The sequence below is a fragment of the Streptomyces sp. NPDC055099 genome (genome assembly GCF_053607685.1).
The window spans coordinates 102,826-216,922 of the sequence record NZ_JBSGUA010000017.1 but is presented as its reverse complement, the minus strand read 5'-3'; the positions used below and the strand labels follow the sequence as shown (position 1 = coordinate 216,922).

Annotated in this window: 103 protein-coding genes, 4 tRNA genes and 2 pseudogenes (1 of these 109 cut by a window edge); 32 read left to right on the top strand and 77 right to left on the bottom strand. The window is 69.1% G+C overall.

Annotated features, from left to right (window positions below):
- The 8 genes in view from rpsC to rpsJ are tightly spaced (at most 41 nt apart) and all read right to left on the bottom strand, a layout consistent with a single transcriptional unit that may run on beyond the window.
- A protein-coding gene (gene rpsC / locus ACWFRU_RS34315) for a 30S ribosomal protein S3 (protein ID WP_160506663.1) crosses the window boundary here: on the bottom strand, window positions 1–746 show its 5' portion. The gene continues 97 nt to the left of window position 1, outside the view; 746 of the gene's 843 nt are visible here — the first part of the coding sequence; the start codon lies at window positions 744–746; its stop codon lies off the left edge, out of view.
- Window positions 746–1,093, bottom strand: coding sequence for a 50S ribosomal protein L22 (gene rplV, locus ACWFRU_RS34310; protein ID WP_016645177.1), 348 nt, complete (start codon window positions 1,091–1,093; stop codon window positions 746–748). The genes rpsC and rplV overlap by 1 nt, the downstream gene beginning before the upstream one ends.
- Before the next feature lie 41 nt (window positions 1,094–1,134).
- Window positions 1,135–1,416 carry a 30S ribosomal protein S19 gene (gene rpsS / locus ACWFRU_RS34305; protein ID WP_160506662.1) on the bottom strand — a complete coding sequence of 94 codons (282 nt, stop codon included), beginning with the start codon at window positions 1,414–1,416 and terminating at the stop codon, window positions 1,135–1,137.
- Between the two features lie 12 nt (window positions 1,417–1,428).
- Window positions 1,429–2,265: a 50S ribosomal protein L2 gene (gene rplB, locus ACWFRU_RS34300; RefSeq protein ID WP_160506661.1), complete on the bottom strand. Its 837-nt coding sequence runs from the start codon at window positions 2,263–2,265 to the stop codon at window positions 1,429–1,431.
- 39 nt (window positions 2,266–2,304) lie between these two features.
- Window positions 2,305–2,721: a 50S ribosomal protein L23 gene (rplW, locus tag ACWFRU_RS34295; protein WP_363212683.1), complete on the bottom strand. Its 417-nt coding sequence runs from the start codon at window positions 2,719–2,721 to the stop codon at window positions 2,305–2,307.
- The gene (gene rplD, locus ACWFRU_RS34290; protein ID WP_363212684.1) at window positions 2,721–3,374 is read right to left on the bottom strand and encodes a 50S ribosomal protein L4; all 654 of its coding nucleotides are present in this window, start codon (window positions 3,372–3,374) and stop codon (window positions 2,721–2,723) included. Before rplD ends, rplW begins: the two co-directional genes overlap by 1 nt.
- A 7-nt stretch (window positions 3,375–3,381) precedes the next feature.
- Window positions 3,382–4,026, bottom strand: a complete 645-nt coding sequence (gene rplC / locus ACWFRU_RS34285) for a 50S ribosomal protein L3 (RefSeq protein ID WP_363212685.1) — start codon at window positions 4,024–4,026, stop codon at window positions 3,382–3,384.
- A gap of 13 nt (window positions 4,027–4,039) precedes the next feature.
- Window positions 4,040–4,348: a 30S ribosomal protein S10 gene (rpsJ, locus tag ACWFRU_RS34280; protein ID WP_003948644.1), complete on the bottom strand. Its 309-nt coding sequence runs from the start codon at window positions 4,346–4,348 to the stop codon at window positions 4,040–4,042.
- Window positions 4,349–5,141: 793 nt separating this feature from the next.
- On the opposite strand from rpsJ, the gene ACWFRU_RS34275 reads away from it, so the two are divergent.
- Together ACWFRU_RS34275 and ACWFRU_RS34270 are read left to right on the top strand one after the other, a co-directional pair.
- Window positions 5,142–6,050, top strand: coding sequence for a helix-turn-helix domain-containing protein (locus ACWFRU_RS34275; RefSeq protein ID WP_453692007.1), 909 nt, complete (start codon window positions 5,142–5,144; stop codon window positions 6,048–6,050).
- A gap of 61 nt (window positions 6,051–6,111) precedes the next feature.
- Window positions 6,112–6,711: a Uma2 family endonuclease gene (locus ACWFRU_RS34270; protein ID WP_453692006.1), complete on the top strand. Its 600-nt coding sequence runs from the start codon at window positions 6,112–6,114 to the stop codon at window positions 6,709–6,711.
- Between the two features lie 135 nt (window positions 6,712–6,846).
- On the opposite strand, the gene tuf is transcribed toward ACWFRU_RS34270, so the two are convergent.
- The 4 genes from tuf to rpsL form a co-directional block, all read right to left on the bottom strand.
- Window positions 6,847–8,040 carry an elongation factor Tu gene (tuf, locus tag ACWFRU_RS34265; protein WP_160506655.1) on the bottom strand — a complete coding sequence of 398 codons (1,194 nt, stop codon included), beginning with the start codon at window positions 8,038–8,040 and terminating at the stop codon, window positions 6,847–6,849.
- Between the two features lie 152 nt (window positions 8,041–8,192).
- Entirely contained in the window at window positions 8,193–10,319 is a 2,127-nt protein-coding gene (gene fusA / locus ACWFRU_RS34260; protein WP_365823550.1) for an elongation factor G, read from the bottom strand.
- Window positions 10,320–10,358: 39 nt separating this feature from the next.
- Entirely contained in the window at window positions 10,359–10,829 is a 471-nt protein-coding gene (gene rpsG / locus ACWFRU_RS34255) for a 30S ribosomal protein S7 (protein ID WP_003974303.1), read from the bottom strand.
- A gap of 2 nt (window positions 10,830–10,831) precedes the next feature.
- The gene (gene rpsL / locus ACWFRU_RS34250; RefSeq protein WP_003948652.1) at window positions 10,832–11,203 is read right to left on the bottom strand and encodes a 30S ribosomal protein S12; all 372 of its coding nucleotides are present in this window, start codon (window positions 11,201–11,203) and stop codon (window positions 10,832–10,834) included.
- A gap of 386 nt (window positions 11,204–11,589) precedes the next feature.
- On the opposite strand from rpsL, the gene ACWFRU_RS34245 reads away from it, so the two are divergent.
- From ACWFRU_RS34245 to ACWFRU_RS34220, 6 genes are all read left to right on the top strand, one after another.
- The gene (locus tag ACWFRU_RS34245; RefSeq protein WP_453692005.1) at window positions 11,590–12,321 is read left to right on the top strand and encodes a Crp/Fnr family transcriptional regulator; all 732 of its coding nucleotides are present in this window, start codon (window positions 11,590–11,592) and stop codon (window positions 12,319–12,321) included.
- A gap of 124 nt (window positions 12,322–12,445) precedes the next feature.
- On the top strand, window positions 12,446–13,192 hold the full coding sequence (locus ACWFRU_RS34240; RefSeq protein ID WP_453692004.1) for a hypothetical protein: 747 nt from the start codon (window positions 12,446–12,448) through the stop codon (window positions 13,190–13,192).
- The gene (locus tag ACWFRU_RS34235) at window positions 13,189–15,339 is read left to right on the top strand and encodes a hypothetical protein (protein WP_453692003.1); all 2,151 of its coding nucleotides are present in this window, start codon (window positions 13,189–13,191) and stop codon (window positions 15,337–15,339) included. The genes ACWFRU_RS34240 and ACWFRU_RS34235 overlap by 4 nt, the downstream gene beginning before the upstream one ends.
- Before the next feature lie 18 nt (window positions 15,340–15,357).
- A complete protein-coding gene (locus ACWFRU_RS34230; RefSeq protein WP_453692002.1) occupies window positions 15,358–16,536 on the top strand; it encodes a hypothetical protein in 1,179 nt (392 codons plus the stop codon).
- Window positions 16,533–17,030, top strand: coding sequence for a Pycsar system effector family protein (locus ACWFRU_RS34225; RefSeq protein WP_453692001.1), 498 nt, complete (start codon window positions 16,533–16,535; stop codon window positions 17,028–17,030). Before ACWFRU_RS34230 ends, ACWFRU_RS34225 begins: the two co-directional genes overlap by 4 nt.
- A 198-nt stretch (window positions 17,031–17,228) precedes the next feature.
- On the top strand, window positions 17,229–18,191 hold the full coding sequence (locus tag ACWFRU_RS34220) for a M48 family metalloprotease (RefSeq protein WP_453692000.1): 963 nt from the start codon (window positions 17,229–17,231) through the stop codon (window positions 18,189–18,191).
- A gap of 75 nt (window positions 18,192–18,266) precedes the next feature.
- Here the strand turns inward: ACWFRU_RS34220 and ACWFRU_RS34215 are convergent, their stop codons facing one another.
- From ACWFRU_RS34215 to ACWFRU_RS34165, 11 genes are all read right to left on the bottom strand, one after another.
- A complete protein-coding gene (locus ACWFRU_RS34215) occupies window positions 18,267–22,166 on the bottom strand; it encodes a DNA-directed RNA polymerase subunit beta' (protein WP_453691999.1) in 3,900 nt (1,299 codons plus the stop codon).
- A 96-nt stretch (window positions 22,167–22,262) separates the two neighbouring features.
- The gene (rpoB, locus tag ACWFRU_RS34210) at window positions 22,263–25,748 is read right to left on the bottom strand and encodes a DNA-directed RNA polymerase subunit beta (RefSeq protein ID WP_453691998.1); all 3,486 of its coding nucleotides are present in this window, start codon (window positions 25,746–25,748) and stop codon (window positions 22,263–22,265) included.
- A gap of 589 nt (window positions 25,749–26,337) precedes the next feature.
- The gene (gene rplL, locus ACWFRU_RS34205; protein ID WP_453691997.1) at window positions 26,338–26,718 is read right to left on the bottom strand and encodes a 50S ribosomal protein L7/L12; all 381 of its coding nucleotides are present in this window, start codon (window positions 26,716–26,718) and stop codon (window positions 26,338–26,340) included.
- Between the two features lie 113 nt (window positions 26,719–26,831).
- Window positions 26,832–27,362: a 50S ribosomal protein L10 gene (gene rplJ, locus ACWFRU_RS34200; protein ID WP_453691996.1), complete on the bottom strand. Its 531-nt coding sequence runs from the start codon at window positions 27,360–27,362 to the stop codon at window positions 26,832–26,834.
- 261 nt (window positions 27,363–27,623) lie between these two features.
- A complete protein-coding gene (locus ACWFRU_RS34195) occupies window positions 27,624–28,568 on the bottom strand; it encodes a hypothetical protein (RefSeq protein ID WP_453691995.1) in 945 nt (314 codons plus the stop codon).
- A gap of 65 nt (window positions 28,569–28,633) precedes the next feature.
- Window positions 28,634–29,527, bottom strand: coding sequence for a hypothetical protein (locus ACWFRU_RS34190; protein WP_453691994.1), 894 nt, complete (start codon window positions 29,525–29,527; stop codon window positions 28,634–28,636).
- Between the two features lie 156 nt (window positions 29,528–29,683).
- A complete protein-coding gene (gene rplA / locus ACWFRU_RS34185) occupies window positions 29,684–30,406 on the bottom strand; it encodes a 50S ribosomal protein L1 (RefSeq protein WP_160506642.1) in 723 nt (240 codons plus the stop codon).
- 112 nt (window positions 30,407–30,518) lie between these two features.
- Window positions 30,519–30,953: a 50S ribosomal protein L11 gene (gene rplK, locus ACWFRU_RS34180; protein ID WP_355803871.1), complete on the bottom strand. Its 435-nt coding sequence runs from the start codon at window positions 30,951–30,953 to the stop codon at window positions 30,519–30,521.
- Window positions 30,954–31,136: 183 nt separating this feature from the next.
- The gene (gene nusG, locus ACWFRU_RS34175; RefSeq protein WP_453691993.1) at window positions 31,137–32,039 is read right to left on the bottom strand and encodes a transcription termination/antitermination protein NusG; all 903 of its coding nucleotides are present in this window, start codon (window positions 32,037–32,039) and stop codon (window positions 31,137–31,139) included.
- Window positions 32,040–32,128: 89 nt separating this feature from the next.
- Window positions 32,129–32,416 carry a preprotein translocase subunit SecE gene (gene secE, locus ACWFRU_RS34170; protein WP_190084400.1) on the bottom strand — a complete coding sequence of 96 codons (288 nt, stop codon included), beginning with the start codon at window positions 32,414–32,416 and terminating at the stop codon, window positions 32,129–32,131.
- Between the two features lie 111 nt (window positions 32,417–32,527).
- A tRNA-Trp gene (locus ACWFRU_RS34165) sits at window positions 32,528–32,600 on the bottom strand.
- Window positions 32,601–32,781: 181 nt separating this feature from the next.
- Here ACWFRU_RS34165 and ACWFRU_RS34160 point away from each other — a divergent pair.
- Together ACWFRU_RS34160 and ACWFRU_RS34155 are read left to right on the top strand one after the other, a co-directional pair.
- Window positions 32,782–34,008 carry a pyridoxal phosphate-dependent aminotransferase gene (locus ACWFRU_RS34160; protein WP_453691992.1) on the top strand — a complete coding sequence of 409 codons (1,227 nt, stop codon included), beginning with the start codon at window positions 32,782–32,784 and terminating at the stop codon, window positions 34,006–34,008.
- 128 nt (window positions 34,009–34,136) lie between these two features.
- Window positions 34,137–35,156 carry an adenosine deaminase gene (locus tag ACWFRU_RS34155; protein WP_453691991.1) on the top strand — a complete coding sequence of 340 codons (1,020 nt, stop codon included), beginning with the start codon at window positions 34,137–34,139 and terminating at the stop codon, window positions 35,154–35,156.
- On the opposite strand, the gene ACWFRU_RS34150 is transcribed toward ACWFRU_RS34155, so the two are convergent.
- The gene (locus tag ACWFRU_RS34150) at window positions 35,146–35,745 is read right to left on the bottom strand and encodes a TetR/AcrR family transcriptional regulator (RefSeq protein ID WP_363212702.1); all 600 of its coding nucleotides are present in this window, start codon (window positions 35,743–35,745) and stop codon (window positions 35,146–35,148) included. The genes ACWFRU_RS34155 and ACWFRU_RS34150 overlap by 11 nt on opposite strands.
- Before the next feature lie 87 nt (window positions 35,746–35,832).
- On the opposite strand from ACWFRU_RS34150, the gene ACWFRU_RS34145 reads away from it, so the two are divergent.
- A complete protein-coding gene (locus ACWFRU_RS34145; protein ID WP_453691990.1) occupies window positions 35,833–36,465 on the top strand; it encodes an NAD(P)-dependent oxidoreductase in 633 nt (210 codons plus the stop codon).
- 20 nt (window positions 36,466–36,485) lie between these two features.
- Here the strand turns inward: ACWFRU_RS34145 and ACWFRU_RS34140 are convergent.
- From ACWFRU_RS34140 to ACWFRU_RS34105, 8 genes and pseudogenes are all read right to left on the bottom strand, one after another.
- Window positions 36,486–37,559, bottom strand: a pseudogene (locus ACWFRU_RS34140) (UDP-N-acetylmuramate dehydrogenase); the annotation flags it as partial.
- Between the two features lie 60 nt (window positions 37,560–37,619).
- A complete protein-coding gene (locus tag ACWFRU_RS34135; protein ID WP_453691989.1) occupies window positions 37,620–39,104 on the bottom strand; it encodes an MFS transporter in 1,485 nt (494 codons plus the stop codon).
- Window positions 39,105–39,190: 86 nt separating this feature from the next.
- Window positions 39,191–39,748: a TetR/AcrR family transcriptional regulator gene (locus ACWFRU_RS34130; protein WP_453691988.1), complete on the bottom strand. Its 558-nt coding sequence runs from the start codon at window positions 39,746–39,748 to the stop codon at window positions 39,191–39,193.
- Window positions 39,749–39,887: 139 nt separating this feature from the next.
- Window positions 39,888–40,316, bottom strand: coding sequence for a MaoC family dehydratase (locus ACWFRU_RS34125; RefSeq protein WP_453691987.1), 429 nt, complete (start codon window positions 40,314–40,316; stop codon window positions 39,888–39,890).
- A 4-nt stretch (window positions 40,317–40,320) separates the two neighbouring features.
- Window positions 40,321–40,785: an FAS1-like dehydratase domain-containing protein gene (locus tag ACWFRU_RS34120; protein ID WP_453691986.1), complete on the bottom strand. Its 465-nt coding sequence runs from the start codon at window positions 40,783–40,785 to the stop codon at window positions 40,321–40,323.
- A gap of 97 nt (window positions 40,786–40,882) precedes the next feature.
- Window positions 40,883–41,047, bottom strand: coding sequence for a 50S ribosomal protein L33 (gene rpmG / locus ACWFRU_RS34115; RefSeq protein ID WP_004571794.1), 165 nt, complete (start codon window positions 41,045–41,047; stop codon window positions 40,883–40,885).
- A gap of 91 nt (window positions 41,048–41,138) precedes the next feature.
- Window positions 41,139–41,211: transfer RNA gene (locus ACWFRU_RS34110), tRNA-Met, on the bottom strand.
- 48 nt (window positions 41,212–41,259) lie between these two features.
- A tRNA-Thr gene (locus ACWFRU_RS34105) sits at window positions 41,260–41,332 on the bottom strand.
- A gap of 365 nt (window positions 41,333–41,697) precedes the next feature.
- Here ACWFRU_RS34105 and ACWFRU_RS34100 point away from each other — a divergent pair.
- From ACWFRU_RS34100 to ACWFRU_RS34090, 3 genes are all read left to right on the top strand, one after another.
- Window positions 41,698–42,993 (top strand): amidohydrolase family protein, encoded by a 1,296-nt coding sequence (locus tag ACWFRU_RS34100; protein ID WP_453691985.1) that lies wholly within the window; start codon window positions 41,698–41,700, stop codon window positions 42,991–42,993.
- A 74-nt stretch (window positions 42,994–43,067) separates the two neighbouring features.
- Window positions 43,068–43,724, top strand: coding sequence for an NAD(P)H-binding protein (locus ACWFRU_RS34095; protein ID WP_453691984.1), 657 nt, complete (start codon window positions 43,068–43,070; stop codon window positions 43,722–43,724).
- 109 nt (window positions 43,725–43,833) lie between these two features.
- Window positions 43,834–44,211 carry a nuclear transport factor 2 family protein gene (locus tag ACWFRU_RS34090; RefSeq protein ID WP_453691983.1) on the top strand — a complete coding sequence of 126 codons (378 nt, stop codon included), beginning with the start codon at window positions 43,834–43,836 and terminating at the stop codon, window positions 44,209–44,211.
- Between the two features lie 45 nt (window positions 44,212–44,256).
- Here the strand turns inward: ACWFRU_RS34090 and ACWFRU_RS34085 are convergent, their stop codons facing one another.
- Complete coding sequence (locus ACWFRU_RS34085) at window positions 44,257–44,499, bottom strand: hypothetical protein (RefSeq protein WP_453691982.1); 243 nt, start codon at window positions 44,497–44,499, stop codon at window positions 44,257–44,259.
- A 69-nt stretch (window positions 44,500–44,568) separates the two neighbouring features.
- Window positions 44,569–44,650: transfer RNA gene (locus tag ACWFRU_RS34080), tRNA-Tyr, on the bottom strand.
- Window positions 44,651–44,852: 202 nt separating this feature from the next.
- Here ACWFRU_RS34080 and ACWFRU_RS34075 point away from each other — a divergent pair.
- A complete protein-coding gene (locus ACWFRU_RS34075; protein WP_055564526.1) occupies window positions 44,853–45,341 on the top strand; it encodes a YajQ family cyclic di-GMP-binding protein in 489 nt (162 codons plus the stop codon).
- A 146-nt stretch (window positions 45,342–45,487) separates the two neighbouring features.
- On the opposite strand, the gene ACWFRU_RS34070 is transcribed toward ACWFRU_RS34075, so the two are convergent.
- The 13 genes from ACWFRU_RS34070 to ACWFRU_RS34010 all read right to left on the bottom strand — a co-directional run bounded on the left by ACWFRU_RS34070 (window position 45,488) and on the right by ACWFRU_RS34010 (window position 57,364).
- Window positions 45,488–45,754 carry a GlsB/YeaQ/YmgE family stress response membrane protein gene (locus ACWFRU_RS34070; RefSeq protein ID WP_363212714.1) on the bottom strand — a complete coding sequence of 89 codons (267 nt, stop codon included), beginning with the start codon at window positions 45,752–45,754 and terminating at the stop codon, window positions 45,488–45,490.
- A gap of 135 nt (window positions 45,755–45,889) precedes the next feature.
- Entirely contained in the window at window positions 45,890–46,282 is a 393-nt protein-coding gene (locus tag ACWFRU_RS34065; RefSeq protein WP_453691981.1) for a YccF domain-containing protein, read from the bottom strand.
- Window positions 46,279–47,142: a zinc metalloprotease HtpX gene (gene htpX / locus ACWFRU_RS34060; protein WP_363212716.1), complete on the bottom strand. Its 864-nt coding sequence runs from the start codon at window positions 47,140–47,142 to the stop codon at window positions 46,279–46,281. The genes ACWFRU_RS34065 and htpX overlap by 4 nt, the downstream gene beginning before the upstream one ends.
- Before the next feature lie 185 nt (window positions 47,143–47,327).
- Window positions 47,328–48,866, bottom strand: coding sequence for an NADH-quinone oxidoreductase subunit N (locus tag ACWFRU_RS34055; protein ID WP_453691980.1), 1,539 nt, complete (start codon window positions 48,864–48,866; stop codon window positions 47,328–47,330).
- On the bottom strand, window positions 48,863–50,509 hold the full coding sequence (locus ACWFRU_RS34050) for an NADH-quinone oxidoreductase subunit M (protein ID WP_453691979.1): 1,647 nt from the start codon (window positions 50,507–50,509) through the stop codon (window positions 48,863–48,865). The genes ACWFRU_RS34055 and ACWFRU_RS34050 overlap by 4 nt, the downstream gene beginning before the upstream one ends.
- Window positions 50,510–50,515: 6 nt before the next feature.
- Window positions 50,516–52,510 (bottom strand): NADH-quinone oxidoreductase subunit 5 family protein, encoded by a 1,995-nt coding sequence (locus ACWFRU_RS34045; RefSeq protein WP_453691978.1) that lies wholly within the window; start codon window positions 52,508–52,510, stop codon window positions 50,516–50,518.
- On the bottom strand, window positions 52,507–52,923 hold the full coding sequence (gene nuoK / locus ACWFRU_RS34040) for an NADH-quinone oxidoreductase subunit NuoK (RefSeq protein WP_453691977.1): 417 nt from the start codon (window positions 52,921–52,923) through the stop codon (window positions 52,507–52,509). Before nuoK (ACWFRU_RS34040) ends, ACWFRU_RS34045 begins: the two co-directional genes overlap by 4 nt.
- Window positions 52,923–53,525 (bottom strand): NADH-quinone oxidoreductase subunit J family protein, encoded by a 603-nt coding sequence (locus ACWFRU_RS34035; RefSeq protein WP_363212721.1) that lies wholly within the window; start codon window positions 53,523–53,525, stop codon window positions 52,923–52,925. The genes nuoK (ACWFRU_RS34040) and ACWFRU_RS34035 overlap by 1 nt, the downstream gene beginning before the upstream one ends.
- Complete coding sequence (locus tag ACWFRU_RS34030) at window positions 53,522–54,103, bottom strand: NuoI/complex I 23 kDa subunit family protein (RefSeq protein WP_453691976.1); 582 nt, start codon at window positions 54,101–54,103, stop codon at window positions 53,522–53,524. The genes ACWFRU_RS34035 and ACWFRU_RS34030 overlap by 4 nt, the downstream gene beginning before the upstream one ends.
- Window positions 54,104–55,072 (bottom strand): complex I subunit 1/NuoH family protein, encoded by a 969-nt coding sequence (locus ACWFRU_RS34025; RefSeq protein WP_453691975.1) that lies wholly within the window; start codon window positions 55,070–55,072, stop codon window positions 54,104–54,106.
- A complete protein-coding gene (locus tag ACWFRU_RS34020; protein WP_453691974.1) occupies window positions 55,069–56,292 on the bottom strand; it encodes an NADH-quinone oxidoreductase subunit C in 1,224 nt (407 codons plus the stop codon). The genes ACWFRU_RS34025 and ACWFRU_RS34020 overlap by 4 nt, the downstream gene beginning before the upstream one ends.
- Window positions 56,289–56,984 (bottom strand): NADH-quinone oxidoreductase subunit B, encoded by a 696-nt coding sequence (locus ACWFRU_RS34015; RefSeq protein WP_453691973.1) that lies wholly within the window; start codon window positions 56,982–56,984, stop codon window positions 56,289–56,291. The genes ACWFRU_RS34020 and ACWFRU_RS34015 overlap by 4 nt, the downstream gene beginning before the upstream one ends.
- Window positions 56,975–57,364, bottom strand: a complete 390-nt coding sequence (locus tag ACWFRU_RS34010; protein ID WP_160506614.1) for an NADH-quinone oxidoreductase subunit A — start codon at window positions 57,362–57,364, stop codon at window positions 56,975–56,977. The genes ACWFRU_RS34015 and ACWFRU_RS34010 overlap by 10 nt, the downstream gene beginning before the upstream one ends.
- Window positions 57,365–57,549: 185 nt before the next feature.
- On the opposite strand from ACWFRU_RS34010, the gene ACWFRU_RS34005 reads away from it, so the two are divergent.
- From ACWFRU_RS34005 to ACWFRU_RS33985, 5 genes are all read left to right on the top strand, one after another.
- On the top strand, window positions 57,550–58,821 hold the full coding sequence (locus ACWFRU_RS34005) for a sensor histidine kinase (protein ID WP_453691972.1): 1,272 nt from the start codon (window positions 57,550–57,552) through the stop codon (window positions 58,819–58,821).
- Window positions 58,822–58,955: 134 nt separating this feature from the next.
- Window positions 58,956–60,314 (top strand): sensor histidine kinase, encoded by a 1,359-nt coding sequence (locus ACWFRU_RS34000; RefSeq protein WP_453691971.1) that lies wholly within the window; start codon window positions 58,956–58,958, stop codon window positions 60,312–60,314.
- A gap of 213 nt (window positions 60,315–60,527) precedes the next feature.
- Window positions 60,528–61,187 carry a response regulator transcription factor gene (locus tag ACWFRU_RS33995; RefSeq protein WP_363212881.1) on the top strand — a complete coding sequence of 220 codons (660 nt, stop codon included), beginning with the start codon at window positions 60,528–60,530 and terminating at the stop codon, window positions 61,185–61,187.
- 277 nt (window positions 61,188–61,464) lie between these two features.
- On the top strand, window positions 61,465–63,396 hold the full coding sequence (locus ACWFRU_RS33990) for a 2-oxoacid:acceptor oxidoreductase subunit alpha (RefSeq protein WP_453691970.1): 1,932 nt from the start codon (window positions 61,465–61,467) through the stop codon (window positions 63,394–63,396).
- The gene (locus tag ACWFRU_RS33985) at window positions 63,389–64,486 is read left to right on the top strand and encodes a 2-oxoacid:ferredoxin oxidoreductase subunit beta (RefSeq protein ID WP_453691969.1); all 1,098 of its coding nucleotides are present in this window, start codon (window positions 63,389–63,391) and stop codon (window positions 64,484–64,486) included. The genes ACWFRU_RS33990 and ACWFRU_RS33985 overlap by 8 nt, the downstream gene beginning before the upstream one ends.
- A gap of 36 nt (window positions 64,487–64,522) precedes the next feature.
- Here ACWFRU_RS33985 and ACWFRU_RS33980 read toward each other — a convergent pair whose 3' ends face one another.
- A complete protein-coding gene (locus ACWFRU_RS33980; RefSeq protein WP_453691968.1) occupies window positions 64,523–64,894 on the bottom strand; it encodes a winged helix-turn-helix transcriptional regulator in 372 nt (123 codons plus the stop codon).
- 102 nt (window positions 64,895–64,996) lie between these two features.
- Here ACWFRU_RS33980 and ACWFRU_RS33975 point away from each other — a divergent pair, with 102 nt between their 5' ends.
- Window positions 64,997–65,857, top strand: a complete 861-nt coding sequence (locus tag ACWFRU_RS33975) for an SDR family oxidoreductase (protein ID WP_453691967.1) — start codon at window positions 64,997–64,999, stop codon at window positions 65,855–65,857.
- A 211-nt stretch (window positions 65,858–66,068) separates the two neighbouring features.
- Window positions 66,069–67,052, top strand: coding sequence for an EamA family transporter RarD (rarD, locus tag ACWFRU_RS33970; RefSeq protein ID WP_453692023.1), 984 nt, complete (start codon window positions 66,069–66,071; stop codon window positions 67,050–67,052).
- Window positions 67,053–67,425: 373 nt separating this feature from the next.
- Here the strand turns inward: rarD and ACWFRU_RS33965 are convergent, their stop codons facing one another.
- A complete protein-coding gene (locus tag ACWFRU_RS33965; RefSeq protein WP_453691966.1) occupies window positions 67,426–68,862 on the bottom strand; it encodes an MFS transporter in 1,437 nt (478 codons plus the stop codon).
- 105 nt (window positions 68,863–68,967) lie between these two features.
- On the opposite strand from ACWFRU_RS33965, the gene ACWFRU_RS33960 reads away from it, so the two are divergent.
- The 4 genes from ACWFRU_RS33960 (at window position 68,968) to ACWFRU_RS33945 (ending at window position 73,021) form a co-directional block, all read left to right on the top strand.
- Window positions 68,968–69,435: a winged helix-turn-helix transcriptional regulator gene (locus ACWFRU_RS33960; protein WP_453691965.1), complete on the top strand. Its 468-nt coding sequence runs from the start codon at window positions 68,968–68,970 to the stop codon at window positions 69,433–69,435.
- Window positions 69,436–69,615: 180 nt separating this feature from the next.
- Window positions 69,616–71,226: a hypothetical protein gene (locus tag ACWFRU_RS33955; protein WP_453691964.1), complete on the top strand. Its 1,611-nt coding sequence runs from the start codon at window positions 69,616–69,618 to the stop codon at window positions 71,224–71,226.
- Window positions 71,227–71,332: 106 nt separating this feature from the next.
- Window positions 71,333–72,274, top strand: coding sequence for a M28 family metallopeptidase (locus tag ACWFRU_RS33950; RefSeq protein ID WP_453691963.1), 942 nt, complete (start codon window positions 71,333–71,335; stop codon window positions 72,272–72,274).
- 153 nt (window positions 72,275–72,427) lie between these two features.
- Complete coding sequence (locus tag ACWFRU_RS33945; protein ID WP_453691962.1) at window positions 72,428–73,021, top strand: flavodoxin family protein; 594 nt, start codon at window positions 72,428–72,430, stop codon at window positions 73,019–73,021.
- Window positions 73,022–73,042: 21 nt separating this feature from the next.
- Here the strand turns inward: ACWFRU_RS33945 and ACWFRU_RS33940 are convergent, their stop codons facing one another.
- The 5 genes from ACWFRU_RS33940 to ACWFRU_RS33920 form a co-directional block, all read right to left on the bottom strand.
- A complete protein-coding gene (locus ACWFRU_RS33940) occupies window positions 73,043–73,954 on the bottom strand; it encodes an ABC transporter permease (protein WP_453691961.1) in 912 nt (303 codons plus the stop codon).
- Entirely contained in the window at window positions 73,941–74,906 is a 966-nt protein-coding gene (locus ACWFRU_RS33935) for an ABC transporter ATP-binding protein (RefSeq protein ID WP_453691960.1), read from the bottom strand. The genes ACWFRU_RS33940 and ACWFRU_RS33935 overlap by 14 nt, the downstream gene beginning before the upstream one ends.
- Before the next feature lie 91 nt (window positions 74,907–74,997).
- Window positions 74,998–76,281 (bottom strand): LolA family protein, encoded by a 1,284-nt coding sequence (locus ACWFRU_RS33930; RefSeq protein ID WP_453691959.1) that lies wholly within the window; start codon window positions 76,279–76,281, stop codon window positions 74,998–75,000.
- 248 nt (window positions 76,282–76,529) lie between these two features.
- Window positions 76,530–77,528 (bottom strand): CHRD domain-containing protein, encoded by a 999-nt coding sequence (locus ACWFRU_RS33925; protein ID WP_453691958.1) that lies wholly within the window; start codon window positions 77,526–77,528, stop codon window positions 76,530–76,532.
- A 145-nt stretch (window positions 77,529–77,673) separates the two neighbouring features.
- On the bottom strand, window positions 77,674–78,684 hold the full coding sequence (locus ACWFRU_RS33920; protein WP_453691957.1) for a polyprenyl synthetase family protein: 1,011 nt from the start codon (window positions 78,682–78,684) through the stop codon (window positions 77,674–77,676).
- 262 nt (window positions 78,685–78,946) lie between these two features.
- Between ACWFRU_RS33920 and ACWFRU_RS33915 the strand changes: the two genes are divergently transcribed.
- Both ACWFRU_RS33915 and ACWFRU_RS33910 read left to right on the top strand, forming a co-directional pair.
- Window positions 78,947–80,452 carry a peptide MFS transporter gene (locus tag ACWFRU_RS33915; protein WP_453692022.1) on the top strand — a complete coding sequence of 502 codons (1,506 nt, stop codon included), beginning with the start codon at window positions 78,947–78,949 and terminating at the stop codon, window positions 80,450–80,452.
- A gap of 73 nt (window positions 80,453–80,525) precedes the next feature.
- Entirely contained in the window at window positions 80,526–82,514 is a 1,989-nt protein-coding gene (locus tag ACWFRU_RS33910; protein WP_453692021.1) for a CocE/NonD family hydrolase, read from the top strand.
- A gap of 4 nt (window positions 82,515–82,518) precedes the next feature.
- Here the strand turns inward: ACWFRU_RS33910 and ACWFRU_RS33905 are convergent, their stop codons facing one another.
- The 3 genes from ACWFRU_RS33905 to ACWFRU_RS33895 form a co-directional block, all read right to left on the bottom strand.
- The gene (locus ACWFRU_RS33905; RefSeq protein ID WP_453691956.1) at window positions 82,519–83,334 is read right to left on the bottom strand and encodes an HAD family hydrolase; all 816 of its coding nucleotides are present in this window, start codon (window positions 83,332–83,334) and stop codon (window positions 82,519–82,521) included.
- A gap of 202 nt (window positions 83,335–83,536) precedes the next feature.
- Window positions 83,537–84,739, bottom strand: coding sequence for an FAD-dependent oxidoreductase (locus tag ACWFRU_RS33900; RefSeq protein WP_453691955.1), 1,203 nt, complete (start codon window positions 84,737–84,739; stop codon window positions 83,537–83,539).
- 43 nt (window positions 84,740–84,782) lie between these two features.
- Window positions 84,783–86,048: a carboxylate--amine ligase gene (locus tag ACWFRU_RS33895; RefSeq protein WP_453691954.1), complete on the bottom strand. Its 1,266-nt coding sequence runs from the start codon at window positions 86,046–86,048 to the stop codon at window positions 84,783–84,785.
- 194 nt (window positions 86,049–86,242) lie between these two features.
- Between ACWFRU_RS33895 and fahA the strand changes: the two genes are divergently transcribed.
- Entirely contained in the window at window positions 86,243–87,547 is a 1,305-nt protein-coding gene (gene fahA, locus ACWFRU_RS33890) for a fumarylacetoacetase (protein ID WP_453691953.1), read from the top strand.
- A 96-nt stretch (window positions 87,548–87,643) separates the two neighbouring features.
- Here fahA and recQ read toward each other — a convergent pair whose 3' ends face one another.
- The 15 genes from recQ to ACWFRU_RS33815 all read right to left on the bottom strand — a co-directional run bounded on the left by recQ (window position 87,644) and on the right by ACWFRU_RS33815 (window position 105,780).
- Entirely contained in the window at window positions 87,644–89,611 is a 1,968-nt protein-coding gene (recQ, locus tag ACWFRU_RS33885; RefSeq protein ID WP_453691952.1) for a DNA helicase RecQ, read from the bottom strand.
- 159 nt (window positions 89,612–89,770) lie between these two features.
- Complete coding sequence (gene nuoN, locus ACWFRU_RS33880) at window positions 89,771–91,435, bottom strand: NADH-quinone oxidoreductase subunit NuoN (protein ID WP_453397498.1); 1,665 nt, start codon at window positions 91,433–91,435, stop codon at window positions 89,771–89,773.
- Window positions 91,432–93,003 (bottom strand): NADH-quinone oxidoreductase subunit M, encoded by a 1,572-nt coding sequence (locus tag ACWFRU_RS33875; RefSeq protein ID WP_453691951.1) that lies wholly within the window; start codon window positions 93,001–93,003, stop codon window positions 91,432–91,434. Before ACWFRU_RS33875 ends, nuoN begins: the two co-directional genes overlap by 4 nt.
- A gap of 5 nt (window positions 93,004–93,008) precedes the next feature.
- On the bottom strand, window positions 93,009–94,904 hold the full coding sequence (nuoL, locus tag ACWFRU_RS33870) for an NADH-quinone oxidoreductase subunit L (RefSeq protein WP_453691950.1): 1,896 nt from the start codon (window positions 94,902–94,904) through the stop codon (window positions 93,009–93,011).
- Between the two features lie 14 nt (window positions 94,905–94,918).
- Complete coding sequence (nuoK, locus tag ACWFRU_RS33865) at window positions 94,919–95,218, bottom strand: NADH-quinone oxidoreductase subunit NuoK (RefSeq protein ID WP_016640174.1); 300 nt, start codon at window positions 95,216–95,218, stop codon at window positions 94,919–94,921.
- Complete coding sequence (locus ACWFRU_RS33860; RefSeq protein ID WP_453691949.1) at window positions 95,215–96,030, bottom strand: NADH-quinone oxidoreductase subunit J; 816 nt, start codon at window positions 96,028–96,030, stop codon at window positions 95,215–95,217. The genes nuoK (ACWFRU_RS33865) and ACWFRU_RS33860 overlap by 4 nt, the downstream gene beginning before the upstream one ends.
- Window positions 96,027–96,698 carry an NADH-quinone oxidoreductase subunit NuoI gene (nuoI, locus tag ACWFRU_RS33855; protein WP_453691948.1) on the bottom strand — a complete coding sequence of 224 codons (672 nt, stop codon included), beginning with the start codon at window positions 96,696–96,698 and terminating at the stop codon, window positions 96,027–96,029. Before nuoI ends, ACWFRU_RS33860 begins: the two co-directional genes overlap by 4 nt.
- The gene (nuoH, locus tag ACWFRU_RS33850; RefSeq protein WP_453691947.1) at window positions 96,691–98,073 is read right to left on the bottom strand and encodes an NADH-quinone oxidoreductase subunit NuoH; all 1,383 of its coding nucleotides are present in this window, start codon (window positions 98,071–98,073) and stop codon (window positions 96,691–96,693) included. The genes nuoI and nuoH overlap by 8 nt, the downstream gene beginning before the upstream one ends.
- Entirely contained in the window at window positions 98,073–100,586 is a 2,514-nt protein-coding gene (locus ACWFRU_RS33845; protein WP_453691946.1) for an NADH-quinone oxidoreductase subunit G, read from the bottom strand. The genes nuoH and ACWFRU_RS33845 overlap by 1 nt, the downstream gene beginning before the upstream one ends.
- Window positions 100,583–101,944 (bottom strand): NADH-quinone oxidoreductase subunit NuoF, encoded by a 1,362-nt coding sequence (gene nuoF, locus ACWFRU_RS33840; protein ID WP_453691945.1) that lies wholly within the window; start codon window positions 101,942–101,944, stop codon window positions 100,583–100,585. The genes ACWFRU_RS33845 and nuoF overlap by 4 nt, the downstream gene beginning before the upstream one ends.
- A complete protein-coding gene (nuoE, locus tag ACWFRU_RS33835; protein WP_453692020.1) occupies window positions 101,944–102,750 on the bottom strand; it encodes an NADH-quinone oxidoreductase subunit NuoE in 807 nt (268 codons plus the stop codon). Before nuoE ends, nuoF begins: the two co-directional genes overlap by 1 nt.
- Window positions 102,751–102,794: 44 nt before the next feature.
- Window positions 102,795–104,117: an NADH-quinone oxidoreductase subunit D gene (locus ACWFRU_RS33830; protein ID WP_453691944.1), complete on the bottom strand. Its 1,323-nt coding sequence runs from the start codon at window positions 104,115–104,117 to the stop codon at window positions 102,795–102,797.
- On the bottom strand, window positions 104,117–104,815 hold the full coding sequence (locus tag ACWFRU_RS33825) for an NADH-quinone oxidoreductase subunit C (RefSeq protein ID WP_453692019.1): 699 nt from the start codon (window positions 104,813–104,815) through the stop codon (window positions 104,117–104,119). The genes ACWFRU_RS33830 and ACWFRU_RS33825 overlap by 1 nt, the downstream gene beginning before the upstream one ends.
- Before the next feature lie 29 nt (window positions 104,816–104,844).
- Window positions 104,845–105,399, bottom strand: a complete 555-nt coding sequence (locus ACWFRU_RS33820; protein WP_160506582.1) for a NuoB/complex I 20 kDa subunit family protein — start codon at window positions 105,397–105,399, stop codon at window positions 104,845–104,847.
- A gap of 21 nt (window positions 105,400–105,420) precedes the next feature.
- Complete coding sequence (locus ACWFRU_RS33815) at window positions 105,421–105,780, bottom strand: NADH-quinone oxidoreductase subunit A (protein ID WP_003992243.1); 360 nt, start codon at window positions 105,778–105,780, stop codon at window positions 105,421–105,423.
- A gap of 908 nt (window positions 105,781–106,688) precedes the next feature.
- On the opposite strand from ACWFRU_RS33815, the gene ACWFRU_RS33810 reads away from it, so the two are divergent.
- Entirely contained in the window at window positions 106,689–107,507 is an 819-nt protein-coding gene (locus tag ACWFRU_RS33810; protein ID WP_453691943.1) for a C40 family peptidase, read from the top strand.
- Between the two features lie 82 nt (window positions 107,508–107,589).
- On the opposite strand, the gene ACWFRU_RS33805 is transcribed toward ACWFRU_RS33810, so the two are convergent.
- Together ACWFRU_RS33805 and ACWFRU_RS33800 are read right to left on the bottom strand one after the other, a co-directional pair.
- Window positions 107,590–107,916 (bottom strand): putative quinol monooxygenase, encoded by a 327-nt coding sequence (locus ACWFRU_RS33805; RefSeq protein WP_453397508.1) that lies wholly within the window; start codon window positions 107,914–107,916, stop codon window positions 107,590–107,592.
- Between the two features lie 82 nt (window positions 107,917–107,998).
- Complete coding sequence (locus ACWFRU_RS33800; RefSeq protein WP_453691942.1) at window positions 107,999–109,288, bottom strand: geranylgeranyl reductase family protein; 1,290 nt, start codon at window positions 109,286–109,288, stop codon at window positions 107,999–108,001.
- A gap of 97 nt (window positions 109,289–109,385) precedes the next feature.
- On the opposite strand from ACWFRU_RS33800, the gene ACWFRU_RS33795 reads away from it, so the two are divergent.
- Window positions 109,386–109,922, top strand: a complete 537-nt coding sequence (locus tag ACWFRU_RS33795; protein WP_453691941.1) for a GNAT family N-acetyltransferase — start codon at window positions 109,386–109,388, stop codon at window positions 109,920–109,922.
- Between the two features lie 38 nt (window positions 109,923–109,960).
- Window positions 109,961–110,299 carry a PASTA domain-containing protein gene (locus ACWFRU_RS33790; protein WP_453691940.1) on the top strand — a complete coding sequence of 113 codons (339 nt, stop codon included), beginning with the start codon at window positions 109,961–109,963 and terminating at the stop codon, window positions 110,297–110,299.
- On the opposite strand, the gene ACWFRU_RS33785 is transcribed toward ACWFRU_RS33790, so the two are convergent.
- The 3 genes and pseudogenes from ACWFRU_RS33785 to ACWFRU_RS33775 all read right to left on the bottom strand — a co-directional run bounded on the left by ACWFRU_RS33785 (window position 110,289) and on the right by ACWFRU_RS33775 (window position 113,804).
- Window positions 110,289–112,601, bottom strand: coding sequence for a hypothetical protein (locus ACWFRU_RS33785; RefSeq protein WP_453692024.1), 2,313 nt, complete (start codon window positions 112,599–112,601; stop codon window positions 110,289–110,291). The genes ACWFRU_RS33790 and ACWFRU_RS33785 overlap by 11 nt on opposite strands.
- Window positions 112,602–112,853: 252 nt before the next feature.
- A pseudogene (locus ACWFRU_RS33780) lies at window positions 112,854–112,922 on the bottom strand (zinc-ribbon domain-containing protein); the annotation flags it as partial.
- A 189-nt stretch (window positions 112,923–113,111) separates the two neighbouring features.
- Window positions 113,112–113,804: a demethylmenaquinone methyltransferase gene (locus ACWFRU_RS33775; RefSeq protein WP_453691939.1), complete on the bottom strand. Its 693-nt coding sequence runs from the start codon at window positions 113,802–113,804 to the stop codon at window positions 113,112–113,114.
- Window positions 113,805–114,097 lie beyond the last annotated feature (293 nt).

The following is a 114,097-nucleotide window of genomic DNA, read 5'->3' as shown; positions in this document are numbered from 1 at the left end:
TTGCGGCCGCGGCCGCCACGCTCGCCACCACGGCCACCACGGGCCGGGCGGTCGTTGCCGCCACCACGGGCCGGGCGGTTACCCGCACGGGCCGCGGCGTTCTCGGCGCGGACCTCGGCGATGTTCTTGACGTCGCCCTTGTAGATCCAGACCTTCACGCCGATACGGCCGAAGGTCGTCTTGGCCTCGAAGAAGCCGTAGTCGACGTTCGCACGGAGGGTGTGCAGGGGCACGCGGCCCTCGCGGTAGAACTCCGAGCGAGACATCTCGGCGCCGCCGAGACGGCCGCCACACTGGATCTTGATGCCCTTGGCGCCGGCCTTCATCGTCGACTGCATGCTCTTGCGCATGGCGCGACGGAAGGAGACGCGGGAGGACAGCTGCTCTGCAACGGCCTGCGCGACCAGCTGAGCGTCGACCTCGGGGTTCTTGACCTCGAGGATGTTCAGCTGAACCTGCTTGCCAGTGAGCTTCTCGAGGTCACCGCGGATGCGGTCGGCCTCGGCGCCACGGCGGCCGATGACGATGCCGGGACGCGCGGTGTGGATGTCCACCCGCACGCGGTCACGGGTGCGCTCGATCTCAACCTTCGAGATGCCGGCGCGCTCCATGCCGGACGTCATCATCCGACGGATGGCGACGTCTTCCTTGACGTAGTCCTTGTACAGCTTGTCGGCGTACCAACGCGACTTGAAGTCGGTGGTAATGCCGAGCCGGAACCCGTGCGGGTTTACCTTCTGGCCCATTACCGGGTTCCTTCCTTGCTGCTGACGACCACGGTGATGTGGCTGGTCCGCTTACGGATCCGGTAGGCACGGCCCTGGGCACGCGGACGGAACCGCTTCAGGGTCGGGCCCTCATCCACGTACGCCTCGCTGATGACCAGCGAAGAGGCGTCACTGTGGTCGTAGTTGTGTGCAGCGTTGGCGATGGCGCTGTCCAGCACCTTGCCAACCGGCACGCTCGCGGCCTGCGGGGCGAAACGCAGGACCGCCTGAGCCTCCGTGGCATCCATGCCACGGATGAGGTCCACCACTCGGCGGGCCTTCATGGGCGTGACGCGGATGTACCGCGCCTGGGCCCTGGCTTCCATGGTTGTCCCTTCGGTGTAAGTCATAGTCGTTCCACCCCGCGCTAGCGGCGCTTCGACTTCCGGTCGTCCTTGACGTGGCCGCGGAAGGTGCGAGTCGGCGAGAACTCGCCGAGCTTGTGGCCGACCATCGCCTCGGTGACGAACACCGGGATGTGGGTCTTGCCGTTGTGCACCGCGATCGTGTGGCCCAGCATGGCCGGGACGATCATCGAGCGACGGGACCAGGTCTTGATGACGTTCTTGGAACCTGCTTCGTTCTGGACATCCACCTTCTTGATGAGGTGTCCGTCGACGAAGGGCCCCTTCTTGAGACTGCGCGGCATCTAAACCCGCTCCTAGCGCTTCTTGTTCGTCTTGCGGCGGCGGACGATGTACTTGTTGCTCGCCTTCTTCGGCGAACGAGTACGACCCTCCTTCTGACCCCAGGGCGAGACCGGGTGGCGACCACCGGAGGTCTTGCCCTCACCACCACCGTGCGGGTGGTCGACCGGGTTCATCGCCACACCGCGAACGGTCGGGCGAACGCCCAGCCAGCGCTTGCGGCCGGCCTTGCCCCAGTTGATGTTCGACTGCTCGGCGTTGCCGACCTCGCCAATCGTGGCGCGGCAGCGGACGTCGACCAGACGGATCTCACCGGACGGCATACGAAGGTGGGCCATGGAGCCCTCCTTCGCCAGCAGCTGCACGGAGGCACCCGCGGAGCGGGCGAACTTCGCGCCGCCGCCGGGCCGCAGCTCGATGGCGTGGATGGTCGTACCGACCGGGATGTTGCGGAGGGCCAGGTTGTTGCCCGGCTTGATGTCCGCGCCCGGTCCGTTCTCGACCCGGTCACCCTGCGACAGGTTGCGGGGGGCCAGGATGTAGCGCTTCTCGCCGTCCGCGTAGTGCAGGAGCGCGATGCGCGCGGTGCGGTTCGGGTCGTACTCGATGTGCGCGACCTTCGCCGGCACGCCGTCCTTGTCGTGACGACGGAAGTCGATCACTCGGTAGGCGCGCTTGTGTCCGCCACCCTGGTGGCGAACGGTCACACGACCGGCGTTGTTACGGCCGCCCTTGCTGTGCAGCGGGCGGACCAGCGACTTCTCCGGCGTGGACCGCGTTACCTCGACGAAGTCGGCGACGGAGGAGCCACGGCGGCCCGGCGTCGTCGGCTTGTACTTGCGGATTCCCATTTCTCAGTCCTCGTCCGATATTCGGACCAGGGCGCTCCGTTAGGAGGCCTGGCCGAAGATGTCGATACGGTCGCCCTCAGCGAGGGTCACGATCGCGCGCTTGGTGTCAGCGCGCTTACCGAAGCCCGTGCGGGTGCGCTTGCGCTTGCCCTGGCGGTTGATCGTGTTGACCCCAGTGACCTTGACCGAGAAGACCGCCTCGACGGCCTGCTTGATCTGGGTCTTGTTGGCGCCGGGCGCGACGACGAAGGTGTACTTGCCCTCGTCGAGAAGCGCGTAGCTCTTCTCAGAGACGACCGGCTTGACGAGGACGTCACGGGGGTCCGTGAAGCTCTTGCTCAGCGGCGTCTCAACGGTGTTCTTGCCCTCGGTGGCGTGGCGCTTCGCCTTGGCGATGCGCGCGGCCTTGGCGGCCTTGGCCGCCTTGGGGGCGATGCTCGGGTGACGCGTAGCCATCAGGCTTCGCTCCCTTCGGTCTCAGCGGCCTGGGGGCCAGACACGAAGGACTCGAAAGCAGCCTTGGTGAAGACCACGTCGTCCGAGACGAGCACGTCGTACGTGTTCAGCTGGCCCGGCTCCAGGATGTGCACCTGGGGCAGGTTGCGGGCGGAGAGCAGCGAAGTCTCGTCCGCGCGGTCGATGACCAGGAGCACGTTCTTGCGCTCGCTGACCTTGCCGAGCAGCGTCTTCGCGGCCTTCGTGGAGATGTCGCCCTCGACCACGTTGGTGACAACGTGGATACGAGCGTTGCGGGCCCGGTCGGTGAGGGCGTGGCGCAGGGCCGCGGCCTTCATCTTCTTCGGGGTCCGCTGCGAGTAGTCACGCGGCTGCGGGCCGTGGACGACGCCACCGCCGGCGAACTGCGGCGCACGGGTCGAACCCTGGCGCGCGCGGCCGGTGCCCTTCTGGCGGTACGGCTTCTTGCCACCACCGCGGACTTCACCGCGGCGCTTGGTCTTGTGCGTGCCCTGACGGGCAGCGGCCAGCTGGGCGACAACGACCTGGTGGATCAGCGGAATGCTGATCTTCTCGACGTCGAAGATCTCCGAGGGGAGCTCGACGGTCCCGGCCTTGTCGCCTGCCGGCGAAAGGATGTCAATGGTGCTCATCGGTTCCTCAAGCCCCCTTGGCCGCTGTACGGACCAGGACGAGGCCGCCGTTCGGACCGGGAACTGCGCCCTTGATGAGGAGCAGGCCCTTCTCCGCGTCAACGGCGTGAACGGTCAGGTTCTGGGTGGTGACCCGCTCGTTGCCCATACGGCCCGCCATGCGGAGGCCCTTGAACACGCGACCCGGGGTGGCGCAGCCACCGATCGAGCCCGGCGAGCGGTGCTTGCGCTGGGTGCCGTGACCGGCGCCGAGTCCCTTGAAGTTGTGACGCTTCATGACACCGGCGAAGCCCTTGCCCTTGCTCTTGCCCGTGACGTCAACCTTGACGCCGGACTCGAACACCTCGGCAGTCACCTCCTGGCCCAGCGTGTACTCGCTGGCACCGGGGGTGCGGATCTCCACCAGGTGGCGGCGGGGGGTCACGTCGGCCTTGGCGAAGTGACCCTTGAGGGGCTTGTTCACCTTGCGAGGGTCGATCTCGCCGAAGGCGATCTGGACCGACTCGTAGCCGTCGGAGTCATTCGTACGGACCTGGGTAACGACGCAGGGCCCGGCCTTGACGACGGTGACCGGGACGACACGGTTGTTCTCGTCCCAGACCTGGGTCATGCCGAGCTTCTCGCCCAGGACGCCCTTGATCTGCTTAGTCATCTGTCCGCGCCTCTCAGAGCTTGATCTCGATGTCGACGCCGGCCGGAAGGTCCAGGCGCATCAACGAGTCAACGGTCTTGGGCGTCGGGTCGAGGATGTCGATCAGGCGCTTGTGCGTGCGCATCTCGAAGTGCTCGCGCGAGTCCTTGTACTTGTGCGGCGACTTGATGACGCAGTACACGTTCTTCTCAGTGGGCAGCGGCACCGGGCCTGCGACCGACGCACCAGTGCGAGTCACCGTCTCGACGATCTTCTTCGCCGAAGAGTCGATGACCTCGTGGTCGTAGGCCTTGAGCCGGATGCGGATCTTCTGTCCCGCCATGGCTACTTGGTAGTCCTTTGTCTCGAACGCTCTGGCTCCCGGGAGGTCCTTTTTTCTACTTCCTCCGACCCACGCGGTCGGGCGTGTCGCAGTCCCGCTCACGGAGATTTCCCGAAGGATTTCCCTGCTAGGGGCTGCGGCCCAGATGACCGCGGGTCCGGGGGAAGAAACCCACCGGGCGCCTGGTTGGGTCTCCGCACCGCACTTCCCAGAAGATTCCCGTACGTCCGCTCCAGCGCTGCCTTACGGCAGATGGGGCGACGAGTACTGTGGGACTCGCTTCCGATCCTCCCGGCGGGAGGCGCGCAGCATCGGCACTCAACCGAGCAACCCCGACAGTCTGCCATACGGGGCATCGGCCTGGCCAATCGAAGCTTGGGATCGTACCCGCCGAACGCCGAAGATCAAACCTGAGGCGCACTCGACCACCCGACCACCAGGCCCCACAAACCCCCTCCGACACCCCTCCCCACCAACCCCCACACCACCGGAACCCGCTCCTTCGCGCTCCGGTGCCGCAGGCGTCTTTCCCCAAGAAATCCGAGAGGGAGAAAGAACCCCGCCAAGCCCCACCCCACCGCCCGTAGGCACCCGCCTCGGAAGCCGTCGGCAACGATCGGGCACCCCCTCACTCACGCGAGTGAACATCACCTGCTCAGCTGGATTTCCGATCCCCCGACTGCCCTAATCTCAGCCCCAGCACGCAAGAAACAACTGCAGACATGCGACGGCCCCCGCCGGGACTGCAATCCCAAGGCGAGGGCCTGACCACCGAGGAAGTAGGAGCTTCCCGATGGACACCCAAAACCCTAGCGCGCCCTCGCGCGCCCAGTCCGCCCTTGGCGGCAATCAACCCCCCTCACGAGCGACCCGGCACCCCCGCAGCCACCCCCACCGCACCGCTGCGCGCCCCGCGGGCATCGCCCACGAGAACACCCGCCACACCACTCGTTTCACCGTGATCGGGAACCACCTCACACAGCACCAGGAGCTCTCCCTCCTCGCGATCGGCGTGGGCTGCCACATCCAGTCGCTGCCCACGGGGGTCCGTGTCGACATCAAGTCACTGGCCGCCCGCTTCCCCGAGGGCGCGACCCGTATCGCCGCCGCCCTGCGCGAACTGGAGGCCCACGGCTACCTGCGCCGCACCCGCGAGCGCACTCCCGCCGGCCGCATCGTCACCCGCACGATCTCCTGCAACCAGCCGCACGCAACCCCGGCACGCTCGCCGCAGGCACCGCAGCCCCATCAGGCCAAGCCCGGCGAGCCCTCGGCGCCCGTGCCACACCCACAGCCCCGCAAGAGGGCCCGCCCCCTCCCCGCGGTACCGCACCCGGCTTACCCGGCCCCGCCCCTCCTCCAGCAGGCCACCGACCTCCTGATGGAGCTGCGTCACCATGACCGCCGTCTCCCCCTCACCACCCGCGACGCCGCCCACCTGGCCCCCGGCGTCGCCGCCTGGCTGGAACGCGACGTCACCCCGGACGCCGTACGCCACGCCCTCACCCACGACCTGCCCCTCGAGGGCCCACGCCGCCCGGCCGCACTGCTGGCCCACCGCCTGACGGCGCTGCTGCCACCCCCACCGCCGACGGCGTCCGCCCCACCGGTCCGGCACCCGCTCCAGAACTGCGACACCTGCGACCGCGCCTTCCGCGCCCCGGCTCCGGGCCACTGCGGCGAGTGCCGTCCCGTCCTCTGAGCGGCCGCCTAGCATGAACGTGACGACCCTTGCCCCTGGGCACGAACGAGGAGCGCACGCCATGACCATCGCCCCAGACGGTGCACAGCAGGGCAGCCCTCACTACCGGGCGATGCGTGAACTCGTCGAGCAGATGGACGACCGGATCTCCGGCAAGTTCGAAATCACGAAGCACGGGATCGTCCACGACATGATGTCGCCGAGCAAGCCCCACGAGCTCACCGCACTGCGGCTGCGCCGACGTCTGGAGTCGGTGATGCCGGAGGGATTCCTCGCGCACACCGGGGCGCCCGACGTGGAGGACATCTCCGAGGGTGTGCTGCGACTGCCCGACATCATCGTCATCGCTGAGGCGGACATGGAGGGCGAGGGGTCCTTCGACCCCCGTACCCTCATCGCCGCCATCGAGATCGTTTCGCGTTCGAACCCCGAGAACGACTGGGTCGGCAAGACCCGCGACTACCCGCTCCTCGGCATCCCCGTGTACGCGATCTTCGACCCCCGGACCGGCACAGGAGCCGTGCTCTCGGAGATCCACCCGACACCACAAGGCCCGCGCTACGCCACCCGCAAGGACTTCGTCTACGGCGAGGACGTCACGATCGCCGGATGGACCGTCTCCACGAAGGAACTCCCCCGCTACGAGGCGGGACATCCCTGAGCACGCGCAAGCACCCTCGCAACGCGAAAGGGCCCGTACGACCGAAGTCGTACGGGCCCTTCCGTTACTGCATGTACTGCTGTGCTCTCAGTTCAGAGCAACCGGGTCTCCCCGATCAACGCGCAAGCGAGATGCTTACTTGTTGATCTTGGTGACCTGGCCGGCGCCGACGGTCCGGCCACCCTCACGGATGGCGAACTTCAGGCCCTCTTCCATCGCGACGGGCTGGATGAGCTCAACGGTCATCTCAGTGTTGTCGCCCGGCATGACCATCTCGGTGCCCTCGGGGAGGGTCACGACGCCGGTCACGTCCGTGGTGCGGAAGTAGAACTGCGGGCGGTAGTTGTTGAAGAACGGGGTGTGACGGCCACCCTCGTCCTTCGACAGGATGTAGGCCTGGGCCTCGAACTCGGTGTGCGGCGTGACCGAACCGGGCTTGATGATGACCTGGCCGCGCTCGACGTCCTCGCGCTTGATGCCACGGAGGAGCAGACCGACGTTCTCACCGGCCTGGCCCTCGTCGAGCAGCTTGCGGAACATCTCAATACCGGTGACCGTGGTGGTGGTCTTCTCGGTCTTGATGCCGATGATGTCGACGGTCTCGTTGACCTTGAGGATACCGCGCTCGATACGACCGGTGACGACGGTGCCACGACCGGTGATCGTGAAGACGTCCTCGATCGGCATCAGGAACGGCTTGTCGACGTCACGCTCGGGCTCCGGGATGGACTCGTCGACAGCCTTCATCAGGTTGAGGACGGACTCACCCCACTCCTTGTCGCCCTCGAGCGCCTTGAGCGCCGAGACCTTGACGACCGGCAGGTCGTCGCCCGGGAACTCGTACTCGGAGAGGAGCTCACGGACCTCGAGCTCGACGAGCTCCAGGATCTCCTCGTCGTCCACCATGTCGGCCTTGTTCAGGGCGACGACGATGTACGGAACGCCGACCTGGCGGGCCAGGAGCACGTGCTCCTTGGTCTGCGGCATCGGGCCGTCGGTGGCGGCAACCACGAGGATCGCGCCGTCCATCTGCGCGGCACCCGTGATCATGTTCTTGATGTAGTCCGCGTGACCGGGGCAGTCGACGTGGGCGTAGTGACGGGTCTCCGTCTGGTACTCGACGTGCGCGATCGAGATCGTGATACCGCGCTGGCGCTCCTCGGGAGCCTTGTCGATCTGGTCGAAGGCCGAGGCCTCGTTCAGCTCGGGGTACGCGTCGTGCAGCACCTTGGTAATGGCGGCCGTGAGGGTCGTCTTACCGTGGTCAATGTGACCGATGGTGCCGATGTTGACGTGCGGCTTAGTCCGCTCGAACTTCGCCTTCGCCACTGGGTCCTCCTGTGGAGTGGTTCTGTACGCCTTGCTTCATCGGCGCCAGGTGATCTTTGCTGGGATGCCGGGGTCCGAGGCATTCCGTCCGAAGAACGGTCGGAATGCCTCAGGACTTCCGGTGACAAGCCTAAAGCGTTAACTCCGGGGAGTTACTCGCCCTTGGCCTTCGCGATGATCTCCTCGGCGACGTTCCGCGGAACCTCGGCGTAGGAGTCGAACTGCATCGAGTAGCTTGCGCGACCCGAGGTCTTGCTGCGGAGGTCTCCGACGTAGCCGAACATCTCCGAGAGGGGCACGAGGCCCTTCACGACACGGGCGCCACTGCGCTCCTCCATGGCCTGAATCTGGCCACGGCGGGAGTTGATGTCACCGATGACGTCGCCCATGTAGTCCTCGGGCGTGGTGACCTCAACGGCCATCATCGGCTCGAGCAGCACGGGGCTGGCCTTGCGCGCGGCCTCCTTGAACGCCTGCGAACCGGCGATCTTGAAGGCGAGCTCGGAGGAGTCGACCTCGTGGTAGGCACCGTCGAGAAGCGTGACGCGGACGCCCGTCATCTCGTAACCGGCCAGGATGCCGAACTGCATGGCCTCCTGAGCACCGGCGTCCACCGAGGGGATGTACTCCCTCGGGATACGGCCACCGGTGACCTTGTTCACGAACTCGTACGAGGTCTCGCCACTGTCGATCGGCTCGATCGCGATCTGCACCTTGGCGAACTGACCCGTACCACCGGTCTGCTTCTTGTGGGTGAAGTCCACGCGCTCGACGGCCTTGCGGATCGTCTCGCGGTAAGCGACCTGGGGCTTGCCGACGTTCGCCTCGACGCGGAACTCGCGCTTCATGCGGTCGACGAGCACCTCGAGGTGAAGCTCGCCCATACCACCGATGATGGTCTGGCCGGTCTCCTCGTCCGAGTGCACACGGAAGGAGGGGTCCTCCTCCGAGAGACGCTGGATGGCTACACCCAGCTTCTCCTGGTCACCCTTGGACTTGGGCTCGATGGCGACCTCGATGACCGGCGCCGGGAAGTCCATGGACTCCAGGATGACCGGCTTCTTGTCGTCACTCAGCGTCTCACCGGTGGTGGTCTGCTTCAGGCCCATGACGGCGACGATGTCACCGGCGCCCACCGACTCGATCTCCTCACGCTTGTTCGCGTGCATGCGGTAGATCTTGCCGATGCGCTCCTTCTTGCCCTTGACCGAGTTCAGCACCGCGGTGCCGGCCTCGAGGCGACCGGAGTAGATCCGGACGAAGGTGAGCTTTCCGAGGTGCGGGTCGCTCGCGATCTTGAACGCGAGAGCCGAAAGCGGCTCGTCGTCCGAAGGCTTGCGCTTGACGACGACCTCGGGGTCCTTGACGTCGTGGCCCTCGATGGCCTCGACGTCCAGGGGCGACGGGAGGTAACGCACGACCGCGTCGAGCAGGGGCTGAACGCCCTTGTTCTTGAACGCGGTGCCGCAGAACACGGGGGTGACAGTGGTGTCGCCGCCCTTGCCGGAGGCGATGGTGACGCGGCGAATGGCCTCGTACAGCTGGTCCTCGGTGGGCTCCTGGCCCTCGAGGTACAGCTCCATCATCTGCTCGTCGTTCTCGGCGACGGCCTCGAGCAGCTTGCCGCGCCACTCTTCAGCGGCCTCGGCGTGCGTCGCGGGGATGTCGACGATGTCGTACGCCTCGCCCATCTTGGTCTCTGCGGACCAGACGAAGGCCTTCATCGTGACGAGGTCGACGACACCCTTGAAGTCAGCCTCTGCGCCGATGGGCAGCTGCATGACGATCGGGGTCGCACCGAGGCGGTCGACGATCATGTCGACGCAGCGGTGGAACTCGGCACCCGTGCGGTCGAGCTTGTTGACGAAGCAGATACGCGGGACGCCGTAGCGGTCCGCCTGACGCCACACGGTCTCGGACTGGGGCTCAACACCGGCGACGCCGTCGAACACCGTCACGGCACCGTCGAGCACACGGAGCGAACGCTCTACCTCGACGGTGAAGTCGACGTGGCCCGGGGTGTCGATGATGTTGATGGTGTGGTCGACGTCGTTCAGCGGCCAGTGACAGGTGGTGGCAGCAGAGGTGATCGTGATGCCACGCTCCTGCTCCTGCTCCATCCAGTCCATCGTGGCGGCGCCGTCGTGGACCTCGCCGATCTTGTACGACACACCGGTGTAGAACAGGATCCGCTCGGTGGTCGTCGTCTTGCCCGCGTCGATGTGGGCCATGATGCCGATGTTGCGCACCTTGGCCAGGTCAAGTGAAGTGGTAGCCATATCGGCTCAGTCTTCTCTCGGTCTCGATGTGGGTAGCGACTACCAGCGGTAGTGCGCGAAGGCCTTGTTGGACTCGGCCATCTTGTGGGTGTCCTCACGCTTCTTCACAGCGGCACCAAGGCCGTTGGAGGCGTCGAGGAGCTCGTTGAGGAGACGCTCGGTCATCGTCTTCTCGCGACGGGCGCGGGAGTAACCGACCAGCCAGCGCAGGGCCAGCGTGTTGGCACGACCGGGCTTGACCTCGATCGGAACCTGGTAGGTCGCACCGCCGACGCGGCGGGACTTGACCTCGAGGGTCGGCTTGATGTTCTCGAGCGCGCGCTTGAGCGTGATGACCGGGTCGTTGCCGGTCTTCTCGCGCAGGCCCTCCATGGCGCCGTACACAATGCGCTCGGCGGTGGAGCGCTTGCCGTTCAGCAGCACCTTGTTGATGAGGGAGGTCACCAGAGGAGAACCGTAGACCGGGTCGATGATGACCGGGCGCTTCGGGGCGGGGCCCTTACGAGGCATTCTTACTTCTCCTTCTTGGCGCCGTAGCGGCTGCGGGCCTGCTTGCGGTTCTTGACACCCTGGGTGTCGAGGGAACCGCGGATGATCTTGTAGCGAACACCAGGCAGGTCCTTCACACGGCCACCACGCACGAGCACGATGGAGTGCTCCTGCAGGTTGTGTCCCTCACCCGGAATGTAAGCGGTGACCTCGATCCCGCTGGTCAGACGCACACGCGCGACCTTACGCAGGGCCGAGTTCGGCTTCTTCGGGGTGGTCGTGAACACACGCGTGCAGACGCCGCGGCGCTGGGGCGAACCCTCGAGTGCGGGCGTCTTGTTCTTCTCGACCTTGTCCTGCCGGCCCTTCCGGACCAGCTGCTGGATCGTAGGCACTACTTCTCCGGTTTCTGTGTGCCGAATGGTAAAGCTAACCTGGAACATCGCCGACCCACGCGGTCGGGTGTGTCGAATCCTGCAGACTCCCGCCGCAAGGCGGAAAGAAGCGCAGATTGCGGTGGCCGTTCTCGAACTCGCACAGCGGCTGAAGACACGCGCACGAGCCCAGGCACACCCCAGGCACAAGGTCTGAGCGTACCTACCTCATCGAGTCTGGTCAAAACAAATGCGGTGGGGGGCGACACGCCGGGCTTTTCGACTCCGGCGAGACCGGTCTCGGCCAAGGGGGCCGGTTGTCGCCCGTTCCCCGCGGGGCCACCTCAAGTACGTTGACTGGTTGCGAGACCGGGGGCATCAGCGCACGTGAACACGGGGGCAACGGCATGGCCGTGGGGCAGACGCACGCGCGGGACGAGGACGGCCTGGACGACCGGGTGCCCTTCCTCGCGCGGCTGGAGAGGGACGACCGCACCGCGCTGCTCGCCATCGGTCGGCCCCTGCGCTATCCCGCACGCGGCGTCATCATGCGCCAGAACGAACCGTCCACCCACATCCTGCTGCTCCTGCAGGGCTGGACCAAGGTCACGGCGACCGCGGCCAATGGCTACGAGGCGCTCCTCGCCCTGCGGGGCCCCGGCGACATCATCGGTGAGGGTGCCGCGCTCAGCGGCCGCGGCCGCTCGGCCACGGTGACGGCCCTGGAGCAGGTCGAAGCAACCGCCATCGAGCAGGGGCGCTTCACGAGATTCCTCACCGGCAGCCCCCAGGTGGCGCTCAAGCTCCTCGGCCTGGCCACCGACCGGCAGCGCTCGACCGATCGCCGCCGCCTCGAGTGGGCGGCGCTGGCGGTGCGTGAGCGCCTTGCCGTCCTGCTCCTCGACCTCATACGCACCCACGGGATCCGCACCGATGAGGGCATCGAACTCACCGTCCCGCTCAGCCAGCAGGAGTTCGCCGGCTCGGTCGGGGCTTCGCGGGAGGCGGTGGCCCGGCTCCTGAAGGAATTACGCGACCGCCAGGTGGTCGTCACGAGCCGCCGCCGCATCATCGTCGTCCGGCCGGATGTCCTGCGCCGCATAGCCGGAGTCGTCGGCAGCGGCAGCGGCAGCGAGTGATCAAGCAGTAACGAAGTGGTGCTCTGTGCACACGGTCACACTTCGTACGTGTCATCGTCCCTCCGCCTTCTCGCCCAGCCGCGCCATCGTGCTGGTCGAAAGCCCGAACCGGCGAGAGGCAGACATGGCCGACCACCTGCACCGCACGATCCTGCTCTTCGACATCGAGCAGTTCGGCACCAGAGACGATGTCGAGCAGGCCTTCCTCCGGCGCATGCTCTACGACGTCGCCGACGACACCCTCACCGCGGCCGACGTGAGCGAAACGGATCGGCTCCGCGCCGACCGGGGTGACTCCGTCGTCGAGCTCATCGATGCGAATGTTCCGGTGCCCAGACTGCTGAAGGCGCTGCTCACCGAGACCCCGATGCTGCTGCACGCCAAGAACCGGCTGATGGCGGGCAGCACCCGGATGCGGCTGCGCGTCGTACTGGCGGCCGGATACGTCGGCGTGGACGAGAAGGGCTGGATCGGCGGGGACCTGAACCATGCCTTCCGTCTGCTGGACGCCGAGCCACTGCGTGAGGCCTTACGGACCGGCGCCGACAGCAGCGTCCTCTGTGTCTCCGACGCCGTCTACCAGGGCGTCGTACGTCACGGCCATCACGGCGTACGCCCCGAGGAGTTCCACCAGGTTGCCGTACAGACCAAGGAAGGGCCGACCAGCGCCTGGCTGCGCCGGGTGGCGGCGCCCGAGCGGGGCGGCGGGGACTCCAGGCCCACCGGTCTCTCCCCCATCGGTTCTCCCTCCCCCGACTCTGCCCCCACGAGCACTCAGATCATGGGCTCCCAGTACGGAATCACCGGCGGGCACGTCCACGGCGACCTCAACTTCGATCTGCGGGGCGAAGAGCGGGGTGACCGGAAGTGAGCCAGGAGGAGACCAAACCGGAGAAGCCGCCGAAGGGCGAGCGAACCGAGAAGAGCGAGAAGCCGGGCGCGGACGCCGCGAAGACGGACGAGACCCTCGATGGTGGCAAGGGTCCGGAGCCGGAACAGGAACCCGAAGCAAGGCAGCCTGCCTGGGCCGCCCGCCGCGACCTGATCGACCACGCCCCCGACTTCGTCGGCAGCCTGGTCCGCGGCGACCAGCTAGGGGTCACCGGCGGCCATGTCGCGGGCAACGTCAACATCCACCTCGGCCCACGTGGTTTCGGAGCGGGCCCACGTTCCGTTTCCGGCCAGGTCCGCCACGAGGACGTCGAGCGGCTGGCAACCGTCTTCCGGACCTGCCCGAGCTTCGACGCGGCGCTGGAGCGGCTCCGGGACGACCATGTCGTCGTGCTCAAGGGCAGCCGCGGTACTGGGCGCGAGACCGCGGCGCTCATGCTGTTGCATCGGCTCGGCGCCCACCCGATCCAGTCCTTCGATCCGGGCACCGCACCGGCGGCGCTGCCGGACGCTCTGGAGGACTCACCCGGCTTCCTCCTGCACGAGTTGTCGACCAGCCGCAGCCGTCCGCTCCTGGGACCCCACCTGCTGAGCATGCGGGAGAAATTGCGGCTGCGCGGCAGCCGGTTCGTCATCACCGTGGATTCATCGGCGGAGCTGGGCGAGATCCCCTTCGTCCCATGGGAACCGCCACCGGTCGAGGACGTTCTGCGCGCCCATGTGACGACCCTGGTGGGACACGAGGCGTGGGAGCGGCTGCGTCGGCTCACGCCGGTCGGGGAGTTCCTCGACCGTACGCACCAGCCTGGCGAGACCGAGAAGTTCGCTGATCAACTCGCCGCTCACCACCGAGGCGAACTCGACGAGGAGCAGCTGGCCGACTTCGCAGCGTCGGCCTTGGCCGACCGGGTCTCCGGGTGGCTTATGTCGCCCGGGAAGGAAGACGGGGCCGAGCTGCGCGAGAAGGCGTTCCTCATCGCCCTCGCCGTCTTCGACAAGGCTCCATATGCGATCGCGGCGGAACTCGGCGACAGTCTCTTCGTCGAACTCCAAAGGACGGCCAACCCCGATAAGCCACCCGTGATCCCGATCTTCGGCAGCACCACGGCATCGCGCCTCGCCTTCGCCCATGCCGTCGGCAGTACGCAGGACGAGGTCACCGAATGGGGCCCGGTCTCGCAGTACCGGGCCGAGTTCCAGGACACGAACACCGCGCGCGTGCTGCTGCGCGAGGTCTGGACCGTGCATCCCTCCGCGCGCGCCGCCCTGGTGCGCTGGCTACAGCAGCTCGCGAAGGACGGTCGCCCGCTGGTCCGCACCCGGGCCGCCGCGGCCACGGCACTCCTCGCCGAGGCCGATCTGCCGTCCGCCATGGCACATCTGATCGAGCCCTGGGCCGGCGGCAGGTCCTACAACGGCTGGCTTACCGCCGCCAACACGCTCAGCCTCGCCAGCCTTCTCCAGGTGCGGGGCGTGTCCCGGATCCTGCACGCCTGGTGCACCGGCGAACACCCCAGCCGCCGATGGACCGCGATCCGCGTCTATGGACTCCTTGGTCCGATGCAGCCTGTGGAGGTGCTGAACGCGCTGCTCGACGCGGTACGTCTGGAGAACGACGACGAAGAGGAGGTGAACCAACTCGCCGAAGCCACCCAGCTGTTGCTGCTCGCCGCTCATGAGCCGGTGCTCCCGCGCCTCGCCCCTCTGGTCAGGGACGAACAGACGCCGCACGACGCGGCTCTGTACAACCACGCGTTGCGCGCCTTCGGTCTCGCCTGCAGCGAGTCCGAAGAGGGCACGGACCGCCCTCTCGTCCTGAAGTGGTTCGCCGATGCCCGCTCCACTCCCGAATCCGACGAGGACGAACTCGTCACCGGCCTCTGGCGTGCCGGGCTGCGAGACCGCGCACACACCGACGCGGCGCGGGAGACCTTGCAGCGATGGGCCCGTGTGGCGGAGCGGGACCTCTACACCGAGCGGTCCTTGACCGCGCTGCTGGCCGCACTTGCCGACACCGAAGCCGACCGGCAGCGGATCGACCACCTCCTGCGCACGACGCACGACGCCGACGGCAGCCCCCTGCACGTCACGCACCGTCTACGCACGGCCGTCGCAGCGCACTCATGAGCCGGAGAGGAGCCCACCGTGGCGACAGGCCAGGAACACCCAGAAAGCCGGACCCCCCAGTTCTCGCGAGAGGTAAAGACGACACCCGAGGCACTCGACAACCGTGACCGGCCCGGCCTGGTGAGCCCGACCAGCCTGGACGGGCTGACCGATCTGATCCGCCCGAACCACCCCCGCGCCCATGGCAGTCCTCACAATCCGGATGCCAGGGAGACCCTCCCGGAGAACGGCGGTCGGCCTACCGGCCTGACCGACCCCGTTCTCGCCGTACGCCAGCTGTCGCGCTACGAGATTCCGGGCCGCCGCTATCTGGGCCGCGCCGACTGCGCTCTCGTGGTCGCCGGGTCAGGAGACTCGTACGAGACGTATCTGCCGCCACGACGCCCGACAAGCCTCCGTGGCCGAACCGCCGTGTACGAGGTCGACCTGGGCGTTCATCCCCTGCGCCTGCGCACTCGTCTGCCCAGCGACATCGACAGCTTCGAGTTCGACACCACCTTCGACCTCACCTGGCAGGTGACCGACCCAGAGCGCTTCGTCGTCAGCCAGGAACGCGACATCCCGGCCCTGCTGAACCGCGTACTGCACCGTCTACTGCGCCCGGTGACCAGGAAGTTCACCATCTCCTCGAGTGCGCACGCCGAGGTCGCCGTACAGCAGATCCTCGATGCCTCCGGTGACCACGCGGCACGGCAAGGGCTTCGGCTCGGCGGCACGGCGCAACTGCGCCGTGATCCCGAAGAGTGCGCCCAGCAAGGGCGCCTGCGCGCGGCCCGGCACAACGCCGAGGCCGCGCTGTCCGAACACGACGTGGAGCTGATGCGGCTGGAACAGGAGCAGCAACTCAAGGCGCGGAAGATCGAGTTCTACCGTCATCACCTGGCCAAGGGCGGAATCGCCGCCCTCCTCCTGCACCTGGCCGAGCACGCACAGGACACCAGCCTCGTCGTGGAGAACCTGAGCGCCGACGAGAAGCGGACGATCGAGAACCAGCTCGGGCTCATCGACCGGGTCCTGCCGGAGGGAACCCTGGAGAAGTACCAGCTGGAGGAGCCTCAGCAACTGGTCCTCGCGCTGTTCAGGTCGATGTTCGCCCAGGCGGTCGGCGGCTCGGCAGAGGCACAGCAGGAAGACCCGCTGCGCAAGCCGCCCGGTCTCGCCGTCCACCGGCCCGACGACCGAGCGGAATCCGTATGACCGCCGAGGAATCGCAGTCCGGTGTCCGGCTGCTCGCCGAGATCCGGGCCGAGATCAGCCGCGCCGACAACAAGGCGGCCGTAGCGGTCGGCGCCATCGCGATGGTGGTGGGGCTGCTCGGCGGCCTCGTCGTCAGCCGCGGCTGGGACCCGTCCCGGCTCACCCCTTTCTGGGCCGTCGTCTGGTGGACCGGACTCTGCGCACTCGCCGCCTCCCTGGTCTCAATGCACCTCGCGGTCATGCCTCGCTACCGCAAGAGCGACTGGGAACCGGGGCGGCCGCTCGGCTACTTCGGGGACATCCGGCGCGCCGCCGACTCGGGAGCCCTGGCACAAGCGCTGTCGGAAGCCGACCGCGATCCGACTCCCCTGCTGGTGGCGGCACTTACGGCGACCAGTCGGATCGCCGCACACAAGCACCTGTGGATACGCGTCGGGCTCGTGGGCCTCGCGGCGGCGACCCTCCTGCTGCCCGCGGCCTTGCTGCTCGGCTGAGGAAGCCGTACCTAAGGAAGGAGCACCATGTCCCAGCCGTACGAACCGGAGTACCCGGAAGTCGATCCAGCGGTCTCCCCCCGCTATCCCGAGCCTGACCTCACTCCCCAGCCACGCCCACCCGATGCCTTGTGGAAGCCGGCAGCGGGTCCGGCACCACAGGCATCCCGAATATCCGATGCCTCGGAGTCGCCGACCGTGAGCAGCCAGGGCCCCGAGGCCCACGTCCCGCACACCGGGCGCGTGCACATAGCGGCCCGCCGCAGGGGCGCCGACGTCCTTGCCGTCGGATCACTGGCGCTCCATCTGCCGCACGCCACGGCCAGCCTCTTGGTCGTGGCCTGCCTGGCCTACGTACTGGAGAGCGCGACCAACATTCCCCTGTGGGCCACGGTCGCCGGGTGGCTGCTCAGCGGCGCTCTGATCTTCCACCGCCCGACCGAGGCGTTCCTGGCCCACCATGTTTTCGGTCACAGGCCGCCGTCCCTCGTCGAGGGTGACCGACTGAAGCCGCTCTGGCGCGACGTCACGGCCCGCTTCGGCGCGGACCCGGCCACGTACCAGCTCTGGATCGCCGAGAGCGAAGAACTCAACGCGGAGGCCGCCGCAGGACACATTGTGACCGTCACCTCGGCAGCGCTACGGCTCCCGCCCGGCCAACTCGCGGCAGTGCTCGCCCATGAACTCAGCCACCATGTCGCGGGGCATTCCTGGTCCGCGCTCCTGAGTAACTGGTACGCCCTGCCCGGGAGGCTCCTCTGGCGGGCGCTGCAAGCCTTGCATCGGCTCGCACTTCCGCATCGGCACATCGAGGCCAAGGAAGCCAACCGCCGGCTCGCCCTGCTGGCGGTCGTGGTCGGACTGGTGCTGCTCTATCTGTTCCCCTGGCTGCTCCTGCTGGCGCTCACTCCCTGGTTGCTCGCCGCAGTGAACAGGCGTGCCGAGCTGCGGGCCGACCGGGCCGCAGCGCTCCGCGGCTTCGGCCCCCAGCTGGTCGCGGTGCTGCAGCGTTTCATCACCGACGCGGAAGCCTCGAAGCCACCCAGCTCGGTGCACCGTCACGACCGCCACCTACCGGCGCCGTCCCTGCTCTCCTCGAAGCCGGATCACCACACCCGGCTGCAGCGGCTCCAGCGGCAGCTCCAACAACCAGGTCACTGAAGAACACCGAAGGGCGGCCACCCCCCAAGGGATGACCGCCCATCAGTTCAACTCAAGCCAACCGGCTCGCCACTCCTACTGGTTGTAAGGCCCGTAGTCGTAGTCCTCCAGCGGCACAGCCTGGCCCGACCCCGTCCCGAAGGGCGAGTAGTCGATGTCGTCGTAGCCGACGGCCGAGTACATCGCGGCCTTGGCCTCTTCGGTCGGCTCGACCCGGATGTTGCGGTAGCGGGAGAGACCCGTACCGGCCGGGATGAGCTTACCGATGATGACGTTCTCCTTGAGGCCGATCAGGGAGTCGGACTTGGCGTTGATCGCCGCGTCCGTCAGGACCCTGGTCGTCTCCTGGAAGGAGGCCGCGGACAGCCACGACTCCGTCGCCAGCGAGGCCTTGGTGATACCCATCAGCTGCGGACGGCCGGAGGCCGGGTGGCCACCCTCCGTCACGACACGACGGTTCTCGGTCTCGAACTTCGAGCGCTCGACGAGCTCGCCCGGCAGCAGCTCCGCGTCGCCGGACTCGATGATCGTCACGCGGCGCAGCATCTGCCGGATGATGATCTCGATGTGCTTGTCGTGGATCGACACGCCCTGGCTGTTGTAGACCTTCTGGACTTCGCCGACCAGGTGGACCTGGACCGCGCGCTGACCGAGGATCCGCAGCACGTCGTGCGGGTTGGTGGCACCGAAGGTGAGCTTCTGGCCCACCTCGACGTGGTCACCCTCACGCACGAGGACCTTGGCGCGCTTCGAGATCGGGAAGGGAGTCTCGTCGCTGCCGTCGTCCGGCGTGACGACGATCTTCTTGGTCTTCTCGGTCTCCTCGATACGGATGCGGCCTGCCGCCTCCGAGATCGGGGCGACACCCTTGGGCGTACGAGCCTCGAAGAGCTCGACGACACGGGGCAGACCCTGGGTGATGTCGTCACCGGCCACACCACCGGTGTGGAACGTACGCATCGTCAGCTGCGTGCCGGGCTCACCGATGGACTGGGCGGCGATGATGCCGACCGCCTCACCGATGTCGACCAGCTTGCCGGTGGCGAGCGAACGGCCGTAGCAGAAGGCACAGGTGCCGACCGCGGACTCACAGGTCAGGACCGAACGGGTCTTGACCTCCTCGACGCCGTTGGCGACCAGGGCGTCGATCAGGACGTCACCGAGGTCGACGTTCGCCGGCGCGATGACCTTGCCGTCGATGACGACGTCCTCGGCCAGCATGCGGGCGTACACCGAGGTCTCGACGTTCTCCGTCTTGCGGAGCACACCGTCCTCGCCCTTGACCGCGATCTTGAGCTTCAGACCGCGCTCGGTGCCACAGTCCTCCTCGCGAATGATGACGTCCTGGGAGACGTCGACCAGACGACGGGTGAGGTAACCGGAGTCAGCGGTACGGAGAGCCGTGTCCGCCAGACCCTTACGGGCACCGTGCGTGGAGATGAAGTACTCGAGGACCGAGAGGCCCTCACGGAACGACGCCTTAATGGGACGCGGGATCGTCTCGTTCTTCGCGTTCGACACCAGACCACGCATACCGGCGATCTGACGCATCTGCATCATGTTTCCTCGGGCACCCGAGTCAACCATCATGAAGATGGGGTTCGTCTTGGGGAAGTTCGCGTTCATCGCCTCGGCGACCTCGTTGGTCGCCTTGGTCCAGATCGCGATGAGCTCCTGCGTGCGCTCGTCCTTGGTGATCAGACCGCGCTCGTACTGCTTCTGGACCTTCTCGTCCTGCGCCTCGTAGCCCGCGACGATCGCCTTCTTGGCCTCGGGGACCACGACGTCGGAGATGGCCACGGTGACACCGGAACGGGTCGCCCAGTAGAAGCCCGCCGCCTTCAGGTTGTCGAGCGTCGCCGCCACGATGACCTTGGGGTAGCGCTCGGCCAGGTCGTTGACGATCTCGGAGAGCTGCTTCTTGCCCACCGAGTAGTCGACGAACGGGTAGTCCTCGGGCAGCAGCTCGTTGAAGAGCGCGCGGCCCAGGGTCGTACGCAGCCGGAAGCTGTCGCCCTGCTGGTACTCCTGCTCGCCCTCTTCGACGGCCGGCGGGGTCCAGCCGCGCGGCGGGATGGTGCCCACCGGGAAGCGGATGTCGACCTTCGCCTGGAGCGAGAGCTCCTTGGCGTCGAACGCCATGGTCGCCTCGGCGGCCGAGCCGAAGGAACGGCCCTCGCCGATGACCTTGCGCTCTTCCTCGTCCGTGGTGAGGAAGAAGAGACCGAGAACCATGTCCTGGGTCGGCATGGTGACGGGACGGCCGTCTGCCGGCTTCAGGATGTTGTTCGAGGACAGCATCAGGATGCGGGCCTCGGCCTGCGCCTCCGCGGAGAGCGGCAGGTGCACGGCCATCTGGTCACCGTCGAAGTCCGCGTTGAACGCGGTGCAGACGAGCGGGTGGATCTGAATGGCCTTGCCCTCGACCAGCTGCGGCTCGAAGGCCTGGATGCCGAGGCGGTGCAGCGTGGGCGCACGGTTCAGGAGAACCGGGTGCTCCGCGATGACCTCTTCCAGGACGTCGTACACGACCGTGCGGCCGCGCTCGACCATGCGCTTGGCGCTCTTGATGTTCTGCGCGTGGTTCAGGTCGACCAGGCGCTTCATCACGAACGGCTTGAAGAGCTCCAGCGCCATGGCCTTCGGCAGACCGCACTGGTGCAGCTTCAGCTGCGGGCCGACGACGATCACGGAACGCGCGGAGTAGTCCACACGCTTGCCGAGAAGGTTCTGACGGAATCGACCCTGCTTGCCCTTGAGCATGTCGGACAGCGACTTCAGCGGACGGTTGCCGGGGCCCGTGACCGGGCGACCACGACGGCCGTTGTCGAAGAGCGCGTCGACGGCCTCCTGAAGCATGCGCTTCTCGTTGTTCACGATGATCTCGGGAGCACCGAGGTCAAGGAGTCGCTTGAGGCGGTTGTTGCGGTTGATCACGCGGCGGTACAGGTCGTTCAGGTCGGAGGTCGCGAAGCGGCCACCGTCCAGCTGCACCATCGGACGCAGGTCCGGCGGGATGACCGGCACGCAGTCGAGCACCATGCCCTTGGGGCTGTTGCTGGTCTGCAGGAACGCGGAGACGACCTTGAGGCGCTTGAGCGCACGGGTCTTCTTCTGGCCCTTGCCGGTACGGATGATCTCGCGAAGCCGCTCGGCTTCCTCATCCAGGTCGAACGACTCAAGGCGCTTCTGCAGGGCAGCGGCACCCATCGAACCGTCGAAGTACGTGCCGAAGCGGTCACGCAGCTCGCGGTAGAGCAGCTCGTCACCCTCCAGGTCCTGGACCTTGAGGTTCTTGAAGCGGTTCCAGACCTCGTCGAGACGGTCGATCTCGCGCTGCGCACGGTCACGCAGCTGCTTCATCTCACGCTCGGCACCTTCGCGCACCTTGCGGCGCACGTCGGCCTTGGCACCCTCGGCCTCGAGCTCGGCCAGGTCGGTCTCGAGCTTCTTGGCGCGGGCCTCCAGGTCGGAGTCGCGACGGTTCTCGACCTGCTGACGCTCCACGGAGACGTGCGCCTCCAGGGAGGGCAGGTCACGCGTACGGCGCTCCTCGTCCACGAACGTGATCATGTACGCCGCGAAGTAGATGACCTTCTCGAGGTCCTTCGGGGCGAGATCAAGCAGGTAGCCGAGGCGCGACGGAACGCCCTTGAAGTACCAGATGTGCGTGACAGGGGCGGCCAGCTCAATGTGGCCCATCCGCTCACGACGCACCTTGGCGCGAGTGACCTCGACGCCGCAGCGCTCGCAGATGATGCCCTTGAAGCGGACACGCTTGTACTTGCCGCAGTAGCACTCCCAGTCCCGGGTCGGACCGAAGATCTTCTCGCAGAAGAGTCCGTCCTTTTCGGGCTTGAGCGTGCGGTAGTTGATGGTCTCCGGCTTCTTGACCTCGCCGTGGGACCACTGTCGGATGTCGTCCGCGGTGGCAAGGCCGATCCGCAGCTCGTCGAAGAAGTTGACGTCGAGCACTTTGTCGTCAATCCCTCTTTCGGGGTCGAGTCTCAATCATGGTCTGAACGGGTCCGGGGAGAGCCGGCCGGACACGAGGTCCGGCCGGCCAACCCGTCAGACCTCTTCGACGCTGCTCGGCTCGCGCCGGGACAGGTCGATGCCGAGCTCCTCCGCCGCGCGGAAGACGTCCTCGTCGGTGTCACGCATCTCGATGGACATGCCGTCCGAGGACAGCACCTCCACGTTGAGGCAGAGCGACTGCATTTCCTTGATGAGCACCTTGAAGGACTCGGGAATGCCGGGCTCGGGGATGTTCTCGCCCTTGACGATGGCCTCGTAGACCTTCACGCGGCCGGTCACGTCGTCGGACTTGATCGTCAGCAGCTCCTGGAGGGCGTACGCGGCGCCATAAGCCTCGAGCGCCCACACCTCCATCTCACCGAAGCGCTGACCACCGAACTGAGCCTTACCACCCAGCGGCTGCTGGGTGATCATGGAGTACGGACCGGTCGAGCGGGCGTGGAGCTTGTCGTCGACCAGGTGGTGCAGCTTGAGGATGTACATGTACCCGATCGAGATCGGGTCCGGGAACGGCTCGCCGGAGCGCCCGTCGAACAGCCGCGCCTTGCCGGACGGGAGGACCATGCGGTCGCCGTCGCGGTTCGGGATGGTGTGCTCGAGGAGGCCGGACAGCTCGTCCTCGCGGGCGCCGTCGAAGACCGGAGTCGCGACGTTCGTCCGCGGGGCGACCTGGTCGGCGCCGATGCGCTGCAGGCTCTGCGCCCAGTCCTCGCTGAGACCGGAGACGTCCCAGCCCTGGCTGGCGAGCCAGCCGAGGTGGATCTCCAGGACCTGACCCGGGTTCATTCGGGACGGGACACCCAGCGGGTTGAGGATGATGTCGACCGGCGTGCCGTCCTCGAGGAAGGGCATGTCCTCGATCGGAAGGATCTTGGAGATGACGCCCTTGTTGCCGTGACGACCGGCGAGCTTGTCACCGTCCGTGATCTTGCGCTTCTGCGCCACGTAGACACGAACCAGTTGGTTCACGCCCGGCGGCAGCTCGTCGCCCTCTTCACGGTCGAAGACGCGTACGCCGATGACCTTGCCGATCTCACCGTGCGGCACCTTCAGCGAGGTGTCGCGCACCTCGCGCGCCTTCTCACCGAAGATCGCGCGGAGCAGGCGCTCCTCGGGGGTCAGCTCGGTCTCACCCTTGGGCGTGACCTTGCCGACGAGGATGTCGCCGGCGACGACCTCGGCACCGATACGGATGATGCCGCGCTCGTCGAGGTCGGCGAGGACCTCTTCGGAGACGTTCGGGATGTCCCGGGTGATCTCCTCCGGGCCGAGCTTGGTGTCACGGGCGTCGACCTCGTGCTCCTCGATGTGGATCGAGGAGAGGACGTCGTCCTGCACGAGGCGCTGCGACAGGATGATCGCGTCCTCGTAGTTGTGACCCTCCCAGGGCATGAACGCCACGAGCAGGTTCTTGCCGAGGGCCATTTCGCCCTCTTCGGTCGCGGGACCGTCGGCGAGGACCTGACCCTCGATGACCCGGGCGCCCTCGTCGACGACAACCTTCTGGTTGACCGAGGTGCCCTGGTTCGAGCGGGAGAACTTGGCGATGCGGTACGTGGTGTACGTGCCGTCGTCGTTCGTGACCGTGACGTAGTCCGCGGAGACCTCCTGGACCACACCCGCCTTCTCGGCCTTGATCACGTCACCGGCGTCGACCGCACAGCGGTACTCCATGCCGGTGCCGACGAGGGGAGCCTCGGCGGTGATCAGCGGCACGGCCTGACGCATCATGTTCGCGCCCATGAGGGCACGGTTGGCGTCGTCGTGCTCGAGGAACGGGATCATCGCGGTCGCGACCGACACCATCTGGCGCGGCGAGACGTCCATGTAGTCGACGTCGTCGCCGGGGATGTAGTCGATCTCGCCGCCGCGACGGCGGACGAGGACGCGCGCCTCGGTGAAGCGCATGTCCTCACCCAGCACGGCGTTGGCCTGGGCGATGACGAAGCGGTCCTCTTCGTCGGCCGTCAGGTAGTCGACGTCGTCGGTGACGACGCCCTCGACGACCTTGCGGTACGGCGTCTCGACGAAGCCGAACGCGTTGACGCGGCCGTACGAGGCGAGCGAACCGATCAGACCGATGTTCGGGCCTTCGGGCGTCTCGATCGGGCACATGCGGCCGTAGTGAGACGGGTGAACGTCACGGACCTCGAAGCCGGCCCGCTCACGGGAGAGACCACCCGGGCCAAGCGCCGACAGACGGCGCTTGTGGGTGAGACCCGACAGCGGGTTGTTCTGGTCCATGAACTGCGACAGCTGCGAGGTGCCGAAGAATTCCTTGATCGACGCCACGACCGGGCGAATGTTGATCAGGGTCTGCGGCGTGATCGCCTCGACGTCCTGGGTCGTCATGCGCTCACGCACGACGCGCTCCATACGAGCCAGACCCGTGCGGACCTGGTTCTGGATGAGCTCGCCGACGTTGCGCAGACGACGGTTGCCGAAGTGGTCGATGTCGTCGGTCTCGACGACGATCGACGTACCGCTGTCGCCAACGGTCTCGGTCTCACCGGCGTGCAGCTTCACCAGGTACTTGATCGAGGCGATGATGTCCTCGACCGTGAGGATGCCCGCGTCGAGCGGAGCGTCCGCACCCAGCTTCTTGTTGACCTTGTAGCGGCCGACCTTCGCGAGGTCGTAGCGCTTGGGGTTGAAGTAGAGGTTCTCAAGCAGGGTCTGAGCGGCCTCACGGGTCGGCGGCTCGCCCGGACGGAGCTTGCGGTAGATGTCGAGCAGCGCGTCGTCCTGGCCCTGGGTGTGGTCCTTCTCCAGGGTGGCGCGCATGGACTCGTACTCGCCGAACTCCTCGAGGATCTGCTCGGTCGTCCAACCGAGAGCCTTGAGCAGCACGGTGACCGACTGCTTGCGCTTGCGGTCGATGCGGACACCGACCATGTCGCGCTTGTCGATCTCCATCTCCAGCCAGGCACCCCGGGACGGGATGATCTTGGCGGAGAAGATGTCCTTGTCGGACGTCTTGTCGATCGAGGAATCGAAGTAGACACCCGGCGAACGGACCAGCTGCGACACGACGACACGCTCGGTGCCGTTGATGACGAAGGTGCCCTTGTTCGTCATGAGCGGGAAATCGCCCATGAAGACCGTCTGGGACTTGATCTCGCCGGTCTCGTTGTTGGTGAACTCGGCAGTGACGAAGAGCGGGGCGGCGAACGTGAAGTCGCGCTCCTTGCACTCGTCGATGGAGTTCTTCGGAGGCTCAAAACGGTGGTCGCGGAACGTCAAGGACATCGACCCGGAGAAGTCTTCGATCGGAGAGATCTCCTCGAAGATCTCTTCCAGACCGGACTTGGTGGGGACGTCCTGTCCGCTGTCCAGAGCCGCCTCGACACGAGCCTTCCACGCGTCATTGCCGAGCAGCCAGTCAAAGCTTTCGGTCTGCAGCGCAAGAAGGTTCGGAACCTCGAGGGGCTCCTTGATCTTTGCAAAGGAAATGCGCAGCGGGGCGGTGCTTGCGCCGTTGTTCGTATTCGCGGTCGAGGCAGTGCGCGAGGCGGCCAAGAGGGGGTCCTTCCGAGGGCTCGGACTCACTACGCGCGTACCGGTCCCAGGTTGGACGCAGAGACGGAACATCCCAGGTCAGGGAAAGTCCAGTCCACTGTGCTCAAGCATGGGCATGCCCCTGGTGACGGGCAGGAGGCAGCTAACAGGCAGCGCAAAGGGTCAGTGTAGCCACTAGGCCCACTGATGTCCAGTGCGGGTTTTTGAAGACCCTCGTTGTTCTCAACCCCTGCTGCAAGCCACGCCCTCGATGCACATCGATACTGCCCTCTTCGCCGTCGATCCATGCCTCGGATGCGGATCGATGTGACGACGCGTCCTGAGAATTGCGCGCTGCGTGCAGTTCGTCAAGGCCCCCCTGCCCCGACTTGGCTCTCAGCTCGTCACCGTCACGGCCGTTCCGGGGCACGACGAAGATCACCATACTCGTCGGCGCGGGCTTCGCAAGGCAGCCGTGGGGTGCGCCGGAGAACGCCGAAGGGCGACCACCCAGATGGGTGATCGCCCTTGACGCGCGCTGCCTGAAGCAGCGCCAAAAAGTCCTGCCGCCTACGCGCCCACAGGCGCGCGGCAGACGACTCGCGAGGTGTTACTTGACCTCGACGGAGGCGCCGGCGGCCTTGAGGGACTCGGCAGCCTTGTCAGCGGCCTCCTTGGCGACCTTCTCGAGGACCGGCTTCGGGGTGCCGTCGACGAGGTCCTTGGCCTCCTTGAGACCCAGGGAGGTGAGCTCGCGCACGACCTTGATGACCTGGATCTTCTTCTCGCCGGCGCCGGTGAGGATGACGTCGAACTCGTCCTGCTCCTCGGCAACCTCGGCGGCGGCGGCCGGGCCGACCGGGGCAGCGGCGACGGCCGCGGCGGCGGTGACGTCGAACTTCTCCTCGAAGGCCTTCACGAACTCGGAGAGCTCGATGAGGGTGAGCTCCTCGAACTGGGCAAGCAGGTCTTCCTGGCTGAGCTTCGCCATGATGGGCGATCCTTCCACTAATTCGGCTGGTGCCGGGTGTATATGAAGGCGGGCGTACGTTCGGCCCGCTGCGACCGTCGCCCTAGCGGGCGGCGATCAATGCGCGAGCCGAATTACTCGGCACCGCCCTGCTCGGCCTTCTTGGCACGAAGCGCCTCCGCGGTGCGGACGAACTTCGACGGCAGCGCCTGGAAGAGCTGCGCAGTCTGCGTCTGCTTGCCCTTCAGCGCGCCGGCCAGCTTGGCGAGCAGAACCTCGCGGGACTCGAGGTCCGCGAGCTTCTTGATTTCGTCGGCGGACAGCGCCTTGCCGTCAAGGACACCGCCCTTGATGACGAGGTTGGGGTTGTCCTTGGCGAAGTCACGAAGACCCTTCGCCGACTCCACCGGGTCACCGGTGACGAAGGCAACAGCGGTCGGACCCGCGAACAGGTCGTCCAGCTGGTTGATCCCGGCCTGGTTGGCCGCGATCTTGGTCAGCGTGTTCTTCACCACGGCGTACTCGGAGTTCTCACCGAGCGAACGGCGCAGCTGCTTGAGCTGGGCCACGGTGAGACCCCGGTACTCGGTCAGCACGGCGGCGTTCGAGCTGCGGAACTTGTCCGTGAGCTCGGCTACCGCGGCAGCCTTGTCGGGCGTCGGCATAGAGCGTCGGCCTCCTTCCGGGTGATGAGGACCGCTCAGAAGGGGCTGACAAAACAAAACGCCCCAGCGCAGGCGCATGGGGCGTGAACTCGACCAGACGAAAACCCGTCCGGGAGCACTTCCTCAGTCACCTGCGCGGGTCGTCCGCAGTTTCAGCGGATCCTTCGGCCACCGCACACTCTTGCGAGCACACGGCAACGACCAGCGGTCTTTGGCTTCTGTGGAAGAGTACGCGAACGGGTTCTCGTCAGGCAAATCGGCTCAGGCGCCGCTGTTCGAGTCCATGTCCATGCCGCTCTTCTCGAGCTCCTTGAACATCTCCATCAGGTCGAAGGTCTCGCCGGCCGGCGGAGCGGACACCTTGGCGGTGGCCCCGTAGTCCGAGAACTTCTGCGAGGTCTTCATCGTGCCCTCGGGGCTCTTGATGTCGATGTCCATGCGGACGGGGTAGTCGTCCTCATTGACCCAGACCTCGGTGTCGTAACCCTTGATGCCCGACTTCTCGATGTTCTTGAGCAGCTGTTCGCGCTCGCTCTTGCCGAGCATTTCGTCAAGGCCCTTGTTGGACTCCATCATCTCCTTGACGGAGAGACGGCCCTTGTAGCGCTGCGTCTGGACGCCGTCGACCTTCGCGGGGCCGACGTGCTTCAGATTCGGCGAGTCAAGGAGCATCGCGAGCTGCTGGGCCGGGTCCTGGTTCATGCTGTCCAGGCCGCCGGTCAGCTGCTTCGCGGCCTTCTCGTCGCCGACCTGCTCGGCGATGGTGTTCAGGTCCATCTTGACCCACTGCTTGCCGTCCATGTCCTTGGCGGCGACAGCCCCCATGTCCATGTACATCACGTTGTCGAGCCAGAGCATCCGGACCTTCTCCGGTGCCTCGGGGTCGCCATCCGTGAGCACGGAGCCGGACATCGTCATATCCATGACGGTCGGGTCCCAGCCCATGACGCCGGACATCTTCATGTCACCGCTGGAGCCACCCATGGACTTCGGCGCCGACATCGTCATCTCGACCTTGGCCGACTTGGCCTTCGAGGTCTTCTCGTACGCCGCCGTGATGACCTCGGTCACCTGCGACCGGGACTGGGTCTCCCCCGAGCCCGCCCCCTTGGCCTTGCCGTCCTTGTCGGAGCCTCCACAGGCCACCGCACCCGTACACAGCAGCGTGGTGGCGAGCACGGCGCCCGCAACTCTCTTCACAGTCATGACCCCACCCCTAGGAACACATGATCGACACAATTCAGTCCGGCGAGAATACCCGACGTCCGAGGTCAGGCCTGCGGCTGCTGGTTCATGAGGTCCTTGAAGCTCACCGTGTCCGAGGCCGGGGGCTTCTCCACGGAGACCGGGGTGCCGTAGTCGCTGTAGTAGACCGTCTGGTTGAAGGCGCCGGTCTTCATCTCGGCCTTCTCGGTCTTCTTGACCAGCAGATCGTCGTCGTTGACCCAGATGTCGATCGTCTCGGTGCTCATCCCCGCCTGGCTGAACTGCTTCTTCAGCTCGGCCAGTTGGGACGCGTCCAGGTCGGCGTTCTTGCCCGTCAGGTCGGCGACGTCGACCTCGCCGGAGTAGTGCGTCGTCTTCGTGCCGCGCACCGTCTCCTCGCCCACGCGCTTCACGTCACCCGAGGCGAGCAGCATCTTGACCGACTGGTTCGGGGTGGTGTTCTGCATCTGGTCCTTGAAGGCGTCACCGGCGGCGCCGCCCAACTCGGCCAGCGTCTCGTAGTCGTACTCGATCCAGTGCTTGCCGCCGCCGGCCTGCGAGGCGAACTGGTCGCCCATGTTCGCGTAGAAGCCCGTCTTCAGATAGCGGTAGTCGATCTTCGACTGGCCCATCTGCTTCATCTGCTCGGCCTGGGTGCCACCGGTGAGCGTCGCGGTGACATTGCCGGTGATGCCGTCCGACCACGCCATGGCGCCGTCCATGTTCATCGACATCTGGGTGCCCATGACCGTCTTGCCCTCGATCTTGGCCGAGTCGGCGTCGTCGGTCTTGTCCTCGATGGAGCGCAGGGCGGCTATCGGGCTGAGGGCGACGGAACCGTTCTTCTTGTCCTTCGCGTCACCGTCGCCACCGCCGGAGGAGCCACAGGCCGCGACCCCGGTCAGCGCGGCGGCCACCGCGATCGACAGGCCCGCGCGTCGCATGGTCGTGCTGTTCATGACATCCCACCCCTTGTACTCGTGTGAATCCCGCACGCTAGCGCAGTCCCCCGACAGCTCTGACGGACATGCACGAATACGAGGACGGGCCCCGCACCTCGAAAGGTTGCGGGGCCCGTCACACAGAACGCGTACGCGACGCGGCTGCCGTCAGAATCAGACGGCCGCCGGGTCCTCCTCGACGAGGAGGTTGCGGGTGCGGTTGCTGTCCAGCGGAATGCCGGGGCCCATCGTGGTGGTGAGCGCGGCCTTCTTGATGTAGCGACCCTTGGCGGCCGACGGCTTCAGACGGAGGATCTCCTCCAGCGCCGCGGCGTAGTTCTCCACCAGCTTGGTGTCGTCGAAGGACACCTTGCCGATGATGAAGTGCAGGTTCGAGTGCTTGTCGACGCGGAACTCGATCTTGCCGCCCTTGATGTCGTTGACAGCCTTCACGACGTCGGGGGTGACGGTGCCGGTCTTCGGGTTCGGCATCAGACCACGCGGACCGAGCACGCGGCCGAGGCGGCCGACCTTGCCCATGAGGTCCGGGGTGGCGACGACGGCGTCGAAGTCCAGGCGGCCCTTCGCGACCTCGTCGATGAGCTCGTCGGCGCCGACGATGTCGGCCCCAGCGGCTTCCGCGGCCGCAGCACGGTCACCGGTCGCGAAGACCAGGACCCGGGCGGTCTTGCCGGTGCCGTGCGGGAGGTTCACGGTGCCACGGACCATCTGGTCGGCCTTGCGCGGGTCGACACCCAGGCGGAAGGCGACCTCGACGGTGCCGTCGAACTTGGTCGCGGAGGTCTCCTTGGCGAGACGGACGGCCTCGAGCGGGGCGTAGAGCTTGTCCCGGTCGATCTTGGCGTCCGCAGCGCGGAGAGTCTTGCTGCGCTTCACTTCTGCTCCTGTTGCGGTTACATCATGCGGCTCCGCCGCGTGACAGGTGTGGAGTCGTGGTGCGGACCAGCGCCTGGTCCTACCACTGAGAAAGGTCAGACGGGTGAGGCTCTCAGCCCTCGACCGTGATGCCCATGGAACGGGCGGTGCCGGCGATGATCTTCGACGCGGCGTCCAGGTCGTTGGCGTTGAGGTCTTCCATCTTGGTGGTGGCGATCTCGCGGACCTGCGCCTCGGTGATCTTGGCGACCTTGGTCTTGTGCGGCTCGCCGGAGCCCTTCTCGACACCCGCGGCCTTGAGGATCATCTTGGCGGCCGGCGGAGTCTTGGTGATGAAGGTGAAGGAGCGGTCTTCGTAGACCGTGATCTCCACCGGGATCACCCAGCCACGCTGCGACTCGGTCGCGGCGTTGTAGGCCTTGCAGAACTCCATGATGTTGACGCCGTGCTGGCCCAGCGCGGGGCCGACCGGCGGGGCCGGGTTGGCTGCGCCGGCCTGGATCTGGAGCTTGATAAGCCCCGTGACCTTCTTCTTCTTGGGAGGCATTGCTCTCTCCGGGTCCTAGTGAGAGTTTCCAGCCGCCATCCAGTCATCCGGATGGAGGCATACCGCACCACGATAACGGGTAACGTCATGCGGCCAAAAACCGAGCAGGTCAGACCGGCTTTGAGAGCCCGTCTGACCTGTTCGGAGGCGTATGTTCCAGAGGAAGCCAGGAAGCCGCGAGGGCTAGTTCTTCTGGATCTGGTCGAAGCTGAGCTCGACCGGGGTCTCGCGGCCGAAGATCTCGACGAGACCCTTGACCTTCTTGGAGTCGGCGTTGATCTCGTTGATCGTCGCCTGCAGCGTCGCGAACGGGCCGTCGGTGACGGTGACCGAGTCGCCGACCTCGAAGTCGAGCACCTGGACCTCGACCTTGCGGGACGGAGCCGGCTTGCCCTCGGCCTCGGCGGCCTCACGGGCGGCCTTCTCCTCGGCCTCCGGAGCGAGCATCTTGACGATCTCGTCCAGGGTCAGGGGGTACGGGTCGTAGGCGTTGCCCACGAAGCCGGTGACACCGGGGGTGTTGCGGACGACGCCCCAGGACTCGTTCGTCAGGTCCATGCGCACCAGGACGTACCCGGGGAGCTTGTTCTGACGGATGGTCTTGCGCTCGCCGTTCTTGATCTGCGCGACCTCTTCCTGCGGCACCTCGGCCTGGAAGATGAAGTCCTCGACGTTCAGCGAGACGGCACGCTGCTCGAGGTTGGTCTTCACGCGGTTCTCGTAACCGGCGTAGGTGTGGATGACGTACCACTCACCGGGAAGGGTGCGGAGCTCATCGCGCAGGGCCACGATCGGGTCGACCGGCTCGGCCTCCTCCTCGACCTCCGCGTCGTCCGCGGACTCAGCCTCGGCGCCCTCGACGTCCTCGTCGGACTCGGCGGCGGCTTCCTCGTCGGCCTCGGCGTCCTCGTCGGACTCGGTGTCGGTCTCGACGTGCAGCGCCGACTCTTCGGCGGGTGCGCCCGCGGCGGCGTCAGCAGCCTCGGCCTGGTCCGGGTCCTCGGAGTCCGCCGCCTCGACGATGTCGAGCTGGTCCTCCACGGACTCCGCCGACTCGATGGCGTCGTTCAGGTTCGGGTCAGACACGGTGGCTGCTTCTTCCTGGATACAGAGGGGTGGAACGCGCGAAACGGGCGCCGGGTACGGCGCCCTTCGCTCTCGGCTCAGCCATCGGCTCAGCCGAAGACGTACTTGACGGCCTGGTTGAACCCATAGTCAATCACGGTCACAAGGCCGATCATGATGACGACGAAGACAATCACCACGGTGGTGTACGTCGTGAGCTGACTGCGAGTCGGCCAGACGACCTTGCGGAGTTCCGCGACGATCTGGCGGTAGAAGAGCGCGAGACGGCCGAAGGGGCCCTTCTTGCCGCGCTTGCCGCCCTTGCGGGCCTTCTTCTTGGACTCCGGCGCCTCGTCCTGGGCATCAGGCATGTCGATGGAGCCCACGGCGTCCGTCACTCGTCCTCACCTGATTCCGGGTCGTGGCCGTGCCGCGCCCGGTATGAGCCGCACGGCGGTGCAATGCAGTACGTACATGTGCGCACACATCCTGGCGAAAGGAGTGTGTAGCAGGGCCGGAGGGACTTGAACCCCCAACCGCTGGTTTTGGAGACCAGTGCTCTACCAATTGAGCTACGACCCTTTGATTTCCCCCAACCTACCGCATCCGCCCGGGTGCACAGAGTGCGAGGAGAAGGTGCGGCCGGTGAGGGCCAACGAGCAGTGAGTGTACGTGCTCTGCGGCGCCCCGTCGAACAGAAACGGATCCGGTGGTCTCGCAAAGCCGCGTGCCCGGGGTCTTTCCGGTCTGGAACGATGGGGCGATGAGCGCTTCCACTTCTCCCACCGAGCGCCGGGTCTCCGCCCGTATCGGCGCGATCTCCGAGTCCGCGACCCTCGCTGTCGACGCCAAGGCGAAGGCCCTCAAGGCCGCCGGGCGGCCGGTGATCGGTTTCGGCGCGGGTGAGCCCGACTTCCCGACGCCCGACTACATCGTCGAAGCCGCCATCGAGGCCTGCAAGAACCCGAAGTACCACCGCTACACCCCGGCCGGCGGGCTCCCCGAGCTCAAGGCCGCGATCGCCGCGAAGACGCTGCGCGACTCCGGGTACGAGGTCGACGCCTCGCAGGTACTGGTGACTAACGGCGGCAAGCAGGCCATCTACCAGGCGTTCGCCGCGATCCTCGACCCGGGCGACGAGGTCATCGTCCCGGCTCCCTACTGGACGACGTACCCGGAGTCGATCCGTCTCGCGGGCGGTGTGCCGGTCGATGTCGTCGCCGACGAGACCACGGGTTACCGCGTCTCGGTGGAGCAGCTCGAGGCCGCGCGCACGGAGCGCACGAAGGTCGTCCTCTTCGTGTCGCCGTCCAACCCGACGGGCGCCGTCTACAGCGAGGCCGACGCCGAGGCGATCGGCCGCTGGGCCGTCGAGCACGGCCTGTGGGTCATGACCGACGAGATCTACGAACACCTCGTCTACGGAGACGCCAGGTTCACCTCGCTCCCGGCGATCCTGCCCGAGCTGCGCGACAAGTGCATCGTGGTCAACGGAGTCGCCAAGACGTACGCGATGACCGGCTGGCGCGTGGGGTGGATCGTCGGACCGAAGGACGTCGTGAAGGCCGCGACGAACCTCCAGTCGCACGCCACGTCGAACGTCTCCAACGTCGCGCAGGTGGCGGCCATCGCGGCCGTCTCCGGAGGGCTGACCGCCGTCGAGAAGATGCGCGAGGCCTTCGACCGGCGGCGCAGGACGATGGTGCGGATGCTGAACGACATCGAGGGCGTGTTCTGCCCCGAGCCGGAGGGCGCCTTCTACGCGTACCCCTCGGTGAAGGGCCTCATCGGCAAGGAGATCCGTGGCAAGCGCCCGCAGGACTCCGTGGAACTCGCCGCGCTGATCCTGGAGGAGGCCGAGGTCGCGGTCGTCCCGGGTGAGGCCTTCGGGACGCCTGGTTACCTGCGTCTTTCGTACGCCCTGGGTGACGAGGACCTCGTCGAGGGCGTCTCGCGCATCCAGAAGCTCCTTGCTGAGGCCCGCGACTAGGCACCTTCCGGTTTGAGTACGCGGGCCGTCTCCCCTCTCCGGGAGGCGGCCCGCTTCTTCGTTCGGGGAAGGCCACGAAGGGGGAAAGTGGCTTCCGGGACGCCACGTGCGTACGGCAAGATCCTCGAATGGAGCGTGTACGTGACGTAAGAGAGCTGCCCAAGGCCCATCTGCATCTGCACTTCACCGGGTCGATGCGGCCCACGACCCTGCTGGAGCTCGCCGACAAGTACGGGGTGCGGCTGCCCCCGGCGCTGACCGGCGGTGAGCCTCCGCAGTTGCGGGCGACCGATGAACGCGGGTGGTTCCGCTTCCAGCGGCTCTACGACATGGCACGGTCCTGCCTGCGGGAGCCCGATGACATCCGGCGCCTGGTGCGGGAGGCCGCCGAGGAGGACATCCGGGACGGCTCGGGGTGGCTGGAGATCCAGGTCGACCCGACGTCGTACGCGCCGCGGCTCGGTGGGCTCATCCCGGCCCTGGAAATCATCCTGGACGCCGTCGAGAGCGCCTCGCGGGACACCGGCCTCGGAATGCGCGTGCTCGTCGCCGCGAACCGCATGAAGCACCCTCTGGACGCCCGCACGCTGGCACGCCTCGCGGTGCGGTACGCCGACCGCGGCATCGTCGGCTTCGGGCTCTCCAACGACGAACGCCGGGGCTTCGCGCGGGACTTCGACCGGGCCTTCGCGATCGCGCGGGACGGCGGCCTGCTCGCGGCGCCGCACGGCGGCGAACTGAGCGGGCCCGCCTCCGTGCGGGACTGCCTGGACGACCTGCACGCGGGGCGGATCGGGCACGGGGTGCGGGCGGCGGAGGACCCGCGGCTCCTGAAGCGTCTCGCGGAGCGGGGGGTGACCTGCGAGGTGTGCCCGGCGTCGAACGTGGCCCTGGGGGTCTACGAGAAGCCCGAGGACGTACCGCTGCGCACCTTGTACGACGCCGGGGTGCCGATGGCCCTGGGAGCCGACGACCCGCTGCTCTTCGGGTCACGGCTGGCCGCGCAGTACGAGATCGCGCGCAAGCACCACGCCTTCGACGACAGCGAACTCGCCGAGCTCGCCCGGCAGTCGGTGCGCGGTTCGGCGGCCCCCGTCGACGTACAGGAGAAGCTGCTCTCGGGCATCGAGGAGTGGCTCAGCGGCTGATGCCCGCGAGGAGCGTGCGGGCGAGGGCGGCGGCGAACTCCTCGACGGGCTGCGGGGGTTGCTTGCCGACCGTGGAGTCGTAGGCGAAGGCGCGCTGGGCGCAGGCGCCCAGGAGGAGCGAGGCGGCGGCGAACGTGTCGGCGCCGGGGGCGATCCGGCCTGCGTCGCGTTCGGTGCGGAGGTAGGCGTCGAGGGCCTCGATGGGCACGTGCGGGCCCGTGCCCATCTCCTGCATGGAGTCTTCGTGGCGGCGCTTGAGCCTGGTCTCGGCGTAGAGGGACGCGGCGATCGGGAAGCTCTGGGCGTAGAAGTGGCTGGCCAGGCGGGCGATCTCGGCGAGGTTCTCCTCCACGGGGCGCTCCCCCGGGTCCTCCGCGAGGCGGCGCAGGAGCGGGCCGAGCCGGGGCAGCCTCTCCTGGAGGACGCCCACGAACAGCTCCTCCTTGCTCGCGAAGTGCTTGTAGAGGGCCGCTTCGGAGCAGCCCGCCGCCTTGGCGATCTCCTTGGTGGTGGCACGGGCGAGGCCGATGGTGAGCATGAGGTCGTGCGCCGCGTCGAGAATGCGGGCCCGGGTGGGCTTTTGCTGCATGTGCCGTCCAACCAACCTTGACGAAGAGGTGAGCGGATACTCACCCTAGGGGTGAGTGAATACTTACCCACCTGGGGAGGGTGTGCGATGAGGCTCACGGTGTTCGGTGCGACCGGAGGTGTCGGCGGGGAGATCGTCAGGCAGGCGCTCGCGGCGGGCCACGAGGTCACGGCGGTCGTGCGTGATCCCTCGCGGCTGAGGGTGACGGGCGAGGGCCTTGAGGTGTTCCGGGCCGACCTGACCGATCCGGAGGCGCTGCGGGCGGCGGTGGCCGGACGGGACGCGGTCCTCTCGGGGCTCGGGCCGCACAAGAGGGCGGACGCGGGGGTCGCGGCGCCGCTCACGCGTTCGGTGCTGCACGCGATGGAGGCCGAGGGGGTGCGCAGGCTGGTGGTGGTGAGCGCGTCGCCGGTGGGCCCTCCTCCCGAGCGCCAGACGGTGGTCGACCGGATCGCGGGCGCCCTGGTCAGCAAGATCTTGAAGCCGGTGTACGACGACCTGCGGACCATGGAGGCGGAGCTGGCGGCCAGCGGGACGGACTGGACGTCCGTGCGCCCGCCGAGGCTGCAGGACAAACCGGCCACGGGCGTCTACCGCCGGGTCGTCGGGGGCACGCCCACCAGCGGGCGGTTCATCGGCAGGGCCGACGTGGCGCACGCGATGCTGGCGGCGGTCGACGACCTGACGACGGTGAAGCAGGGCGTGGGCGTGGCCTACTAGAGACCGCGCCCACCGGGGGCTCAGAGGCTGACGCCCACCGTCACCGGCTCGTTGACCAGGGTGACCCCGAAGGCGTCCCGCACTCCGGCGACGACCTCACGGGCGAGGGCCAGCAGGTCCTCCGTGGTCGCGCCGCCGCGGTTGGTCAGGGCGAGGGTGTGCTTGGTGGAGATGCGCGCCGGGCCCTCTCCGTAGCCCTTGGTGAAGCCCGCCTTGTCGATGAGCCAGGCGGCGGAGGTCTTCACGCGGCCGTCCTCCGTCGGGAAGGCGGGCGGCGCCACGTCCGGGCCGAGACGGTCCACCACGCGCGCGTGGAACGCGGTGAACTCCTCCTCGGTGAGGATCGGGTTGGTGAAGAAGGACCCGGCCGACCAGCTGTCGTGGTCCTCGGGGTCCAGCACCATGCCCTTGCCCGCGCGCAGCTTCAGGACGGTCTCCCGGGCGACGGCCGCGGGCACCCGGTCACCGGCCTGGACGCCGAGCGTGCGGGCCGTCTCCGGGTACTTCAGGGGGGCGCTCATCCCCTGGGCGTCCTCCAGGGCGAAGCGGACACGCAGCACCACGAAGCGGTCGGGCTCGGCCTTGAAGCGGCTGTGGCGGTACGAGAAGTCGCACTCGGCGTTCGCGACGGTGACCGTCTCGTGGGTCTTCCTGTCGTACGCGACCACTTCGGTGATGGTCGCCGAGACCTCCTGGCCGTACGCCCCCACGTTCTGGATCGGCGTCGCGCCCGCGGAGCCCGGGATGCCCGCGAGGCACTCGATGCCCGCGAGGCCGGCCTCCACGACGCGGGCCACCGCGTCGGTCCACACCTCGCCGGCCGCCAGCTCCAGCTTCGTGCCGTCGAGCGCGAAGCCCTTCGTGGCGATGCGCAGAGCGGTGCCGTCGAAGCCCTTGTCTCCGATGACGAGGTTCGAGCCGCCGCCGATGAGCAGCAGCGGGGTCCCGGAGTCGTCGGCTTCGCGGACGGCGGCGATCACCTCGGCGTCGGTCGTCGCGGTGATCAGACGGGCCGCGGGACCGCCGAGCCGGAAGGTGGTCAGCGGGGCGAGGGGAGCATCGTGGAGTTCCTGCACGTGCTCAAGAGTACGGTCCGTGGCCCCGCCGCTCGGGCGGGGCCACGGACCGTGGAGACGGTATGGGGTGAGACCGGTTCAGACGCCTGCCGCGGTGCGCTCCTCGGCCACCGCGGGAGCGGCGTCGGCCGGCTTCTCGGCCGCGGTCCGCCCCGGCAGCAGCGCCGCCGCCACCGCGCCCACCGCGACCAGGGCGGCGCCGATCCAGAGCGCGGGGACGAGGCCGTCCACGAAGTACTGGGCGGGCCCGTAGCCGCCCTGGGCGGAGAAGACCGCGGCGAGGATCGCGATGCCGAGGGCGCCGCCGACCTCACGCAGGGCGTTGTTGGCGCCGGACGCGATGCCCTGCTCGGACGGGCGGACGCTGGACATCACCAGGCTCGCGGCGGGGGCGAAGTACATCGCCATGCCGACCCCGCTGATGATCAGGGCGGGCAGCTGGGCGACGTACGACACGTCGGGCTCCACGACGGCCGCGAACCAGGCGAGGCCGACGGCCTGGAGCGCGAGCCCCGCCGTCACGACGACCCGGCCGCCGATCCGGTCCGAGAGGTACCCCGCGATGGGCGCGACGATCATCGGCATACCGGTCCAGGGCAGCATGCGCAGGCCGGCCTCGGTAGGCGAGTAGCCGACGACGAGCTGCAGGAACTGGCTGAGCAGGAAGATCGAGCCGAACATCCCTACGAACATCAGCAGGCTCGCCGCGTTGATCGCGGAGAACGCACGGCTACGGAAGAGCCGCATCGGCAGCATCGGGTTCTCGGCGCGTATGCCGTGCCGTACGAAGAGGGCCAGGAGCACGCCGCCGCCGATCAGGCCGCCGAGGACGGTCGCGCTCGTCCAGCCGTCGAGGTTGCCGCGGATCAGCGCGTACACGATGCCGAAGAGGCCGCCGCTGGCCAGCAGCGTCCCGGTGACGTCGAGCGGCGCTCCGGTGCCGTACGACTCGGAAAGCCGCAGGCGGGCCAGGGGCAGCAGCGCGAGGCCGAGCGGGACGTTCAGCCAGAAGATCCACTGCCAGGACGCGTGTTCGGTGAGGCTGCCGCCGACGAGCGGACCACTGGCGACCGCGAGGCCGTTGACCGCGCCCCAGATCCCGTACACCATCCCGCGCTTGGCCGCCGGTACCGCCGCCGTCAGCAGGGTCAGCGTCAGCGGCATCATGATCGCGGCGCCGACGCCCTGGACCGCGCGGGCGGCGATCAGTGCCTCGATGCCGGGTGCGAGGGCCGCGGCGCCGGAGGCTCCGGTGAAGACCGCGAGGCCCACGATGAAGAGCTTGCGACGGCCGAAGCGGTCACCCAGTGCCGCACCGAACATCAGCAGCACGGCGAAGGTGAGGGTGTAGGCGCTCACCGTCCATTCGAGGTCGTGCAGCGCTCCCCCGAAGTCCTCGCGGATGGCGGGCAGGGCGGTGGTGACGACGAGGTTGTCGAGGGCCGCCATGAAACCGGCGACGCTGGTGATGGCGAGGGCCCAGGCCGCTTCCCCGCGCCGCGCCGGCTTCTGCTGTGGCCGCTCCTGCTCCTGATGCCGCTTCTGCTTCTGCTGCTGTGACATTGCTTTCCCCTGTGGTTAGTTATTGATGACTAACTTTTGTGGGCGCAAAAGTACGCACCCCCCTGACGCGCGCCGGAGCGCGCGGCTCACTGCTTGGGCTGTGCCGATTCGTAGAAGCCGGTCCACACCCGGTGATCGGGACCGAACCCCATCGACACCAGAACGTTGACGAGCATCCCGTACGCCAGGAACTGCGTCGCCTCACTCACGTCCGCACCCAGCGCGAGGCGGACCGTGTCGTACATCTCCATCCAGGAGGCCCGCAGCGCCTCGCCGAACTCCCGGTCGCCGGACGCCTCCGCGGAGGCCACGGCGACGTACATCTGCATCTGCATGAGGAGCTTGTCCGGGTCGTCGGCGATGAGCGCCTGATAGGCCGCACCCATGGCATGGAGGGCTTCCTCCGCCTCGAGCCCCTCGGCCGCCTTCCTGAAGACCTCGGTGACCTCCTGGCAGCAACGCCCGGACGCGGCGAGGAAGATGGCCTGCTTACCGGGGAAGAGCCGGAAGAGATACGGCTGCGAGACGCCGACTCGCTTGGCGATCACCTCGGTGGACGTGCCGTGGTACCCACCGCGGGCGAACTCGGTCATCGCCGCCCGGATGACACTCTCGCGCCGCTCTTCCGCACTCATCCTGACCATGCGATGAAGTTAGTGGCCAATCACTACCTAGGTCAAGTGGTCGTGATGACGAGCCACGAAGTAAGGGGCGTCCGCTATGGCGGACGCCCCTTACCCATGAGACCTGCGATGCAGGCGATGCCTGCGATACCGGCGAACGTCAGGCGAGCTGAACCACGGCGCGGGACATGCCGAGCACCTTCTGGTCGCCGCTCATCGCCGTCAGGTCCACCCGGACCCGGTTGTCGTCGAGCTTCACGGCGACCTTCGCGCTGACCTCGACCAGCGCGCCCTTGTCGTCGTTCGGGACGACGACGGGCTTGGTGAAACGCACGCCGTACTCGACGACGGCGGCCGGGTCGCCCACCCAGTCCGTCACGACCCGGATCGCCTCGGCCATGGTGAACATGCCGTGCGCGATGACGTCCGGAAGGCCGACCTCGACCGCGAACTTCTCGTTCCAGTGGATCGGGTTGAAGTCACCGGAAGCACCCGCGTAGCGAACGAGGGTGGCACGCGTCACAGGGAAACTCTGGGGCGGCAGCTCGGTGCCGACCTCGACGCTGTCGTACGAAATCTTTGCGGTCATCGCGTCACGCTCCCTCTGCCGCGGGCTCCGCCGCACGCGCGACGAGCTTGGTCCAGGCGGTCACGACGTGCTCGCCGGCCTCGTCGTGGACCTCGCCGCGGATGTCCAGGATGTCGTTGCCCGCCAGCGACTTGATGGCCTCGATGGTCGAGGTGACCGTCAGCCGGTCCCCCGCGCGCACCGGGCGGGTGTACGTGAACTTCTGGTCCCCGTGCACGACGCGGCTGTAGTCGAGCCCCAGCTGAGGGTCCTCGATGACCTGGCCCGCGGCCTTGAACGAAATGGCGAACACAAAGGTCGGGGGTGCGATCACATCAGGGTGTCCGAACGCCTTGGCGGCCTCCGCGTCGATGTACGCGGGGTTGGCGTCGCCCACCGCCTCGGCGAACTCACGGATCTTCTCCCGGCCGACCTCATAGGGATCGGTGGGCGGGTAGGACCGCCCCACGAAGGACTGGTCGAGCGCCATGGACTCGGTACCTCCTGCAGGTATGGGTAACAGGTATGGGTAAACGACGCGAGGCCGCCCCCAGAAATCGGGGACGGCCTCGTGTACGAGCCTGTGTCTAGCGCGTTTCGCGGTGCGCAGTGTGCGCGTTGCAGCGCGGGCAGTGCTTCTTCATCTCAAGACGGTCCGGGTCGTTACGCCGGTTCTTCTTGGTGATGTAGTTCCGCTCCTTGCACTCCACGCAGGCCAGCGTGATCTTCGGGCGGACGTCTGTGGCAGCCACGTGAGTGCTCCTTGACGGACGGATGGACGGATGAACGCAAAAAAATAGTAGCCGATCGAAGGTCCGACCCCACAATCGGCTACCAATTCAGTAGCGGTGACCGGACTTGAACCGGTGACACAGCGATTATGAGCCGCTTGCTCTACCGACTGAGCTACACCGCTGCAGATGCCGGATCCCCCCGCCCGAGGGCGAGGATCACTCGACATCAGAGCCCCAATGCGGAATCGAACCGCAGACCTTCTCCTTACCATGGAGACGCTCTACCGACTGAGCTATTGGGGCGAGCGATGAAGACATTACACGGTCGGTCGCCGATCGCCCAAATCCGTTTCGCCGGGGCTGTCCGGGGGCATCTCGGCAGGCGCCCCAGCCGTCTCACCACGTCACTTCGGCGCCTCGCGCCACACCGGTTCGGCCTCCCCTGTCACACCGGTCAGGCACCTCCCGCCCCACCGGTTCGACGTCTTCCACCGGGCCCCTTCGGAGCCGCACACCACGCCGGTACGACTATTTCGCTCCTCCTCGAAGAGGGCCGGTCGTCGCCCTAGGCTCGACCCACTCTGCGTGATCTTGGACGTTTTCGTCCCGGACGCCTCCGTCCCGGATGACGCCACGCCCCGCAGCCGCCCCCGAGCCTCAGGAGCGCGATGCCCGACAGCCAGCCGCAGCCCCACTCCTCCGGGTCCTCCGGCTCTTCCGGCTCCTCAGGTGACGACGCCGACGCCTCCGCGCTGCTCCTCTGCGGCGCCCGGCTGACCGACGGCCGGACCGTGGACGTGCGGCTCGGTTCCGGGCGCATCGAGGCGGTCGGCACGGCGGGCAGCCTGACCGCGCACGGCACGCGCGTGGACCTCGGCGGCTATCTCCTGCTGCCGGCCGCGGCCGAACCGCACGCGCACAGCGACACGGCCCTGTCCGCGGACGCGGAGGGTCCGGTCTCGTACGAGGTCGCCGACGTGCAGCGCCGGACCACCGAGGCCGCCCTCCTGCAGCTCGGGCACGGCGCGACGGCGCTGCGCTCACACGTGCGGATCGGCGACGTCCAGGGGCTCACGTCCATGGAGGCCGTGCTCCAGGCCCGGCGCTCGCTGCGGGGCCTGGTCGACCTGACCACCGTGGCCGTGCCGCGCCTGCTGACCGGGGTGGCCGGTGCCGACGGGCTCGCGATGCTGCGGGACGCCGTGAAGATGGGCGCCTCCGTAGTGGGCGGCTGCCCCGACCTGGACCCCGATCCGACCGGCTATGTGGAGGCGGTCCTCGAAGTCGCCGCCGAGCACGGCTGCCCCGTCGACCTGCACACGGACGGCAGCGATCCGGCGCGGCTCGGGCGGCTCGCCGCGATGGCGGGCGGGCTGCGGCCCGGGGTGACGATCGGGCCGTGCGGCGGGCTCGGACGGCTGCCGTCGGATGTGGCCGGGCGGACCGCGGAGCAGCTGGCGGCGGCCGGCGTGACGGTGGTGTGCCTGCCGCAGGGCGGGTGCGGAAGCGTGGAGCGGCGGGGGGCGGTGGCGCCGGTGCGGCTGCTTCGGGCGGCCGGGGTGCGGGTCGCCGCGGGCAGCGGGGCCATGCGGGACGTGTCGAACCCCGTGGGGCGCGGGGATCCGCTGGAGGCCGCCTACCTGCTGGCCTCGCGGTGCGGTCTTCGCCCCGAGGACGCGTACGGCGCGGTCAGCTCGGCGGCACGGGCCGCGGTGGGGCTCCCCCAGGTCCGGGTGGAGGCGGGATTCCCCGCGGAGCTGCTCGCGGTGCGGGGCGACCATCTCGCGGGGGCGCTCTCGCTCGCGTACAGCCGCATCGTGGTGCACCGGGGGCGCGTGGTGGCACGGACGAGCGCGGTGCGGGAGTACTGCGACTCGGCGGCCGCCGTGGCGCTCGACCTGCCCCGGCAGGGCCGCTCGAAGGGGAGCGGTCCGGGCCGGACGAAGGGCGCGGAACCCTCCTGAGGGCGGGTGACGCGTCCTGACGTGCTCCCGCGTGCGCGGGGCGATCACGCGGGAGCTGTCGTACGGTCGGAGACATGCGCATTGTCATCGCTGGAGGTCATGGTCAGATCGCGCTGCGGCTCGAGCGGTTGCTCGCCGGGCGGGGTGACGAGGTCGTCGGGATCATCCGCAGAAGCGGGCAGGAGGCCGATCTGCGGGACGCGGGTGCCGAAGCGGCGCTGTGCGACCTGGAATCGGCGTCCGTCGACGAGGTGGCCGGGCTTCTGGAAGGCGCCGACGCGGCCGTCTTCGCCGCGGGCGCGGGGCCGGGCAGCGGCGCCGACCGCAAGAACACCGTGGACCGCGACGCCGCCGTGCTCTTCGCCGACGCGGCCGAGCGCGCGGGCGTGCGGCGCTACGTCGTCGTGTCGTCGATGGGCGCGGACCCCGCGCACAAGGGCGACGAGATCTTCGACACCTATCTGCGCGCCAAGGGCGAGGCCGACGCGTCCGTACGCGGCCGCAAGGCCCTGGACTGGACGATCCTGCGCCCCGGCATGCTCACGGACGACGCGGGCACCGGTCTCGTGCGCCTGGAGGCGTCGACCGGGCGCGGGCCGATCCCGCGTGACGACGTGGCCGCGGTCCTCGCCGAGCTGGTGGACTCGTCGGCCACGGCGGGTCTGACGCTGGAGCTGGTGAGCGGTTCCACTCCGGTGTCCGTGGCGGTCAAGTCCGTTGCGGGCAACTGACGTTCATACGGCGATGTCTGTCCTCTGACGGCGAGATGTCGGCCCTCTGAGGGATGTCCCGCGCGCGGGGCAGTGCTTGGCTGGAGGCACTGCCTACGTGAGGAACGCCATGTCTGCTTCCGATGTGCCCGCCGCGCAGGAAGCCCTCTTGCGGCAGATGTACGCCGTCTTCGGTACCGAAGAGCGCGACGCGTTCATCGCGCGGTCCCTGGCACCCGACGTTGACTGGCCGAATCTCCTGGACAACACCCGCGCCCGGGGCATCGCGGCGGTCCGCGCCTACTGGGCACGGCAGTTCGCGGTGATGCACCCCTTGGTGCACCTGGAGCGGCTGCGGCTCGACGACGACGGCCGGCGGGTCGTGGCGACGGTGCGGCCGGGGCTGCGGGACGAGACGGGCGACCACTGGGCGCCGACGACGGTCGAGCACGTCTACACGTTCCGCGAGGACGGTCTGGTGAGCCGGATGGACGTACGGCAGCGCTGACCGCCTCGTCCCGCGCCGGACGCCCTGGAGGCCCGTGGGAGCGCCTCAGAACAGCGGAAGCTGCCCGGGGAAGTCCGGGACCGCGTAACCGTCCAGAGCGGGCTGTGCGGCGCCCAGCATGGCCTGCCTGCGCGAGCCGGGGCACGAGACGAGGTCACCGCTGCCGCGCGGGCCCGAGCCCGGCGGATCATGCCGGGCGAACCGTCCCGCGACGACCGCGATCTCACGGCGGCACTCGGGACAGTTCCTGCGGCGCGACGAGGAGGGCATGGCTGGCATCGACGACATGCTCCTCAGCGTACGAAAAGACCCCCTCCGCCTTGCGTTTCCGCAAGACCGGAGAGGGTCTCCTTCGTGTGGCGGCGCCAGGATTCGAACCTGGGAAGGCTGAGCCGGCAGATTTACAGTCTGCTCCCTTTGGCCGCTCGGGCACACCGCCTGGGTCGCTGCCTGGAAACATCCGCTGTGGGGCGGCGCTCCGTGGCAACGACGTAAACGATACCTGATGGACAGGGGTGCTTCGCCACCCGATTGATCGGCCCCCGGCACGAGGGCGGTGGCTAGGCTTTGCGGGTGCGGCCAGGGACCGAAGGCCGTGCACCAGCCGAGTACGCAGACCCCGATACAAGGAGCCACAGGACATGGCCGACTCCAGTTTCGACATCGTCTCGAAGGTCGAGCGGCAGGAGGTCGACAACGCCCTCAACCAGGCCGCCAAGGAGATCTCGCAGCGCTACGACTTCAAGGGCACGGGCGCCTCCATCGCCTGGTCCGGCGAGAAGATCCTGATGGAGGCGAACGGTGAGGAGAGGGTCAAGGCGATCCTCGACATCTTCCAGTCCAAGCTGATCAAGCGCGGCATCTCGCTGAAGTCGCTGGACGCGGGCGAGCCGCAGCTGTCGGGCAAGGAGTACAAGATCTTCGCCTCGATCGAAGAGGGCATCTCCCAGGAGAACGCGAAGAAGGTCGCCAAGATCATCCGCGATGAGGGCCCCAAGGGCGTCAAGGCGCAGGTCCAGGGCGACGAGTTGCGGGTCAGCTCGAAGAGCCGCGACGACCTGCAGGCCGTACAGGCGCTGCTCAAGGGGCAGGACTTCGACTTCGCGGTGCAGTTCGTCAACTACCGCTGATTGCCGGTGAGTGCGCCAGTAAGTACTGCTGGTCGCTCCTGCCGGCCGCTCGTCGTACGACGCCGAAGGGCGGGCACCCTCTTGGGGTGCCCGCCCTTGCTGCTGGCCGCAGATCGGGGGACCGGCGCCTCGGGGGCGCGGGTGGCTCAGCGACGCGAGTGGCCGAAGAGGATGCGGTAGGCGACGAGCAGGACCAGTGAGCCGCCGATCGCCGCCGCCCAGGTGGCGCCGTCGTAGACGTCGGTGGCTATGGGCCGGTCGAGATAGCGGGCGGAGATCCAGCCGCCTATGAAGGCGCCCGCGATGCCGATGACGGTCGTGCCGATGAAGCCACCCGGGTCCCGGCCGGGCAGCAGGATTTTGGCGACGACACCGGCGATCAGCCCCAGAACGATCCAGCTGATGATGCCCATGCGGTGTACCTGCCCCTCTTCGTGCTGTTGTCCTGGAGGACGTCACGGGAGCGGGGCGCGGTTGCGGTGGTCAGCGTGATGCGGTGTAGGACACACGAGGGCCGCGCCGCGGTGCGGCACGGCCCAAAGGGTGCGTCAGCGCGCGGCGAACGGCTGGTCCGTACGCACGATTTCGCGGCCGAGCGGCATCAACGACACCGGGATCAGCTTGAAGTTGGCGACGCCCAGCGGGATGCCGATGATCGTGACGCACAGGAGGACGCCGGTCACGATGTGGCCGAGCGCGAGCCACCAGCCCGCGAGGATCAGCCACAGGACGTTCACGACGCAGGACGGCGCGCCCGCGTCGCGGCGCTCAACTGTCGTGTAGCCGAAGGGCCACAGGGCATAGCGGCCGATGCGGAAGCTCGCGACGCCAAAGGGGATCCCGATGATCGTGATGCACAGGAGCACCCCCGCCAGGAGATAGCCGAGGAACATCCAGAAGCCGCACAGGACGAGCCAAATGACGTTCAGGATTGTCTTCACTGTTGGCGACCTGCCATCTGCTCGAGCCGGGCAATGCGCTCCGCCATCGGCGGATGCGTGGAAAACATCTTGGACATGCCCTGCCCCGGACGGAAAGGGTTCGCAATCATCATGTGACTTGCCGTCTCGAGGCGTGGCTCGGGCGGCAGCGGAAGCTGCTTCGTCCCCGCGTCGAGCTTGCGCAGGGCGCTCGCGAGGGCCAGGGGGTCCCCGGTGAGCTGCGCGCCGGACGCGTCGGCCTCGTACTCCCTGGAGCGGCTGATCGCGAGCTGGATGATGGAAGCCGCGAGCGGGCCGAGGAGCATGATCAGGAGCATGCCGAAGATGCCGGGGCCTTCGTTGTCGTTCGACCTGCCGATCGGGATCAGCCAGGCGAAGTTGACCAGGAACATGATCACCGAGGCGAGCGCGCCGGCGACCGACGAGATCAGGATGTCGCGGTTGTAGACGTGGCTGAGCTCGTGGCCGATGACGCCTCGCAGCTCGCGCTCGTCCAGGAGGCGCAGGATGCCGTCGGTGCAGCACACCGCCGCGTTGCGGGGGTTGCGGCCCGTCGCGAACGCGTTCGGCGCCTCCGTGGGCGAGATGTAGAGGCGGGGCATGGGCTGGCGGGCCTGTGTCGAGAGCTCGCGGACCATGCGGTAGAGCTGTGGTGCCTCGAATTCGCTCACCGGGCGTGCGCGCATGGCGCGCAGGGCGAGCTTGTCGCTGTTCCAGTACGCGTACGCGTTGGTGCCGAGCGCCACGAAGAGCGCGACGATCAAGCCCGTACGCCCGAAGAAACTGCCGATGACGAGGATGAGAGCGGACAGTCCCCCGAGGAGTACGGCGGTCTTCAGCCCGTTGTGCCGGCGGTGCACGGTACGCCCTCCTGTGGTGCGTGGGGGAACCCTCTGTCTGCTGGTGCTTCCACTCTTCAGTGGACCCTCCCGTACTGGTCAACGCCAGGCGGGGAGCACTAGTTCCCTTGTGCGCGCAGGAGCGGCGCGGCAGCGGTGTGGGCCGCTCGGGTGATGCCCGAGCGGCCCACAAAGAAGAGGGCCTGTCAGAAGAGGCCGGTGTCGGAGAACCTCAGGACGAGTTGCGGCGCTCCGGAGAGCGCGATGCCGAGGACCGCGGTGAGGGCGATGGCCGCCGTCAGGGGGGCCGGGACGCGGTGCTTGGCCGGCTCGCCCTCGGGGGCGCGGAACAGCAGCGCGGTCCACTGGAGGTAGTAGAAGAGCGCGATCACTACGTTCACGGCCATCACCACGGCGAGCCAGCCGAGGCCCGCGCCGACCGCCGCCGAGAAGACGGTGACCTTCGCGAAGAGGCCGATGATGCCCGGCGGCAGGCCCGCGAGGCAGAGCAGGAAGAAGCCGAGCACCAAGGCCGCGAGGGGGCTCCTCGCGTACAGGTCGCGGTAGTCGCTGACACGGTTCAGGCGCTGCGTCCGGCCGACGAGCGCGGCGACGGCGAACGCCCCGAGGTTCACGGCCGCGTACATCAGGGCGTACGCCACGGTGGAGCCGACGGCCTTCTCGGCCTCGGCGGGGTTGTCGGCGTATCCGGCGGCGGCGATCGGCACCAGGAGGTATCCCGCCTGGCCGACCGAGGACCAGGCGAGCAGACGTACCGCGCTGTACGCGCGCGTGGCCTGCTGGCGCAGCGCCGCCACGTTGCCCGCGGTCATGGTGAGGGCGGCCAGCACGGCGAGCGCCGGGCCCCACACGTCGGCGTACGAGGGGAAGGCGACGACGGTGACGAGGATCAGGCCGGTGAAGCCGACCGCCTTGCCGACGACGGAGAGATACGCGGCGACGGGCAAGGGCGCGCCCACGTAGGTGTCGGGCACCCAGAAGTGGAAGGGCACGGCGGCCACCTTGAAGGCGAAGCCGACGAGGGTGAGGGCGACGCCGGTCTGGGCGAGCGTGTCCAGCTGTCCGTCGACGTGCTGGAGCTCTTCGGCGATCTCCGTGAGGTGCATGGTGCCGGTCGCTGCGTACACGAAGCTGACGCCCATCAGCGTCACGGCGGTCGCGGTGACGGAGGAGAGGAAGAACTTCAGCGCCGCTTCGGAGGACCGCTTGTCGCCGTACCTGAGGCCGACGAGCGCGAAGGCGGGCAGGGAGGCGACTTCGAGGGCGACGATGAGCGTGGCGAGGTCGCGCGAGGCGGGCAGCAGCGCGGCACCCGCGGCGGAGGAGAGCAGCAGGAACCAGAACTCCCCTTCGGGGAGTTCCTTCTCCGTGCCGTTCGCGTCCTTGAGTGTGCTGATCGAGAGCAGCGCCGCCAGCAAGGCGCCGCCGATGACGAGCAGTTGGATGACGAGCGTGAAGCGGTCGGCGGTGTAGCTGCAGGCCTGGGCGCCACCGGTCAGGCAGAAGGTCGACCGGTCGTCGTTCACGATCGGCAGCAGGGAGAGCGCGGCCGCGGCGAGACCTGCCACGGAGACCCAGCCGAGCAGCGCCTTCTTCTTGTCGCCCACGAAGAGGTCGGCGACAAGCACCAGAAGTCCGACGACCGCCGTGATGGTGGGCGGAGCGATCGCGAGCCAGTCGACGGACTGGACGACGCCGGCGGCGCTTTCGGCGGCCACGGTCACGACTTGCCTCCTGAGAGGAGCTGCTGCACGGCCGGGTCGGTGAGGCCGAGCAGAGCGGCGGGCCAGAGTCCGGCGAGGACGGTGAGGGCGACGAGCGGGGTCCAGGCGGCGAACTCGTAGCCCTGGACGTCGGCGAGCGCCGGGGTGCCGGTCTCGTCGGCGCCCTGGGGCACCTGGGACCCCTGGGGCATCGGGCCCATGCAGACGCGGCGTACGACGATGAGCATGTACGCGGCGGTGAGCAGGGTGCCGACGGCGGCGATCGCCATGAAGGTGAGGAAGGCCGGGCGGCTGAGTCCTTCGGCGGGCTTGAACGCGCCGAACAGGGCGAGCATCTCGCCCCAGAACCCGGCGAGGCCCGGGAGGCCGAGCGAGGCGACGGCGCCGAAGGCGAGGAGGCCGCCGAGGCGGGGCGCCTTGCCGTAGAGCGCGGCGCCCGATTCCTGCGCGAGGGTGTCGAGGTCGCTGGTGCCGGTGCGGTCCTTCAGCGCGCCGACGAGGAAGAACAGCAGGCCGGTGATGAGGCCGTGCGCGATGTTGGCGAACAGCGCGCCGTTCACGCCGGTCGGGCTCATCGTCGAGATGCCGAGCAGCACGAAGCCCATGTGGCCCACGGACGAGTACGCGATGAGGCGCTTGAGGTCGCCCTTCGCGCCCTGCTTGGCGAGCGCGAGGCAGGCGAGCGAACCGTAGATGATCCCGACGACGGCGAAGGCCGCGAGGTACGGCGCGAAGGTCTGCATCCCGTCGGGCGCGATCGGCAGCAGGATCCGGACGAAACCGTACGTGCCCATCTTCAGCAGCACGCCGGCCAGCAGGACCGAGCCGACGGTGGGCGCGGCGGTGTGCGCGTCCGGCAGCCAGCTGTGCAGCGGCCACATCGGCGTCTTGACCGCGAGCCCGATCCCGACCGCCAGAACGGCGATGACCTGCACGGATGTACTCAGCCGAGAGCCGTTGTCAGTGGCGAGTGCCACCATGTCGAATGTGCCGGACTTGAGGCCGATGAGGAGGAGGCCTAGCAGCATCACGACGGAGCCGAGAAGCGTGTAGAGGATGAACTTCCAAGCCGCTTGCGTGCGTTGGGCGCCGCCCCACCGTGCGATGAGGAAGTACATCGGGATGAGGACCATCTCGAACGCCAGGAAGAACAGCAGCAGATCGAGGACGGCGAAGGTCGCGAGGGTGCCGGACTCGAGCACGAGGATCAGCGCCACAAATGCCTTGGGGGACGGCCCGATCGGCATTTTGAAGTAGGAGTACAGCGCGCAGAGGAAGGTCAGCAGCGCGGTCAGGACCAGGAGGGGGAGCGAGATGCCGTCGATGCCGAGGTGGATGCGCACGTCGAGTGCGGGAATCCAGCTGATATCGGTCGTGGCCTGCATCTTTGACGGGTGGGTTGGGGCCTCCCCTGCTCGAGCGGAGTCGAGAGCTTGGGGATGGTCGAAGCCGAGCGCGAGGACGATCGCCGCGATGAGGATCGCGCCGGTGACGAACACGCCGTGGCGCAGCACGGCCTGGTCGGGTGACTTCCCCTTCAGTCCGGGCGGGGCGGGCAGGAGAGCCGCCACGGCACCGATGAGCGGGCCGACCACGATCAACGCGAGAAGAAGCTGCATCACGGATTCACTGATATCGATCACGGCTGCTCACGCTCCGGCGGTGGCGACGAGGACGGCGGCGACAGCCAGGACGACGGTGCCTGCGAGCAGCGCGCTCAGGTAGGTCTGCACGTTTCCGGTCTGCGCGCGGCGGACGGCCGCGCCGAGCCAGCGGGGTGCGGTGCCCGCGGCGCGTACGTACGTGTCGACGACCTCGCGGTCGAGGAACCGGACGAGGCGTGCGGCGGCCTGGACGGGGCGCACGAACAGGGCGGCGTAGACGGCGTCGAGGTGGAAGCCGACGGCGGCGTGCCGGTGCAGCGGGCCGAGCAGGAGGCGGCCGGGGTCGGCCGGGTCGTGAGCGGCGGCCACGTCTCCGTAGGCAGGGGCGTGCGAGGCGATGGCCTCGGCTTCGACCAGACCTCCGTCGGCTCCCGCGTCGGCGGCGACCGCGCCCATCGGGTGGCGGGCGGCGAGCGCCGTGGTGTGACGCCACGCTCCGTACGTGACGAGCCCGCCGACGAGCGCGAGTCCCGTGCCGAGGACGGAGGTGGTGAGGGTCGGGGTGAGCGCGTGCCCGTCGAACCAGTCCGGCAGGACGCCGACGGTGAGGCCGAAGGCGAGTGAGGGGACGGCGAGCACCCAGAGCACGGCGGTCATGGTGACCGGCTGACGGCCGTGGTCCGGGGCTTGGGGGCCCTGGCCGTTGAAGGCGAGCAGCCACAGACGCGTCGCGTAGGCGGCGGTGAGGAGGGCGGTCAGCAGACCGGCGACCAGGACGATCCAGCCCGCCGCGGTGGGGGCGGTCTCGGAGTGACCGGTGGCCGCGTGTTCGGCGGCGCCCAGGACGGCTTCCTTGGAGAAGAAGCCGCTGAAGGGCGGGATCGCGGCGAGCGCCAGGAGCGCCACGGTCATCGTCCAGAAGGCGTCGGGGACCCGGTCGCGCAGGCCCTTCATGCGGGACATGGCGGCGAGGGAGTTGGTGCCGGCGGCGTGGATGATCACGCCGGCGCCGAGGAAGAGGAGCGCCTTGAAGGCGCCGTGCGAGAGGAGATGGAAGACGGCGGCACCGCGGTCGCCGACGGCGAGGGCGCCGGTCAGATAGCCGAGCTGGCCGATCGTCGAGTACGCGAGGACGCGCTTGATGTCGTCCTGGGCGAGCGCGGCGAGGGCCGAGCCCGCCATCGTGACGGCGGCCATGACGGCGAGGACGACCAGCGCCGCCGAGGAGGCGGCGAAGACCGGGAGGAGCCGGGCGACGAAGTAGACACCGGCGGCGACCATCGTCGCGGCGTGGATGAGCGCGGAGACCGGGGTGGGGCCCGCCATCGCGTCGGGCAGCCAGGTGTGCAGCGGGAACTGCGCGGACTTGCCCGCCACACCGGCGAGGAGCAGCAGGGCGATCAGCGTCGGGTGGTCGAGGCCGCCGCCCGCGACCGTCCCGAGGATCGTCGTGATGCGGAACGACCCGGCGTCGACGGCGAGCGCGAACAGGCCGATCAGGAAGGGGACGTCGCCGAGCTTGGTGACCAGGAAGGCCTTGAGGGAGGCAGCGCGGGCTTCGGGCGTCTCCCAGTAGTGGCCGACGAGGAAGTACGAGCAGATGCCCATGATCTCCCAGCCGACCAGGAGCACCATCAGGTCGCCGGAGTAGACGACGAGCAGCATCGCGGAGGTGAAGAGGGAGACGAGAGCGGCGTACGAGGGATAGCGCGGGTCGTCGCGCAGGTAGCCCGTCGAGTAGATCTGCACGCAGGAGGCGACGAGGCCGACCAGGACGGCGACGAGGGCGGCGAAGCCGTCGATGTGCAGGGCGAGTTCGATGGGGACCGAGCCGGTCGGGGTGAGCTCGGTGGCGGAGTCGATGTCGTTGCCGCCGCCGTGGCGGGCGGCGACCATGACGGCGATGATCAGCGCCGCCACGGTGGGCAGTACCGCGAGGGGGCGCACGAGACCGGGGACGGTGCGGCCGAGCAGCAGGCCGGCGACCGCGCCGAGGAACGGCAGGAGGGGGACGAGTACGGCGAGGGTGGTCGTGGTCACGCGGTGGCCTCAGCCTTCTGCGACTTCTGCGAGGACTTGGCCGGGGCGGGCTCTTCACCGGCGGCGCCCTCGGCGTCCCCGGGGTCGTCCCCGGGGTCGTCGTCGGGGCCCTCGGCGGTGTCGCGGAGGTCGTCGACGGCGGAGGAGCCGCGGTTGCGGTAGACGGCCAGGACGATCGCGAGGCCGATGCCGATCTCCGCGGCGGCGATGGCGATGGTGAAGAGGGTCAGGGCCTGGCCGGAGTGGAGGGCGTCGCGGAGCCAGACGTCGAAGGCGACCAGGTTGAGGTTGACGGCGTTGAGCATGAGCTCGACGGACATCAGGACCAGGATCGCGTTGCGCCGGGCGAGCACTCCGTACAGGCCCACGCAGAAGAGGAGGGCGGCCAGGACGGCGGGGTAGGCGAGGTGCATCAGCGCTGCTCCTTGTCGCCGGTAGTGCCGGTGTCGCCGTTCAGGCGGGTCATGCGGGCATTCCTGCGGGAGAGGACGATCGCGCCGACCAGGGCGGCCAGGAGCAGGACCGAGAGCGCCTCGAAAGGCAGTACCCAGTGCTGGAAGAGGAACTTTCCGGTCACCGCGGTGGAGCCCTGGGCCTCGTCGGCGGCGCGGTCGAGGTCGATCCAGGTCGTCCGGAAGGCGTCGACGACGACCCAGACCAGGGCGGCCGCGGCGAGGACGGCCACCGCGAGCGCGACCGGGCGGTTGCCCGAATCGGCGTCCGGGGAACGGCCGATGGGGGCCCTGGTGAGCATCAGACCGAACAGGAGGAGGACGACGACGGAGCCGACATAGATCAGGACCTGGACCCAGGCGATGAACTCGGCGGTGAGCAGGAGGTACTCGACGGCCAGGCCGCCGAGCGTCGCCACGAGCCACAGGGCGGCGTGCACCAGCTGCTTCGTGGTGACGGTGACGATCGCCGAGCCGAGGGTGACGAGGCCGACCAGGAGGAAGGCGATCTCCACTCCCGTCGGGGAGAGGAAGCCTTGGGGGGCGTTGGCGGCGAGGTTCACTGGGATGCCTCCGGGCCGGCGGCTTCGGCTTCCTGGGCGGCGGCTTCGGCTTCCTGCGCCGCGGCCAGCTTCTCCGCCGCCTTGCGGGCCGCGGCGATCTCCTTGGGTTCCTCGGCCGCGGGGTCCAGGGCGGGCGGGGCCGGGACCGTCCACATCCAGTCGCGGAGCTTGTCGCGCTCGTGGGTGAGTTCGTGGATGTCGGTCTCGGCGTACTCGAACTCCGGGGACCAGAACAGTGCGTCGAAGGGGCAGACCTCGATGCAGATGCCGCAGTACATGCAGAGGGAGAAGTCGATGGCGAAGCGGTCGAGGACGTTGCGGCTGCGCTCGCGGCCGCCCTCGACGGCCGGCGGGACCGTCTCCTTGTGCGAGTCGATGTAGATGCACCAGTCCGGGCACTCACGGGCGCAGAGCATGCAGACCGTGCAGTTCTCCTCGAAGAGCCCGATGACACCCCGGGTGCGGGGCGGCAGTTCGGGCTGGTGCTCCGGGTACTGCTCGGTGACGGTCTTCTTCGTCATCGTGCGGAGGGTGACGGCGAGGCCCTTGGCGAGGCCGCTGCCAGGGATCGGAGCCATTTAGTTGATCGCCACCTTCACGATTCCGGTGAGCGCGATCTGCGCGAGGGCGAGCGGGACGAGGAGGGTCCAGGAGAGCTTCTGGAGCTGGTCCTCGCGGAGACGGGGGTAACTGACGCGCAGCCAGATCACGACGAAGGCGAGGACGCCGGTCTTCAGGAGGGTCCAGACCCAGCCGAGACCGTCGGCACCCCAGGGGCCGTGCCAGCCGCCGAGGAAGAGGACGGTGGTGAGGCCGCAGAGGACGACGATTCCGGCGTACTCGGCGAGGAGGAAGAGGGCGAAGCGCAGGCCGGTGTACTCGGTGTAGGCACCGAAGATGATCTCCGAGTCGGCGACCGGCATGTCGAAGGGCGGGCGCTGGAGTTCGGCGAGGCCCGCCACGAAGAAGACGAGGGCGCCGACGATCTGCCAGGGCAGCCACCACCACTCGAAGGCGTTCAGGATGCCGGGCAGCGAGACCGTCCCGGCGGCCATCGCGACCGAGGCCGCGGCGAGCAGCATCGGGAGTTCGTACGCCAGGAGCTGGGCGGCGGTGCGCAGGCCGCCGAGGAGGGAGAACTTGTTGGCGCTCGCCCAGCCCGCCATGAGCGAGCCGAGTACGCCTACGCCCATGACCGCGAGCACGAAGAAGATGCCCGCGTCGACGAGTTGGCCGACGGCGCCTTCGCTCGGGCCGATGGGGATGGCGATCAGAACGAGGAGGTACGGCAGCAGGGCGATGGCGGGGGCGAGCTGGAAGATGCGGCGGTCGGCTTCGGCCGGTACGACGTCTTCCTTCTGCGCGAACTTGACTCCGTCGGCGACGAGCTGGGCCCAGCCGTGGAAGCCGCCCGCGTACATGGGACCGAGGCGGCCCTGCATGTGCGCCATCACCTTGTGCTCGGTCTGGCCGATGACCAGGGGCAGGACGAGGAACACGGCGAAGACGACGAGGAGACGCAGGGCGACGTCGAGCACGTCGGTCACTCCGAGCCTCCTGGGCGGTCGGGTTTGGCGGGGCTGGGTTTGGTGGGGTCGGGCTTGGCGGGCTCAGGCACGGCAGGCTCGGGCTTGATGGGCTCGGGCGCGGCGGGCTCGGGCGCGGCCGACTCGGGCGCGGCGGGCTCGGGCGCGGCCGACTCAGGCTCGGCCGGCTCAGGCGCGGCGGGCTCAGGCACGCCGGGCTCAGGCTTGGCAGTTGCGGTGCCGCCAGGGTCAGTGCTGGTACCGGTGCCGGTTTCGGCTTCCGTGGCCGGAGTCGGCTTCTCGCTCGCCTCGAACGCCGGGCGGGCCTGGTGCCACGGAGCGTCGGAAGCGGCCGCGGGTGACGCGGGCTTGGTCTGCGGTGCCGGAGCAGCTTCGGGCTTCGTCTGCGGTGCCGGAGCAGCTTCCGGCTTCGTCTGCGGTGCCGGAGCAGCTTCCGGCTTCGTCTCGGGTGTGGGAGCGGCCGGCCCCTCCGGTCGCTGCGAAGCCGACCCCTGGCTCACACTCCGCGAACGCCGCGGTGCCGGCGCCTCCGGCTGTGCGCCCGTTGCCTGCGTCGCCTGGCTGGCCGAGCCCTCCCCCGCCGTGCGCGTCCGGCGTACGGGCCGGTCGCCCGCCGCGCGGGCGGCGCCGCGGGCCGGGCGGGCCGGGGCCGCCGGGAGCTGGCCCTTGAGGGGGCCCCATTCGTTCGGGTCGGGTACGCCGGCAGGAAGCATCTGGCGGCGCTTGGGACCACCGTGCTCCGACTCCCCCGGCTCCTTCGCGCCCGGCCACGCCTTCGCGACCCGCGCCGCCAGGACGAAGTCCTTGCGCAGGGGGTGTCCCTCGAAGGTGTCCGGCAACAGCAGCGGGACCAGGTGCGGGTGGCCCTCGAAAGCGACGCCGAACATCTCGTGCGTCTCGCGCTCGTGCCAAGCCGCGCCCGCGTAGACGTCGACCGCGGTCGGCAGGACCGGGGCCTCGTGCGGAACGGTCGTACGGATGAGGAGGCGGCGCACGGGAGAGAGCGCGACGACGTGGGCCGAGACGAGGAAGCCCGTGCCGGGTTCGTCGACGGCGCTCAGCCAGTCGAAGTAAGTGCAGGTCAGCGTCGTGCGCGCGGTTTCGAGCGCCGCGATCCAGGAGCCCGGCGGGACGTCGACCGTCAGGAGGTCGTACGAATCCTCCGCCGTGGCCTCGGCGCCGAAGAGCTCCTCGACGGGGCTCGGCAGCCAGCCGGTCATGCCTTCCCCTCCCCAGAGCCAGAGCCAGAGTCGGCGCCGGAGGCCGGCACCGGCGGCTTCACGAGCCCGCTCTGCAAGGCCGCCGCCGAAGGCCGATTTCCATTGCCCCCCTTGCCGTACCGCTCCCCCAGCGACTCCGTCGCGATCTTCTCCTGGAGCTTGAGGATGCCCTGGAGCAGCGCCTCGGGCCGGGGCGGGCAGCCGGGTACGTACACATCGACCGGGATGATCTGGTCGACGCCCTTGGTCACCGCGTACGAATCCCAGTAGGGACCGCCGCAGTTGGAACAGGCGCCGAAGGAGATGACGTACTTCGGCTCGGGCATCTGCTCGTACAAGCGCTTCACGGCCGGGGCCATCTTGTCCGTGACCGTGCCGGAGACGACCATCAGGTCGGCCTGGCGCGGGCCGGGCGCGAACGGGATCACGCCGAGCCGGATGAAGTCGTGCCGGGCCATGGAGGCGGCGATGAACTCGATGGCGCAACAGGCGAGGCCGAAGTTGAAGACCCACAACGAGTACCGGCGGCCCCAGTTGAGGACCACCTTCATCGGCTCGGGGGCCAGCCGCGAGAGCACGCCGAGCTTCTGCGGCTCGGGCGCGGACAGCGGCGTGGACAGCACGGTCGGCTCGGGCAGGAGCACGGGCTCCGGGGTCACGTCCGTGCGAGGACGCTCCGGGGTCACGTCCATGTGAGGACGCCCTTCTTGTATGCGTACAGCAGGCCCACGGTCAGGAAGCCGAGGAAGACGAACATCTCCACCAGCGTCGTCGCACCGTAGCCGGGCGCGGCGAAGACCGTCGCCCAGGGAAAGAGGAAGATCGAGTCGACGGCGAAGATGACGTAGAGGAACGCGTAGACGTAGTAGCGGACCTGGGTATGTGCCCAGCCCTCGCCGACCGGGTCGACGCCGCACTCGTACGTCAGGAGCTTCTCGGGTGTCGGCACGACGGGCCTGAGCAGCCGTCCCGCGCCGAAGGCGACGGCGACGAACAGCACGCCGACGACGGCGAGCAGTCCGACGACGGAGTACGACTGGTAGTAGCTCGCCGCGACGTTCGTCACGTGCACGTCAGCCCCTCACTCCCTGACCGCCTCTGACACCCAGCACTGTTCGACGATCTGTACGCACGGGAGTCTAGGGCCTGCTAAAGGCGAGGTAAGCAGAGCGTCACGCATCGGGTGGGGTTATCCCCCGGGAGTCCTGGCGGTCCTCCTCATGGCATCCCGGCGTCGGGCCGTGCACTCTGGCGCATATGACCGCACGCGCCATGTCCTCGACCACGTCTCCGGCGTACCCGCCCACGTCTCCGGCGTACCCACCGCAGCCGCCGTCCCCGCCGCCGCCCGCCCGTTTCGCGGCGTACGACGCGCAGACCTGGAAGGAGATCGCGCATCTCCTCGCCAACCTGCCGATCGGCGTGGCCGGTTTCGTCTACGTGGTCGTGACGCTCGCCGCCGGCGGCGGTCTCGCCGTGACGGTCGTCGGCCTGCCGCTTCTCGCGGGCGCGCTGCTCGGCGCCCGGCTGATCGGCAGGGCGGAGCGGGCGCGGGCGCGCAAACTGCTCGGGCTGCGGATCGACGAGCCGAGCCCGATGCCCAAGCAGCGGGGGCACGGTTTCTTCAGCTGGCTGTGGTCGAGCCTGAAGGACCCGGTCGGGTGGCGCACGATGCTGTACTCGTTCATGCGGCTGCCCTGGGGCGTGGTGACCTTCGCCGTCGCCCTGACCGGGCTCTTCGTGCTCTGGCCGGTGCTCCCCTACATCGTGCGCGGCCTGACGAACGCCGACCGCGCGATGGCGCGCGGGCTGCTCTCGCCCTCCGACGAACTGGAGCGGCGCATCGTGGAGTTGGAGTCGGACCGCGGTGTCGTCGTCGACACCGCCGCCGCCGACCTGCGGCGCATCGAGCGCGACCTGCACGACGGGGCGCAGGCCCGCCTGGTGGCGCTCGCCATGGGGCTCGGCCTGGCCAAGGAGAAGCTCCTGGAGGGCCAGGCCGACGACACCGTGGCGGCGATGGTCGACGAGGCGCACGGCGAGGTGAAGCTCGCCCTCCAGGAGTTGCGCGACCTGGCCCGCGGCATCCACCCGGCGGTCCTGACCGACCGCGGCCTGGACGCGGCGCTGTCCTCGGTGGCCTCGCGGTGCACGGTCCCGGTGAAGGTGACCGCCGATCTGCCGGCGCGCCCGGCCGCCGCGATCGAGGGCATCGCGTACTTCACGGTCTCCGAGCTCCTGCAGAACGTCAGCAAGCACAGCGGGGCCCGTACGGCGTCCGTGGACGTGTGGCGTGCCGACCAGCGGCTGCTCATCCAGGTGTGGGACGACGGCAGGGGCGGCGCGCAGCTGGACGGGGGCTCGGGCATGGCGGGGCTCGCGGACCGGCTCGGCGCGGTCGACGGCCTGTTCGTGATCGAGTCCCCGGAGGGCGGCCCCACGACGATCACGGCGGAACTGCCGTGGCGCGACCGGGACCAGGACCGGGGCCAGGACCGGGACCAGACGGCCCAGCCGGCCCGGGGGTAGGGAAAACCCCCGGCCGAAGACACCTACGCACCACATGGTCCGGATCAGCCGCGGCCAGCACTCTTGAGATACGACGCCGAACCAGCGCGTGACCCGAGAAGCACCGCACGACCGAGCAGAAACGGACGACACCGATGGCCACGGAGTACGGACAGGAGTACGGACGCATGGAACGTTCGGAGTTCCGGGGATCCGACCTCGACGACCGGCGGCGCCGTCTCCCCGCCGGGCTGCGGGCGCCGATCGAGGCCCGCGCCTGGAAGGAGTTCGGCTATGTGCTGCTCAGCCTGCCGATCAGCATCGTCACGTTCACGTTCGCGGTCACGATGCTGTCGGTCGGCGCCGGGCTGCTGATCACGTTCATCGGCATCCCCGTGCTCGCCGCCGGGCTCGCCGCCTGCCGCGGCTTCGGCTCGCTCGAACGGGTGCGGGCGCGGGCGCTCCTGGACGTCGAGGTGGCCAACCCCGAGCCGCTGCGGCCCAAGAACGGCGGCGGGCCCATGGCGTGGATGGGCGCCGTGCTCAAGAGCGGCGTCTCCTGGCGGCACGTCCTCTACGCCATTCTCCACATGCCCTGGGCGGTCTTCTCCTTCACCGTGTCGGTGGTCTTCTGGACGTACGGCTGGGCGATGCTCACGTACCCGCTGTGGCAGTGGCTCTTCCCGATCTACGGCGGCCAGGGCGGCATCCAGCTCTACCGCGACAACGGTCACCAGATCTACCTGGACAACCCCTTCGAGATCGGCGTCACCGCCCTCACCGGCCTGCTCGTCACGCTCGCCACGCCCTGGATCATCCGGGCCCTGACCACCGTCGACCGCGTGATGGTGGCCGGTCTGCTCGGCCCGTCGAGCCTGGCGACGCGCGTCGTCGAGCTGGAGTCGGACCGCGGTGTCGTGGTCGACACGGCCGCCGCCGACCTGCGCCGCATCGAGCGTGACCTGCACGACGGGGCGCAGGCCCGCCTGGTGGCGCTCGCCATGGACCTGGGTCTGGCCAAGGAGAAGCTGACCGAGGACCCGGAGGCCGCGGCGCGCATGGTGGGCGAGGCGCACGGCGAGGTGAAGGTGGCCCTCCAGGAGCTGCGCGACCTGGCCCGCGGCATCCACCCGGCGGTCCTGACCGACCGCGGCCTGGACGCGGCGCTCTCCGCGCTCGCCGCCCGGTGCACGGTTCCGGTCCAGGTCGAGGTGGATCTGCCCGCGCGACCTGCCGCCGCGATCGAGGGCATCGCGTACTTCACGGTCTCCGAGCTCCTGCAGAACATCAGCAAGCACGCGCGGGCGTCCCACGGCTCGGTCGACGTGTGGCAGGTCGAGGACCGGCTGATGCTCCAGGTCACCGACGACGGCGCGGGGGGCGCGGACGTGACCGGTGGCTCCGGGCTTGCCGGGCTCGCCGAGCGGCTCGACGCGGTCGACGGAATCCTGGTCGTGGACTCGCCGGTGGGCGGGCCCACGACGGTGACGGCCGAGCTGCCCTGGCGGGCGTAGCCCGCGGATCTCCCTCCGCGCTCACCCACCCGGTCGCCCCCGCAGCGCGGGGAGGCCGGGTGGGTGCTGCCGTGCCCGCGACGGGCGGACACGAGCAAGCGGTTGCCCACGAACGCCGTTACGCCCTTCGCCGGCGTTCGTACGCGCGATACTGAGGTGCCGGGGGACTACAAGAACCACATATGCCGGGGGGCCGTGAACGTGGAGGACAAAGTGCGGGTCGTCATCGCCGAGGATTCGGTGCTGCTCAGGGAGGGCCTGACCCGGTTGCTGACCGACCGCGGGCACGACGTCGTCGCGGGGGTCGGCGACGCGGACGCGCTGATCAAGACGATCAACGACCTCTCCGCCGCGGGCGCGCTGCCCGACGTGGTCGTCGCCGACGTGCGGATGCCGCCGACGCACACCGACGAGGGGGTGCGGGCCGCGGTGCACCTGCGCCACCAGTTCCCGGGGCTCGGGGTGCTCGTCCTCTCCCAGTACGTCGAGGAGCAGTACGCCACCGAGCTGCTCGCCGGGTCCAGCCGTGGCGTCGGCTATCTGCTCAAGGACCGGGTCGCCGAGGTGCGCGAGTTCGTGGACGCGGTGGTGCGTGTCGCGGAGGGCGGCACGGCGCTCGACCCGGAGGTCGTGGCGCAACTGCTCGGCCGCAGCCGCAAGCAGGACGTCCTCGCGGGGCTTACTCCCCGCGAACGCGAGGTACTCGGTCTGATGGCCGAGGGCAGGACGAACTCGGCGGTGGCACGGCAGTTGGTGGTGAGTGACGGCGCGGTCGAGAAGCACGTCAGCAACATTTTCCTGAAGCTGGGGCTCTCCCAGAGCGACGGGGACCACCGGCGTGTGCTGGCGGTTCTCACCTACCTCAACTCCTAGCAATCTGACACCCTGTCAGCTATTTGACAACAACAGCAACCGCACACCGCACGAGCACGGAGAACAGTCCTAGAACCAAAGGATGAGTGGGGGGCGTCTTCCATGACGGGCCGGAGGGCGAGGCAGACCATGACGAAACGGGGCATTTCAGCGTCTCAAAAGTGCGTCCGTCATGCGATCAACCCCAGGAAGGCGACCCTTACAGACGTAGGGTGGGCCTTGGGAAGGCCGGTCGCCCAGCCCTTCCCGCTCAGCCGCCCGAGGGAGGTCCAGTTCAGTGACCAGCCAGGTCAGTAGCCCAGCCGAGCAGGCCGATGGGGCAGTCGTCGGAGAGCAGCGCAAGCATGCTGGTGAGAAGGATGTACGCCGTCTGGACCGGGTGATCATCCGCTTCGCGGGTGACTCGGGTGACGGCATGCAGCTCACCGGTGACCGGTTCACTTCGGAGACGGCGTCCTTCGGGAACGACCTCTCGACACTGCCGAACTTTCCCGCCGAGATCCGTGCTCCTGCCGGGACACTGCCGGGTGTCTCCTCCTTTCAGCTGCATTTCGCCGACCACGACATCCTCACGCCGGGCGACGCGCCGAACGTCCTGGTCGCGATGAACCCGGCCGCGCTGAAGGCGAACATCGCCGATGTGCCGCGCGGCGCGGAGATCATCGTCAACACGGACGAGTTCTCCAAACGGGCGATGCAGAAGGTCGGGTACGAGGTCTCGCCGCTGGAAGACGGTTCGCTGGACGGCTACAGCGTCCACCCGGTGCCGCTGACGACGCTGACGGTCGAGGCGCTCAAGGAGTTCGACCTCTCGCGCAAGGACGCGGGGCGCAGCAAGAACATGTTCGCGCTGGGTCTGCTGTCGTGGATGTACCACCGGCCGACCGAGGGCACGGAGAAGTTCCTGCGGACGAAGTTCGCCAAGAAGCCGGAGATCGCCGAGGCCAACATCGCGGCCTTCCACGCCGGTTGGAACTTCGGCGAGACGACCGAGGACTTCGCGGTCTCGTACGAGGTCGCTCCCGCCGCCCAGGCCTTCCCGACCGGCACCTACCGCAACATCTCGGGGAACCTGGCTCTCTCGTACGGGCTGATCGCCGCGGGCCGGCAGGCGGATCTGCCGCTCTACCTGGGCTCGTATCCGATCACGCCGGCCTCGGACATCCTGCACGAGCTGAGCAAGCACAAGAACTTCGGTGTGCGCACCTTCCAGGCCGAGGACGAGATCGCGGGCATCGGGGCGGCGCTGGGCGCGGCGTTCGGCGGCTCGCTCGCGGTGACCACGACCTCGGGGCCCGGTGTGGCGCTGAAGTCGGAGACGATCGGTCTCGCGGTCTCGCTTGAGCTGCCGCTGCTGATCGTGGACATCCAGCGCGGCGGTCCCTCGACGGGTCTGCCGACCAAGACCGAGCAGGCCGACCTGCTGCAGGCCATGTTCGGGCGCAACGGCGAGGCTCCGGTGCCGATCGTGGCGCCCAGGACCCCGGCGGACTGCTTCGACGCGGCGCTTGAGGCGGCACGGATCGCGGTCACCTACCGCACCCCGGTGTTCCTGCTGAGCGACGGCTACCTGGCCAACGGCTCCGAGCCCTGGCGCATCCCGGACACCGACGAACTCCCCGACCTGCGCGTGCAGTTCGCCTCGGGGCCCAATCACACCGAGGACGACGGCACCGAGGTCTTCTGGCCCTACAAGCGCGACCCGCAGTCCCTGGCCCGCCCCTGGGCGATCCCCGGCACGCCCGGCCTCGAACACCGCATCGGCGGCATCGAGAAGCAGGACGGCACCGGCAACATCTCGTACGACCCGGCCAACCACGACTTCATGGTCCGCACCCGCCAGGCCAAGATCGACGGCATCCAGGTCCCGGACGTCACTGTCGATGACCCGGGCGGCGACGCCAAGTTGCTTGTCCTGGGCTGGGGTTCGACCTACGGGCCCATCACCGCGGCGGTACGCCGGCTGCGGGCGGTCGGCGAGAGCGTGGCGCAGGCCCATCTGCGCCACCTCAACCCCTTCCCGCGGAATCTGGGCGAGGTCCTGAAGCGTTACGACAAGGTGGTGGTTCCCGAGATGAACCTCGGGCAGCTCGCCACGCTCCTCCGCGCCAAGTACCTCGTGGACGCGGTCTCGTACAACCAGGTCAATGGAATGCCGTTCAAGGCCGAGCAGCTCGCCACGGCTCTCAAGGAGGCCATCAATGGCTGACACGAAGACCGAAGGCACCGGGAGCACGATCGAAGCGCTTTCTCTGGTGCCCAAGGCCGAGGCCAAGCAATCCATGAAGGACTTCAAGTCCGATCAGGAGGTGCGTTGGTGCCCCGGCTGCGGTGACTACGCCGTTCTGGCCGCCGTGCAGGGCTTCATGCCCGAACTCGGCCTGGCCAAGGAGAACATCGTCTTCGTGTCGGGCATCGGCTGCTCCAGCCGCTTCCCGTACTACATGAACACCTACGGGATGCACTCCATCCACGGCCGCGCCCCGGCCATCGCCACCGGACTCGCCTCCTCCCGGCGGGACCTGAGCGTGTGGGTGGTCACCGGAGACGGCGACGCGCTGTCCATCGGCGGCAACCACCTCATCCACGCCCTGCGCCGCAACGTCAACCTGAAGATCCTGCTGTTCAACAACCGGATCTACGGCCTGACCAAGGGCCAGTACTCCCCGACCTCCGAGGTCGGCAAGATCACCAAGTCGACGCCGATGGGCTCCCTGGACGCGCCCTTCAACCCGGTCTCACTCGCGATCGGCGCGGAGGCGAGCTTCGTGGCGCGGACCGTGGACTCCGACCGCAAGCACCTCACCTCGGTGCTGCGCGAGGCCGCCGAGCACCCCGGCACCGCGCTGGTGGAGATCTACCAGAACTGCAACATCTTCAACGACGGCGCCTTCGAGGTCCTCAAGGACAAGCAGCAGGCCGAGGAGGCGGTCATCCGCCTGGAACACGGGCAGCCGATCCGCTTCGGGGCTCCCCTGGAAAGCGGCCTCGGCTCCAAGGGCGTCGTACGCGACGCGGCGACCGGCGATCTCAAGGTTGTCCCGGTCACTCCTGAGACCGAGTCCCAGATTCTGGTCCACGACGCGCACTCGACCTCGCCGACGCTGGCGTTCGCGCTCTCCCGCCTCGCCGACCCGGACACCCTGCACCACACCCCGATCGGCGTCTTCCGCGACGTCGAGCGCCCGGTCTACGACACCCTCATGTCCGACCAGCTCGACAGCGCCATCGAACAGAACGGCAAGGGCGACCTGGCCGCGCTGCTCGCGGGCGGCGACACGTGGACCGTCGTCGGCTGACTCAACTCGCTTTTCCCGAGGCCCGGTTCTGATCCTTCAGGACCGGGCTTCGTCGTATGCCTCGCGTGCTTCCTGTACGTCCGGCAGGCGCCGCTCGGTCCACTCGGCGAGCGCCCGGACCTGCGTGCCGACCTCGCGGCCCAGCTCGGTGAGGGAGTAGTCGACGCGCGGCGGGATGACCGGCTTGGCGTCGCGGTGCACGAGGCCGTCGCGTTCCAGGGTCTGCAGGGTCTGCGTCAGCATCTTCTCGCTGACCCGGCCGAGCGCCCGGCGCAGCTCGCTGAAGCGGTACGAGCGCTCGTCCAGGGCGATCAGGACGAGTACTCCCCAGCGGCTCGTGACGTGCTCCAGGACGAGGCGCTGCGGGCACATTCCCTCGTCCCCGAGGTTCCAGTTGCTTACTGCCATGCCAGTACCTTACTTCAAAGTGGGTACTTTCCAATAGTTAGCGCCCGACGTAGGCTCACTGTCAGAACCGCACAGAACCACGCCCAAAGGGAGATTCCAGACATGAGCATCGTCGTCACCGGAGCCACCGGACACCTCGGCCGTCTCGTCATCGACGGGCTGCTCGACGCGCAGGTGCCCGCCGGGCAGATAGCCGCCGTCGTCCGCGACAAGGAGAAGGCCGCCGATCTCGCCGCGCGCGGCGTGGAGCTGCGGGTCGCGGACTACAGCGCGCCCGAGACCCTGGCCGGCGTCTTCGCCGCGGGCGACAGGGTGCTGCTGATCTCCGGCAGCGAGGTCGGGCGGCGCGTGCCGCAGCACGCGGCGGTGATCGACGCGGCCCGTACGGCGGGCGTCGCGCTCCTCGCGTACACCGGGGTCCTCGGCGGGCCCGACGCCGACTTCGACCTCGCGGCCGAGCACAAGGAGACCGAGCGGCTCATCCTGGAATCCGGGCTTCCGCACACGTTCCTGCGCAACGGCTGGTACCACGAGAACTACACGGCCAACCTCGCCCCCGTCCTGGAGCACGGCGCCGTCGTCGCCTCCGCGGGCGAGGGCAGGGTCGCCTCCGCCTCGCGCGCCGACTACGCGGCCGCCGCCGTCGCCGTACTGACCGGCGAGGGCCACGAGGGCAAGGCGTACGAGCTGAGCGGCGATGTCGCGTGGAGCCTGGCCGAGTACGCCGCCGAGGTCGCCCGGCAGAGCGGCAAGGACATCTCGTACGCGAACGTCTCCGCCGAGGAGAACCTCGCGATCCTGACCGGCGCGGGTCTTCCCGAGCAGTTCGCCGCGATCCTCGTGGACGTGGACGCCGCGATCGAGCGGGGGCTGCTGGCCGGTACGAGCGGTGATCTGGCCCGGCTCATCGGGCGGCCTACGACGCCTGTCGCTGAGGCGATCTCGGCGGCTCTCAAGGGCTGAGGGCCGAGCTGCGGGCGTATGGGGGGCGGGGGCGATGGAGGTCATGACCGTTTTTGCGAGACGGGCATGACACGGGGGTGTCCGGGCCGCTACCTTCTGAGGGCAGCGTGGGGCTGCCTTGCACCAAGGAGGGGCCGTGGACGCCGCCGCAGCCGAGCAGTCGAAGAGCGAGCAGCGCATAGGGCTGCTGAACGGCTTCGCGGCCTACGGGATGTGGGGCCTCGTGCCCCTCTTCTGGCCCCTGCTCAAGCCGTCCGGGGCGGGTGAGATCCTCGCGCACCGGATGGCCTGGTCGCTCGTCGTGGTCGGCATCGCCCTGCTGCTCGTGCGGCGCTGGGCGTGGGCCGGTGAGCTCATCCGGCAGCCCCGCAAGCTGGGCCTCGTGACGATCGCCGCGGCGGTCATCACGATCAACTGGGGCGTCTACATCTGGGCCGTGAACTCCGGCCACGTCGTCGAGGCCTCCCTCGGCTACTTCATCAACCCCCTGGTCACCATCGCGATGGGCGTCCTGCTTCTCGGCGAGCGGTTGCGGCCCGTGCAGTGGGCGGCCGTCGCCGTCGGCCTCGCGGCGGTCCTCGTACTCGCCTTCGGGTACGGGCAGCCGCCGTGGATCTCGCTCTGCCTCGCCTTCTCCTTCGCGACGTACGGCCTGGTGAAGAAGAAGGTCGGGCTCAGTGGACTCGAGTCGCTGACCGCCGAGACCGCGATCCAGTTCCTGCCCGCGGTCGGGTTCCTGGTGTGGCTCGGGGTGCGGGGTGACGCGACGTTCGGGGCGGAGGGCTTCGGGCACGCGGCGCTTCTCGCGGCGACCGGTCTGGTCACCGCCATACCGCTGGTCTGCTTCGGGGCCGCGGCGATTCGGGTGCCGCTGGCGACGCTGGGGATGTTGCAGTACCTCGCGCCCGTCTTCCAGTTCCTGCTCGGAATTCTCTACTTCCATGAGGCGATGCCGCCTGAGCGGTGGGCCGGGTTCGGGCTTGTGTGGCTGGCGTTGACTTTGCTGACCTGGGAGGCGGTTCGCTCCGCGCGGCGTAATGCGGGGCGGGTTGTGGCGGGGGCTGCGTCTGCTTCTGCGTCTGCTTCTGCGTCTGCGTCTGCTTCTGGCTCTTCGTCCGCCCCTGTTGCGGGGCGGGAGACTGAGCCTATGAGTCCTGCTGCTTCCTCGGCGGGGCGGGAGGGGTCTGCGGTCTGAGCGTTGCCCTGCGGGCTGCGGGGGGGGCTTTGTGGGGGGGGCTCTTTGCGGGGTGCTTTCTGCGGGTGGGTTGTGGCTGGTCGCGCAGTTCCCCGCGCCCCTTGGCGGGGCCTTCGCCGTTGTTTTCTGCGGGTGCTTCTTGGCTGAGCGCGCCGTTCCCCGCGCCCCTAAGGGGGCGGCCCCAGCGTTGTTTTCTGCGGGTGCTTCGTGACTGAGCGCGCCGTTCCCCGCGCCCCTAACGGGGCGGCCCCCGGCGTTGAATTGTGCGGGTGCTTCGTGGTTGCGCGCGCCGTTCCCCGCGCCCCTAACGGGGCGGCCCCCGGCGTTGAATTGTGCGGGTGCTTCGTGGTTGCGCGCGCCGTTCCTCGCGGCCCTAGCGGGGCAGCCCCGTCCGCCGCGTGGGCTTTTGGCTTTCCGCTACGGGCCGGCCGGCCGGGGCTCGGACTCGTAGGCCGTATGCCGTGATGAGGGCGCCCAGGAGTGTCATCGTCACCGGGACCGTCAGGGCCGTGCGGAAGGCGGTGAGGGGCGAGGCCGGGTCGGTGCCGGAGAGGGCCAGGCCGTGTACCGCCGTCACGCCCGAGATGCCGATCGCCGCGCCGAACTGCAGGCCGGTGTGGAGCACCCCGCCCGCCAGGCCCTGCTCCTCCTCGGCCACGCGGTCCGTCGCCGCGATCATCAGCGGGCCCAGGGCGAGCGCGAAGGCGGTGCCCGCGAGGAGGAACGTGGGGAACATCGCCGCGTACGTCCAGTCCATGCCGACCGGCAGGAAGAGCACGTACGCCACGGTCGCCAGCAGGAACCCGCAGAGGATCACCCGGGCGTGGCCGTACCGCGTGACGAGCACCGGAGTCAGCGTCGGCGCCAGGATCACGTCGATGCCCATGACCACCAGGGCGAGGGCGGTCTGCAGGGACGACCAGCCGCGGAGCTCCTGGAGGTACAGCGTCAGGACGAACTGGAAGCCCATGTACGCCCCGACGAAAAGCAGCGCCCCCAGCGCCGCCCGCACCACGGTCCCCGTACGGAAGATCCCGAGCCGCACCAGCGGTTCGCGGGTCCGCCGCTCGATCCCCACGAACGCGAGGCCGAGCAGTACCCCGGCCGCCGCCGCACCGGCCGTCAACGGCCAGCCCGCGAGCCCGTGTTCGAGCCGCACGACGCCGTAGGCGAGCAGCAGCATCGCCCCCGCGGCGGCCGCCGCCCCCGGCAGGTCGAAGCCGCCGAGTCCGCGAGCGCGCCGCACGGGCACCGCCTCCGCCGGGATGAAGCGGACCGCCGCCGCGAGAATCCCGGCCGCGAGGAGCACCGGCGCGAAGAACACCCACCGCCAGTCGAGTTCGGTGAGCAGTCCGCCGGCGACCAGGCCGAGCGAGAAGCCGCCCGCGGAGGTGCCGGCGAAGACGAGCAGCGCCTTGTTGCGCTCAGGGCCCTCCGCGTACGAAGTGGTGATGATCGACATCGCGGCCGGCGTCATGAAGGCCGCGGAGAGCCCGGTCACGAAGCGGGCGACGATCAGCATCCAGCCCTCGGTGGCGAGGCCGCCGAGCCCGGAGAAGGCCAGGAAGACACCGAGCCAGAGGAGGAACATCCGCCGCCTGCCCAGCAGATCGGCCGCCCGGCCGCCGAGGAGGGTGAAGCCCGCGTACCCGAGGACGTAGGCGCTCATGACCCATGCCGCGGTGCCGGTCGTCAGGCCGAGGTCGGCTCGGATCGCCGGGATCGCGATCGCGAGCATCGCGACGTCGATGCCCTCCAAGAAGATCGTCCCGCAGAGGACGAGCAGCAGGGCCCAGGCTCGTGCACCCATGGTGGGACTCCTTGTGGGCGAGATGCGGGCGAGTACCCCCGGTTACTCACGCGGGGGTCGGTTCCCTCTTGTAACCACTCGAAGCCTGCGGCACCATCGGCAGGTATGGAAGAAGGCACTTCAAAGTCACCGAGTCACCGCGGAGGCACCGTGAGCGTGGATGCCGGGGGCGATTACGGAGACGCCGACCCCTTTCAGTGGGACACCCGCGAGGACTGCCAGGTCCGGCAGATCCTGGACCGCGTCGCCGACAAGTGGTCGCTGCTCACCATCGCCCTCCTGGAGCACCGCAAGCTCCGCTTCACCGAGCTGCGCCGGGAGATCGACGGCATCAGCCAGCGCATGCTGACCGTGACGCTGCGCCAGCTGGAGCGCGACGGCCTGGTCAAGCGCACGGTGTATCCGGTGGTGCCGCCACGGGTCGAGTACGAACTCACGCCCCTGGGCGGCACCTTGCACCACACCATCCAGGCCCTGGTGACCTGGACGGAGCAGCACCAGGGCGAGGTCGCCGCGGCGCGGTCGGCCTACGACGCGCGGGCCGGATCCGAGGCTCCTGGGACGACCGACTGAGACTGGGACGGCCGACCGAGACAGGGACGGCCGAGCCCGGGCCTCTCGCGGCAGTGGGCGAAATACGTCGGCCCCACCTCCTGCGATTCGGGCGCCATCGTCGCTACCTTCCCCATAAGGGAACAGAAGTGATCGAAAGCGACATGGCCTGACCGAGCCTGGCGGGAGGTCGAGACCCTCGTGCCCGAGCGCGCGCCCCGGACCGCTGCCCGGCTCGCACCCGACCCGGGAGCGGCCCCCTCGCCCGGCCGCCTCCCCGTCAACCGCTTCCGGCGCCGTCTCTCCGGCCGCGACGACCTCCCCCTCCTCGCCGCCTGCCTCGCCTACGCCGCCCTCTCCCTCGCTCTCGTCCCCCTCACCCTCTCCCTCGGCTGGGACGAGATCGTCTACGCGAGCCGCTTCCCGCCGTACGAGCCCGCCACCCCCTTCAGCGCTCCCCGTACCCGTGGCGTACCCCTGCTCATCTCTCCCGTCGCGGCCTGGAGCGACTCGACCGTCCTGCTCAGGGTCTGGCTGACGCTGCTCTCGACCGCCGCCCTCTACCTGGGCTTCAGGCCCTGGCTGCGCGTCATCGCGGGGCGGCCCGGCGTGGTCGGCGTGGCCGCCGGACTCTACGGAAGCCTCTGGTTCGCGCTGTTCTACGCGAACGCCGCGATGCCGAACCACTACACCGCCATGGGCGCCACGGCCGCGGTCGGACTGTTCCTCGGGGCCCGCCCCGGACGTCTCGCCCACGCCGGGATCGCGGCGGGGCTCGCCCTGGCCGCCCTGATGCGCCCGAACGACGGTGCCGCCGTCGCCGTCCCGCTGCTCGCCGCCGCCCTGCTCGTGCCCGCCTGGCGGACAAGGGGGCGCGCCCTCGCCGTCATGGGCGGTGTCCTGGCCGGGCTGCTGCCGTGGGCCGTCGAGGCGTACGTCCGCTTCGGCGGCGTACGCGAACGGCTTGTCGCGGCGAGCGACGTGCAGGGCGGGCTGCGCCCCCTGGCCGCCGTCGAGGCCCAGTTCACCGCCCTGGACGGTCCTCTGCTCTGCCGCCCGTGCACCGCCGACCAGCTCAGGATCGTGGCCGCGGGGTGGTGGCTCCTCCTGCCCGTACTCGTGGCCGCCGGACTGTGGGCCACGAAAAGATCGGGGGCAGGGGCGGGGGCGGAGACGGGGGCTGGATCGGAGGCGGGGGCTGGATCGGAGGCGGGGGCTGGATCGGAGGCGGAGGCCCCCCGCGCCGCCCCACAGGCCCTGCGCCCCGCGCTCCGGCTGGCCGTGGTCGTCGCCGTGTCTGTCGCCCTGCCCTATCTCCTCCTCGTCCCCTATGGCGCCCCCCGTTTCCTCCTCCCGGCCCACGCCCTCCTCGCCGTCCCCGCGGCCTTCGGGCTCCTCGCCCTCCTCGGCCGGGCGCGACGCGCCGTCACCGTCGTCCTCGCGGCCGCCCTCGTCGCCCACCTGGGAATCCAGCTCCCGCTCGCCCTCGGCAACGCCCGTATCCAAGCCGGCGCACGCGGCGACTGGGTGCGCGTCACCGGCGTCCTGCACGAGCACGGGGTGCGCGCTCCGTGCGTCCTGAAGGGCAGCACTTCGGTGATCCCCATCGCGTACGTCTCCGGGTGCTCGGCCGCCCGGCCGGACGACCGGCGCCGGCCCGCGGCCCTGATCCTGCGCGAGAAACAGCCCCCGCACTGGGCCCGCGACTGGCGGCGGCACCCCGTGCCGGACACCTACGCCCCCGGCTGGACCGTGCTCGTGCCGCCGCCCACGACCGCCCTGCGGAACACGGCGACCGATATGCGCTCTTGACGCACGGTCAAGCTCACCCGCACCATCAGGCACGCCAATTCCGTGGATGGCGAACGGAATTGGCGTACCCCCACGCAACGAACCAACAGAACACGGAGCCCCCCACATGAAGCTCTCCGTACCCGGACGCGCCGCGGCAGCCGCCGTCATAGCCGTCACCGGACTCCTCACCACCAACGCGATGTCCTCCGCGGCCCCCGCCCCCACAGCGGCAGCCCCCGACATCTCCGTGGCCAACGTCCAGGGCCACCTCTCGCAGCTGCAGAACATCGCCTCGTCCAACGGCGGCAACCGCGCCCACGGCAGTGCGGGCTACAAGGCCTCGATCGACTACGTGAAGGGCAAGCTGGACGAGGCCGGATTCACCACCTCGCTCCAGGAGTTCACCTCCAACGGCAAAACCGGCTACAACCTGATCGCGGACTGGCCCGGCGGCGACGCCGACCAGGTCGTCATGGCGGGCTCGCACCTCGACAGCGTCGACTCGGGCCCCGGCATCAACGACAACGGCTCCGGTTCGGCCGCGATCCTGGAGACCGCGCTCACCGTGGCGCGCGAGCAGTACAAGCCGGCCAAGCACCTGCGGTTCGCCTGGTGGGGCGCCGAGGAGCTGGGGCTCGTCGGCTCCTCGCACTACGTCGACAAGCTGCCCGCGGGCGAGCGCTCGAAGATCAAGGGCTATCTGAACTTCGACATGATCGGCTCCCCGAACCCGGGCTACTTCGTCTACGACGACGACCCCACCATCGAGAAGACCTTCAAGGACTTCTACGGCGGCCTCGACCTCGCCACGGAGCCGGACGAGGAGGGCGACGGCCGCTCCGACCACGCGCCGTTCAAGGACGCGGGCGTCCCGGTCGGCGGACTGTTCAGCGGCGCCGACTACAAGAAGACCGCCGAGCAGGCCCAGAACTGGGGCGGCACGGCCGGTGAGCCGTTCGACAAGTGCTACCACTCCGCCTGCGACACGGAGTCGAACATCGACGGGACCGCGCTCAACCACAACAGTGACGCGGTGGCGTACGCGGTGTGGGGGCTGTCCGCTTAGCGCCTGGCCCGGCTCGGCTCGGCCCCACAGTCCGAGCTCGCAGCCCGAGTTCCCCTGGACGCAATTACCTGCGCGTGCATATAGTGCAGGCGCAGGTAATTGCACGGTCCTCGCGACCGTGCGCCGCCACGCCACACTCCCAGGGGGCCCACCATGACCCGCACGTTCCTCTTCGTCCTCGGCAGCGCCCGCCCCGACGGCAACACGGAGACATTGGCCCGCAAGGCAGCCGAACAGCTCCCGGCCGACGTCGAGCAGCGCTGGCTGAACCTCGCCGACCACCCGCTGCCCGACTTCGAGGACCTGCGCCACGACAGCACACGCCCGCGTGCCCGCCCCCGGCCCTCCGGCGACAACGAGGCGCTGCTCCTGGACGCCACCCTCGACGCCACGGACATCGTCATCGTGTCGCCCCTGTACTGGTACTCCCTCTCGGCCACCACCAAGCGCTACCTCGACTACTGGGACGCGTGGCTCGAGGTCCCGGAGGTCGACTTCAAGAACACCATGAAGGGCCGCACCTTGTGGGGCGTGACGGCGCTCGCCCACCGCGAGGAGGAGGTCGCGGACCCGCTGATCGGCACGCTGAACCACGTGGCCGCCTTCTTCCCGCTGCACTTCGGCGGCGTCCTGCTCGGCAACGGATCGAGGCCGGGCAACGTGCTCGACGACACCGAGGCCCTCGCCCGCGCCAAGACGTTCTTCGCGCAGGAGCCGCCGCTCGCCCGCTACCCGTACGAGAGCTGATGTCCCGAACGGCCGGCGGCCTTACGCCGTGATGTCCTTCGCCCCGAACCTCGCCCACGCCGCCGAGCCGAACAGGGCCGCGTACAGGCCCTGGAGGCCGAGGTTCTTGACCAGCTCGTCCCAGTAGACGGGCTCGCGCATCAGATCCGCGAAGGACAGCCAGTAGTGCGAGAAGAAGTACGGCTGGATGGCGTGCAGTTGGGGGATCTGGTCGAGGATCTGGATGGTGATCAGCAGGCCGACCGTCGTCGCCATCGCCGCGATGCCGCTGCTGGTCAGCGTCGACACGAAGAGACCGAGCGCCGCCACCCCGATCAGTGACGCGGCGACCACGAGGGCGATGAGCAGGGCCCGCAGCAGCCCTTCGCCGAAGCCGATCCGGGTGCCGGAGATCGTGGTGACCTCGCCGAGCGGGAAGAGCAGCGCCCCGACGGCGAGCGCGGAGAGGGCCACGACGAGGGTCGCGACCAGGCAGAACGTCATCGCTGTCGCGTACTTGGCGAGCAGCAGGCGCGTCCGTCCCGCCGGGGCGACGAGCAGATAGCGCAGCGTCCCCGCGCTGGACTCGCCCGCGATGGAGTCGCCCGCGACGACACCGACCGCCATGGGCAGGAAGAAGGGGAGGGTCGCGGCGAGCGCGGTGAAGACCAGGAACAGGCCGTTGTTGGTGACCTGTGCGATGAACGCCGGGCCCCCCGCCTCGCCGCCGCCCCCGCCGAGCGTCGAGCCGTCGCTGGTCTCGATCTTGACGGCGACGCCCACGAGGATCGGTACGGCGGCGAGCACGCCGAGCAGTGCGAGGGTCCGCCAGCGGCGGAAGGTGATGCCGAGCTCGCTGCGGAAGATCCCGAAGGTCCAGATCCGCCGCACCTTCGGTGGGCCCATCGCCACTGGTGCGTCGTCCCGTACGCCGTCGATCTCAGCCCGCGACATCGAAGCCCTCCCCCGTCAGCGCCACGAACGCGTCCTCCAGCGAGGCCCGTTCGACGCCGAATCCCCGCACTCGTACGCCCGCACCGACCAACGCGGCGTTCAGCTCGGCGAGGTCCGTGCCGCTCTCCGTGCCCGGCGGTTCGCCCGTCACGCGGTCCTCCGTCACGACGAGATCCGTCACGCCGAGTTCCTTCAGGACGCGCACCGCGTCGCCCGTGTCCGGCGTCGTGACGACCAGGCGCCCGCGCGCACCCGCGGCGAGTTCGGCGACGGGGCCCTGGGTGATCAGACGGCCCTGCGCCATCACCGCGGCATGCGTGCAGACCTGCTCGATCTCGTCCAGGAGGTGCGAGGAGAGGAACACCGTCGTGCCCTCCGACGCCAATTCCCTTACCAGCGCCCGGATCTCGCGCATGCCCTGCGGATCGAGGCCGTTGGTCGGCTCGTCGAGCACGAGGAGCCTGCGCGGCTGGAGCAGCGCGGCGGCGAGACCGAGGCGCTGCTTCATCCCGAGCGAGTACGCCTTCGCCTTCTTGCCCGCGGCAGCCGTCAGCCCCACCCGGTCCAGGGCGGAGTCGGCACGGGCACGGCGGGTGCGCGGATCGGCGGTCGGGTCGGCGGCGTCGAACCGCAGGAGATTGTCGCGGCCGGAGAGGAAGCCGTAGAGCGCGGGGCCCTCGATGAGCGCGCCCACGTGCGGGAGCACGGCGCGGACCTCGCGCGGCATCGGGCGGCCAAGGACGCTGGCCTGGCCGGAAGTCGGCTCGATCAGGCCCATGAGCATCCGGATGGTGGTCGTCTTGCCCGAGCCGTTCGGCCCGAGGAACCCGAAGACACTTCCGGCGGGGACGGTGAGGCTCAGCCGGTCCACGGCGAGCTGCTTGCCGTAGCGCTTGGTCAGCCCGGACGTCTCGATGACACTCTCCGCCGCACCGCCGCTGCTGCCCGGCACCTCGCCCTCCCCCGCTCGAAGTCGTGACGGCGGGTCCGAGGCACCTGCCCGGCACCTCGGACCCGCCGCTCAATCGCCTTGCCGCAGCACGCTACTTGGCCGCGTTCGCCGCCTTCACCAGCGCTTCCTTGGTGACCGCGCCCGCGTAGACCTTGCCGTCCTCGGTGATGAGGGCGTTGATCAGACGCGTCTTGAAGACCGTGCCCTCACCGAAGTCGCCCGACACCTTGTCGCCGAGCGAGTCGAGGAAGTTCTGCGCGTCCGGCGGGACGTCGCCGGAGGCACCCGTCGGGAGGCCCTGGCCGCCCGGCAGTTCGAGCTCGGCGATGGAGTTCCAGCCCTTGCCGATGACGTTCAGTCCGTTCAGGCCCTCCATGCCCTTGTCGCCCTTGAACTCCTTGCCGCCGTCCTTGAAGCCGTGCTCCTCGGCGGCGTCGTCCCCCTCCGTGACCTTCGCGCCCTTGGGCGGCGTGAAGTCGAAGGTCGAGGCGGCCGGCTTGCCGAAGTCGACCTTGGTGAAGCCCGCGTCGACGACCGCGCTGCCGCCACCGGACGGGGTGAGGGTGAACTTCAGCGGCGTGCCGGTCTCGGAGTCCACGGCGACCGTGATCTGGCCGATCGTCGAGCCGGACTGCTTGGGCTTGATGACCAGGCGGTAGGCGTCGCGGCCGGCCACCTGCGCGGTGCCGTCCACCTTCACCGACGTCGTGTCGTCGGCCGCCTTCAGCGCTTCCTCGGCCAGCTCCTTGGGCGTGGAGGGGACATCCTCGGGGAGGTCCTTCGCACCGGAGTCCTTGTCGGAACCCTTGCCGGAGTCCCCGGCCTTGCCCGGCGACTTGGAGTGGTACGCCTCGTTCGACTTGCTGTCGTACGCCCACACGTCGTCGCCGTTGTGGATCAGGCTGTACTCGGCGGCGTCGTCCAGGATCGACAGCTTCTGCTTGTCGGGGCCGTCGGCGGCGACGCGCAGCGTGTGCGTGCCGGTCGCCAGCTCCATCAGCTTCGCCTGCGGGTCGGCGGCCGAGCCCTCGCCGTCCCCGCCCTCGCCGCCGCCCTCGCCGCCGCCCGAGCCGCCGCCCGGGGCGAAGCCGCCGGCCATGTCGCCGCCGAAGGACGGCAGGCCGAGGTCGGTGCTGATCTTTACAGTGCCCGAGAGCTGCTCCGTGTCCGACGCGGCGATCTTCTCGATGAGTTCCTGGGCGGTGACGTCGGGCAGCTTGGGGTCGCCCGACGTGGCGAGCGCCGGGACGAGCCCGATGGTCGCCGCCGCCACCCCCGCCACCGCGACGGGGACCACGTAACGCGCCGCCTTGCGACGGCCCGCGCGCAGCTCCCCGCTCTCGCTGGTGTTCTGCTCCGGTTCGTACGGTGCCATTGTGTGCCCTACCTCCGTGGTCGGCGGCGGCCTTCCCAGTACGTGCGTGCGTCCACTCCTCGCCGCCATTCTCACCCGAACAGGTCAGGAGTGGTTGTTCTTGCCGGACCTTGCTTGTCTCCATACGACCAAATCGGCCAGCGAGAAGCGTCAGACCCCGGGAGCAACTCCACGTACTGCTGTGGGATGACAAAAAGCGGCGGCGCCTCCCCCGACCAGTAGGGGAAGCGCCGCCGAACACTCAGGGGTCAGCGCTGCACGAAGACGTAATCCGCCTTGTACGGGACCTCCGCGATGGCGCCCTTCTCGCAGTCACCCGCGGGCGCGACCCCGCCCACCGTGTTCAGGCGCAGGATCTCCGCGGTGCCGGCGAGCAGCCCGCGCGGCTTGCCCGTCTGCGTGGCCGCCAGGTCGAGTTCGGGGATGTTCTTCTCGCCGTTCGGGGTCCTGGAGATCAGCTTGCCGGTGACCTGGCTGCGGTCGGGGGCGGTCCAGCGCGGGGTGCCCGAGTTGGGGGCGACGAAGTCGTGCGCGATGCCCCCGCCGAGCCTCGCGCGCACGTCGCGCTGCGCGAAGGCGAACTTGCCGGAACCGTCCTCGGCCTTCTTGCACTCGTAGATCTGCTTGCCCTTGAGCACCGGGGCCTGGAAGTTGGCCGCCGCGTCACGGAAGTCGAAGTCCGTGGTCACCTTGTGGAGCTGGCCGCGGACCGCGCCGCCGGGGAACTCGGCGGTGTGCAGGTTGGCGTAGAAGCTGTTCGGGTCGGCCTTCAACTGCCGCAGCAGCGCCGCGTCGTGGACCTTGACCGTGCCCGTCACGCGATGGCCCTTGCTCTTGCCGAGCAGCCCGGTGAAGTCGATCTTGACACCGCCGTTGGTGCCCTTGGCGCCCTGGTGGACGTGGAGGGCGGTCGGCTTGTCCGTGCCGCGCCACTTGACGCTGACCGACACCTTGTCGCCCTTGACCTGGACGAATTCGAGCGCCCGGCCGTCCTTGTCGCCCACCGCGGGGCCGCCCTGCACGGGCACCTCGTTCGCGCCGTTCATGCTCGCCACGAAGACGGCTCCCCCGCTGCCGGTGCTGGCGCTCGTGCTCGCGCCGCTGCTGCCGTGGCCCGTGCCCCCGTCGTGCGCCCCCGCGGACGGTGCCGCGACCGCCACGCCTCCCGCGGCGGCGACGGCCACACCGGCGGCGAGCAGAGCCCGGCGGCGGTGCGCGAACATGCCGGACGTACCAAAAGTACCCATGGTCAGAAATCTCCCCGTACCTGAGCCGACGCCCCACTGCGTCGACTTCCGGGCATAGGTACGGATTGAATCCGATCCTGGACTCAATCCAGGACCGACCAGAGAGTGTGACCTAGGTCACGCACATCGCGCCACGGCGACAGGCTCAGCCCGCCCGGTGCACGACCAGATCGCAGAGCTCGACGAGGGACGTCTTCGCGTCGCAGTCCCGCAGCGGCGCGAGCGTGTCCCGCGCCTCCTCCGCGAACCGCACGGTGTCCTTGCGCGCCTGCTCCAGGGCCGGGTGGGCCCGCAGCCGGGCCAGCGCCTCGGCGTGCCGCGCGTCGTCCGTCAGGTCCGAGTCCAGGAGCTCCGACAGGGCGATGTCCTCGGGGAGCCCGAGCTTCTCCACCCGCTCACGCAGGCGCAGGACCGGAAGGGTGGGGATGCCCTCGCGGAGGTCTGTGCCCGGAGTCTTGCCGGACTCGTGCGAGTCGGAGGCGATGTCCAGTACGTCGTCGGCGAGCTGGAAGGCGACGCCGAGCCGCTCCCCGTACTGGGTCAGGACGTCCACGACGGTCTCGTCGGCGCCGGACATCATGGCGCCGAAACGGCACGCCACGGCGACGAGCGAGCCGGTCTTGCCGCCGAGCACGTCCAGGTAGTGGTCGATCGGGTCGCGGCCCTCGGTGGGCCCCGCCGTCTCCAGGATCTGACCGGTGACCAGGCGCTCGAACGCCTCCGCCTGGATGCGGACGGCGTCCGGGCCGAGGTCGGCCAGGATGTACGAGGCGCGGGCGAAGAGGAAATCACCCGTGAGGACGGCGACGGAGTTGCCCCAGCGCTGGTTGGCGCTCTCGACGCCGCGGCGCACGTCCGCCTCGTCCATCACGTCGTCGTGGTAGAGCGTCGCGAGGTGCGTCAGCTCGACGACGACGGCGGAGGGCACGACGCCCGGCGCGTACGGATCGCCGAACTGCGCGGCGAGCATCACGAGGAGCGGCCTGAACCGCTTGCCGCCCGCGCGCACCAGATGCTGCGCGGCCTCCGTGATGAAGGGGACCCCGCTTTTGGTGGCGTCGAGCAGACCTTCCTCGACGGCCGCCAATCCGGCCTGGACATCGGCTTCGAGAGCCTGGTCCCGCACGCTGAGGCCGAAGGGCCCGACGACGGTCACGAGGGGTTCTCCTGTCTGCTGACGATCACAAGTCGGTCACTCGGTCGATCATCACTCGGTCGATCTTCGCGCGATGACGGGATCGATGACACGGTTTGTCGATGTGTCGCTGCCATCGCACAAGTCAGCGTATCCGGTCGCCTTTCGATCACAGTGGGCACCCGCCTGTGCAATGCCGCCCAGGCGGCGTGCGATGACCGCCGGTATGTTCTTGATCAGCTGATACGCCCCAGAACCAACGGGAGCAGAACCTTTGTCCCGCATCGAGCCCGACATCGAACCGCCCGCGGAGCCGTCGACGGAGCCGCCGCCCGGTGACGACCACGCCTTCTTCGGGCAGCCGCGCGGACTTCTCACCCTCTCGGGGCTCGAGGTCTGGGAGCGTTTCTCGTTCCTCGGCATGCAGGCCATCCTCGTCCTGTACTTCGCGGACTCGGTCGCGAACGACGGAATGGGCATGGATCCCGGGACCGCCGCCTCGGTGTCGGCGGCGTACGGAACACTCGTCTATCTCGTCTCGGTGGCCGGCGGCTGGCTCGCCGACCGCATCCTCGGCTCGTACCGCGCGGTCCTGTGGGGCGGCATCCTCATCGCCTGCGGCCACTACTCGATGGCCGTCCCGACGGCGACGATGACCTGGGTCGGCCTCGGTCTGATCAGCGCGGGCACCGGCCTGCTCAAGCCGAACGTCGCCTCGATGGTCGGCAAGCTCTACCGCACCGACGACGACCGGCGCGACGCGGGCTTCGCGCTGTACTACATGGGCATCAACATCGGCGCCTTCGCGGGCCCGCTGATCACCGGCTGGCTCGGCGATCACAAGGGCTGGCACTGGGGCTTCTCGGCGGCCGCGATCGGCATGACGTTCGGCCTGGTCCAGTACGTGCTCGGGCGCCGCCACCTCGCCGGGCGCAAGGCGTCGGCGGAATTCGCGCTCCCCACGGACGCGATGCGCCGCGCGGTCCTCCTGATCGTCGTGGGCGCCGTCGCGTTCGCCGCCCTCGCGGGTGTGCTCGCCGCCGCCGGCTGGCTCACGATGGACCGCTTCGTCGACCTGCTCACCGTCATCTCGGTGATCGCGCCGATCGTCTACTTCGCGGTCATGTTCCGCAGCCCACGGGTGACGCCCAAGGAGCGCGGCCGTCTCAGGCCGTACGTGGTGCTCTTCCTCGCCTCGGTCGTCTTCAACTTCATCCTCTTCCAGGCCTACTCGACGATGATCCTGCTCGCGTCGACGAACGCCGAGACGTCGATCCTCGGCTTCACCTTCCCCGCGAGCTGGTACGCCTCCGCGCTCGGCGCCTTCGAGGTCGCCCTCGCCCCCGTCGTCGCCGCGGTCTGGGCGCGGATGGGTCACCGCCAGCCGCACGCCTCCAACAAGATCGCGTTCGGCGTGATCCTGGGCGGCCTGTCGTTCCTGCTGATGGTGCTCCCCACCTCCGGGCACGGCGACGACACGTACAAGATGGCGGTCTGGTGGATCGTCGGCTCGTATCTGCTGCTCGGCCTCGGCGACATCCTCGTGGAGACCTCGGGCATGTCGGCGACGACGAAACTCGCACCGCGGGCCTTCGCCAGCCAGACCATGGCCCTCTGGTTCCTCTCGCTCGCCCTCGCCAACGGCATCCAGGCGCAGGTCGTGAAGGTGTACGGAGAGGTCTCCAACCCGGCGTACTTCGGCGTGAACGGCGCGATCGCGGTGGCCGCCGGTGTGGCCGTCATCCTGCTCGCCCCATGGCTGCGCCGCACCATGCACCCCGTCCACTGAGGACACCGAGGACACACAGGCCACAGAGGACACCGAGGCCACAGAGGACACAGAGGTTCCCCCCATGCAGACCATGCAGATTCGCCAGTCCTTCCCGTACGAGACCACCCGCGAAGACGTCCAGGTACCCCTCCCGGACGGGACCAAGCTGTACGCGCGCATCTGGCGCCCGGTGACGGACGAACCCGTCCCCGCGCTCCTGGAGTACCTCCCCTACCGGCTGAGCGACTGGACGGCGCCCCGCGACTTCCAGCGCCACCCCTGGTACGCGGGCCATGGCTACGCCTCCGTGCGCGTGGACGTGCGGGGGCACGGCAACTCGGAGGGCATGCCGACCGACGAGTACTCCCCGGTCGAGCTCGCCGACGGGGTCGAGGTCGTCAACTGGCTCGCCGAGCAGCCCTGGTGCACGGGCAAGGTCGGCATGTTCGGCATCTCCTGGGGCGGCTTCAACTCCCTCCAGATCGCGGCCCTCGCGCCCGAGCCGCTCAAGGCGGTCGTCACGGTCTGCTCCGCGGACGACCGCTATGACAACGACGTGCACTACATGGGTGGTTCCGTCCTCGCGGTGGACATGCACGCGTGGGCGGCGACGATGCTCGCCTTCGTCTCCCGGCCCCCGGACCCGCTGTTCGTCGGCGACCGCTGGCGGGAGATGTGGCTGAGCCGCCTCGAAGCCGTGGACCCCTTCATCCACACCTGGCTCGACCACCAGACCCGGGACGAGTACTGGCAGCACGGCAGCGTCTGCGAGGACTACTCCGCGATCGGCGCGGCGGTGCTCGCGGTGGGCGGCTTCCACGACCCCTACCGGGACACGGTCCTGCGTCTGGTCGAGCATCTGCCGGGAGACGTAAGGGGATTGATCGGCCCGTGGTCGCACCAGTACCCCGACCGGGGCCTGCCGCCGGGTCCCGCGATCGGCTTCCTCCAGGAGACGCTGCGCTGGTGGGACCACCACCTCAAGGGCATCGACACGGGCATCATGGCGGAGCCGAAGCTGCGCTCCTGGATCAGCGACTCGCACCCGCCGGCGACGGTGTACGCCGAGCTGCCGGGCGGCTGGGTCGGCGACCCCTCCTGGCCCTCGCCGAACGTCACCCCGACCCCGTACGCCCTCCAGGGCGCCCCGGTGATCGTGAACTCCCCCCAGCACACGGGCCTGGACGCGGGCCGCTACTTCCCCTTCGGCAACGACGCGGACCTCCCGCCGGACCAGCGGGACGAGGACGCGAAGTCGGCGTGCTTCGAGTTCGAGGTCCCCTCGGCCGTACGCATCCTGGGCCGCCCCAAGGTGAAGCTGCGCCTGACCATGGACACCCCGGCCGGGCAGGCGATCGCGCGGGTCTGCGACGTGGCACCGGACGGTTCGTCGACCCTGGTCACGCGAGGCGTGCTGAACCTCTCCGCCCGCAACGGCCGGGACAGGGTGGACCCATGGCCGGTGGGAGAGACACAGGACGTCACCTTCGAACTGAACGCGATCGGCCACACCTTCCCGCCCGGCCACAAGATCAGGCTCGCGGTCTCGTCCGCGTACTGGCCGTGGATCTGGCCGCAGGCGGACTCGGCGGGCTTCGTCCTGGACCCGGCGGGCAGCGCCCTGGAACTCCCCGTACGCCAGGGCGACTTGGACCCCTTCATCACGTTCGCCGCTCCGGAGCAGTCGGAGCCCCTAGGGGTGATGTACCCGGCGACACTCGACGAGCCGCGTCCCGAGCGCCTGGTCGTACGCGATGTGGCGAAGGGCGAGTGGCGCCTGGAGGTGGACCCGCGCTACGGCGGTACGCGGGTCTACCCGGACGGCCTCGAATTCACCGAGGACGCGGTGGAGGCGTACACGATCAACCAGTCCGACCCGCTCTCCGCCCGTACCCGCTCCGACTGGTTCATCCGGCTGCACCGCCCCGAGCTGGCCTGGGACGTGTCGATCACCTCCCGCTCCGAGATCACGTGCGACGCGGCGGACTTCATCACGTCGAACGAGGTGGTGTGCAAGGAGGGGGACGAGGTCGTCTTCCACCGGACGTGGGAGAAGCGGATCCCGAGGACGGCGGGCTAGCGCCCTACTTCCGGGCGGCGAGCAACCGCTCGAGCACGACGGCCACCCCGTCGTCCTCATTGGACGAAGTCACCTCGTCGGCCGCGGACTTGAGGTCGGGGTGGGCGTTGGCCATGGCGACGCCACGGGCCGCCCAGACGAACATCGGCACGTCATTGGGCATGTCCCCGAAGGCGAGGGTGTCCTCGGCGGTCATCCCGAGCCGCTCGGCGGCCAGGGCGAGCCCCGTCGCCTTGGTCACCCCGCGCGGCTGGAGCTCGACGGTGCCGGGCCCCGACATGGTGACGGTGGCGAGGGGCCCGACGGCATCGCGGGCGACGGCGGCCAACTCATCGTCGCTCAGCTCGGGATGGCGCAGGAGCACCTTGCTGATGGGCTCGGACCAGAGCGCGTCACGCTTGTGCACGCGCACGGCGGGCAAGGTGGGGTGCGGCATCAGATACCCCGGCTCGATGAGGGTGAGCCCGTCCACACCGTCCTGGTCGACGGCGGCGTAGACCTGCCCGACCTCCGCCTCGATCTTCCCGAGCGCGGCCTCGGCCAGCTCACGGTCGAGCGTCACGGACCAGATCATGCGATCGGCCCCGGCGTCGTACAACTGCGCCCCCTGGCCGCAGACGGCGAGGCCACCGCCGCCCAGATCGTCGAGGAGCGGCTTCACCCGGGGCGCGGGCCGGCCGGTCACCACCAGGTGGTGCGCCCCCGCCCCGGCCGTCGCGGACAGCGCGGCCAACGACCGGTCGGAGACGGTGTCGTCGCCGCGCAGCAGCGTCCCGTCCAGGTCAGTGGCGATGAGTGAATATGCGAGGGGTGCAGCCATGATCCAGAGAATACGGATCCCGGGCGCTGCCGATAGCAACGTCACAAGAGCTGTGACGCGCGAAGTGCGCTGGTCGCACAACCGGCGCTCACAGGAGGCTCACAGGATTCACCGGGACGTGTCCCCTGGACCCGTCCCTACGGTATGACTTGGCCCGGAAATCACGCGTGGGAGACGGCGTGCCCTTCCCGGGCCGCGCCCCTCACCTGTGTGCCGACGCCAAGTGCCCCACCAACCGCGGCGAGGCGAACTCCGTCCCGCACACGAAGCGCATCACCGGGCCGTACGACGCCGCCGCCGGAAGCCCGGTGAAGTACAGGCCCGGGACCGACGAGACATAGCCCGCGCCCAGTTTCGGGGTGCCTCGGCTCGTGGCGAGACGGGCGCGCAGTGCGGGGCCCAGGAAGTCCATCGCGGCGACGTCGACGCGGTAGCCCGTCGCCGCGATGACATGGTCGGCGGAGAGTTCGCGGATACGGCCGCCCAGGGTCTCCACCCGCAGGACGGGGCTGCCCTCCCGGACGTCCGCCGACATGACGCGACGGACCTCGCGCTTCTCGACCTTGCCCTCGAAGCGCTCCCGCAGCCACCACGCTCCCAGCGGTCCGAGAATGCGGCGGACCAGGTAGTGGCGGGCCTGCGGGGGCAGGTAGCGGTAGGGGTGGGGGTAGTAACTGATCGCGTACAGCGACCAGGCGCGGCCGAACGGCGACTCGGGGCGCAGCTTCGGCTGCTCCCACGGAGGCGCCCCGAAGGCCACCGACCCCCTGCCGCGCGCCACCACCTTGACGCTCGCGCCCGCTTCGGCCGCCAGCGCGGCCGTCTCCAGGGCCGACTGCCCCGCGCCGACCACGAGCAGCTCACGCCCCGCGAACCGCGACAGGTCGCTGTGCTGCGAGCTGTGTGACACGGGCCCGGTGGCAGAGGGGCCGTCCGGTACGGCGGCGGCGAGCGCGGGCGGCAGTTGCGCGAGCCCCGAGAGTCCGCTCGCGACCACGACCGCGCGGGCCGTGAACTGCTCGCCGGAGTCCAGCTTCAGGTCGAAACCCGCCGTGCCCTTGCGGTCCACCGAGACCACCCGCACCTGCTCCAGGTCGGGCACGAGTCTCTCCTTGAACCACTCCCCGTAGGCGACGAAGGTCTCGATCGGGATGATGTCCTCGTCGGTGACCAGACGCGGAATGCCCGCCGCCTCGCAGTAGTCGACGAGGGTGTGGCCGCGCTGCGGCGCGTCGATGTTCGAGGCCACGGGGGTCGATTTCAGGAGCATGCCCGCGGGCATGTGCGCCCGCCAGCTCACCATCGGGTCACCGAAGACCCGTACCGGAATCCCGCGGGCCCGCAGATGGGCCGCGGTGGACAGGCCGAACGGCCCCGCCCCGATCACTGCTACCGGATGGATCACGAAGTCCCTCCCCAGGACGTCACTTGCCGCGTGTGCCGTGTGCCTACTTCGTGGGTGATGAACTGCTGCCGCGGCGGTTGGTCCGCCACAGTTGGTAGAGATGCTTCGCCCCGGGCCGCACGAAACGCGCGAGCATCGTGAAGAACGGCTTCATGTCGTCCGCCGCCAGCCACGCCAGTTCCGTGCCGTTCGCGCGTGGGGGCGCGTGCGGGGTCGTGTAGCCGCTGCGGCGGTAGGCGAGGAGGGCGGGCAGGTCGATGTTCTCCACGACATACCGGTGCCCGGCGCGCTGTTCCCCCTTGGGAACCGGGCGCCCCGTCAGGTGCAGATGCATGGCGCGGACCACATCGATCCCGGACTCGCTCTCGAAGAGCCGGAATTGCGCACCCATACGGGGGTTGAAGTCGAGCAGTTTGTACTGACCGTCCCGCCGGTCGAAGCGGAGGTCGAGGTCGATGACGCCGGTGAAGCCGATCTGTTTGATGAAACGAGCGGCGAGGTCCGCGAGTTCCGGATTGTCGACGACGTACGCATGCGCCGTCATTCCCGCGTGCGGCGGCCAGGAGCGCACCTTGACGCCCGTGAACATCGCGCGCGGCGCCGAGTCCGCGTCGAAGTACGCGTGCACGATCCAGTCCTCGGCCTGCTCCCGCGGCAGATACTCCTGGAGGATCACCCCGGGCCGCTCGCCCCAGCCACGGGCGAGGCAGAGCAGGCCCTCCGGGGTCGCTATGCGCGTCGTCCCGTTCACCGCGGGTCTGGAGCGGCGCGTGAACGCCTCGCGGTTCTTGGCGACCACCGGGAAGGTCGCCCCGGCGGCGAACTCCGCCACGTCTCCGTAACTCTCGGGGAAGGACGCGGCGGGCGAGGCGATGCCGTGCTCCACGCACAGCTCGTGCAGGCCCTGCTTGCTGGCGAGGCGGCGGGGCAACCCCGGCTCCACGCGCGGGAAGAGGAACCCCGCGGCGGCCAACGGCTCCTGGTGCTCGGCGATGAGGACGGCCGCTTCCTCGTCGGTCGGGATCAGGACCGTGGGTCTGCCGATCCGGCGCGCGATGCGCAGCATCCCCTCGACGAGCCGCCGCGGCTCCTCCACCCCGGTGGTCGGCCAGGGAAAAGCGCCGGTCAGATGGCGGGAGGCCGCCGCCGGCGTGTAACGGTCCTCCGTGATCGCGTACATGGGCACGCCGAGCCTTCCGAGGCTGCGGATCGCGCCCACGCCGCCGTGGTGCAACGGATAGTTGCCGAACTTCACGATCAGGCCGGGCACCTCACGGTCCACCGCGAAGGGCAGGCTGTCATTCCTCATGGCCACGGGTCCCCCCACGTGTCCCTCCGTATGACCCGGACCCACCCCGTCCGCGTCCCCCCAAAGGACGCTAAGCCGGAACTGACCACTCCAGCAAGATTTATTCGGACATTGCGAACTCTTTAGACACTGCCCCAACCGAGGGTTCCCACGTAACGTGTGGCACACCCATATGGAAAGCGAGGCAGGTACGCATGTCCGAGCACACCCCGCTCGATCCGGCAGGGAGCGACCCTTCCGCCCACTCCGTAGGCGACCCCTTCGCTCTCGCGGAGGGTGATCCCTTCGGGCCGCACAATCTCCCGTACGGCGTGTTCTCCCTGGCCACAGGCCCCGAGGGCGCGTCCGCAGCCGGAGAGCGCCGCGTCGGCGTACGGCTCGGCGATCACGTCCTGGACGCGGGTGCGGCGGCCGCGGCGCTCGGCTCGCCCTATGTCTCGCTGCTCGCCCGGCCCACGCTCAACCCGCTGCTCGCCGCGGGCCGCACGGCCTGGTCGGATGTGCGGCGCGCGCTCACGGCCTGGGTCACGATCCCGGCGCACCGCGAAGTCGTGCGCCCCCTCATGTACCCCCTGTCCGAGGTCACGCTGCACCTCCCCTTCGAGGTCGCGGACTACGTGGATTTCTACGCCTCCGAGCACCACGCGTCACACCTGGGGCAGATCTTCCGTCCGGACGCACCGTCCCCGCTGACCCCCAACTGGAAGCACCTCCCCATCGGTTACCACGGCCGGTCCGGCACCGTTGTGGTCTCCGGCACCGAGGTGGTACGCCCCTCGGGGCAGCGCAAGGCTCCCGCGGAGACGGCCCCGGTCTTCGGGCCCTCCGTCCGTCTCGACATCGAGGCCGAGGTCGGCTTCGTCGTGGGTACGCCGTCGGAGCTGGGCACGCCGGTGCCGCTCGCGGACTTCCGTGAGCACGTCTTCGGGCTGACCCTCCTCAACGACTGGTCGGCGCGCGACATCCAGGCGTGGGAGTACGTCCCGCTCGGACCGTTCCTCGGCAAGTCCTTCGCCACCTCGGTCTCTGCGTGGATCACTCCCCTCGAGGCCCTGGACGCGGCGCGGGTCGCCCCTCCGGAGCGCACGCATGAACTCCTGCCCTACCTGGACGACTCGGCGGAGTCCGTCGCCGACGAACCCGGCGGCTACGACCTGCGCATCACCGTGGCCCTGAACGGCCACGTCATCTCCGAGCCGCCCTTCTCCACCGTCTACTGGACGGCCGCCCAGCAGCTGGCCCACATGACGGCGAACGGCGCGTCCCTGCGCACGGGCGACCTGTACGGCTCGGGCACCGTGAGCGGTCCCTCCGAGGGGCAGTACGGCTCCCTCATCGAGATCACCTGGAACGGCCGCGACGCTCTTGTCCTCCCGGACGGGAAGCGGACGTTCCTCGAGGACGGCGACGAGGTCACGCTGACGGCGTGGGCCCCGGGGCCGGACGGGACGCGGGTTGGCCTGGGCGAGGTCTCTGGCAGGGTCGCCCCGGCCCGTTAGGTCGTCTGCTGCGCCGTCTTGGCTGGTCGCGCCCACGCGGCGGAGCCGCAAATGTCAGAGCCCCGCGCCCCTGCGGGGCGCTCCCTGCTCGGCTGGTCAGAAGTCCTCCGGGGGCTCCGGCCACTCCTCCTCCGGGGGCTCCGGGGGCTCTGTAGTCTGCGGAGCCCCCGGAGCCGCCGCTCCCCCGAGCTCCGCCAGGACCCCCAGCACTCCCTCTCCGTACGTCGCCAGTTTCTTCTCGCCGAGGCCGCTGATGCCGCCGAGCTCCGCCAGGGACGACGGACGCAGCGTGGCGATCTCCCGCAGCGTGGCGTCATGGAAGATCACGTACGCCGGGAGGCCCAGCTCCTTGGCCTGCGCGCCGCGCCATGCCCGCAGCGCCTCGAACACCGGCACCGCTTCCTGAGGCAGTTCGGCGACCGCCGCCGCGGCCTTCGCCTTGCGCTCCCCCTTCGCGCCCTTCGCCGCGGCCGGCCGCTTCGGCTCCTTGCGCAACCGCACCTCCCGCTCCCGGCCGAGGACGGAACCGCTCTCCTCGGTCAGGACCAGCGTGCCGTACTCCCCCTCGACCGCGAGCAGCCCCTGGGCCAGCAACTGCCGCACCACGCCCCGCCATTCGGCCTCCGCGAGCTCCTCGCCGATACCGAAGACCGAGAGCTGGTCGTGGTCGAACTGGATGACCTTGGCGGTCTTCTTGCCGAGCAGGATGTCGATGATCTGGCCCGCGCCGAACTTCTGGCCGCGCTCGCGCTGGAGCCGCACGATCGTGGAGAGGACCTTCTGGGCCGGGACCGTGCCGTCCCAGGTCTCCGGGGGCGTCAGGCACGTGTCGCAGTTGCCGCAGGACGGGGCGTCCGCGTCCTGGCCGAAGTACGTGAGGAGTTGGGCCCTGCGGCACTGGGCCGTCTCGCACAGGGCCAGCATCGAGTCCAGATGCGAGGCCGCCCGGCGGCGGAACGCCTCGTCGCCCTCGCTGCCCTGGATCATCTTCCGCTGCTGGACGACGTCCTGCAGCCCGTACGCCATCCAGGCCGTGGAGGGCAGTCCGTCGCGGCCCGCGCGGCCCGTCTCCTGGTAGTACCCCTCGACCGACTTCGGCAGGTCGAGGTGGGCGACGAACCGGACGTCCGGCTTGTCGATGCCCATGCCGAAGGCGATCGTGGCGCAGACGACCAGGCCCTCCTCGCGCAGGAAGCGGGACTGATGGGCGGCGCGCGTCCCGCCGTCGAGACCCGCGTGGTACGGAACGGCCTCGATGCCGTTGCGGCACAGGAACTCGGCGGTCTTCTCCACCGAATTGCGCGAGAGGCAGTAGACGATGCCCGCGTCGCCCGGGTGCTCCTCCTTGAGGAAGGCCAGGAGCTGCTTCTTCGGCTCGGCCTTCGGCACGATGCGGTACTGGATGTTGGGCCGGTCGAAGCTCGCCACGAAGTGCTTGGCGTCCGGCATGCCGAGCCGCTCGGTGATCTCCCGGTGCGTGGCGTGCGTCGCCGTCGCCGTGAGCGCGATCCGCGGCACGTCCGGCCAGCGCTCGCCGAGGAGGGAGAGCGCCAGATAGTCCGGGCGGAAGTCGTGGCCCCACTGCGCGACGCAGTGCGCCTCGTCGATCGCGAAGACGGAGATCTTGGCGCGGGAGAGCAGGTCGAGCGTCCCCTCCAGGCGCAGCCGCTCCGGCGCCAGATACAGCACGTCGAGTTCCCCCGCGAGGAACTCGGCCTCCATCACGCGCCGCTCGTCGAAGTCCTGCGTGGAGTTGATGAACCCGGCCCGCACGCCGAGTGCCCGCAGCGCGTCCACCTGGTCCTGCATGAGCGCGATGAGGGGGGAGATGACGACGCCGGTGCCGGGCCGCACCAGGGCCGGGATCTGATAGCAGAGCGACTTGCCGCCGCCGGTGGGCATCAGCACGACGGAGTCCCCGCCCGCGACCACGTGGTCGATGATCGCTTCCTGCTCACCGCGGAACGCGTCATACCCGAAGACGCGGTGCAGCGTCCGCAGCGCGTCACTCTCCGCCACCGCGCCGCTCTCCGCCACCGTGCCCGCTACGGCCACCTCACTCATGCCATCGTTCCCATCCATCGCCCTGCCCCCGTACGTCGCGCTTCGACCACAGACTCCACGATAGGGCTCCGGACCGACACCTCGGGAAGTTATCCACAGGCCGCCGCCCGGCACCCCTGTCGGACGGGGTGCCGGGCGGCGGTGAAGGGAACAGGCGAGCTACCGGACGAAGACCCCCGCCTGGTTCGCCAGATCCAGGAAGTACTGCGGGGCCACGCCCAGGACCAGCGTCACCGCGACACCCACGCCGATCGCGGTCATGGTCAGCGGCGAGGGCACGGCGACCGTCGGGCCGTCCGCCTTCGGCTCGCTGAAGAACATGAGCACGATCACGCGGATGTAGAAGAACGCCGCGATCGCGGACGAGATCACACCGACCACGACCAGCGCGCCCGCACCACCCTCCGCGGCCGCCTTGAACACCGCGAACTTCCCGGAGAACCCGGAGGTCAGCGGAATGCCGGCGAAGGCGAGCAGGAACACCGCGAAGACCGCCGCGACCAGCGGCGAGCGCCGGCCGAGCCCCGCCCACTTCGACAGGTGCGTGGCCTCGCCGCCCGCGTCCCGCACCAGCGTGACCACCGCGAACGCGCCGATCGTCACGAAGGAGTAGGCCCCCAGGTAGAAGAGGACCGACGAGATGCCGTCCGGCGTCATGGCGATGACACCGGCGAGGATGAACCCCGCGTGGGCGATCGAGGAGTACGCGAGCAGCCGCTTGATGTCCGTCTGGGTGATCGCGACGATCGCGCCGGCCAGCATCGTGAGGATCACGACGCCCCACATCACGGGCCGCCAGTCCCAGCGAAGGCCCGGCAGCACCACGTACAGGAGCCGGAGCAGCGCGCCGAAGGCGGCCACCTTCGTCGCCGCGGCCATGAAGCCGGTGACCGGGGTGGGCGCGCCTTCGTACACGTCCGGGGTCCACATGTGGAACGGCACCGCGCCGACCTTGAAGAGCAGGCCCATGACGATCATCGCGGCACCGATCAGGAGCAGCGCGTCGTTGCCCATGGTGTCGGCGAGCGCGGGATTGACCTCCTGGACGCTGCCGTCGATGACCTTGGCGATCGTGCCGTACGACACCGAGCCCGCGTACCCGTAGAGCAGGGCGATCCCGAAGAGCAGGAACGCCGAGGAGAACGAGCCGAGCAGGAAGTACTTGACGGCGGCTTCCTGCGACATCAGGCGCTTGCGGCGGGCGAGCGCGCACAGCAGGTAGAGCGGCAGCGAGAAGACCTCAAGGGCGATGAAGAGCGTCAGGAGGTCGTTCGCCGACGGGAAGACGAGCATCCCGCCGATCGCGAAGAGCGCGAGCGGGAACACCTCGGTGGTGGTGAACCCTGCCTTCGTGGCGGCCTTTTCCCCTTCGCTGCCCGGCGTCGACCCGGCTTGCGCGGCGAACGAGTCCACGCGCTTGCCGTGCGCCACCGGGTCGAGCCGCCGCTCGGCGAAGGTGAAGATCGCGACGAGTCCCGCCAGGAGGATCGTGCCCTGGAGGAAGAGCGCGGGTCCGTCGACCGCGATCGCGCCCATCGCCGCGATCTTGGCCTTCGTCGTGCCGTACCCGGTGGCCGCGAGTCCGACGACCGCGGCGAAGGCCGCGGTGAGGGCGACGACCGCCACGAACACCTGCGCGTAGTAACGGGACTTGCGCGGCACGAAGGCCTCGATGAGGATCCCGAGCACCGCCGCGCCGATGACGATCAACGTCGGTGACAGCTGCCCGTACTCGATCGTGGGAGTGTCGATCTTGTCGATCTGATCCTGGGGCGCCGCGGCCGACGCCATTGTCCACAGGCTGTGGACAGCCGATGCGCTCACTTGGCCGCCTCCACGTCGGGCTTCGGGTCCTTCTGCTGTACGTCGGACATGGTGTGCTTGACCGCCGGGTTGACCAGGTCGGTGAGCGGCTTCGGGTAGACACCGAGGCCGATCAGGAGCGCGATCAGCGGTGTGACGACCAGGAGTTCACGCACCCGCAGGTCCGGCATGGCGGAGACCTCCGGCTTCACCGGGCCCGTCATCGTCCGCTGGTAGAGGACGAGGGTGTAGAGCGCGGCGAGCACGATGCCGATGGTGGCGATGATCCCGACCACGGGATAGCGCGCGAACGCGCCGACCAGGACCAGGAACTCACTCACGAACGGCGCGAGGCCCGGCAGCGAGAGCGTCGCGAGACCACCGATCAGGAACGTGCCGGCGAGCACCGGCGCGACCTTCTGCACCCCTCCGTAGTCCGCGATGAGCCGCGAACCGCGCCGCGAGATCAGGAAGCCGGCCACCAGCATCAGGGCCGCGGTCGAGAGCCCGTGGTTGACCATGTAGAGCGTCGCGCCGGACTGGCCCTGCGAGGTCATCGCGAAGATGCCGAGAATGATGAACCCGAAGTGCGAGATCGACGCGTACGCCACCAGGCGCTTGATGTCGCGCTGGCCGACCGCGAGCAGTGCGCCGTAGACGATGCTGACCAGCGCGAGCACGAGGATGACCGGCGTCGCCCACTTGCTCGCCTCGGGGAAGAGCCCGAGGCAGAAACGCAGCATCGCGAACGTGCCGACCTTGTCGACGACTGCCGTGATCAGTACGGCGACGGGCGCCGTGGACTCGCCCATCGCGTTCGGCAGCCAGGTGTGCAGCGGCCACAGCGGGGCCTTCACCGCGAAGGCGAAGAAGAAGCCGAGGAACAGCCACCGCTCGGTGCTGGTCGCCATCTCCAGGGTGCCGTTGGCCCGCGCCTCGGTGATCTCCTGGAGCGAGAAGTTCCCCGCCACCACATAGAGCCCGATGACCGCGGCCAGCATGATCAGGCCGCCGACGAGGTTGTAGAGAAGGAACTTCACCGCGGCGTACGAGCGCTGCGCCGACGCCTTCTCGTCGCTGCCCGCGTGGGCACGGTCCCCGAAGCCGCCGATGAGGAAGTACATCGGGATGAGCATGGCTTCGAAGAAGATGTAGAAGAGGAAGACGTCGGTGGCCTCGAAGGAGAGGATCACCATCGCCTCGACGGCCAGGATCAGGGCGAAGAAGCCTTGAGTCGGGCGCCAGCGCGAGGACTTCGTCTCCAGGGGATCGGCGTCATGCCAGCCCGCCAGGATGATGAAGGGCATCAGGAGCGCGGTCAGGGCGATGAGGGCGACACCGATGCCGTCCACGCCCAGTTCGTACCGCACCCCGAATTCCGCGATCCACGAGCGGGACTCGGTGAGTTGATAGCGGGCCCCGTCGGGGTCGAACCGCACGAGCACGGTCACGGCGAGCGCGAGCGTGGCGAGCGACACGAGCAGCGCGAGCCACTTGGCGGCGGTCCGCCGGGCGGCCGGGACGGCCGCCGTGGCGATCGCCCCGATCGCGGGCAGGGCCGCCGTCGCTGTCAGCAGAGGAAAGGACATCGGTATCAGACCGCCCTCATCAGCAGGGTCGCGGCGATGAGTACCGCAACGCCGCCGAACATCGAGACCGCGTAGGAGCGGGCATAGCCGTTCTGCATCTTGCGCAGCCGCCCGGAGAGCCCGCCGACCGAGGCCGCCGTGCCGTTGACGACTCCGTCGACCAGGGTGTGGTCGACGTAGACCAGGGAGCGGGTGAGGTGCTCTCCGCCGCGGACCAGGACGACGTGGTTGAAGTCGTCCTGGAGGAGGTCGCGCCGGGCCGCCCGGGTGAGCACCGAACCGCGCGGGGCGGTGACCGGGACGGGACGGCGGCCGTACTGGAAGTAGGCGAGGCCCACACCGATGAGCAGGACCACCATGGTGGCGCCCGTGACCGTGGCGGCGCTCAGCGGAGAGTGGCCGTGGTCGTGGCGGGTGACCGGCTCAAGCCAGTGCATGAAGCGGTCGCCGATGCTGAAGAACCCACCCGCGAAGACCGACCCGAAGGCCAGCACGATCATCGGGATCGTCATGGACCTGGGCGACTCGTGCGGATGCGGTTCGTTGCCCTCCGCGTCCGGCTGCCAGCGCTTCTCGCCGAAGAACGTCATGATCATCACGCGCGTCATGTAGAACGCGGTGATCGCGGCGCCGAGCAGCGCGACCGAGCCGAGGATCCAGCCCTCCGTGCCGCCCTTGGCGAACGCCGCCTCGATGATCTTGTCCTTGGAGAAGAAGCCGGACAGACCGGGGAAGCCGATGATCGCCAGATAGCCGAGCCCGAAGGTGACGAAGGTGACCGGCATGTACTTCCGCAGGCCGCCGTACTTCCGCATGTCGACCTCGTCGTTCATGCCGTGCATGACCGAACCGGCCCCGAGGAAGAGCCCGGCCTTGAAGAAGCCGTGCGTCACCAGGTGCATGATCGCGAAGACGTAGCCGATGGGGCCGAGGCCCGCGGCCAGGATCATGTACCCGATCTGGGACATCGTCGACCCGGCGAGGGCCTTCTTGATGTCGTCCTTCGCGCAACCGACGATCGCACCGAAGAGGAGCGTGACCGCGCCCACGACGGTGACGACGAGCTGCGCGTCCGGGGCGCCGTTGAAGATCGCGCCGGAGCGGACGATCAAGTACACGCCGGCGGTCACCATCGTCGCCGCGTGGATCAGGGCCGAGACCGGGGTCGGGCCCTCCATCGCGTCGCCGAGCCAGGACTGCAGCGGCACCTGGGCCGACTTGCCGCACGCCGCGAGCAGCAGCATCAGGCCAATGGCCGTCAGCTTGCCCTCCGACGTCTCACCCGTGGCCTCCATGACGGGCCCGAAGGCGAACGTCCCGAAGGTGGTGAACATCAGCATGATGGCGATCGACAGGCCCATGTCGCCGACCCTGTTGACCAGGAAGGCCTTCTTCGCGGCGGTGGCCGCACTGGGCTTGTGCTGCCAGAAGCCGATCAGGAGGTACGAGGCGAGGCCGACGCCCTCCCATCCGACGTACAGGAGCAGGTAGTTGTCGGCGAGGACGAGGATGAGCATCGCCGCGAGGAACAGGTTCAGATAGCCGAAGAAGCGGCGGCGCCGCTCGTCGTGCTCCATGTACCCGATGGAGTAGATGTGGATCAGGGTGCCCACACCCGTGATCAGCAGGACGAACGTCATCGACAGCTGGTCGAGCTGGAAGGCGACGTCCGCCTGGAAACCCTCCACGGGAATCCAGCTGAACACGTGCTGCGACAGGGAGCGCTCGTCGGCGCCCTTGCCCAGCATGTCGGCGAAGAGCATCACACCGATGACGAAGGAGGCGGCCGCGAGCAGCGTGCCGAGCCAGTGGCCGACACGGTCCAACCGCCGCCCGCCGCACAGCAGTACGGCCGCTCCGAGCAGAGGCGCCGCTACGAGCAGCGCGATCAGGTTCTCCACTTTTCAGCGACCCCTTACAGCTTCATCAGGCTGGCGTCGTCGACCGAGGCCGAGTGACGGGAGCGGAACAGCGACACGATGATCGCGAGGCCGACCACGACTTCCGCCGCGGCGACGACCATCGTGAAGAAGGCGATGATCTGGCCGTCGAGATTGCCGTGCAGCCGGGAGAAGGCCACGAAGGCGAGGTTGCACGCGTTGAGCATCAGCTCGATACACATGAACACCACGATCGCGTTCCGCCTGATCAGCACGCCGGTGGCGCCGATCGCGAACAACAGCGCCGCGAGATACAGGTAGTTGACCGGATTCACTTCGACGCCTCCTCGGTCTTCGTCGACCGCTCCAGACGCTCCGTGGAGCGCTGTTCGAGGGCCCGCAGATCGTCCAGCGCCTCGTCCGACACATCGCGGATCTGGCCGCGCTCACGCAGCGTCTTGTTGACCGTGAGCTCGGAGGGCGTGCCGTCGGGAAGGAGACCCGCGACGTCCACGGCGTTGTGCCGGGCGTAGACACCGGGGGCGGGCAGCGGCGGCAGGTGCTTGCCGCGCACGCGCTCCTCGGACATCTCGCGCTGCGTCTTGGCGCGCTCCGTGCGCTCGCGGTGCGTGAGCACCATCGCGCCGACGGTGGCGGTGATGAGCAGGGCGCCGGTGATCTCGAAGGCGAAGACGTACTTCGTGAAGATGCTCTCGGCGAGGCCCTCCACGTTGCCGCCCGCGTTCGCCTTGCCGAGCCCGGTGAAGTCGTTCACCGAGGCGTTGCCGATGCCGGCGAAGAGCAGGATGGCGAAGCCGAAGCCACAGAGGCCGGCCAGCCAGCGCTGCCCCTTGATGGTCTCCTTCAGGGAGTCGGCGGCGGTGACACCGACGAGCATGACCACGAAGAGGAAGAGCATCATGATCGCGCCGGTGTAGACGACGACCTGGACGATGCCCAGGAAGTACGCCCCGTTGGCGAGGTAGAAGACCGCGAGGATGATCATGGTCCCGGCGAGGCACAGCGCGCTGTGCACGGCCTTCTTCATGAGGATCGTGCACAGTGCGCCGATCACGGCGACCGTGCCGAGCACCCAGAACTGGACGGCCTCACCGGTGGACGTGGTGTAGGCGGCGAGCTGTGTCATCGGTTGATCACCTCCCCCGACGCGGGTTCGGAGTCGCCGAAGGTGGAAGCGGCCTCCTGGGGCGTCTCCCCCTTGGAGAGGGCCACTTGAGGCACCGTGCCCGGCGCGGCCTCGGTCACCAGACCGCGGTAGTAGTCCTGCTCGTCCGTGCCGGGGAAGATCGAGTGCGGTGACTCGACCATGCCTTCCTCCAGGCCGGCGAGCAGCTGCTCCTTGGTGTAGATGAGGTTCTCGCGGCTGCTGTCGGCCAGCTCGAACTCGTTCGTCATCGTCAACGCGCGCGTGGGGCACGCCTCGATGCACAGACCGCACAGGATGCAGCGGGCGTAGTTGATCTGGTAGACGCGGCCGTACCGCTCGCCCGGGGAGTAGCGCTCCTCCTCGGTGTTGTCCGCGCCCTCCACATAGATCGCGTCCGCGGGGCAGGCCCAGGCGCAGAGTTCACAGCCGACGCACTTCTCCAGGCCGTCCGGATGGCGGTTGAGCTGGTGCCTGCCGTGGAAGCGGGGAGCGGTGACCTTCTCCTGCTCCGGATACTGCTCGGTCAGCCGCTTCTTGAACATGGCCTTGAAGGTCACGCCGAAGCCCGCGACAGGGTTCTGGAACCCCTGCTTCGATTGGTTCGACTCGTGCTGTGACTGGTTCGGCTCGTTCTTCGACTCAGCCATCGGACGCCTCCTTTCCGTCACTTCGCGTTCCGTCACTTTGAGTATCCGGGCCACCACTGACAATCAACTCGCGCTCGTGGCGCGGGCGTCGTCGCGGTACGGGCGGCAGGCTCTGTCCGGGCAGCGGCGGGACGGGGAATCCACCGGCCATCGGGTCGAAGGCGACGGGCTCGTCGCTCTCGGATCGTGCCGCCGCTTCCTTCTCGCGCTTGTCGCGGAAGATGTCGACGACGACGGAGAGCAACAGGAGCGCGATGACTCCGCCGCCCACATAGAGCGCGATCGAGGTGAAGTCGTACTCCTCGTTCCGCATCGCCCTGACCGTCGCCACGAGCATCAGCCAGACGACCGAGACCGGGATCAGGACCTTCCAGCCGAGCTTCATCAGCTGGTCGTAGCGGACGCGTGGCAGCGTGCCGCGCAGCCAGATGAAGAAGAACAGCAGCAGCTGGACCTTGATCACGAACCAGAGCATCGGCCACCAGCCGTGGTTCGCGCCCTCCCAGAAGGTGCTGACCGGGTACGGGGCCCGCCAGCCGCCCAGGAAGAGCGTGACCGAGACCGCCGAGACGGTGACCATGTTGACGTACTCGGCGAGCATGAACAGCGCGAACTTGATCGACGAGTACTCGGTGTTGAAGCCACCGACGAGGTCGCCCTCGGACTCCGGCATGTCGAACGGCGCGCGGTTGGTCTCACCGATCATCGTCACGATGTAGATCAGGAACGACACCGGAAGGAGCAGCACGTACCAGCGGTCCGCCTGCGCCTCCACGATCGCCGAGGTCGACATCGACCCGGAGTAGAGGAACACCGAGGCGAACGCGGCACCCATCGCGATCTCGTACGAGATCATCTGCGCGCAGGAGCGCAGGCCGCCGAGGAGCGGGTACGTGGACCCGGAGCTCCAGCCCGCCAGCACGATGCCGTAGATGCCGACCGAGGCGACCGCGAGGATGTAGAGCATCGCGATCGGCAGGTCGGTGAGCTGCATCGTCGTGCGCTGGCCGAAGATCGAGATCTCGTTGCCCGCGGGCCCGAAGGGGATCACCGCGATCGCCATGAAGGCCGGGATGGCCGCGACGATCGGCGCGAGGATGTAGACCACCTTGTCCGCGCGCTTGACGATCACGTCTTCCTTGAGCATCAGCTTGATGCCGTCCGCGAGGGACTGCAGCATGCCCCAGGGGCCGTGCCGGTTGGGCCCGATGCGCAGCTGCATCCAGGCGACGACCTTGCGCTCCCACACGATGGAGAAGAGCACCGTCACCATCAGGAACGCGAAGCAGAACACCGCCTTGATCGCGACGAGCCACCACGGGTCACGGCCGAACATGGACAGGTCTTCCGCCGCAAGCGGCACCATGTGGTGCATCACGACGTCACCTCCGGGGCCTCAGAGGGCTCCGGCAGGAGCGCCGGGCCGATGCGGACGAGGTCGCCGGGGCGCGCGCCCGTGTCGGAAGTGACGCCTCCCCCGGTCGAGTTCAGCGGCAGCCACACCACGCGGTCGGGCATCTCGGTCACCAGGAGCGGCAGTTCGGTCGCCCCGGTGGGGCCGGAGACGGCCAGGACGTCGCCGTCCTTGACGCCCGCCTCGGCCGCTGTGGCCGGGGAGAGCCGGGCGACCGCGGCGTGCCGTGTGCCGGCGAGCGCTTCGTCGCCCTCCTGGAGGCGGCCCTGGTCGAGCAGCAGCCGGTGCCCCGCGAGAACGGCCTCTCCGGAGGCGGGCCTCGGCGGCTGAGCACCCGTCTCCAGGGGCTCCGCGGCGTGCGTGCCGTCCCAGCCGCCGAGCCGGTCCAGCTCGCGCCGGGCGGTCGCCAGGTCGGGAAGACCCAGATGTACGTCCCCGGCGTCGGCCAGCATGTGCAGCACACGCGCGTCCGTCGGGGCCAGCGTGCGCGTCATCTGGTCGGGCTTGAGCGAGGCCTCGAACATCCGAGCCCTGCCCTCCCAGTTGAGGAAGGTGCCGGGCTTCTCCGCGACCGCGGCCACGGGGAGTACGACGTCGGCGTGCCGGGTGACCTCACTGGGCCGCAGTTCGAGGGAGACCAGGAACCCGACCTCGGAGAGTGCTTCACGCGCGCGTGCCGGGTCGGGAAGGTCGGCGACCTCCACGCCCCCCACCAGGAGCGCGCCCAGTTCGCCGGTCGCCGCCGCCTCGATGATCTGGCCGGTGTCGCGGCCGTAGCGGTGCGGGAGTTCGGCCACGCGCCACACGGCCGCGACCTCGTCCCGCGCGCGCGGGTCGGTGGACGGACGCCCGCCGGGAAGCAGCGAGGGCAGCGCACCGGCCTCGATGGCGCCGCGCTCCCCCGCCCTGCGCGGAATCCACACCAGCCGCGCACCGGTCGCGGACGCGGCCCGTACGGCGGCGGTGAGCCCGCCCGGCACGGCCGCGAGGCGCTCGCCCACCACGATCACCGCACCCGGAGCGCGCAGCGCCTCGGCGGCCTTGGCACCATCGCCCTCAAGTCCGACCTCTCCGGAGAGGGCGTCGAGCCACTCCGTCTCGGTGCCGGGAGCCGCGGGCAACAGCGTGCCGCCCGCCTTCTCCAGGCCCCGGGTCTGGTGCGTGGCGAGGGAGAACGTCCGCTGGCCGTGCTTGCGCCAGGCCTTGCGCAGGCGCAGGAAGATCCCGGGCGCCTCCTCCTCGGCCTCGAAGCCGACGAGCAGGACCGCGGGCGCCTTCTCCACCTCCGCGTACGTGACGCCTGCGCCGTCGAGGTCCCGGCCACGGCCCGCGACACGGGCGGCCAGGAAGTCGGCTTCCTCGCTGCTGTGCACGCGCGCGCGGAAGTCGATGTCGTTCGTGTCGAGCGCCACGCGCGCGTACTTGCTGTACGCGTACGCGTCCTCCACGGTGAGGCGCCCACCGGTCAGCACACCGGCCCGGCCGCGCGCGGCGGCGAGTCCGTTCGCCGCGGCTTCGAGGGCCTCGGGCCAACTGGCCGCCTCCAGCTCACCCGTCTCCGCGTTGCGCACCAGCGGCGTGGTGAGCCGGTCCGGCTTCTGCGCGTAACGGAAGCCGAAGCGCCCCTTGTCGCAGATCCACTCCTCGTTGACCTCGGGGTCGTCCGCCGCGAGGCGCCGCATGACCTTGCCGCGCCGGTGGTCGGTGCGCGTCGCGCAGCCGCCGGCGCAGTGCTCGCACACCGAAGGCGACGACACCAGGTCGAAGGGCCGCGAGCGGAAGCGATACGCCGCCGAGGTCAGCGCGCCGACCGGACAGATCTGGATGGTGTTCCCGGAGAAGTACGACTCGAAGGGATCGCCCTCGCCCGTGCCGACCTGCTGGAGCGCGCCGCGCTCGATCAGCTCGATCATCGGGTCGCCCGCGATCTGGTTCGAGAACCGGGTGCAGCGCGCGCACAGCACGCACCGCTCACGGTCGAGCAGCACCTGCGTGGAGATCGGCACCGGCTTCTCGTACGTCCGCTTCTTGCCCTCGAAGCGGCTGTCCGGGTCGCCGACCTGCATCGCCTGGTTCTGCAGCGGGCACTCGCCGCCCTTGTCGCAGACCGGGCAGTCCAGCGGGTGGTTGATGAGGAGCAGCTCCATCACACCGCGCTGGGCCTTCTCGGCGACGGGCGAGGAGAGCTGCGACTTCACGACCATGCCGTCGGTGCAGGTGATGGTGCAGGAGGCCATCGGCTTGCGCTGGCCCTCCACCTCGACGATGCACTGGCGGCAGGCGCCCGCCGGGTCGAGCAGCGGGTGGTCGCAGAACCTCGGGATCTCGATGCCGAGGAGCTCGGCGGCCCGGATCACCAGCGTCCCCTTCGGGACGCTGATCTCGGCGCCGTCGATCGTCAGCGACACGAGGTCTTCCGGCGGAACCGCCGCCTCGCCGCCCCCGGAGGGAGCGCTATTAGTGGTCACTGTCATGCGTTCACCTCCGAAGGTGCGGCGGGCCGGTCGGCCCAGAGAGTCGACTTGGCCGGGTCGAAGGGGCAGCCCTTGCCGGTGATGTGCTGCTCGTACTCCTCGCGGAAGTACTTGAGCGAGGAGAAGATCGGCGACGCGGCGCCGTCACCCAGCGCGCAGAACGACTTGCCGTTGATGTTGTCGGCGATGTCGTTGAGCTTGTCCAGGTCGGACATGACGCCCTTGCCGGCCTCGATGTCGCGGAGCAACTGGACCAGCCAGTACGTCCCTTCGCGGCACGGCGTGCACTTGCCGCAGGACTCGTGGGCGTAGAACTCGGTCCAGCGGGTGACCGCGCGCACCACGCACGTCGTCTCGTCGAAGCACTGCAGCGCCTTCGTGCCGAGCATCGAGCCGGCGGCGCCCACTCCCTCGTAGTCCAGCGGGACGTCGAGGTGCTCGTCGGTGAACATCGGCGTCGAGGAGCCGCCCGGCGTCCAGAACTTGAGCCGGTGGCCCGCCCGCATCCCGCCGCTCATCTCGAGCAGCTGGCGCAGGGTGATGCCGAGCGGGGCCTCGTACTGGCCGGGGCTGGTGACGTGTCCGCTCAGCGAATAGAGCGTGAAGCCGGGGGACTTCTCGCTTCCCATCGACTTGAACCAGTCTTTTCCGCGATTCAGGATCGCGGGAACCGACGCGATGGACTCGACGTTGTTGACAACAGTGGGGCATGCGTAGAGGCCCGCGACGGCCGGGAAAGGGGGACGCAGTCGCGGCTGGCCACGGCGGCCTTCGAGCGAGTCGAGCAGCGCGGTCTCCTCACCACAGATGTACGCGCCCGCACCCGCGTGCACGGTGAGTTCGAGGTCGAGTCCGCTGCCCAGGATGTTCTCGCCCAGGAATCCCGCCTCTTTCGCCTCACGCACGGCCTCGTGCAACCGCCGGAGTACGGGGACGACTTCACCGCGCAGGTAGATGAAGGCATGCGACGAGCGGATCGCGTAACAGGCGATCACAATGCCCTCGATGAGGCTATGCGGGTTCGCGAAGAGGAGCGGGATGTCCTTGCAGGTCCCCGGCTCCGATTCGTCGGCGTTGACAACTAGATAGTGCGGCTTTCCGTCGCCCTGCGGAATGAACTGCCACTTCATCCCGGTGGGGAATCCTGCGCCGCCACGGCCGCGCAGACCGGAGTCCTTCACGTACGCGATGAGGTCGTCCGGCGCCATGGCCAGGGCCTTGCGCAGGCCCTCGTACCCCTCGTGCCGTCGGTAGGTCTCCAGCGTCCAGGACTTCTCCTCGTCCCAGAACGCCGAGAGCACCGGCGCGAGCAGCTTCTCGGGGCTCGTCTCGTTGTCGATCTCGGCTGCCAAGGTCATCACTCCCCCTCCTCGGCGGTCGGTCCGGCCGGGTGGGCCGGGTCGGATGCCGAGGTCTCCTGCGGTGCGTCGTGCGAGCTGAGGTGCTCGGCAGGCGCCTCGTCCTGCGGGCCGCCCGCGCGCGGGTGGACCACCCGCGGCTGCGGCATCTCGCCCTTGGCCAGGCGCAGTCCGATCAGCGAGGCCGGGCCCGCGCCGCCGCTCGCCTCGACGGCGCCGGGACGCTCGTCGGGGAAGCCCGCCAGAATCCGGGCCGTCTCCTTGTACGTGCACAAGGGGGCGCCGCGGGTCGGCTCGACCTGCACGCCCGCGCGCAGGTCGTCGACGAGCCGCTTGGCGGTCTCGGGAGTCTGGTTGTCGAAGAACTCCCAGTTGACCATCACGACGGGAGCGAAGTCGCAGGCCGCGTTGCACTCGATGTGCTCCAGCGTGACCTTGCCGTCCTCCGTGGTCCCTTCGTTGCCGACGCCCAGGTGCTCCTGGAGGGACTCGAAGATCGCGTCGCCGCCCATGACGGCGCACAAGGTGTTGGTGCAGACGCCGACTTGGTAGTCACCGGAGGGCTTGCGCCGGTACATCGTGTAGAAGGTCGCGACCGCGGTGACCTCGGCGGTGGTCAGGCCGAGCACCTCCGCGCAGAAGGCCATGCCCGTGCGCGTGACGTGACCCTCCTCCGACTGCACCAGGTGCAGCAGCGGGAGCAGCGCGGACCGCGAGTCCGGGTAGCGGGAGATGATCTCCTTGGCGTCCGCGTCGAGCCTGGCCCGTACGTCGGCCGGGTAGTCGGGGGCGGGGAGTTGGGGCATGCCCAGGCTGACGCCCGTGCCCTGCTCGGAAGAGGGAGTGGTGGTCACCGGTCGACGCCTCCCATCACGGGGTCGATGGACGCGACGGCGACGATGACGTCGGCGACCTGGCCGCCCTCACACATCGCCGCCATGGCCTGCAGGTTGGTGAAGGACGGGTCGCGGAAGTGGACCCGGTAGGGGCGGGTGCCGCCGTCGGAGACGACATGCACCCCGAGCTCGCCCTTGGGCGACTCGACAGCGGTGTAGGCCTGACCGGCCGGGACCCGGAAGCCCTCGGTCACCAGCTTGAAGTGGTGGATCAGGGCCTCCATGGAGGTGCCCATGATCTTCTTGATGTGATCGAGCGAGTTGCCGAGGCCGTCCGGGCCGAGCGCCAGTTGCGCGGGCCAGGCGATCTTCTTGTCGCCGACCATGACCGGACCCGGCGCGAGGCGGTCCAGGCACTGCTCGACGATGCGCAGCGACTGGCGCATCTCCTCCAGACGGATCAGGAAGCGTCCGTAGGAGTCACAGGTGTCGGCGGTCGGCACGTCGAACTCGTAGTTCTCGTAGCCGCAGTAGGGCTGCGCCTTGCGCAGGTCGTGCGGCAGACCGGCCGAGCGCAGGACGGGCCCCGTGGCGCCGAGCGCCATGCAGCCGGCCAGGTCGAGATAGCCGACGTCCTGCATACGGGCCTTGAAGATGGGGTTCCCGGTGGCGAGCTTGTCGTACTCGCCGAGGTTCTTCTGCATCTTCTTCACGAACTCGCGGATCTGGTCCACCGCGCCCGGGGGCAGGTCCTGGGCGAGTCCGCCGGGCCGGATGTACGCGTGGTTCATGCGCAGGCCGGTGATCAGCTCGAAGATGTCGAGAACGAGTTCACGATCCCGGAAGCCGTAGATCATGATCGTCGTCGCGCCCAGCTCCATGCCGCCGGTGGCGATGCACACCAGGTGCGAGGAGAGCCGGTTGAGCTCCATCAGGAGCACGCGGATGACCGAGGCGCGGTCCGGGATCTGGTCCTCGATGCCGAGCAGCTTCTCGACGCCGAGGCAGTACGCCGCCTCGTTGAAGAACGGCGTCAGATAGTCCATGCGCGTGACGAACGTCGTGCCCTGCGTCCACGTGCGGTACTCGAGGTTCTTCTCGATGCCCGTGTGCAGATAGCCGATGCCGCAGCGGGCCTCGGAGACGGTCTCGCCCTCGATCTCCAGGATGAGCCGGAGCACACCATGGGTGGAGGGGTGCTGCGGACCCATGTTGACGATGATGCGCTCGTCGTCGGACCGGGCGGCGGACTGGACGACCTCGTCCCAGTCGCCGCCGGTGACCGTATATACGGTCCCCTCGGTCGTCTCCCGAGCAAAAGCATGTGAAGTGGACATCAGCTGTACGACCTCCGCTGGTCCGGAGCCGGGATCTGGGCGCCCTTGTACTCGACGGGGATGCCGCCGAGGGGGTAGTCCTTGCGCTGCGGGAAGCCCTGCCAGTCGTCCGGCATCATGATCCGCGTGAGGGCCGGGTGGCCGTCGAAGATCAGGCCGAAGAAGTCGTACGCCTCGCGCTCGTGCCAGTCGTTCGTCGGGTAGACGGAGACCAGCGAGGGGACGTGCGGATCGGCGTCAGGGGCGCTGACTTCGAGCCGGATCAGGCGGTTGTGGGTGATCGAGCGCAGGTGGTAGACGGCGTGCAGCTCGCGGCCCTTGTCCTCGAGGAAGTGCACGCCGCTGACGCCCGTGCAGAGCTCGAAGCGCAGGGCCGGGTCGTCGCGCAGGGTCTGGGCGACCCGGACGAGATGCTCGCGCGCGATGTGGAAGGTGAGCTCGTCGCGGTCGACGACCGTCTTCTCGATCGCGTTCTCCGGGAGGAGCCCCTGCTCTTCCAGGGCTCCTTCCAGCTCGTCGGCGACCTCGTCGAACCAGCCGCCGTACGGGCGCGCGGACGCACCGGGCAGGGTGATCGTGCGCACCAGGCCGCCGTAACCGGACGTGTCGCCGCCGTTGTTGGCGCCGAACATGCCCCGGCGGACGCCGATGACCTTGCCGGCCTCGTCGCGGGGAGCGGGGACGCCGTTCCCGTTCAGGTGCTCGTCGTGTTCGTCGTGCGCGTCGCTCACCGCAGCAGCCCCTTCATCTCGATGGTGGGGAGGGCCTTGAGGGCCGCCTCCTCCGCCTCGCGGGCCGCTTCCTCGGCGTTGACCCCGAGCTTGCCGCCCTGGATCTTCTGGTGGAGCTTGAGGATCGCGTCCATCAGCATCTCGGGCCGCGGCGGACAGCCGGGCAAATAGATGTCAACAGGGACAATGTGGTCCACGCCCTGCACAATCGCGTAATTGTTGAACATCCCGCCCGATGAAGCGCAAACCCCCATGGAAATGACCCACTTGGGGTTGGGCATCTGGTCATAGACCTGCCGCAGGACCGGCGCCATCTTCTGGCTCACACGCCCGGCCACGATCATCAGATCGGCCTGCCGCGGTGAACCGCGGAAAACCTCCATGCCGAAGCGAGCCAGGTCATAGCGCCCGGCTCCCGTCGTCATCATCTCGATGGCGCAGCACGCGAGGCCGAAGGTCGCGGGGAAGACGGATGACTTGCGCACCCAGCCCGCGGCTTGTTCGACGGTGGTCAGCAGAAAACCGCTCGGCAGTTTCTCTTCGAGTCCCATGCTCTTTGGCCCCTCAGACCTTTAGTCCCATTCCAGGCCGCCACGCCGCCATACGTACGCGTACGCGACGAAGACGGTGAGCACGAAGAGCAGCATCTCCACGAGCCCGAAAATCCCCAGCGCGTCGAAGGTGACGGCCCAGGGGTAAAGGAAGACGATCTCGATGTCGAAGACGATGAAGAGCATCGCCGTCAGGTAGTACTTGATGGGAAATCGCCCGCCGCCGGCCGGAGTCGGCGTCGGCTCGATACCGCACTCATACGCCTCGAGCTTGGCGCGGTTGTACCGCTTTGGACCGATAAGCGTGGCCATGACCACGGAGAAGATCGCAAAGCCTGCCCCGAGGGCTCCCAGCACGAGGATGGGCGCATAGGCGTTCACGCTCCTCGCTCCTCTCAGTCGGCACTGACTGTTGGCGGTTGCATCGGACCGCGACCCGCCCACCACGACCCACGAAGATCGCCTACATGTGAAGCAGGTCACAAGCCCAACTGCCTCGCATCTTATGCCCGCCGGTCTGTGATCTGCGACACGGGGTGCGACAACGGCTTTGTGATCTCCACCACCTGACGAAGGATCATGAAGTCGGATGAGCGGTGATCTTCATACGCGAAGCGCCTGAGTGATCACCAGAGGTGACATCTCAGCGAGTTACCGCTGGTCGGGAGGGGGTCGCCTATCAAGGGATGGCCGCCGCAAGCAAATTGGCGCTGGACGCCCTGGCTTGATAGTGGCGGCTCATTCACGCTTTGGCGGGAGCGGTGTGGATGAAGGTGGACAGCCGCGCACGCGTGCACGGATTCACGAGCCACCGAAGCGGTGCCTTCGCGACGATCGAAGCGGCTCCAAGCGACACCTTTATGACGATCGGAACGGTTCCTCCGGAGGGCTGCTCGGCACCTCGCCGACACAGGCCGGCCGTCGATCCCTCGTCGATCCGTCACTGATCCCCCACACGGACAACACCCCTGAATTCTTCGGGAGATCTCAGGAAGGTCTCGGCGCGATCTCAGGGAGATCCCCTAGGGCTACACCTGTGACCTGCGCCACACGCCGATGGGCGGCAAAGAAACCGGGCTTGGCCAACCGGCTCAACCGGTGGTAGTCCACGGGCAATTCGGGCGTATCGCAGAAAACCCATGATCACAGGCGTGATCGCCGTTGTCCGCATTGCCCGTTACGGCGTCAATAAGAAGTGACACGCCCGGGATTCGGGGCCGAGAACAGCAACTGTGGCGCAGCCCACGTTTCTTGAAGGGAACCCTGACTCCCTGATAGCGGTTGTTCTCATGTCCCACACCGCTCACATACCCAGCCACCGGAAGCCCCGTCGTAGCGCCACGAAGCAGGCCCTGCGCGCCGGAGTTGCCGGTGGCGTCCTCAGCACCCTGGCAGTGGCCGCGGCCGCCGGCACGGCGAACGCCGCCGAGCCGGTGACCGAGACCATCGAAATGCCCACGCTCACCGCGGATCTCTCCACGCAGATCGCGCAGTCCGCTGAGGCCACCCAGCAGACCGCCGACAGCTACCAGCTCCGTGCCGAGCAGGACGCGGCCGCCGTGAAGGCCGCCAAGCAGGCCAAGGAAGACCAGGCCAAGGCCGAGAAGAAGGCCGAGGCCAAGGCGAAGGCCGAGGCCGCCGCCAAGAAGAAGGCGGAGGAGGAGCGCGCCTCGCGTTCCGCCGAGCGCACGACGCTCAGCGCCGCCGGCGGCGGCTCCAGCGCCGCCACCGCCGACACGCCGGCCCCGGCCAGCGGCAGCGTCGGCACGGTCATCAGCTTCCTGAAGGCCCAGCTCGGCGACGCGTACGTCATGGGTGCCTCCGGACCGAACGCGTGGGACTGTTCCAGCCTCGTCCAGGCCGCGTTCAAGCAGGCGGGCGTGGACCTTCCGCGCGTCTCGCAGGACCAGTCGGTCTCCGGTACGCCGGTCTCGCTCTCCAACGTCCAGGTGGGCGACATCCTTTACTGGGGTGGCGCGGGCTCCGCGTACCACGTGGGTGTGTACATCGGTAACGGCCAGTACCTCGACGCCGCCAACCCCAGCAAGGGCGTTGTCATCCAGGACCTGTCGGGTTACCCCGCCGACGGTGCCGTGCGCGTCCTCTGAGGTCCCTCACAGCCACGTAGAAGGGCCGGGAACCCCCCAGCGGGGTTCCCGGCCCTTCTGTGCGCTCAGCGAGGCGCAGACATCAACCCTTCGGCGAGAGCTCGCCCATCTCGGACCAGCTGCTGCCCGGGATCTCGGTGTGGATGATCTCGGGCGTCGAGGCGATCAACTCCGACATCGTCTCCATGCCGGCCTTGAAGTGGTCGGAGCCGACGTGCGCCGCGCCCGCCTCCTGGGAGGCGAAGCCCTCCAGGAGGACGAACTGGTTGGGGTCGTCCACGCTGCGGGACCAGTCGTAGAAGAGGTTGCCCTCCTCCGCGCGCGTGGCCCGCGTGAACTCGGCGGTCCGCTCCAGCCAGCTGTCGGCGTACTCGGGGCGGACGGTGAACTTGACTGCGATGAAAATCATGCGACCAGCCTCGTACCACCCAGGGGGCAAGGGCAAATCGGACAACGCCCCATTCCCGCAGACGCTCACGCCCGCATGACGCTCACGCCTTCGGGGCCACCTTGCTCAGGCCGTTGATGATGCGGTCCATCGCGTCGCCGCCCGTGGGGTCGGTGAGGTTGGCCAGCATCTTCAGCGTGAAGCGCATCAGCATCGGGTGCGTCAGACCGCGCTGCGTGGCGATCTTCATGACCTTCGGGTTGCCGATGAGCTTCACGAAGGCGCGGCCCAGCGAGTAGTAGCCGCCGTAGGTGTCCTTGAGGACCTTCGGGTAGCGCTGGAGCGCCAGTTCGCGCTGGGCGGGGGTCTGGCGGGCGTGCGCCTGGACGATGACGTCCGCCGCGATCTGCCCGGACTCCATGGCGTACGCGATGCCCTCGCCGTTGAAGGGGTTCACCATGCCGCCCGCGTCGCCCACCAGGAGCAGGCCCTTGGTGTAGTGCGGCTGGCGGTTGAAGGCCATCGGCAGGGCGGCGCCGCGGATCGGCATCGTCATGTTGTCCGGGGTGTAGCCCCACTCCTCCGGCATCGAGGCGCACCAGGCCTTGAGCACCTCGCGCCAGTCCAGCTCCTTGTAGGCGGAGGACGAGTCGAGGATGCCGAGCCCGACGTTCGACGTGCCGTCGCCCATGCCGAAGACCCAGCCGTAGCCGGGCAGGAGCCGGTCCTCGGCGCCGCGCCGGTCCCACAGCTCCAGCCAGGACTCCAGGTAGTCGTCGTCGTGGCGGGGCGAGGTGAAGTACGTACGGACCGCGACACCCATCGGACGGTCCTCGCGGCGGTGCAGACCCATCGCGAGGGAGAGCCGCGTGGAGTTGCCGTCGGCGGCGACCACCAGCGGGGCGTGGAAGGTGACCGGAGTCTTCTCCTCGCCGAGCTTGGCGTGCACGCCGGTGATGCGACCCGTGCGGTCGTCGACGATCGGGGCGCCGACGTTGCAGCGCTGGTACAGGCGTGCGCCCGCCTTCTGCGCCTGGTTGGCGAGCTGCTCGTCGAAGTCGTCGCGCTTACGGACCAGGCCGTAGTTGGGGTAGGCGGCGAGTTCCGGCCAATCGAGCTGGAGCCGTACGCCGCCCCCGATGATGCGCAGGCCCTTGTTCCGCAGCCAGCCCGCCTCCTCGGAGATGTCGATCCCCATGGACACGAGCTGCTTGGTGGCGCGCGGCGTCAGGCCGTCGCCGCAGACCTTCTCCCTGGGGAACGCGGTCTTCTCCAGGAGCAGTACGTCGAGTCCGGCCTTCGCCAGGTAATAGGCGGTCGTGGAACCGGCTGGCCCGGCCCCGACGACGATCACATCAGCGGTGTGTTCGGTGAGGGGCTGGGGCTCGGTCACGGCGGGTTCTCCCCAAGGCTCGAAATCTGTGTGCCGACGGGCACGGGTTATGGGCAGTCTATGCAGCGGTACCGATCAGCCAGCCGAAGGGCCACCCGTGACAAAGCAGGCGACAAAGCAGACGCTGCCGACCAAGACCCCGCCCGCCGTACAGCTGCGTGTCCCGACCCATGAGGACGCGTTCGTCTGGCACCGGCTCTTCGACGACCCGGAGGTCATGAGGTTCTTCGGCACCGGCGCGTCGGCCGAGCTCTCCGTGTACGAGGAGCTGACCGCACGCCAGCGCAGACACGACGCCGAACTCGGCTTCTGCCTGTGGACGTTGCTCGACGCGGACGGCGAGCCGATCGGCTTCGCCGGAGCACAGCCCTGGCCCAACGACTGGGGACCCAGGGGCGAGATCGAGATCGGCTGGCGGCTCGCCCGCACCGCCTGGGGCAAGGGATACGCGAGCGCCGCCGCGCAGGCCACCCTGGAACGGTTGCGCGCGGCGGGCGTACGGGACGTGGTGGCCATGGTCGACGCACGCAACGCACGGTCGGTGGCCGTGACCCGGCGGCTCGGCATGCAGCTGGCCGAGACCTTCACGACGCCGACCGAGCGGCAGGCCCACACCTTCCGGCTCGCGCTGTAGCGGGTCTACCCTGCCGGTACCGCCGGGGGGTGACATCCGTGCCGAAGACACCCAGGACTGACGAGACGGGCGACGTGCTCGTGCCACGGCTGGTCGGTCTGATGGCCGTGGACGCGCGCGAGTCGGCCGCGAAGCACGGCGTGGAGCTCGCGGCGCCCGGCCGCCCCGAGCTGCACCTGGTCGTCCTCGATCACGTGGTCCGGCAGTACCCCCCGCCCGGCTCGTGGATTCCGCGCGACTCCGTCGTCACCATCTGGTTCGAGTTCGGCCCCGGCGAGGGCGAGGGCGGCGCGGGCGTGCGCGAACCCCGCCGCCCGGGGCCTCCGGACGGCGGGGTCCGACGGGAGCTCGACGAGCCGGAGCACCTCAGCCGTTGAGCCGCCAGTTCTCCAGGGCGGTCCGGTGGTTCTTCTCGCCCTCGCCCGCGGGCCAGAAGTCCGCGCGCCAGGAGAGCAGGATGGCGTACTCGGTGCCGTTGTCCGCGACGTAACTCTGGTTCAGGGCATGGATCTCGCGGCCCGCCCTGTCGGTGTACGTGTACTCCCAGATCGCGCCGCTGCGCCCCTGGAAGGTGTTCGGCTCGAGCCGCAGCCGCTGGTAGTCCGACTTCTTCGGGTCCTTCTTGGCGTCCTTCTCGATGTTCGTGAAGTTCTCGTACGAGGTGTACGGGGCGTTCGGGACCACGCCGACGATGAACTGCTCCGGGCCGGTCGACCCGGCGTACACGATCTGGCCGGGACGCTCCTCGCCCTGCCGGGACCAGCCCTCGGGCACGGCGAACTCGAAGCCGCTCACGTCGGACACGAGGTCGAAGCCCGCGGGCGGTTCGGGGGCGTCGTCGACGGTGTCCGGGCTCACGCTCGGCTCCACCTCGGGGTCCTCCGTGCCGTCCGTCGGGGTGTCCGAGGCGAAGGGCGTGGGCGCCGGCGTGGGGTCCTGGCTGGTGCTGACGGCCGGCTTGTCGTCCTTGCCTCCCGCCTTGTCGACAGAGCCGTCGTTGTTGTCCTGCCAGAGCAGGACGCCGGCCGCGATGCCGCTGCCGATGACGAAGGCGGCGGTGAGAGTGGCGACCCAGAGGGCGGTGCGGCGGGGCTCGGGCGGGGCGGGCGGCTGCTGGTGCAGTTGGTAGGCGTGGGGGTCGTAGGCCGTGGGGGCGTAGGCGGGGTTCGCGGCCGGGTCGTACGCGGGCCGGGGCGTGGGGACGGCTCCGGGGGCCGGGGCAACTCCCGGCGTCCCAGGCTCCGTCGAGGCCGGGCCCACGGCACCGATGGCGCCCTCGGTGGGCGCGTCGGCCAGGGAACCGGGCGTGGCGGGGGCTCCGGACGCGTCCGCGGGGCCGGTCGGCATCGGCGGCACCGAAGGCATCGGCTTCACGCCGGCCCCCGGCCGCTGACCCGCGAGTTGCAGCAGGAACGGCGCGACGAGCGCGGCGCCGAACACCCAGAGCAGCCCGAACAGCAGCGCGTCCGGCACGCTCACGCCCGCCTCGAAGCTGCCGTTGCCCGAGCCGCTCCCGCCGCCGCCTCCGCCGAACTCCGAGGAGGCGCTGCCGGTCGCGTCGACGCTGAACCCGCCGACCCCGGCCAGGAGCAGGAACAGCCCGAAGAAGATCCCGGCGGCCAGGAGTTGCTCACCCCGGTGCGCGGAACGCCGCGCGGCGAGCAGGCCGAGGACCAGCGCACACACGAGGCCGAGCGCCAGCGCCCCGACGACAGCCCAGTCGTTGGTGACGTCCCCCAGCTCGGAGAGCCCGAAGGTCTCGCTCCCGCGGCCGCCGCCGTACGCCGAACTGCTCCCCTCGACCGAGGCGCCGAGCGGCGCGCCCCAGCCGAGGCCGAGGGCGGTGATGCCGAGGTTCGGCAGCAGGAGCAGGGCGATGAGCAGGGGGGAGACGTCGGCCTCGTCGAGGTCGGCGAGACCTTCGAGGTCGTCGATCTGGGCGAGGCTGATGAACGCGACGAGCGAGCAGACGACGAGGACGACCGCGAGCGCGCGCAGCGCGGTGCCGGTGGCGCGGAACGCCGCCTGCCAGCCCGGCCGTTGGGCGAGCCACTGGGCCAGGTCGTCGCGGTGCAGCACACCGCAGGAGACGGCCAGGGCGAGCACAAGCGCGCCGAGCGCGGCGAGCACCGGGGACGAGGAGAGTTCGACGCCCTCGATCTCGGGCTGCGCGAAGAGGCTGAGCGCCAGCGTGCCCGCGGTCACCAACAGGGTGACGCGCACGGCGGCCTCGAGCCCGGCCGTGCCACCGCCGAGGCCACCGGCCCGCCGGAGGACACGGGTGCGCAGGAGGCGTACGCCGATGAAGAGAGCCCCGATCCACAGGGCTGTGGCGGTGAGCGGGATGAGGTGCAGCGAGGCACTGCCGTCGAAGGCGACGTCGACGGTTGAGCTCTCACCGCCGAAGAGGGACGACTGCTGCCGCTCGCTCCCGGAGATCTCGAAGCCGCCGCCCACGGCCTGGAGCAGCGTCGCGAGGGCGATCCGGAGCCGGTCGACGAACCCGACGACGACGTCACCGTCACCCTGCCCGTAAGAGGGAACGGCCAGCGCGACGGCCGCGATCAGCACAAGACCGACCGGCCACAGCGCGGCTTGCGCGGCCCCGGCCCAGTCCCCGCGGAACGCCCGCCCGAAGAAGGCACCGAGCGGTGAGGGGCCGGCGGGCGCCGGGGGCACGTACGTGGGTGGGGGCGGGGAGGGCGCAGGGTTTGGGGGAAGTGCGGGCGCGGGGAGGGAAGTTGCGGTGAAGCCTGGGCCTTCGGGGGTGCTTGGGGGCGTGCTTGGGGGCGGGCTCTCCGGCGCACTGGCGGGCGCCGCTGCTTCATCTGTGGGCCCATCGCCCGCGTCCGCGGAGGTCGGCTCCCCCAGCTCCGCCGCGGGCATGTCCGCGGGCCCCGCGTCCACCGTCGTGTCACGCGGACGCTCGCGCCCGCACTTCATGCAGAAGCGGGCCTCATCAGGGGTGGGTGCCCCGCAGTGAGGGCAATGCGACGCCATGGGAACGCTCCGTCATTGGGGAGATGACCAGAAAGACCGACCCCTGCCGAACAGTCCCGCGGCGGCGGACGCGAAAGAGCGGCTTCGCGTCGACACCGCCGCGTCGGCAGGGAGTCGTATCACAACGGACACATCTTGCCCGGCGGCTGGTTCCCGTCAACTCCGTTTGGAGCGCTGGGGCCTGGGACCCTAAGCCTTGAAACCCCGGTGCAGCGCCACGACGCCGCCCGTCAGGTTCCGCCACGCCACCTTCGACCAGCCCGCCTCCTGCAACCGCGCGGCCAGCGTCGGCTGGTCGGGCCAGGAGCGGATGGACTCCGCGAGATAGACGTACGCGTCGGGGTTGGAGGAGACCGCGCGCGCGACCGGCGGCAGCGCCCGCATCAGGTACTCCTCGTAGACCGTGCGGAACGGTGCCCACGTCGCGTGCGAGAACTCGCAGATGACGACCCGGCCGCCCGGCTTCGTCACGCGGTACATCTCCCGCAGCGCCTGGACCGTCTCGTTGACGTTGCGCAGGCCGAAGGAGATCGTGACGGCGTCGAACGTGTCGTCCTTGAACGGCAGCTTCGTCGCGTCCCCCGCCGTGAACGGCATCCAGGGGTGACGTGCCTTGCCGACCTGCAGCATGCCGAGGGAGAAGTCGCAGGGCACGACGTACGCGCCCGCCTGGGCGAACGGCTGGGACGACGTCGCCGTCCCCGCGGCGAGGTCGAGCACCTTCTGGGCGGGGCGCGCGTCGACCGCCTTCGCGACCTCCTTGCGCCACAGGCGGGCCTGGCCGAGGGAGAGCACGTCGTTGGTGAGGTCGTAGCGTTCCGCCACGTCGTCGAACATGGAGGCGACTTCGTGCGGCTGCTTTTCCAGGGTTGCTCGGGTCACCCGGCCCATTGTGTCAGGCCGGTCCTCTGCCCTGGCGGTGGCCCGCTTCGCCTGCGGCGGGCTGTTTTCGCGGGTGCGGCCCGTATGTGGTTGCTCGCGCCCACGCGGCGGAGCCGCAAATCGACACAGCCCCGCGCCCCTGGGGCGCCCCTGACGGGGCTGCCCTCAGCTCAGCGCGCCCGGTACACCAAGCGGCCCTCCACCACCGTCGCCACGCACGTCCCCGCGCCCCGTCGCACCAGTTCCGCGCGGTCCGCCACGTCGAAGACCGCGAAGCGGGCCGGGCCGCCCCG

Coding starts and splice junctions, on each gene's coding strand:
- rplV (WP_016645177.1), bottom strand. CDS start 1,093: ATGGAAGCCAGGGCCCAGGCGCGGTACATCCGCGTCACGCCCATGAAG.
- rpsS (WP_160506662.1), bottom strand. CDS start 1,416: ATGCCGCGCAGTCTCAAGAAGGGGCCCTTCGTCGACGGACACCTCATC.
- rplB (WP_160506661.1), bottom strand. CDS start 2,265: ATGGGAATCCGCAAGTACAAGCCGACGACGCCGGGCCGCCGTGGCTCC.
- rplW (WP_363212683.1), bottom strand. CDS start 2,721: ATGGCTACGCGTCACCCGAGCATCGCCCCCAAGGCGGCCAAGGCCGCC.
- rplD (WP_363212684.1), bottom strand. CDS start 3,374: ATGAGCACCATTGACATCCTTTCGCCGGCAGGCGACAAGGCCGGGACC.
- rplC (WP_363212685.1), bottom strand. CDS start 4,026: ATGACTAAGCAGATCAAGGGCGTCCTGGGCGAGAAGCTCGGCATGACC.
- rpsJ (WP_003948644.1), bottom strand. CDS start 4,348: ATGGCGGGACAGAAGATCCGCATCCGGCTCAAGGCCTACGACCACGAG.
- ACWFRU_RS34275 (WP_453692007.1), top strand. CDS start 5,142: ATGGACACCCAAAACCCTAGCGCGCCCTCGCGCGCCCAGTCCGCCCTT.
- ACWFRU_RS34270 (WP_453692006.1), top strand. CDS start 6,112: ATGACCATCGCCCCAGACGGTGCACAGCAGGGCAGCCCTCACTACCGG.
- fusA (WP_365823550.1), bottom strand. CDS start 10,319: ATGGCTACCACTTCACTTGACCTGGCCAAGGTGCGCAACATCGGCATC.
- rpsG (WP_003974303.1), bottom strand. CDS start 10,829: ATGCCTCGTAAGGGCCCCGCCCCGAAGCGCCCGGTCATCATCGACCCG.
- ACWFRU_RS34245 (WP_453692005.1), top strand. CDS start 11,590: ATGGCCGTGGGGCAGACGCACGCGCGGGACGAGGACGGCCTGGACGAC.
- ACWFRU_RS34240 (WP_453692004.1), top strand. CDS start 12,446: ATGGCCGACCACCTGCACCGCACGATCCTGCTCTTCGACATCGAGCAG.
- ACWFRU_RS34225 (WP_453692001.1), top strand. CDS start 16,533: ATGACCGCCGAGGAATCGCAGTCCGGTGTCCGGCTGCTCGCCGAGATC.
- rplL (WP_453691997.1), bottom strand. CDS start 26,718: ATGGCGAAGCTCAGCCAGGAAGACCTGCTTGCCCAGTTCGAGGAGCTC.
- rplJ (WP_453691996.1), bottom strand. CDS start 27,362: ATGCCGACGCCCGACAAGGCTGCCGCGGTAGCCGAGCTCACGGACAAG.
- ACWFRU_RS34195 (WP_453691995.1), bottom strand. CDS start 28,568: ATGACTGTGAAGAGAGTTGCGGGCGCCGTGCTCGCCACCACGCTGCTG.
- ACWFRU_RS34190 (WP_453691994.1), bottom strand. CDS start 29,527: ATGAACAGCACGACCATGCGACGCGCGGGCCTGTCGATCGCGGTGGCC.
- rplK (WP_355803871.1), bottom strand. CDS start 30,953: ATGCCTCCCAAGAAGAAGAAGGTCACGGGGCTTATCAAGCTCCAGATC.
- ACWFRU_RS34160 (WP_453691992.1), top strand. CDS start 32,782: ATGAGCGCTTCCACTTCTCCCACCGAGCGCCGGGTCTCCGCCCGTATC.
- ACWFRU_RS34155 (WP_453691991.1), top strand. CDS start 34,137: ATGGAGCGTGTACGTGACGTAAGAGAGCTGCCCAAGGCCCATCTGCAT.
- ACWFRU_RS34150 (WP_363212702.1), bottom strand. CDS start 35,745: ATGCAGCAAAAGCCCACCCGGGCCCGCATTCTCGACGCGGCGCACGAC.
- ACWFRU_RS34145 (WP_453691990.1), top strand. CDS start 35,833: ATGAGGCTCACGGTGTTCGGTGCGACCGGAGGTGTCGGCGGGGAGATC.
- ACWFRU_RS34135 (WP_453691989.1), bottom strand. CDS start 39,104: ATGTCACAGCAGCAGAAGCAGAAGCGGCATCAGGAGCAGGAGCGGCCA.
- ACWFRU_RS34130 (WP_453691988.1), bottom strand. CDS start 39,748: ATGGTCAGGATGAGTGCGGAAGAGCGGCGCGAGAGTGTCATCCGGGCG.
- ACWFRU_RS34125 (WP_453691987.1), bottom strand. CDS start 40,316: ATGACCGCAAAGATTTCGTACGACAGCGTCGAGGTCGGCACCGAGCTG.
- ACWFRU_RS34120 (WP_453691986.1), bottom strand. CDS start 40,785: ATGGCGCTCGACCAGTCCTTCGTGGGGCGGTCCTACCCGCCCACCGAT.
- ACWFRU_RS34100 (WP_453691985.1), top strand. CDS start 41,698: ATGCCCGACAGCCAGCCGCAGCCCCACTCCTCCGGGTCCTCCGGCTCT.
- ACWFRU_RS34095 (WP_453691984.1), top strand. CDS start 43,068: ATGCGCATTGTCATCGCTGGAGGTCATGGTCAGATCGCGCTGCGGCTC.
- ACWFRU_RS34090 (WP_453691983.1), top strand. CDS start 43,834: ATGTCTGCTTCCGATGTGCCCGCCGCGCAGGAAGCCCTCTTGCGGCAG.
- ACWFRU_RS34085 (WP_453691982.1), bottom strand. CDS start 44,499: ATGTCGTCGATGCCAGCCATGCCCTCCTCGTCGCGCCGCAGGAACTGT.
- ACWFRU_RS34075 (WP_055564526.1), top strand. CDS start 44,853: ATGGCCGACTCCAGTTTCGACATCGTCTCGAAGGTCGAGCGGCAGGAG.
- ACWFRU_RS34070 (WP_363212714.1), bottom strand. CDS start 45,754: ATGGGCATCATCAGCTGGATCGTTCTGGGGCTGATCGCCGGTGTCGTC.
- nuoK (WP_453691977.1), bottom strand. CDS start 52,923: ATGCACCTCGCCTACCCCGCCGTCCTGGCCGCCCTCCTCTTCTGCGTG.
- ACWFRU_RS34030 (WP_453691976.1), bottom strand. CDS start 54,103: ATGGCTCCGATCCCTGGCAGCGGCCTCGCCAAGGGCCTCGCCGTCACC.
- ACWFRU_RS34020 (WP_453691974.1), bottom strand. CDS start 56,292: ATGACCGGCTGGCTGCCGAGCCCCGTCGAGGAGCTCTTCGGCGCCGAG.
- ACWFRU_RS34015 (WP_453691973.1), bottom strand. CDS start 56,984: ATGGACGTGACCCCGGAGCGTCCTCGCACGGACGTGACCCCGGAGCCC.
- ACWFRU_RS34005 (WP_453691972.1), top strand. CDS start 57,550: ATGACCGCACGCGCCATGTCCTCGACCACGTCTCCGGCGTACCCGCCC.
- ACWFRU_RS34000 (WP_453691971.1), top strand. CDS start 58,956: ATGGCCACGGAGTACGGACAGGAGTACGGACGCATGGAACGTTCGGAG.
- ACWFRU_RS33985 (WP_453691969.1), top strand. CDS start 63,389: ATGGCTGACACGAAGACCGAAGGCACCGGGAGCACGATCGAAGCGCTT.
- ACWFRU_RS33980 (WP_453691968.1), bottom strand. CDS start 64,894: ATGGCAGTAAGCAACTGGAACCTCGGGGACGAGGGAATGTGCCCGCAG.
- ACWFRU_RS33975 (WP_453691967.1), top strand. CDS start 64,997: ATGAGCATCGTCGTCACCGGAGCCACCGGACACCTCGGCCGTCTCGTC.
- rarD (WP_453692023.1), top strand. CDS start 66,069: ATGTGGGGCCTCGTGCCCCTCTTCTGGCCCCTGCTCAAGCCGTCCGGG.
- ACWFRU_RS33965 (WP_453691966.1), bottom strand. CDS start 68,862: ATGGGTGCACGAGCCTGGGCCCTGCTGCTCGTCCTCTGCGGGACGATC.
- ACWFRU_RS33960 (WP_453691965.1), top strand. CDS start 68,968: ATGGAAGAAGGCACTTCAAAGTCACCGAGTCACCGCGGAGGCACCGTG.
- ACWFRU_RS33950 (WP_453691963.1), top strand. CDS start 71,333: ATGAAGCTCTCCGTACCCGGACGCGCCGCGGCAGCCGCCGTCATAGCC.
- ACWFRU_RS33945 (WP_453691962.1), top strand. CDS start 72,428: ATGACCCGCACGTTCCTCTTCGTCCTCGGCAGCGCCCGCCCCGACGGC.
- ACWFRU_RS33940 (WP_453691961.1), bottom strand. CDS start 73,954: ATGTCGCGGGCTGAGATCGACGGCGTACGGGACGACGCACCAGTGGCG.
- ACWFRU_RS33930 (WP_453691959.1), bottom strand. CDS start 76,281: ATGGCACCGTACGAACCGGAGCAGAACACCAGCGAGAGCGGGGAGCTG.
- ACWFRU_RS33925 (WP_453691958.1), bottom strand. CDS start 77,528: ATGGGTACTTTTGGTACGTCCGGCATGTTCGCGCACCGCCGCCGGGCT.
- ACWFRU_RS33910 (WP_453692021.1), top strand. CDS start 80,526: ATGCAGATTCGCCAGTCCTTCCCGTACGAGACCACCCGCGAAGACGTC.
- ACWFRU_RS33905 (WP_453691956.1), bottom strand. CDS start 83,334: ATGGCTGCACCCCTCGCATATTCACTCATCGCCACTGACCTGGACGGG.
- ACWFRU_RS33895 (WP_453691954.1), bottom strand. CDS start 86,048: ATGAGGAATGACAGCCTGCCCTTCGCGGTGGACCGTGAGGTGCCCGGC.
- fahA (WP_453691953.1), top strand. CDS start 86,243: ATGTCCGAGCACACCCCGCTCGATCCGGCAGGGAGCGACCCTTCCGCC.
- recQ (WP_453691952.1), bottom strand. CDS start 89,611: ATGAGTGAGGTGGCCGTAGCGGGCACGGTGGCGGAGAGCGGCGCGGTG.
- ACWFRU_RS33875 (WP_453691951.1), bottom strand. CDS start 93,003: ATGTCCTTTCCTCTGCTGACAGCGACGGCGGCCCTGCCCGCGATCGGG.
- ACWFRU_RS33860 (WP_453691949.1), bottom strand. CDS start 96,030: ATGACACAGCTCGCCGCCTACACCACGTCCACCGGTGAGGCCGTCCAG.
- nuoI (WP_453691948.1), bottom strand. CDS start 96,698: ATGGCTGAGTCGAAGAACGAGCCGAACCAGTCACAGCACGAGTCGAAC.
- nuoH (WP_453691947.1), bottom strand. CDS start 98,073: ATGCACCACATGGTGCCGCTTGCGGCGGAAGACCTGTCCATGTTCGGC.
- ACWFRU_RS33845 (WP_453691946.1), bottom strand. CDS start 100,586: ATGACAGTGACCACTAATAGCGCTCCCTCCGGGGGCGGCGAGGCGGCG.
- nuoF (WP_453691945.1), bottom strand. CDS start 101,944: ATGACCTTGGCAGCCGAGATCGACAACGAGACGAGCCCCGAGAAGCTG.
- nuoE (WP_453692020.1), bottom strand. CDS start 102,750: ATGCCCCAACTCCCCGCCCCCGACTACCCGGCCGACGTACGGGCCAGG.
- ACWFRU_RS33830 (WP_453691944.1), bottom strand. CDS start 104,117: ATGTCCACTTCACATGCTTTTGCTCGGGAGACGACCGAGGGGACCGTA.
- ACWFRU_RS33820 (WP_160506582.1), bottom strand. CDS start 105,399: ATGGGACTCGAAGAGAAACTGCCGAGCGGTTTTCTGCTGACCACCGTC.
- ACWFRU_RS33810 (WP_453691943.1), top strand. CDS start 106,689: ATGTCCCACACCGCTCACATACCCAGCCACCGGAAGCCCCGTCGTAGC.
- ACWFRU_RS33805 (WP_453397508.1), bottom strand. CDS start 107,916: ATGATTTTCATCGCAGTCAAGTTCACCGTCCGCCCCGAGTACGCCGAC.